This is a genomic window from Hahella sp. NBU794, from assembly GCF_050749805.1.
Lineage (GTDB): Bacteria > Pseudomonadota > Gammaproteobacteria > Pseudomonadales > Oleiphilaceae > Hahella.
The window spans coordinates 2993980-3109322 of sequence record NZ_CP192738.1; the positions used below are offsets into that span (position 1 = coordinate 2993980).

The 115343-nt window shown below is 55.1% G+C and carries 94 protein-coding genes and 1 pseudogene (2 of these 95 only partly in view); 65 read left to right on the forward strand and 30 right to left on the reverse strand.

What is annotated here, in order from left to right; genetic code table 11:
- On the forward strand, positions 1 to 320 hold the 3' portion of the coding sequence (locus ACQYWX_RS13375) for a class I SAM-dependent methyltransferase (protein ID WP_431689120.1). The gene continues 460 nt to the left of window position 1, outside the view; 320 of the gene's 780 nt are visible here — the last part of the coding sequence; its start codon lies beyond the left edge, outside the window; its stop codon occupies positions 318 to 320.
- A gap of 53 nt (positions 321 to 373) precedes the next feature.
- On the opposite strand, the gene ACQYWX_RS13380 is transcribed toward ACQYWX_RS13375, so the two are convergent.
- Positions 374 to 1969, reverse strand: coding sequence for an ABC-F family ATPase (locus ACQYWX_RS13380; RefSeq protein WP_431689121.1), 1596 nt, complete (start codon positions 1967 to 1969; stop codon positions 374 to 376).
- A gap of 350 nt (positions 1970 to 2319) precedes the next feature.
- Between ACQYWX_RS13380 and ACQYWX_RS13385 the strand changes: the two genes are divergently transcribed.
- Positions 2320 to 2505, forward strand: coding sequence for a hypothetical protein (locus ACQYWX_RS13385; RefSeq protein WP_431689122.1), 186 nt, complete (start codon positions 2320 to 2322; stop codon positions 2503 to 2505).
- Positions 2506 to 2779: 274 nt separating this feature from the next.
- Positions 2780 to 3829 (forward strand): AraC family transcriptional regulator ligand-binding domain-containing protein, encoded by a 1050-nt coding sequence (locus ACQYWX_RS13390; RefSeq protein WP_431689123.1) that lies wholly within the window; start codon positions 2780 to 2782, stop codon positions 3827 to 3829.
- A 119-nt stretch (positions 3830 to 3948) separates the two neighbouring features.
- On the opposite strand, the gene ACQYWX_RS13395 is transcribed toward ACQYWX_RS13390, so the two are convergent.
- Together ACQYWX_RS13395 and ACQYWX_RS13400 are read right to left on the reverse strand one after the other, a co-directional pair.
- Positions 3949 to 5148 (reverse strand): SO2930 family diheme c-type cytochrome, encoded by a 1200-nt coding sequence (locus ACQYWX_RS13395; protein ID WP_431689124.1) that lies wholly within the window; start codon positions 5146 to 5148, stop codon positions 3949 to 3951.
- Between the two features lie 44 nt (positions 5149 to 5192).
- Positions 5193 to 6665 carry a parallel beta-helix domain-containing protein gene (locus ACQYWX_RS13400; protein ID WP_431689125.1) on the reverse strand — a complete coding sequence of 491 codons (1473 nt, stop codon included), beginning with the start codon at positions 6663 to 6665 and terminating at the stop codon, positions 5193 to 5195.
- Between the two features lie 529 nt (positions 6666 to 7194).
- Between ACQYWX_RS13400 and ACQYWX_RS13405 the strand changes: the two are divergent.
- Positions 7195 to 8439: pseudogene (locus tag ACQYWX_RS13405) on the forward strand (winged helix-turn-helix domain-containing protein); the annotation flags it as partial.
- An 889-nt stretch (positions 8440 to 9328) separates the two neighbouring features.
- Here the strand turns inward: ACQYWX_RS13405 and ACQYWX_RS13410 are convergent.
- Entirely contained in the window at positions 9329 to 9967 is a 639-nt protein-coding gene (locus ACQYWX_RS13410; RefSeq protein WP_431689126.1) for a Spy/CpxP family protein refolding chaperone, read from the reverse strand.
- A 263-nt stretch (positions 9968 to 10230) separates the two neighbouring features.
- Here ACQYWX_RS13410 and ACQYWX_RS13415 point away from each other — a divergent pair, with 263 nt between their 5' ends.
- Positions 10231 to 12972 carry a sensor domain-containing protein gene (locus ACQYWX_RS13415; protein WP_216738375.1) on the forward strand — a complete coding sequence of 914 codons (2742 nt, stop codon included), beginning with the start codon at positions 10231 to 10233 and terminating at the stop codon, positions 12970 to 12972.
- A 23-nt stretch (positions 12973 to 12995) separates the two neighbouring features.
- Here the strand turns inward: ACQYWX_RS13415 and ACQYWX_RS13420 are convergent, their stop codons facing one another.
- Positions 12996 to 13565: a hypothetical protein gene (locus ACQYWX_RS13420; RefSeq protein WP_216738376.1), complete on the reverse strand. Its 570-nt coding sequence runs from the start codon at positions 13563 to 13565 to the stop codon at positions 12996 to 12998.
- Positions 13566 to 13697: 132 nt separating this feature from the next.
- Positions 13698 to 14588 carry a LysR substrate-binding domain-containing protein gene (locus ACQYWX_RS13425; protein WP_279507194.1) on the reverse strand — a complete coding sequence of 297 codons (891 nt, stop codon included), beginning with the start codon at positions 14586 to 14588 and terminating at the stop codon, positions 13698 to 13700.
- Between the two features lie 200 nt (positions 14589 to 14788).
- Between ACQYWX_RS13425 and gcvH the strand changes: the two genes are divergently transcribed.
- The 5 genes from gcvH to gcvT all read left to right on the forward strand — a co-directional run bounded on the left by gcvH (position 14789) and on the right by gcvT (position 22077).
- A complete protein-coding gene (gene gcvH / locus ACQYWX_RS13430; protein ID WP_347815430.1) occupies positions 14789 to 15163 on the forward strand; it encodes a glycine cleavage system protein GcvH in 375 nt (124 codons plus the stop codon).
- Between the two features lie 4 nt (positions 15164 to 15167).
- Positions 15168 to 18050: an aminomethyl-transferring glycine dehydrogenase gene (gene gcvP / locus ACQYWX_RS13435; protein ID WP_431689127.1), complete on the forward strand. Its 2883-nt coding sequence runs from the start codon at positions 15168 to 15170 to the stop codon at positions 18048 to 18050.
- 72 nt (positions 18051 to 18122) lie between these two features.
- Complete coding sequence (gene glyA, locus ACQYWX_RS13440) at positions 18123 to 19403, forward strand: serine hydroxymethyltransferase (protein WP_431689128.1); 1281 nt, start codon at positions 18123 to 18125, stop codon at positions 19401 to 19403.
- Positions 19404 to 19477: 74 nt separating this feature from the next.
- Positions 19478 to 20857, forward strand: coding sequence for an L-serine ammonia-lyase (locus tag ACQYWX_RS13445; protein ID WP_431689129.1), 1380 nt, complete (start codon positions 19478 to 19480; stop codon positions 20855 to 20857).
- Between the two features lie 89 nt (positions 20858 to 20946).
- The gene (gcvT, locus tag ACQYWX_RS13450; RefSeq protein ID WP_431689130.1) at positions 20947 to 22077 is read left to right on the forward strand and encodes a glycine cleavage system aminomethyltransferase GcvT; all 1131 of its coding nucleotides are present in this window, start codon (positions 20947 to 20949) and stop codon (positions 22075 to 22077) included.
- On the opposite strand, the gene ACQYWX_RS13455 is transcribed toward gcvT, so the two are convergent.
- Entirely contained in the window at positions 22065 to 22946 is an 882-nt protein-coding gene (locus ACQYWX_RS13455) for a substrate-binding periplasmic protein (RefSeq protein ID WP_431689131.1), read from the reverse strand. The genes gcvT and ACQYWX_RS13455 overlap by 13 nt on opposite strands.
- Before the next feature lie 396 nt (positions 22947 to 23342).
- On the opposite strand from ACQYWX_RS13455, the gene ACQYWX_RS13460 reads away from it, so the two are divergent.
- From ACQYWX_RS13460 to ACQYWX_RS13530, 15 genes are all read left to right on the forward strand, one after another.
- Positions 23343 to 24788 (forward strand): DUF2868 domain-containing protein, encoded by a 1446-nt coding sequence (locus ACQYWX_RS13460; protein WP_431689132.1) that lies wholly within the window; start codon positions 23343 to 23345, stop codon positions 24786 to 24788.
- On the forward strand, positions 24781 to 26196 hold the full coding sequence (locus ACQYWX_RS13465; protein ID WP_431689133.1) for a GTPase/DUF3482 domain-containing protein: 1416 nt from the start codon (positions 24781 to 24783) through the stop codon (positions 26194 to 26196). The genes ACQYWX_RS13460 and ACQYWX_RS13465 overlap by 8 nt, the downstream gene beginning before the upstream one ends.
- Positions 26197 to 26246: 50 nt before the next feature.
- Complete coding sequence (locus ACQYWX_RS13470; protein ID WP_164887258.1) at positions 26247 to 26567, forward strand: DUF4156 domain-containing protein; 321 nt, start codon at positions 26247 to 26249, stop codon at positions 26565 to 26567.
- Between the two features lie 78 nt (positions 26568 to 26645).
- Entirely contained in the window at positions 26646 to 27227 is a 582-nt protein-coding gene (locus ACQYWX_RS13475; RefSeq protein WP_279507202.1) for an HAD family hydrolase, read from the forward strand.
- A gap of 270 nt (positions 27228 to 27497) precedes the next feature.
- Positions 27498 to 27968: a chemotaxis protein CheW gene (locus tag ACQYWX_RS13480; protein WP_216738385.1), complete on the forward strand. Its 471-nt coding sequence runs from the start codon at positions 27498 to 27500 to the stop codon at positions 27966 to 27968.
- On the forward strand, positions 27943 to 29538 hold the full coding sequence (locus tag ACQYWX_RS13485) for a CheR family methyltransferase (RefSeq protein ID WP_431689134.1): 1596 nt from the start codon (positions 27943 to 27945) through the stop codon (positions 29536 to 29538). The genes ACQYWX_RS13480 and ACQYWX_RS13485 overlap by 26 nt, the downstream gene beginning before the upstream one ends.
- 41 nt (positions 29539 to 29579) lie before the next feature.
- Entirely contained in the window at positions 29580 to 30182 is a 603-nt protein-coding gene (locus ACQYWX_RS13490; protein WP_431689135.1) for a chemotaxis protein CheW, read from the forward strand.
- A 3-nt stretch (positions 30183 to 30185) separates the two neighbouring features.
- Positions 30186 to 31931 carry a methyl-accepting chemotaxis protein gene (locus tag ACQYWX_RS13495; protein ID WP_431689136.1) on the forward strand — a complete coding sequence of 582 codons (1746 nt, stop codon included), beginning with the start codon at positions 30186 to 30188 and terminating at the stop codon, positions 31929 to 31931.
- 113 nt (positions 31932 to 32044) lie between these two features.
- Positions 32045 to 34471 carry a hybrid sensor histidine kinase/response regulator gene (locus tag ACQYWX_RS13500; RefSeq protein WP_431689137.1) on the forward strand — a complete coding sequence of 809 codons (2427 nt, stop codon included), beginning with the start codon at positions 32045 to 32047 and terminating at the stop codon, positions 34469 to 34471.
- A 53-nt stretch (positions 34472 to 34524) separates the two neighbouring features.
- Positions 34525 to 35577 carry a chemotaxis-specific protein-glutamate methyltransferase CheB gene (gene cheB / locus ACQYWX_RS13505; protein WP_431689138.1) on the forward strand — a complete coding sequence of 351 codons (1053 nt, stop codon included), beginning with the start codon at positions 34525 to 34527 and terminating at the stop codon, positions 35575 to 35577.
- 49 nt (positions 35578 to 35626) lie between these two features.
- On the forward strand, positions 35627 to 38863 hold the full coding sequence (locus ACQYWX_RS13510) for an EAL domain-containing protein (protein WP_253938496.1): 3237 nt from the start codon (positions 35627 to 35629) through the stop codon (positions 38861 to 38863).
- 215 nt (positions 38864 to 39078) lie between these two features.
- Positions 39079 to 39912, forward strand: coding sequence for a hypothetical protein (locus ACQYWX_RS13515; protein ID WP_431689140.1), 834 nt, complete (start codon positions 39079 to 39081; stop codon positions 39910 to 39912).
- Positions 39913 to 40086: 174 nt separating this feature from the next.
- A complete protein-coding gene (locus ACQYWX_RS13520) occupies positions 40087 to 40551 on the forward strand; it encodes a hypothetical protein (RefSeq protein ID WP_431689141.1) in 465 nt (154 codons plus the stop codon).
- 95 nt (positions 40552 to 40646) lie between these two features.
- Complete coding sequence (locus ACQYWX_RS13525; protein WP_431689142.1) at positions 40647 to 40916, forward strand: hypothetical protein; 270 nt, start codon at positions 40647 to 40649, stop codon at positions 40914 to 40916.
- A 417-nt stretch (positions 40917 to 41333) separates the two neighbouring features.
- Positions 41334 to 41699, forward strand: coding sequence for a hypothetical protein (locus ACQYWX_RS13530; RefSeq protein WP_431689143.1), 366 nt, complete (start codon positions 41334 to 41336; stop codon positions 41697 to 41699).
- A gap of 22 nt (positions 41700 to 41721) precedes the next feature.
- Here the strand turns inward: ACQYWX_RS13530 and ACQYWX_RS13535 are convergent, their stop codons facing one another.
- On the reverse strand, positions 41722 to 41895 hold the full coding sequence (locus tag ACQYWX_RS13535; protein WP_431689514.1) for a transposase: 174 nt from the start codon (positions 41893 to 41895) through the stop codon (positions 41722 to 41724).
- A gap of 146 nt (positions 41896 to 42041) precedes the next feature.
- On the opposite strand from ACQYWX_RS13535, the gene ACQYWX_RS13540 reads away from it, so the two are divergent.
- The 8 genes from ACQYWX_RS13540 (at position 42042) to ACQYWX_RS13575 (ending at position 47905) form a co-directional block, all read left to right on the forward strand.
- Complete coding sequence (locus ACQYWX_RS13540) at positions 42042 to 42305, forward strand: hypothetical protein (RefSeq protein ID WP_216738396.1); 264 nt, start codon at positions 42042 to 42044, stop codon at positions 42303 to 42305.
- A gap of 40 nt (positions 42306 to 42345) precedes the next feature.
- Complete coding sequence (locus tag ACQYWX_RS13545) at positions 42346 to 42633, forward strand: hypothetical protein (RefSeq protein WP_431689144.1); 288 nt, start codon at positions 42346 to 42348, stop codon at positions 42631 to 42633.
- 185 nt (positions 42634 to 42818) lie between these two features.
- Positions 42819 to 43397 (forward strand): phosphoribosyltransferase, encoded by a 579-nt coding sequence (locus tag ACQYWX_RS13550; protein ID WP_011397635.1) that lies wholly within the window; start codon positions 42819 to 42821, stop codon positions 43395 to 43397.
- Between the two features lie 238 nt (positions 43398 to 43635).
- Positions 43636 to 44115 carry a hypothetical protein gene (locus tag ACQYWX_RS13555; protein ID WP_431689145.1) on the forward strand — a complete coding sequence of 160 codons (480 nt, stop codon included), beginning with the start codon at positions 43636 to 43638 and terminating at the stop codon, positions 44113 to 44115.
- Between the two features lie 95 nt (positions 44116 to 44210).
- Positions 44211 to 44987, forward strand: a complete 777-nt coding sequence (locus ACQYWX_RS13560; protein WP_431689146.1) for an ATP-grasp domain-containing protein — start codon at positions 44211 to 44213, stop codon at positions 44985 to 44987.
- 110 nt (positions 44988 to 45097) lie between these two features.
- Positions 45098 to 46240: a ferredoxin reductase gene (locus tag ACQYWX_RS13565; protein WP_431689147.1), complete on the forward strand. Its 1143-nt coding sequence runs from the start codon at positions 45098 to 45100 to the stop codon at positions 46238 to 46240.
- A 35-nt stretch (positions 46241 to 46275) separates the two neighbouring features.
- Positions 46276 to 47442, forward strand: coding sequence for a fatty acid desaturase family protein (locus ACQYWX_RS13570; protein ID WP_431689148.1), 1167 nt, complete (start codon positions 46276 to 46278; stop codon positions 47440 to 47442).
- A 127-nt stretch (positions 47443 to 47569) separates the two neighbouring features.
- The gene (locus tag ACQYWX_RS13575; protein ID WP_431689149.1) at positions 47570 to 47905 is read left to right on the forward strand and encodes a hypothetical protein; all 336 of its coding nucleotides are present in this window, start codon (positions 47570 to 47572) and stop codon (positions 47903 to 47905) included.
- A gap of 3 nt (positions 47906 to 47908) precedes the next feature.
- On the opposite strand, the gene ACQYWX_RS13580 is transcribed toward ACQYWX_RS13575, so the two are convergent.
- The 5 genes from ACQYWX_RS13580 to ACQYWX_RS13600 all read right to left on the reverse strand — a co-directional run bounded on the left by ACQYWX_RS13580 (position 47909) and on the right by ACQYWX_RS13600 (position 52080).
- Complete coding sequence (locus tag ACQYWX_RS13580; protein WP_216738402.1) at positions 47909 to 48142, reverse strand: FeoC-like transcriptional regulator; 234 nt, start codon at positions 48140 to 48142, stop codon at positions 47909 to 47911.
- On the reverse strand, positions 48139 to 50475 hold the full coding sequence (feoB, locus tag ACQYWX_RS13585; protein ID WP_431689150.1) for a Fe(2+) transporter permease subunit FeoB: 2337 nt from the start codon (positions 50473 to 50475) through the stop codon (positions 48139 to 48141). The genes ACQYWX_RS13580 and feoB overlap by 4 nt, the downstream gene beginning before the upstream one ends.
- 65 nt (positions 50476 to 50540) lie before the next feature.
- Positions 50541 to 50777, reverse strand: coding sequence for a FeoA family protein (locus tag ACQYWX_RS13590; protein ID WP_431689151.1), 237 nt, complete (start codon positions 50775 to 50777; stop codon positions 50541 to 50543).
- Positions 50778 to 50792: 15 nt separating this feature from the next.
- Entirely contained in the window at positions 50793 to 51056 is a 264-nt protein-coding gene (locus ACQYWX_RS13595) for a FeoA family protein (RefSeq protein WP_431689152.1), read from the reverse strand.
- Between the two features lie 133 nt (positions 51057 to 51189).
- The gene (locus tag ACQYWX_RS13600) at positions 51190 to 52080 is read right to left on the reverse strand and encodes a LysR family transcriptional regulator (RefSeq protein ID WP_431689153.1); all 891 of its coding nucleotides are present in this window, start codon (positions 52078 to 52080) and stop codon (positions 51190 to 51192) included.
- 109 nt (positions 52081 to 52189) lie between these two features.
- Here ACQYWX_RS13600 and ACQYWX_RS13605 point away from each other — a divergent pair, with 109 nt between their 5' ends.
- On the forward strand, positions 52190 to 52762 hold the full coding sequence (locus tag ACQYWX_RS13605) for an isochorismatase family protein (RefSeq protein ID WP_431689154.1): 573 nt from the start codon (positions 52190 to 52192) through the stop codon (positions 52760 to 52762).
- 144 nt (positions 52763 to 52906) lie between these two features.
- On the opposite strand, the gene ACQYWX_RS13610 is transcribed toward ACQYWX_RS13605, so the two are convergent.
- Positions 52907 to 53854: an IS5 family transposase gene (locus tag ACQYWX_RS13610; RefSeq protein ID WP_431685803.1), complete on the reverse strand. Its 948-nt coding sequence runs from the start codon at positions 53852 to 53854 to the stop codon at positions 52907 to 52909.
- A gap of 290 nt (positions 53855 to 54144) precedes the next feature.
- Between ACQYWX_RS13610 and ACQYWX_RS13615 the strand changes: the two genes are divergently transcribed.
- Positions 54145 to 54885: a hypothetical protein gene (locus ACQYWX_RS13615; protein ID WP_431689155.1), complete on the forward strand. Its 741-nt coding sequence runs from the start codon at positions 54145 to 54147 to the stop codon at positions 54883 to 54885.
- Positions 54886 to 55070: 185 nt separating this feature from the next.
- Here the strand turns inward: ACQYWX_RS13615 and ACQYWX_RS13620 are convergent, their stop codons facing one another.
- Together ACQYWX_RS13620 and ACQYWX_RS13625 are read right to left on the reverse strand one after the other, a co-directional pair.
- On the reverse strand, positions 55071 to 55766 hold the full coding sequence (locus ACQYWX_RS13620) for a hypothetical protein (protein ID WP_431689156.1): 696 nt from the start codon (positions 55764 to 55766) through the stop codon (positions 55071 to 55073).
- 36 nt (positions 55767 to 55802) lie between these two features.
- Positions 55803 to 56465: a hypothetical protein gene (locus tag ACQYWX_RS13625; RefSeq protein ID WP_431689157.1), complete on the reverse strand. Its 663-nt coding sequence runs from the start codon at positions 56463 to 56465 to the stop codon at positions 55803 to 55805.
- 358 nt (positions 56466 to 56823) lie between these two features.
- Here ACQYWX_RS13625 and ACQYWX_RS13630 point away from each other — a divergent pair, with 358 nt between their 5' ends.
- From ACQYWX_RS13630 to ACQYWX_RS13640, 3 genes are all read left to right on the forward strand, one after another.
- A complete protein-coding gene (locus tag ACQYWX_RS13630) occupies positions 56824 to 57183 on the forward strand; it encodes a VOC family protein (protein ID WP_216738410.1) in 360 nt (119 codons plus the stop codon).
- A gap of 22 nt (positions 57184 to 57205) precedes the next feature.
- A complete protein-coding gene (locus ACQYWX_RS13635) occupies positions 57206 to 57682 on the forward strand; it encodes an NUDIX hydrolase (RefSeq protein ID WP_431689158.1) in 477 nt (158 codons plus the stop codon).
- 82 nt (positions 57683 to 57764) lie between these two features.
- Complete coding sequence (locus tag ACQYWX_RS13640) at positions 57765 to 58235, forward strand: NUDIX hydrolase (RefSeq protein WP_431689159.1); 471 nt, start codon at positions 57765 to 57767, stop codon at positions 58233 to 58235.
- Between the two features lie 983 nt (positions 58236 to 59218).
- Here the strand turns inward: ACQYWX_RS13640 and ACQYWX_RS13645 are convergent.
- Both ACQYWX_RS13645 and ACQYWX_RS13650 read right to left on the reverse strand, forming a co-directional pair.
- Positions 59219 to 59740 (reverse strand): hypothetical protein, encoded by a 522-nt coding sequence (locus ACQYWX_RS13645; RefSeq protein WP_431689160.1) that lies wholly within the window; start codon positions 59738 to 59740, stop codon positions 59219 to 59221.
- Between the two features lie 329 nt (positions 59741 to 60069).
- Positions 60070 to 62187, reverse strand: coding sequence for a TonB-dependent receptor (locus ACQYWX_RS13650; RefSeq protein ID WP_431689161.1), 2118 nt, complete (start codon positions 62185 to 62187; stop codon positions 60070 to 60072).
- 397 nt (positions 62188 to 62584) lie between these two features.
- Here ACQYWX_RS13650 and fes point away from each other — a divergent pair, with 397 nt between their 5' ends.
- The 3 genes from fes to ACQYWX_RS13665 all read left to right on the forward strand — a co-directional run bounded on the left by fes (position 62585) and on the right by ACQYWX_RS13665 (position 73165).
- Positions 62585 to 64048: an enterochelin esterase gene (gene fes / locus ACQYWX_RS13655; protein ID WP_431689162.1), complete on the forward strand. Its 1464-nt coding sequence runs from the start codon at positions 62585 to 62587 to the stop codon at positions 64046 to 64048.
- A 55-nt stretch (positions 64049 to 64103) separates the two neighbouring features.
- Complete coding sequence (locus ACQYWX_RS13660; RefSeq protein ID WP_216738417.1) at positions 64104 to 64325, forward strand: MbtH family protein; 222 nt, start codon at positions 64104 to 64106, stop codon at positions 64323 to 64325.
- A 197-nt stretch (positions 64326 to 64522) separates the two neighbouring features.
- A complete protein-coding gene (locus tag ACQYWX_RS13665; RefSeq protein WP_431689163.1) occupies positions 64523 to 73165 on the forward strand; it encodes an amino acid adenylation domain-containing protein in 8643 nt (2880 codons plus the stop codon).
- Positions 73166 to 74160: 995 nt separating this feature from the next.
- Here ACQYWX_RS13665 and ACQYWX_RS13670 read toward each other — a convergent pair.
- On the reverse strand, positions 74161 to 75885 hold the full coding sequence (locus ACQYWX_RS13670; protein ID WP_431689164.1) for a DUF6119 family protein: 1725 nt from the start codon (positions 75883 to 75885) through the stop codon (positions 74161 to 74163).
- A 517-nt stretch (positions 75886 to 76402) separates the two neighbouring features.
- Here ACQYWX_RS13670 and ACQYWX_RS13675 point away from each other — a divergent pair.
- Together ACQYWX_RS13675 and ACQYWX_RS13680 are read left to right on the forward strand one after the other, a co-directional pair.
- Entirely contained in the window at positions 76403 to 77458 is a 1056-nt protein-coding gene (locus tag ACQYWX_RS13675; protein ID WP_431689165.1) for an alpha/beta hydrolase family protein, read from the forward strand.
- A gap of 219 nt (positions 77459 to 77677) precedes the next feature.
- Positions 77678 to 78160 (forward strand): AAA family ATPase, encoded by a 483-nt coding sequence (locus ACQYWX_RS13680; protein ID WP_431689166.1) that lies wholly within the window; start codon positions 77678 to 77680, stop codon positions 78158 to 78160.
- Between the two features lie 140 nt (positions 78161 to 78300).
- Here the strand turns inward: ACQYWX_RS13680 and ACQYWX_RS13685 are convergent, their stop codons facing one another.
- The 4 genes from ACQYWX_RS13685 to ACQYWX_RS13700 all read right to left on the reverse strand — a co-directional run bounded on the left by ACQYWX_RS13685 (position 78301) and on the right by ACQYWX_RS13700 (position 83252).
- Positions 78301 to 78510 carry a hypothetical protein gene (locus ACQYWX_RS13685; protein ID WP_431689167.1) on the reverse strand — a complete coding sequence of 70 codons (210 nt, stop codon included), beginning with the start codon at positions 78508 to 78510 and terminating at the stop codon, positions 78301 to 78303.
- Between the two features lie 195 nt (positions 78511 to 78705).
- On the reverse strand, positions 78706 to 79089 hold the full coding sequence (locus tag ACQYWX_RS13690; RefSeq protein ID WP_431689168.1) for a hypothetical protein: 384 nt from the start codon (positions 79087 to 79089) through the stop codon (positions 78706 to 78708).
- On the reverse strand, positions 79086 to 79559 hold the full coding sequence (locus ACQYWX_RS13695) for a hypothetical protein (RefSeq protein ID WP_431689169.1): 474 nt from the start codon (positions 79557 to 79559) through the stop codon (positions 79086 to 79088). Before ACQYWX_RS13695 ends, ACQYWX_RS13690 begins: the two co-directional genes overlap by 4 nt.
- Positions 79560 to 79685: 126 nt before the next feature.
- Positions 79686 to 83252 (reverse strand): response regulator, encoded by a 3567-nt coding sequence (locus tag ACQYWX_RS13700; protein ID WP_431689170.1) that lies wholly within the window; start codon positions 83250 to 83252, stop codon positions 79686 to 79688.
- 196 nt (positions 83253 to 83448) lie between these two features.
- Between ACQYWX_RS13700 and ACQYWX_RS13705 the strand changes: the two genes are divergently transcribed.
- Positions 83449 to 83799 (forward strand): hypothetical protein, encoded by a 351-nt coding sequence (locus ACQYWX_RS13705; protein ID WP_431689171.1) that lies wholly within the window; start codon positions 83449 to 83451, stop codon positions 83797 to 83799.
- Between the two features lie 319 nt (positions 83800 to 84118).
- A complete protein-coding gene (locus tag ACQYWX_RS13710; protein ID WP_431689172.1) occupies positions 84119 to 84925 on the forward strand; it encodes a class I SAM-dependent methyltransferase in 807 nt (268 codons plus the stop codon).
- 69 nt (positions 84926 to 84994) lie between these two features.
- On the opposite strand, the gene ACQYWX_RS13715 is transcribed toward ACQYWX_RS13710, so the two are convergent.
- A complete protein-coding gene (locus ACQYWX_RS13715; protein WP_431689173.1) occupies positions 84995 to 85861 on the reverse strand; it encodes a LysR family transcriptional regulator in 867 nt (288 codons plus the stop codon).
- A gap of 101 nt (positions 85862 to 85962) precedes the next feature.
- Between ACQYWX_RS13715 and ACQYWX_RS13720 the strand changes: the two genes are divergently transcribed.
- The gene (locus tag ACQYWX_RS13720) at positions 85963 to 86361 is read left to right on the forward strand and encodes a DoxX family protein (RefSeq protein WP_431689174.1); all 399 of its coding nucleotides are present in this window, start codon (positions 85963 to 85965) and stop codon (positions 86359 to 86361) included.
- Between the two features lies 1 nt (position 86362).
- Positions 86363 to 87064, forward strand: a complete 702-nt coding sequence (locus tag ACQYWX_RS13725; protein ID WP_431689175.1) for a glutathione S-transferase family protein — start codon at positions 86363 to 86365, stop codon at positions 87062 to 87064.
- Here ACQYWX_RS13725 and ACQYWX_RS13730 read toward each other — a convergent pair.
- The 3 genes from ACQYWX_RS13730 to fepD are packed head-to-tail and all read right to left on the reverse strand — an operon-like array spanning position 87061 to position 89947.
- A complete protein-coding gene (locus tag ACQYWX_RS13730; protein ID WP_431689176.1) occupies positions 87061 to 87915 on the reverse strand; it encodes an ABC transporter ATP-binding protein in 855 nt (284 codons plus the stop codon). The two genes, ACQYWX_RS13725 and ACQYWX_RS13730, sit on opposite strands and share 4 nt — an antisense overlap.
- A complete protein-coding gene (fepG, locus tag ACQYWX_RS13735; RefSeq protein WP_431689177.1) occupies positions 87912 to 88961 on the reverse strand; it encodes an iron-enterobactin ABC transporter permease in 1050 nt (349 codons plus the stop codon). The genes ACQYWX_RS13730 and fepG overlap by 4 nt, the downstream gene beginning before the upstream one ends.
- The gene (gene fepD, locus ACQYWX_RS13740; RefSeq protein ID WP_431689178.1) at positions 88958 to 89947 is read right to left on the reverse strand and encodes a Fe(3+)-siderophore ABC transporter permease; all 990 of its coding nucleotides are present in this window, start codon (positions 89945 to 89947) and stop codon (positions 88958 to 88960) included. The genes fepG and fepD overlap by 4 nt, the downstream gene beginning before the upstream one ends.
- A gap of 207 nt (positions 89948 to 90154) precedes the next feature.
- Here fepD and entS point away from each other — a divergent pair, with 207 nt between their 5' ends.
- Entirely contained in the window at positions 90155 to 91441 is a 1287-nt protein-coding gene (entS, locus tag ACQYWX_RS13745; protein WP_431689179.1) for an enterobactin transporter EntS, read from the forward strand.
- A 71-nt stretch (positions 91442 to 91512) separates the two neighbouring features.
- On the opposite strand, the gene fepB is transcribed toward entS, so the two are convergent.
- Complete coding sequence (gene fepB, locus ACQYWX_RS13750; RefSeq protein ID WP_431689180.1) at positions 91513 to 92577, reverse strand: Fe2+-enterobactin ABC transporter substrate-binding protein; 1065 nt, start codon at positions 92575 to 92577, stop codon at positions 91513 to 91515.
- Positions 92578 to 92817: 240 nt separating this feature from the next.
- Here fepB and ACQYWX_RS13755 point away from each other — a divergent pair, with 240 nt between their 5' ends.
- The 15 genes from ACQYWX_RS13755 (at position 92818) to ACQYWX_RS13825 (ending at position 109430) form a co-directional block, all read left to right on the forward strand.
- Complete coding sequence (locus ACQYWX_RS13755) at positions 92818 to 93990, forward strand: efflux RND transporter periplasmic adaptor subunit (protein WP_431689181.1); 1173 nt, start codon at positions 92818 to 92820, stop codon at positions 93988 to 93990.
- Positions 93991 to 94002: 12 nt separating this feature from the next.
- Positions 94003 to 97185, forward strand: a complete 3183-nt coding sequence (locus ACQYWX_RS13760; protein WP_431689182.1) for an efflux RND transporter permease subunit — start codon at positions 94003 to 94005, stop codon at positions 97183 to 97185.
- Between the two features lie 309 nt (positions 97186 to 97494).
- On the forward strand, positions 97495 to 98640 hold the full coding sequence (locus tag ACQYWX_RS13765) for an iron-containing alcohol dehydrogenase (RefSeq protein ID WP_431689183.1): 1146 nt from the start codon (positions 97495 to 97497) through the stop codon (positions 98638 to 98640).
- A 159-nt stretch (positions 98641 to 98799) separates the two neighbouring features.
- A complete protein-coding gene (locus ACQYWX_RS13770) occupies positions 98800 to 99162 on the forward strand; it encodes a hypothetical protein (RefSeq protein WP_431689184.1) in 363 nt (120 codons plus the stop codon).
- Between the two features lie 17 nt (positions 99163 to 99179).
- Positions 99180 to 100157, forward strand: coding sequence for an ATP-binding protein (locus tag ACQYWX_RS13775; protein ID WP_431689185.1), 978 nt, complete (start codon positions 99180 to 99182; stop codon positions 100155 to 100157).
- Between the two features lie 265 nt (positions 100158 to 100422).
- Complete coding sequence (locus tag ACQYWX_RS13780; RefSeq protein WP_431689186.1) at positions 100423 to 104517, forward strand: RHS repeat-associated core domain-containing protein; 4095 nt, start codon at positions 100423 to 100425, stop codon at positions 104515 to 104517.
- A gap of 3 nt (positions 104518 to 104520) precedes the next feature.
- On the forward strand, positions 104521 to 105360 hold the full coding sequence (locus ACQYWX_RS13785) for a hypothetical protein (protein WP_431689187.1): 840 nt from the start codon (positions 104521 to 104523) through the stop codon (positions 105358 to 105360).
- Between the two features lie 91 nt (positions 105361 to 105451).
- Positions 105452 to 105970 (forward strand): hypothetical protein, encoded by a 519-nt coding sequence (locus ACQYWX_RS13790; RefSeq protein WP_431689188.1) that lies wholly within the window; start codon positions 105452 to 105454, stop codon positions 105968 to 105970.
- Positions 105971 to 106192: 222 nt separating this feature from the next.
- Positions 106193 to 106579 (forward strand): hypothetical protein, encoded by a 387-nt coding sequence (locus ACQYWX_RS13795; protein ID WP_431689189.1) that lies wholly within the window; start codon positions 106193 to 106195, stop codon positions 106577 to 106579.
- 107 nt (positions 106580 to 106686) lie between these two features.
- A complete protein-coding gene (locus ACQYWX_RS13800) occupies positions 106687 to 106956 on the forward strand; it encodes an immunity protein Tsi6 family protein (protein WP_431689190.1) in 270 nt (89 codons plus the stop codon).
- 248 nt (positions 106957 to 107204) lie between these two features.
- Complete coding sequence (locus tag ACQYWX_RS13805; RefSeq protein ID WP_431689191.1) at positions 107205 to 107528, forward strand: hypothetical protein; 324 nt, start codon at positions 107205 to 107207, stop codon at positions 107526 to 107528.
- A 25-nt stretch (positions 107529 to 107553) separates the two neighbouring features.
- Positions 107554 to 108039 (forward strand): hypothetical protein, encoded by a 486-nt coding sequence (locus tag ACQYWX_RS13810; protein ID WP_431689192.1) that lies wholly within the window; start codon positions 107554 to 107556, stop codon positions 108037 to 108039.
- Positions 108033 to 108290, forward strand: coding sequence for a hypothetical protein (locus ACQYWX_RS13815; RefSeq protein WP_253938749.1), 258 nt, complete (start codon positions 108033 to 108035; stop codon positions 108288 to 108290). The genes ACQYWX_RS13810 and ACQYWX_RS13815 overlap by 7 nt, the downstream gene beginning before the upstream one ends.
- 302 nt (positions 108291 to 108592) lie before the next feature.
- On the forward strand, positions 108593 to 109078 hold the full coding sequence (locus tag ACQYWX_RS13820; protein WP_431689193.1) for a hypothetical protein: 486 nt from the start codon (positions 108593 to 108595) through the stop codon (positions 109076 to 109078).
- An 88-nt stretch (positions 109079 to 109166) separates the two neighbouring features.
- Complete coding sequence (locus ACQYWX_RS13825; RefSeq protein WP_431689194.1) at positions 109167 to 109430, forward strand: hypothetical protein; 264 nt, start codon at positions 109167 to 109169, stop codon at positions 109428 to 109430.
- 68 nt (positions 109431 to 109498) lie between these two features.
- Here ACQYWX_RS13825 and ACQYWX_RS13830 read toward each other — a convergent pair whose 3' ends face one another.
- Both ACQYWX_RS13830 and ACQYWX_RS13835 read right to left on the reverse strand, forming a co-directional pair.
- Positions 109499 to 112627, reverse strand: a complete 3129-nt coding sequence (locus ACQYWX_RS13830; protein ID WP_431689195.1) for an efflux RND transporter permease subunit — start codon at positions 112625 to 112627, stop codon at positions 109499 to 109501.
- Positions 112624 to 113718, reverse strand: coding sequence for an efflux RND transporter periplasmic adaptor subunit (locus ACQYWX_RS13835; protein WP_431689196.1), 1095 nt, complete (start codon positions 113716 to 113718; stop codon positions 112624 to 112626). The genes ACQYWX_RS13830 and ACQYWX_RS13835 overlap by 4 nt, the downstream gene beginning before the upstream one ends.
- Before the next feature lie 311 nt (positions 113719 to 114029).
- Here ACQYWX_RS13835 and ACQYWX_RS13840 point away from each other — a divergent pair, with 311 nt between their 5' ends.
- Positions 114030 to 115073, forward strand: a complete 1044-nt coding sequence (locus ACQYWX_RS13840; RefSeq protein WP_431689197.1) for an amidoligase family protein — start codon at positions 114030 to 114032, stop codon at positions 115071 to 115073.
- A protein-coding gene (locus ACQYWX_RS13845) for a gamma-glutamyl-gamma-aminobutyrate hydrolase family protein (RefSeq protein ID WP_431689198.1) crosses the window boundary here: on the forward strand, positions 115046 to 115343 show its beginning. Its footprint extends 404 nt past the window's final position; 298 of the gene's 702 nt are visible here — the first part of the coding sequence; the start codon lies at positions 115046 to 115048; the stop codon falls past the right edge of the window. The genes ACQYWX_RS13840 and ACQYWX_RS13845 overlap by 28 nt, the downstream gene beginning before the upstream one ends.

The window sequence follows — 115343 nt, forward strand, 5'->3', positions numbered from 1 at the left end:
TGCTGGAGACATGCAGCCCAGGCTACAGCCGCCACTACCGGAGCTTCGATTTCCAGGGCGAAATCGCCGACGCGTTTACCCGTCCGCGCGAGGCGGTGGCGTTTCACTCACATCATTGGACAATGTCTATTCCCGCCTCAGCCTTCGTCGGCATGAGCCGCTCATCGACACAGGCGCAACGCGCACTGGCGGAGGACGAAACACGCTTTCTACAGAGGCTGGATGCGTTGCTGAACCAGTATATGCAAGACGGAAATATTGAGTTGAGCTATGAGAGCCAGTTATTTCTTGTTGGGGCGGGGGAATCGAGAAAGGCTTAGGTGGGGTAAATTAAAAAGGAGCCGAAACAAATTTCGGCCCCTTTCTTTTTAAATTAAACGTCCATGCCCTGTGAGCGCAGGTATTCATCATAAGTGCCTGCGAAATTGATCACGCCGGTAGGTGTGATATCGATGATTCGCGTGGCGAGTGAGGAGACGAATTCGCGGTCGTGGCTGACGAAAACGACGGTGCCTTCGAACTTCTCCAGAGAGAAGTTGAGGGATTCGATGGATTCCATGTCCAAGTGGTTGGTGGGTTCGTCCATAACAATAATGTTGGGACGTTGCAGCATGATCTTTCCGAACAGCATGCGGCCCTGTTCACCCCCGGAAATTTTGGTGACGGACTTTTTGATCTCATCGCCGGAAAACAGCAATTGTCCCAGGATGCCGCGAATCACCTGGTCGTCATCTTTAGGCTGGCGCCATTGGCTCATCCACTCGAATAAGCTCATGTCTTCAGCGAAATCAGCCGCGTGATCCTGGGCGTAGTAACCAATCGACGCGCCTTCCGACCACTTTACGACGCCGGCGTCCGGTTCGACTTCATTCATCAGGCAGCGCATCAGTGTGGTTTTACCCGCGCCGTTAGCGCCCAGAACCGCCACTTTTTCGCCAACTTCAACCATCATATCCAGCTTTTTAAACAGGCTGAGGTCTTCATAGCCTTTGCTGAGGCCTTCCACTTCCAGCGCCAGACGGAACAATTTCTTTTCCTGGTTGAAGCGGATGTAGGGGTTAACCCGGCTGGAGGCTTTGACTTCCGCCAGCTGGATTTTCTCCATCTGACGAGCGCGGGATGTCGCCTGCTTGGCTTTGGACGCGTTGGCGGAGAAGCGGGCGACGAACTGCGCCAGATCGTCCAACTGCGCCTGCTTCTTCTCATTCTCAGCCAGCAGCTGTGATCGGGCCAGAGTCGAGGCGGCCATGTATTGGTCATAGTTGCCAGGGTAGAGGCGAATCTCGCCGTAATCCACATCCGCCATGTGCGTGCAGACGCTGTTCAGGAAGTGACGGTCGTGGGAAATAATGATCATGGTGCTGTTTCTGGCGTTCAACACATCTTCCAGCCAGCGGATGGTGTTGATGTCCAGGTTGTTGGTCGGCTCATCGAGCAGCAGAACATCTGGATCGGAAAACAGCGCCTGCGCCAGAAGAACCCGTAACTTCCAGCCGGGAGCGACAGCGCTCATCAGACCATAATGCTGTTCGACGGGAATGCCGACGCCAATCAACAATTCACCTGCGCGGGATTCGGCGGTGTAACCGTCCATCTCTGCGAAGGCGCCTTCCAGGTCGGCTACTTTCATGCCGTCCTCGTCGCTCATTTCCGGCAGGCTATAGATGCGGTCCCGCTCACGCTTCACTTCCCAGAGCTCGGGATAGCCCATGATGACGGTGTCGATAACAGAGTAGCTTTCATAGGCGAACTGATCCTGACGCAGCTTACCTACGCGGGCGTTGGGCTCAATGGAAACCACGCCGGCGGTGGGGCTCAAATCGCCGCCGAGGATTTTCATAAACGTCGACTTCCCGCAACCATTAGCGCCGATCAGGCCGTAGCGGCCGCCGGGAGAGAACTTGACGGAGACGTTTTCAAACAGCGGCCGGGAGCCGAATTGCATGGTAATGTTCGCGGTACTAATCACAGCATTGTCCAGGAAATAAACAGAAACGGTCGCGCATGATAGAGCAATCGCCGCTTAGGGCCAAGTGTGGCGGTGTGATATTAAGGGAAATCCGCTGACCACTGCTGGGTTTGGGCGTGAAATGTCGGTAATTTACAAGCTGCTGGAAATTGACGGGCGTACAATCATTTGCTGTCCGCTTGAAGTCCTGCTTTTTATATCCAACCAGCACTACGAGAGTTGAAAATGGCGCTAGGTAGTCATTCGAACGTACACAATACATGTCTAAATATTCTTAAAAAGCAAGGCTACAGGTTATGGCTTCGCTATGACGATGAGGCCCTACCGCTTGCAGAAGCAGATCTTTCAATGTGTCTTTGGTGCGCGGAAAAAATGGTTACAAGTTCATCGCCAGTAATCCAATCGAGTTATTAGGTTTAGCAAAAATATATGAGTTTAAAGGCGAGCCGAAGACGGATGAGATCCCGTATTGGTGGCGTGTGATTGATGAGAAAGTAAGAGATAAACTTATAGAAAAATTATTTCTCGATGATTGAGCATCAAGCATAGACCCCATGCAAACCCCATGGGGACATGCAAGTCTGCATGATTTGACCCAGGTCGCAATTCTCTCACCGTCCGCTAAAAAGCTTTTGCCTGGATTCACGGCAAGGGTGCATGATCTCTTCTGAATAACGTTCAGTTAACTGTTTTTGTCGGCCTGCGTCAGGCCGGTCATAACCTGCAGTATTGCGGACATCCAGTATTCAGCCGCCGCGATAGGTTTTTTGAAGCTATCGATAACAACAATGGAAGGGGGCAGGGAGTACTGTGAACGCAATATCTAAGGAGTTGGAGCAGGGGTTTTTCACGCAGTCGGTGATCGGCGATCAGCCTTATCCCAGTTATGAGTTACGCAATATTCTGGCGTGCCTGGGGGAATGGGGCGACGTCGAGTTTGTGGAGTCTGTTTTGAAGCGGGTGGGGCTGGATTGGGAGCGCTTGTGGGAAGAGCCTTCCATGCCCACTCATAGATTGCTGCAAACGCTGGATCTGGTGCGAGAGCGCTACGCTACTCCCGGCCTGGGGTGCGCTATCGGGCAGTCCTACACGCTGGCCAGTCTGGGAGAAATCGGCGTGCAGGTGGCGACCTGCCGAACGCTGGGCGAAGCCCTGGTGCTGGTGGAGCGCAACTATGATCAGCTTGGCGTTGTGATGGACAAATCGCTCACCTTACAGGGCGATCAGGTGGTGGTGCGGCACTACAACGTCAGCGGTCTGGATCATGAGACCCTCGATTTCCTGATGGAGATCTGTATCGCCGCTTTTTTCACCGTCGCCAGAGAGGTGGCGGGATTCGACTTTCCTTTGCGTTATGTGTCTTTTACGCGAGAGCCGCCGACGGACCAAAAAATATATCGTCTGGTCTTCGGCGATCAATTACGTTTTTCGCAGCCTTTCATCGAATGGGCGTTTGACGTTCGTTTGCTGGAGGAGCCGGTGCGGGTGCATTTACCCGACGCGACGCCGATGCAAGAACAGCCGACCTATCTGCAGTTCACCGCCTGGGATGAAACCAGTCTGGTGCAGCGCATCAGCGACATGCTATACGCCAGCCGAGGCTTCCCTGAGCTGCCGGAAATCGCCAGGCGACTGAATATGAGTCCGCGCACATTGCGGCGTCGGCTGGCGACAGCGGGGATCAATTATCAGCGGCTGCTCAATCGGATTCGGTGTCAGCAGGCGATTGCGTTGTTACAGGAGGAGGCGCTGGCGGTGGATGATATCGCAGACAGGCTGGGGTTTACGGAGGTCGCCAACTTTCGGCATGCGTTCAAGAAATGGCTAGGACTGCCCCCGGGGGCAGTCCGTTCGGTTTAGCGTCTAGGGTGTCGCAAAAGCTGGTTTAGCGACTGTTTTTATAAAGTTTTTTTGTCGTTTGGCGCGTATGTGCAGCCTGTTGTCAGGTTGTAACCTGAATTATCGACGCGCGCAAGGGCTTAATCTACGCAGTCGTTGGTCGCCATCCGCGCAATCCATTCATGTATCAGAGCCTGTCCTTCCTGGTGCACAAGCTGCCGGCCGATTTCCGGCATCTTGTCGCCTGGCTGGTCGGACGCCATTCTGAAGTTGATGATGGAGGCGTCCGGCGATCCCGGCTCGATGTCGTAACTCAGTGCGCCGCCGCCGTAAGCCACGGGCTGTTTGCAAACGCCGTGCTGACTTTGGTAGTCCGCGAAGCTGCGCCAGAACTCCAGGCTGAGGCCGGTGTTCGAGGCGCCGCCTTCAGGACGGTGGCAATGCGCGCAGTTAATGTCCAGGTAGCCTTTCGCCAGACGATGGATCTGATCGTCGGAATAGCCCGCCAGATTGGAAGCGTCCGCGTCGCCATAGTTGGGCACGCTGTCTATGCTGGACAGATCATCCGGCAGACCGGAAAGAATGCCTTTCTGTTTCCAGTAGGCAAGCTGGTTGGCGGCGCCGTCGGCGTAAGTGTAAGTCCAGTTAAGCTGACGCGCTTTGGGTCCCAGGGGAACAAAGCGGGAGCCGGACTCCGTCTTGAACTGGTGACACTGCTTGCACTTATTAGTGTCTGGAACCTGATAAGTGAAGCTTTGCTGCACCCCGTTATGCACTACCGTTGCGGCGTAATTGCCTCCCGCCACGCTCAGCTCCGCGTCGTCCTCATTGGCGTCCCAAATATAGGGCAGGGCGACCCAACCACTGGCGCGCCGGATCAACAGGCGGGTTTCCAGTAAGCGCTCATTGTCCAGTCCGCGGTTAGCCGTGTCCGTCGGCAGCGCGAAGGTTTTGGTAATGACGGTTCCTTCGGGAAAGTCGATAATTTCCTGTTCGCTGTACTGGGCCTGTTTGCCTTCAGGAACGTACACCACGCGGTATTTGCTCGCATAATCCGTGAACAGAGGGGTGGCGAGATCATATACTATGCCGGCCCCGCCGGTGGTCTGCGTTGGGTCCGCACCGCTGAACAGGCGATAGCTGGACAGATAGCGGCAATTGGTGGAAGCCAGCGCGCTCCAGTTCACCCCATCGCCGCTTTCGCCGCACACGCCTGCTTCTTTGGCGGTGGAGCCGCCACTGTCAGCGGTTCCGTCGCCACCGCTGCTGCAGCCGGCGATCACTCCGGCCATTATCCACAGCACGCCGCCACAGATAGCGGCTTTTTTATTGTTTTGCATAAGCGCCTCAACTCTTTACTGATGTGTCTAGCCTTGGTGTTTCATCACAGGCTGCAAGCCGCATGGGCGTCATCCTGACTGCATCCGTGCACTTTGCCGGCGACCGTGGCGGTGGCGGCGGGAAGCCGGTCCAGATCGCAGACCAACAGACTGGCGCCGACGCCAGTGGTGGCGTCAGGTTCGCCGTCGGCGGGGTCTGCGTCAGTAAATGTGGTTGGGTCCGGGTTATAGAGGAAACCCTTGGTGGCGTCGCCATTGTTGAAGACGCAAATGTTCTCCGATCCGTCCGCAGCGAATGGTTCCTCAGAAAATGGCGCGCCATAGCCTGCGCGGGCCAGTAACTCTCCGAAGCCGTCGTACAGAACGCTGGGCAGGGTGGTCTCCCCAATGGCCTGAAATGCGGGGAGCACACCCTGTATTAAATCGCCTCGCGGACTGGCACCTGAGTCGCTGATGCTGTTGTCGTGAATAGAGATATTACGAGGAACGGAGCGCCAGCCGTCAGCCATGATGCCGTCCATGACATATTGCGCCATCTCCGTCTGCGTGGCGGCGATGAAGAACGAAGAGACGGTGACGGAGGTGGTGTCGTGGTTGCTGATGGCGTTGTTATAAACCTCCACATCCGCGGTGGACAGCACGATCACGCCGGTGCCGGGAGGCACGATATGCACGCCGGCGGGATTGCTGCTGGCGTTGGCGAAGTTATCGGTATTGTTATCGCGGATGATGTTGTTGAACACCCTTACGGTGGAGCCGTATTTGTGATTGCCGATTGGCAGATCGAACACCAGAATGCCGCCGGTGTTGCTTTCCGCCACATTGTTGTAAACATCCGCGTTGTGAGAGTTTTCGATTTCGATGCCCGCGACGTTCTCTTTGGCGATATTGCGCCGCACCACGATATTACGGGACTGCCCGACGTAAACGCCGGCGTCCGCCGAACCGCGCACATAGGAGTCTTCGATCAGGATGTTGGAGCATTCCACGGGATACAGGCCGTAGGCGCCGTTGTCCGAGTTTAATTCGCCTTTCCACTCGGTGCGGGTGTATTGCAGACGAATGCCGTCGGAGTCCTTCAGCTTGATGCCGTTGTTGGCGGCTTCCTCCACGGCGAGGTTGCGGACAGTGATGTCCTTCATGTTCTGAATGAATATGCCGTCGCCGCCCAGAGAGCCGGAAAAGTCCAGGATGGTCTTATCCATGCCGTACCCGGCGATGGTGATATTCTCCAGTGACGTCCCATCGCCGTCGGGATCGCCGTCCAGGGTCAGCGTGTCGGTGATTTGCAGGCGTCCTTCGGGCAACACCAGATAATCGCCGGACTGCGCGGTGATGAACGCAGTTTTGATTGCGATGGTGATGTCGCCGTCGGCGCTGATGAATTTTGCGTTGTCAGGGAAGTTGGCGCCGCTGGAGCTGTCGCCGCCAGTGGTGTCGCTACTGCATCCGGTCAACGCTGCGATAGAAAGACAAAGAGCCGGCGCAAGGCCGGCGGGGATGAAATTGGGTTGCATAGTGTCCCTCGCGTTCTTTTTATTATTGGGCGGCCAAATAAGAGGACAGGTTGTCCGCTTTTTGGGTGTTTTCTGTTATGCCGTAAAAGCGGGGAGGGTCACAATGTGCAAAGTGGCCAGCGGTAATTTTATTCTGATTAATGCTGGCGTAGAATCGACGTCCGGGAAGGCGAAGGCGGGAGATCGGCTGTAACCGTCTGTATAAAGTTATTTTTTCTTAACAATGTGAGAAAAATACCAGTTTTGGGAGAAAAGTCTTATAGCATATCCGCTGGCGATGGCGGAGATTAAGGCGATGGGCTCCCCGGAGGAAATACGCTTTCTAGCGCTATTGGAATTCTCCATAATGCCGTAGCCCCCGATTTTCAGGACACAGGACAACACCTAACAAGGACTTGATGGGCAGAGAAGGATGATCAGACGCCAGATTCACCCCCTTAGACCCTTTAAAATCGGAGACTGGTGGGTCGACCCGGAAGCCAACAAACTGGCTGACCAGGATTGTGAAATTTCTCTTACCCCTAAAGCGATGGCGGCTCTACTTGCGTTGGTGGAAGCGCAGGGCCGGGCGCTGGGGGAGGCGCAACTGCAGGAAAAAATCTGGCCGTCGTCCGCGCAGCCGGATGCTTCCGTCGATCAGATTATTTCTCAATTACGCAAAGCGTTCGGAGATAATGGCAGACCGCGTCGTTACATAGAACGAGACGGCTCTACTTATCGTATTGTGGCGCAAATGTCGCAGCCGGATGTGGACGGTCTGTGTCCCCACACTGACGCCCAGGGCCGTCGGCGCGGTTTGTGTAAGTGGGGGATCAGTGTCGGCGCGCTCGCCTTGGTGTTCGCATTAGGGTTCGGCGTTTTTTATCCCAAACCCCATGCTCCCAGCCAAATCATTGTTTACCCGATTCAATTGGTGGACGCCTCCCACCATCGCGATAGCGCGTATCTGGCCACCAGCGTCACGGACGCTATTCGTTCGCGACTGGTTACTCTGCATGGCGCGCGGGTGGTGTTCAGCGAGACTGCGCCCTGGTCGCGCCCTGATCGTGGCAGTGCGGTCAGCGGCAGTTTGCAGGTCACCGGCTCCAGCTTGAGGTTGATTCTCAATATTACCGATCTGGCGGGCAGAGACTCCCAGTGGAGCGGCCTCATTGAAGGCGACGCCAGTAAGCTGTATGCATTTCACCAGGATCTGACGGAGACATTGTTGTCTCAACTCAACGCGCCCAGTGACGAGTTCAGTGACCGCCGCGAGCCGGACCCGGAAGCTTACGATTATTACTTGCAGGGACGTCACTATTGGTCCCAGCGCGACGTGCTCTCGCTGCAGCGCGCGCTACAGAATTTTTCTCAGGCGATCAGCCTCGACGGACAGTTCGCGCCAGCCTACGTCGCCCTGTGCGACAGTTACCATTTCCTGAGCGTTTATTCGGATCTGCCCGCCAGCACGGTCTCGGAAAAGTGCGCGCCTCTGCTGGACCGCGCCTTCGCTCTGGACCCCGGCATGCCACAGGCCTATGCATCCCGCGCTTTGCAGTTTTCGGAGCAGGGCAGGGAGAGTGAGGCGGAAGGCTTCTATAAAAAAGCCATGGAGATGGCGCCGAATTACACGCCTGGCTACCTATGGTACGGGCAGTTGCTGCGCTCCCAGGGGCGCTATATTCAGTCTCTGGCCATGTATGAGCAGGCGTTAGAGCTGGAGCCCTTTTCCGGCGGCATCAATCGGGGGAAAGCCTATACTCTGCTGCGTATGGGGCGTCTGGAGCAGGCACGCGATACTTATCAACGCGCCCTGGCGCTGGAGCCGGATTACCTGTACCGGCCTTTGGACCAACTGGAATTCCTGCCAATTACGGTGGACACGGCGACGGATTACTTCAACTGGTCGCGCATGTATCCCCATGTGATCGGGCGGCAACCCAACAATAAGGTAACCGAGGCGATTCTGTGGATGGCGCTCGGGGATATGAAGAAAGCGCAGGAATTACTGATTCAGGTGCCGCCGGGCATGCGCACCGGCGCCAACTATCTCTACGCGCGCGGTCTGCAGTACTCTATCAACCGGGACTATGAGGCGGCGTTGTCTGTATTTCAGCAACGGCGCAGCCAACAACCGGGGAATCGCTCCTACGCGCTGCCGGTGGCCGCCACGCTCATCAAGCTGGGACGGAACGAGGAAGCGCTGGAGGAGCTGGACCGCTATTATCCCAAGCTGGGCAATAATAAAACCTCAATCGATTCTGAAAACCGCTTTCCCTACCTGATCGCCTGCTATTTGCGGCATATCATCGGGCAGAAATCGCCACAGTATCTGCATGATGAACTCAAGCAATCCGTGTCCTATAAGATTGTCGAAGCCATGGATATACCGGAATGGTTTGTGTACGAAAACCCCGCCAAGTTATTTGAAATTTTACGGGCGCAATTGATGTCGGGCTGGCTGCCGGATTACAACCAGTTCCTGTGGGCGCCGGAGCAGTGGCCGGAGTGGAGTTCCTTTACCCGGGATCAACAGGAAGAGGTGACCGGTCTGTTGCGTCGCAACCGCCAATCGGTGCTGAGGGAGAGCGGGCGCGAGGACAAGCTCAATGCGTCTCTGGATAAGCGCAGCGTCAAAGAGGCGGCGGCGCTTAACTGATCCGTCGCCATAGTCTGTAAAGACGCTACCGCGCGCCCCAATCATAATCCTGAATTTGATGTACGCGCTCCCTTTGTTCCTCGGTGAGCACTTCCTGCATTTTTCTGCGCGCCTGCAATTGAATTTCCAGCATTTTGAGATGGGCGTCCGCCATGGCGCGATGCGCTTCCAGAATGGCTTTGTCATTCATTTCGTCTTTGTTGAACAGGCTCTGCATGGCGGCGTGTTGTTTGTACATCTCCTGAAAATGAATCCACTGTTGTTCGCCCAACTGCTTTTGAATTTCTTCAATCTTGTTGCGCTGCTTATCATCCAGCCCCAGCAGGCCAGCCATCCGCGGTGTGCTTAAATCCATCATGCCGCCCATCATAAAGCCATCGCCCATCATGTACCCGTGACCGAACCTGTGATCAGACCCCATCATGGAATGGCGACCGTAGCCGCTCCAGTTGGATGCGCTCCAGTCGTCGCTTGTGAACATGCCGCCGCTTCCCATCATATGCCCGCTCCTCATCATGCCCTGACCGCCGCCGGCGCAGTCTTCACAATCGCTATCGGAAGCGCTTGAGCCAAAGAAACCGTGGCCAGAGGCGGAGGCGGCCAGGCTGAGCATCAAGGCGACAGTAAGAGGTTTTAGGGGAGCGAGGATATGTCTGTGGTTCATGGCGACGTCTCCTTTTGGGTTGGAGTAGGTGATCAGTACCCCTGCTGCTTAAGGTGATTCATTGAGCCCGTGGAGTGTAGATAGTCTGGTTGAAACTCATCCAATTTCCATGACTATTTTTAGTCGGTTTGACAGTCATCAATTCATTTGGCTTTTATTGCGCCCCACTAAGGCAAAATCGCGGTCTTGTGCTAGTTTCCTTTATAAAAAAACAACAAAGCCGCTACTGGCGGACATGCGAAAACCTGGGAAGATTCCACAGCGTGCGCTTGATACATCTCAAAAGTCATATTCGTTCCTACCTCCGACGTTTACTCGTCTTCTCCTTGCTTGGCGCTGGCCTGCTCTCCACGGTATTTTTGTGGGCTGATTATCAGATGATGGAGGCGTTGCCCGCCGCGCAGAAAGCGGAACTGTCTCTGCAAAGCGCCATGTTGTATCTCCTGATCGCCTGTGTCGTTCTGATCGGCGCCGTGGTGGCCTGGATACTCACTTCCAATGAGGCTCGCAATGAGGCATTGCGCGAGAGCCGCAACAACCTGGATAAAGCGCAGCAAATCGCCCGGCTGGGCAACTGGCTTTGGGATCTAAAATGCAACGAGGTGTATTGGTCGGATCAGGTCTATCGCAATCTGGGCCTGTCGCTCCACAACAACAAGGCCTCCTATGAAAAGTTCCTGGAATGCGTGCATCCAGATGACAGGGCGCGCGTGGTCAAGCTCGTGGATGAGGCGTTGGAGAATAAGCAGGTGTACGCCATCGAACATCGCGTCATCTGGCCCGGAGGCGAGGAGCGCATCATGTGCGGGGCGGGCGAGGTGATCTTTGACGCTCAGGGACACCCTGTGCAAATGCACGGAACCATTCAGGACATCACTGAGCGTAAGCGCGATGAAAATCGCAAGAATGAATATGCGCACCTGATCTACGATCTCTATAACAATGCGCCATGTGGCTATCACTCCCTGGACCCTCAAGGACTGATCGTGGACATCAACGAGACGGCGCTACGCTGGCTGGGCTATTCACGTAATGAGCTGGTCGGCAAAGTTATGTTTTGCGATCTGCTGTCGGAAGACTGCGTGCAGTTGTGCTGGGATAAGCTGGGGCAACTGAAGAAAGGCGGCACGCTGAGCAATCTGGAGTTGAATGTTCGCTGCAAAGACGGCCGGTTATTCTGCGTTTTACTGAGCAGCACGGCGCTGCAGAGTGAGGACGGCGAGTTTCGGGGCAGCCGCTGCATATTGGTGGATTACACGGAACGTCGTCGCCACGAGAAGGAGCTGCAGCAGGCGGCGGTGGTGTTCGACGCCATCCGCGAAGCGGTCATTATCACAGACGACGCGCGCAATATCGTGGCGGTGAACAACGCCTTCACCGAGATTACTGGCTACACCCTGGAAGATGTCTACGGACGCAACCCCCGCCTGCAACAGTCCGGCCGCCATGACAAAACCTTTTACCAATCCCTGTGGCGCTCCATCACCGAGCACGGCCACTGGCAGGGCGAGATCGAGAACAAGCGGCGTAATGGCGAGATCTATCCCGCCTGGCAGAACATCAATGTGGTCTACGATAGAAACGGTAAAATCGCCAACTATGTGTCGGTGTTCTCTGACATCAGCGTGATCAAAGAGAAGGAAAAGCAACTGCGCCATCTCGCCAACCATGACTCGCTGACCGGGTTGCCCAATCGACTGCTGTTCTTCAACAGCCTTGAGATTTCCCTGGAGCGGGCCAAGCGGCGGCGTATGCAAGTAGCGCTGATGTTTATCGACCTGGATCGCTTCAAGATTATCAACGACACCATGGGGCATGAGGCTGGCGATATCCTGCTGAAAACCGTGGCGCGACGGTTGTCGGAAGCGGTGCGGGGCGAAGATATGGTGGCGCGCCTGGGGGGAGACGAGTTCACCATCAGTCTGGAAGAGCTGTCCAACACCGAGGACGCCGCCGCCATGGCTGGCAAACTGATCGAAACCATTCGTCAGCCCATTCACATCGGCGGCCATGAAATTGTCTGCTCCGCCAGTATTGGCATTGCTATTTTCCCTCATGATGCGGATAGCGCGCAGAATCTGGCGCGGGCGGCGGATGCGGCCATGTATCGGGCCAAAGAGCTGCACCGCAATACCTTTGAGTTCTACACCAGCGAATTGACGGAAAGGGCGATAGAGCACCTGACTCTGAGCAGTGAGATGCGGCAAGCCCTGGAGCGCAATGAGTTTGAACTCTACTACCAGCCGCAATTCAATCTGGCCAGCGGCAAGCTGGTGGGAGCGGAGACGCTACTGCGCTGGCGGCATCCCACGCGGGGACTGATAACCCCCTACTGTTTCATCAATATTGCGGAAGACAGCGCTCTGATCGACCCCATTGGCAGGTGGGTGATCAACCAGCTGTGTCGGGATGTGGCGGGCTGGTTGAAAGAGGGGCTGAAGTTGCCACGTATCGCTTTTAATGTTTCAGGCAAACAATTAGAGCATTACGATGTCAAAGGGCGCATCGAACATGCATTGCAACGCTGGGGACTGGAGCCGTCCGACCTGGATCTGGAGCTGGAAGTAACGGAAGGCGCTCTACAGTATGAGGAACGCAGCGTGGAGGTGCTCAGACAGGTGCGGTCGCTGGGCCTGAGCGTGGCCATTGATGATTTCGGTACGGGATATTCCTCTCTCAGCCGGCTCAAGCGGATGCCGATAGATACGCTCAAGATCGACCGCATGTTTATTCGCGACTTACCGGAAGACCCCAATAATCAAGCTTTAGCCAGCGGCATTATTCTGCTAGGCCGGGCGCTGGGCCTCAAAGTGGTGGCCGAAGGCGTGGAGAATGTGGAGCAGTTGCGTTTTTTGCAGGAGCGCGACTGCGATGAGGTGCAGGGTTTTCTGCTCAGCAAGCCTCTGCCCAAGGCGGCGTTTGTAAAGCTGTTAAAAGGGGAGGGTTTGCCTGTCATTCCGCCGGCGTCGCTGACAGTGGTCAGGAAGCCGGCGGCGTCGGATTAGCGGATACGACTCCGCTTTAATACTCAGTAGATACAGCCGCCGTCAGGGCCGCAGGTGACGCTGATTCCATGGCTGGGGTCGGATGAAATAAACCCCGAGGTGGTTCCGTCGCTGATTACCGAACCGCCACGGCCACTGTGACCCAGGCCGCGACTGCCGCCGCCCCGGTTGCTGAACATCGGCGCCAGATTAAATAGCGCCGGCCCGCCTTCATAACCGCCGACGCCTGCGGCGTTGAGCCAGTAACGCCCGGGAATCGCCTGGCCGAAATAGTTTCTCAGAGCCATGGCTTCGCTGGGGTGTATTTCCCGACCGTTGATAAAAATGCTGGTGCCGCCGCCGGAGATATCCGCGGGCAGGGGAGCGGAGATGGGAAGTCCAGGATAGGTGACGCCGACAGTCGGGCCGCCTTCAAAGCCCCATGCGCCGGTGTGTGCGTCGTACCAGTATTGGCCCGGTTGCAGACGAATCCCTTGCTGCGCGAAGTAGTTGGCCACTTGGGCGTCGAGGGGCGCGCGATTCACGATCACCCCCTCCGCCATTGCTGTGACTGAAATCAGTAGTGTCAGAAGAATCGTGCATGAACGAAACATCGTCGTCCTCCCGCCATCGCTACAAATGACTTGATTGCAAGGCTTTCGCCGATAAAACACCTATGAGGGGGCGTTAAAAACAAGTAGCGCGCTTTTTGACCAGATTCCGTCAATAAATTTTTGTTTCTTGAGTTAGCCAGCGCGCAGGCCATCCAGACTCAAGCCGTCGCCCGCCACCGGCGCAGTACGGGAAATAAACTGCACGAAGCCGGCCACGGCGGGTGAAGTCTGTTCCCGGTTATATAAAAGACGCATTTGCACGCCCGGCAAGGCGGGCAGATAGTCGCTGCTCTCCACCACGCGCAATCCTTCAGGCACGATGCTTTTGCCCAGGACCGTGACCCCCAGTCCCGCCAGTACGCCTGCGCGTATGCCGCTGAAACTGGCGCAAGTGTAAACAATGCGCCAGGGAATGCTCATGGAGTCCAGGGCTTCAATAATGCGATGGCGGTAAACGCAGCCCCGCGGCGCGACGATCAACGGCACCGGATGGCGGGTATGGCAGGTGTGATGAATGCTGGTGGCCCACACCAGATCCTCCATCCAGCCTTCTTCCGGAGAGATAGTGCGCAGGCTGGTATGTAGGGCGAACACCAAGTCCAGCTCTTTAGAGCGATAACGCTCCACCAGATTGGAACTGAGATCGCAGGTGACCTCCAGCGTGACGTTAGGGTGCGCCTGGGAAAACTTGCCCAACACCTCCGGCAACGAACTGGCGAATTCGTTGGGAATCCCCAGGCGCAGGCAGCCGGCCAGCTCCGGCTGCGATAGTTTGATCATAGCTTCTTTATTAAGAGCGAGGATGTCGCGGGCGTACTGCAACAGAATCAGCCCCTCCGGCGTGGGAGCCAGCGCCTTGTTGTTGCGCACCAGCAGGGTGGTGCCTACTAACTCCTCCAGTCGCCGGATCTGCAGACTGATTGCTGGTTGGGAGCGTCCCAACGCGTCGCCAGCCTGAGTAAAACCGCCATAATCCGCTACGGCGACAAAGGTTTGCAGGAGATCGGTAGGGAGATAATTCACAGCGTTACCATAAATATTTTAAATAAATGCATTTTAACTATTAATTTCACAAATCAATAGCCCGGAGTTATGGTTCAGCTATATAAAAACGATATCGCTGTAGTCCTGTTTCGGCGGCGTCTCTCTCTGTCGATACGTCCTGAGGCGGGCTCAGAAGGATAATTTATTCCAACCGGTTCCAATTGAGGAGTATGTTACGTATGAGCGGTCTGAAATTCACCGAAGATCACGAGTGGTTGTCCATGGAGTCCGATGAAGTCGGTGTTGTGGGCATTACAGATTACGCACAGGCGCAACTGGGCGATCTGGTGTTCGTTGAGCTGCCCGAAGTGGGCCGTGAAGTCAGCCAGGGCGAAGATATCGGCGTAGTGGAGTCGGTGAAAACCGCCAGCGATATCAAGAGCCCCGTCAGCGGCGTCGTAGTCGCCGTGAACGAAGCGCTGAGCGACGAACCTGGGAAAGTGAACGAAGACCCCACAGGAGAAGGTTGGATTTACAAAATCTCTCTATCCAATGCTTCTGAAGTTGAGTCGCTGATGGATGACGCGGCTTATAAGGCGCTGACAGGAGAGTAAGATCATGAGCGATACACGCGAAACTCTGGCTGAACTGGAGCAGCGGGACGCTTTCATCGGTCGCCACATCGGCCCGGATGAAGCGGAAAAGACCGCCATGTTGAACGCGCTGGGCGTGGCCGACATGGAAACGCTGATCAGCAAAACCGTTCCTGAAACCATCCGCATCCAGGAAGGTCTCGATCTCGACGGCCCTTGCACCGAAGCACAGGCGCTGGCGGAGCTGAAAGCCTTCGCTGAACGTAACAAAGTTTTCAAAACCTACATCGGCATGGGTTACTACAACACCCTGACGCCGACGGTCATCCTCCGTAACGTATTGGAAAACCCCGCCTGGTACACCGCTTATACTCCGTATCAGCCGGAAATCTCCCAAGGCCGTCTGGAAGCGCTGTTGAACTTCCAAACCATGATCGGCGACCTCACCGGTATGGAAATGGCCAACGCTTCTCTATTGGACGAAGGCACCGCGGCGGCGGAAGCCATGACCATGTGTCGTCGCGTCAACGCCAAGAACAAGAGCAATGTGTTCTTTGTTGCGGATGACTGTCTGCCGCAGACGATCGAAGTGGTTAAAGGCCGCGCTGAGCCTTTGGGCATTGAAGTGGTTGTCGGCGATCCGCAGAAAGACCTGCAAAACCATGATTACTTCGCTGTTCTGTTGCAATATCCGGGCGTCAACGGCGATGTCCGTGATTACCGCGAACTGATCAAAACCGCACACGCAGCCAATGCGTTGGCGATCATGGCGGCGGATATTCTGTCTCTGACCCTGTTGACGCCTCCGGGCGAACTGGGTGCGGATATCGCTATCGGCAACAGCCAGCGTTTCGGCGTGCCCTTGTTCTTTGGCGGCCCGCACGCGGCTTACATCGCCACTAAAGACGAGTACAAGCGCTCTCTGCCAGGTCGTCTGGTAGGCGTTTCCGTAGACGCCAATGGCGATAAAGCCTACCGCCTGGCGCTGCAGACCCGCGAACAGCACATTCGTCGTCAGAACGCGACATCGAACATCTGTACCGCACAGGCGTTGCTGGCGATCACCGCCTCTATGTACGGCGCTTATCACGGTCCAGAAGGACTCAAGCGCATCGCCCGTCGCGTGCATCGCCTGACCGCCATCCTGACGGAAGGCCTGAAGCAGGCGGGACGCACCGTCAACACGGCGCATTTCTTTGACACTGTGTCCGTCGCCACTGGCGGCGATACAGACGCGGTCTACCAAGCCGCTCTGCAGCAGAAGATCAACCTGCGGCGCATCGATGATAAAACCCTGGGCGTTTCACTGGACGAAACAACTACCCGCGAAGATGTCGCCGCACTTTTACATGTATTCGCCTCCGGCAAGCCGGTTGCGGATGTCGCGACGCTGGACGCCTCCGCCAAGGATGCGATTCCCGCCGAGCTGCGCCGTCAAAGCGCATTCATGACGCACACCGTATTCAACCGTTACCATTCCGAAACGGAAATGCTGCGTTATCTGCGTCGTCTGTCGGACAAGGATCTGGCGCTCGACCGCACCATGATCCCGCTGGGTTCCTGCACCATGAAGCTGAACGCCACCACGGAAATGACCCCGGTGAGCTGGGACGGCTTCTGCGCGATTCACCCCTTCGCGCCGCTGGATCAAACGGAAGGCTATCGCGCCCTGATCGCTGATCTGGAGCGTATGCTCAGCGCCGCAACCGGTTACGCTGCGTTCTCTCTGCAGCCCAATGCGGGTTCACAGGGCGAATACGCGGGCCTGCTGGCGATTCGCGCTTATCATCAGAGCCGCGGAGAAGGCGATCGCGACGTCTGTCTGATCCCCAATTCCGCACACGGCACCAACCCTGCGTCCGCGCAGATGGTGGGCATGAAAGTCGTGGCGGTGAAGTGCGACGACAACGGCAACGTGGATCTGAACGATCTGCGTTTGAAAGCCGAGCAGCACAGCGCCAAACTGGCGGCGTTGATGGCGACCTATCCGTCCACACACGGCGTATTCGAAGAGGGCATCCGCGAAGTATGTTCCATCGTGCATCAGCACGGCGGTCAGGTATACATCGACGGAGCCAACCTCAACGCGATGGTCGGCCTGTGTAAGCCCGGTCAGTTCGGCGGCGACGTATCGCACTTGAACCTGCACAAAACATTCTGTATCCCGCACGGCGGCGGAGGTCCTGGCGTTGGCCCGATTGGCGTCGCGGCGCATCTTGCTCCGTTCCTGCCTGGCCACAGCGCCATGGGCGAGACAGCGGACAAAGCGATTGCGCCTATCTCCGCAGCGCCTTGGGGCAGCGCGGGCATTCTGCCTATTTCCTGGACTTATATCCGCATGATGGGCGGTGAAGGCCTGACCGAAGCGACCAAGTCGGCGATTCTGAACGCCAACTACATCGCCAAGCGTCTGGAGCCGCACTATCCCGTGCTGTATACCGGTTCGCAAGGTTTCGTGGCGCATGAGTGCATCATCGACGTACGTCCGTTCAAAGACAGCTGCGGCGTGACCGTTGACGATATCGCCAAGCGTTTGATCGACTTCGGCTTCCACGCGCCAACCATGTCATTCCCAGTTCCAGGCACGCTGATGATTGAGCCGACCGAGAGTGAGTCTCTGGCGGAACTGGATCGCTTCTGCGACGCCATGATCGCTATCCGCGAGGAAATCCGCGCAATTGAGAACGGCGAATACGACGTGGATCACAGCCCGTTGCACCACGCCCCGCACACAGCGGCGGACCTGGTGGGCGACTGGGATCGTCCATACAGCCGCGAGCGTGGCGTGTATCCGTTGAAGGCGCTGAAAGCGGACAAATACTGGAGCCCGGTAGGTCGTATCGACAACGTGTACGGCGACCGTAACCTGGTGTGCGCATGTCCTCCGATGACTGAGTACGAGGACTAAGCAGTACTGCGGGGCGCACACGCGTCCCGCTTCATCTGCGCAAAATAAGAATCTGAAAGAGGAACACGAGCCATGTTTACCGAAGATATGCGGATCGCTGATTACGATCCCGAGCTGTCGGCGGCCATCAACGCGGAAAAGCGCCGTCAGGAAGAACACATTGAATTGATCGCCTCCGAAAACTACGTCAGCCCACGGGTGATGGAAGCGCAAGGCGGCGTCTTGACCAACAAATACGCGGAAGGCTATCCCGGCAAGCGTTACTATGGCGGCTGCGAGCACGTCGATGTCGCGGAGCAACTGGCCATCGACCGCGCCAAGCAACTGTTCGGCGCTGATTACGCCAACGTGCAACCCCATTCTGGATCACAGGCCAACGCTGGCGTGTATCTGGCCCTGGCCAAGCCTGGCGACACCATTCTGGGCATGAGTCTGGATCATGGCGGTCATTTGACTCACGGCGCCAAGCCCAACTTCTCCGGCAAAATTTTCAACGCCGTGCAGTACGGTCTGAACCCGGAAACCGGCGAAATCGACTACGATCAAGTTGAGCGTCTGGCGAAAGAACACAAGCCTAAACTGGTTATTGCTGGCTTTTCCGCCTACTCGCGAGTCGTGGACTGGCAGCGTTTCCGTGACATCGCGGACAGCGTTGGCGCGTATCTGATCGTTGATATGGCGCACGTCGCTGGTCTTGTCGCGGCGGGTCTGTATCCGAGCCCGGTGCAAATCGCCGACGTCACCACGACCACCACGCATAAAACCTTGCGCGGTCCTCGCGGCGGCCTGATTCTGGCGAAGTCCAACCCAGAGATTGAGAAAAAACTGCAATCTTTGATTTTCCCAGGTATTCAGGGCGGTCCTCTGATGCACGTGATCGCCGCGAAGGCGGTAGCGTTCAAGGAAGCCCTGGAGCCTGCGTTCCGCGACTATCAACAGCAAGTCGTAAATAACGCCAGAGCCATGGCGGACGCTGTAAAGGCGCGCGGCTACAAAGTCGTCAGCGGCGGCACGGACAACCACCTGTTCCTGATCGACCTGATCGATAAAGGCGTAACCGGTAAAGACGCCGACGCCGCATTGGGTCGGTCTTACATTACCGTCAACAAAAATACGGTGCCGAACGATCCACAGTCGCCATTCGTGACGTCCGGTCTGCGTATCGGTACGCCAGGCGTCACCACTCGCGGCTTCAAAGAGAAAGAAGTCGTGGAGCTGGCGAACTGGATTTGCGATGTGCTGGACAATATGGGCGATGAAAGCGTTGTAGAGAAAGTCCGCGAGAAGGTGCTGAGCATCTGTCGCGATTTCCCTGTCTACCGCGCCAACGCCAAATCCGGAGCCGCCCTATGAGGCGCTCCGGTCTCTCCGTCCGCTTAGCGGGCGGGTTTCTCAAAATTTCACAGCTCCGTTGCGAGTGATGATTTATGGCTGTAAGCGTTTTTGATTTGCTCAAAATAGGCATTGGTCCTTCCAGCTCCCATACCGTGGGACCCATGAAGGCGGTGCGTCAATTCCTGCAGGGATTGCAGCGGGACAGCCTGCTGGAGCAGGTTATCACTATCAAGGCGGAATTATTTGGCTCTCTGGCCGCCACCGGTAAGGGGCACGGCTCCGATAAAGCGGTGATGCTGGGCTTGGAGGGAGAAACACCTGAAGACGTCGATACGGATGACGTGGAAGCGAAGATCGAACGTATTCGCACCCGCCGCCGCATTCGTCTGTTGGGTCTGCACGAAGTCGACTTCGTGGAGAAAGAACATCTGCTGATGAACAAGCGCGCGACCTTGCCTTATCACCCCAACGGCATGCGTTTTACGGCGTTTAATCATGGTGCGGTGGCTTTGCGTACGCGGACTTATTATTCCGTCGGCGGCGGCTTCGTTCTGGACGAGGACGCGGTGGGCGAAGACAAGATCGTCCCAGACACCACGCCGCTGCCATACGCTTTCCGCACGGCGGCGCAGTTGCTGGAGCACTGTCGCGCCACCGGTTACAGCATCAGCCGTATCATGATGGAGAACGAAAAGACCTGGCGCAGCGAAGAAGAAGTGCGCAAGGGGCTTCTGCGCATCTGGCAGGTAATGCAGGATTGCGTCGAGAACGGCTGCCGCAAAGAGGGCATTTTGCCTGGCGGTCTGAAAGTGAAGCGTCGCGCGGCGGAACTGCATCGCGCGCTGTCCAGACGGCCTGAGTCCGCCATGAAGGACCCGCTCAACGTTCTCGACTGGGTGAATCTGTATGCGCTGGCGGTGAATGAAGAAAACGCCGCGGGCGGCAGAGTGGTGACGGCGCCGACCAACGGCGCGGCGGGCATCATTCCTGCGGTACTGCACTACTATGATCGGTTTGTGGGCGGCGCCAATGACGATGGCGTCGTGCGTTTCCTGCTGACAGCGGCCGCTATTGGCGTGCTGTACAAAGAAGGCGCATCTATTTCCGGCGCCGAAGTCGGCTGTCAGGGCGAAGTGGGCGTGGCCTGCTCCATGGCGGCGGGCGCGTTGGCGGAAGTGCTCGGTGGAACGCCTCAGCAGGTGGAGAACGCCGCAGAGGTTGGTATGGAGCATAACCTTGGCCTGACCTGCGATCCTATTGGCGGACTGGTGCAGGTGCCCTGCATTGAGCGCAACGCCATGGGCTCGGTGAAAGCGATCAACGCCGCGCGTATCGCGCTGCGGGGAGATGGAAGTCACTTCGTTTCCCTGGACAAGGTCATCAAAACCATGAAAGCCACCGGCGCTGACATGAAGACCAAATACAAAGAGACCGCTCGCGGCGGTCTTGCGGTGAACGTAATCGAATGCTGATGCGCCGGTCCTTCGGGACCGGCTTCGGCGACCACAGAATTTCATGCGAACAACGGCGTCCCCGGTGACGCCTTTAGGGAGACGAAGCAATGGCTGAAAGTCATAACAACGCCGAAATGGCGAAAACCCCGTTGTATGACCTGCACGTGGAGTGCGGGGCGAAGATGGTTGAATTCGCAGGCTACGCCATGCCGGTGACATTCCCCGCAGGCATTATCAAAGAACATTTGCACACCCGCGCCAAGGCTGGACTGTTCGACGTCTCCCACATGGGGCAGGTGCGTCTGAAAGGCGCTGGCGCGGCGGAAGCGCTGGAAGCCCTGGTTCCCGGCGATATCGTCGGCCTGGAGAAGGGCGCGCAGCGCTACACGCTGTTCACCAATGACAAAGGCGGCATCCTGGACGACCTGATGGTCACCAATACTGGCGAAGACTTGTTCCTGGTGGTTAACGCCGCCTGTAAAGAACAGGATATCGCGCATCTGCGCAAGCACCTTGGCGACAAGGTGGAAATCGAAGTGCTGGAAGATCGCGCGCTGTTGGCGCTGCAAGGACCCACTGCGGCGGGCGTGATGGAAGAACTGGCTCCAGAATTGACCAAGCTGGTTTTCATGACTGGCGCCTGGGCGACTTTGGACGGCGCTGAGTGTTTCGTCACTCGATCCGGTTATACCGGCGAAGACGGCTACGAAATCTCCGTGCCTGCGGATCGTGCGGAAGCGCTGGCGCGTAAATTACTGGCGCACCCGGACGTCGAGGCTATTGGCCTGGGCGCGAGAGATTCTCTGCGTCTGGAAGCCGGCCTGTGTCTGTATGGCCATGATCTGGACACAGACACCAATCTGGTGGCGGCGAACCTGAAGTGGGTGCTGTCCAAGCCGCGTCGCGCCGATGGCGAACGCGCAGGCGGTTTCCCCGGCGCGGATGTGACCCTGAGCGAGTTTGCTGAAGGTTCTCCCCGCAAGCGCGTTGGTCTGGCTCCACAAGGCCGGGCGCCGGTGCGTGAAGGCGTTGAGATCGTCAACGGGGAAGGGCAAGTGGTTGGCGTCGTGACCAGCGGCGGCTACGGCCCCAGCGTTGAGAAGCCAGTGGCGATGGGCTACGTCAACACTGACTGCTCCGCCATGGGAACTGAGCTGAAAGCGATCGTGCGCGGTAAAGAAGTGCCGGTGACTGTCGTATCAGCGACCTTCGTTGAGCATCGCTACTACAGAGGCTGATTCGCCGCTGTAGGGCACGCAGGCGGGCAGGGAGTGGCGGTAGCTGCTTCCGCCCGCTTTGTTTGATCCGCTGTATTGCGCCTGTCCGTGTAACGGGCGAAGACCTGCTTATAATCCTCACTGCCTTTAATTTGCCTGACCCGCTGCGTCACCATGTCCCGTAATTCTGGACTGGCCTGCTTACTCAAACTGAGATAGATATCGTAGGGTGGTATCACCGCGTCCATATTGACGAAACGATAGCAGTCTGAAGGAGGTTCGCTCTCTTGCGCCAGGTTGTAGCGCAGACGAATTTCCATCTCCACGAATCCATCAACGCGCCCGGCGGCGGTCAAACGAAAGCCCTGCTCGTATTTCTCCACGCCTGTTAGCGTCAGCGCCCTGCGGGCTTCCATGCGGCGCAGTTCGGGATAGTTGAAATTGTCGAGGATGACCAGGGTCATGCCCAGTAAATCCGCCTCCCCGGCAATGCTTTTAGGGTGATCATTGCAGGTCAGCAACGCATGATTAACGGTAAATAAGGGCTCTTCCACAAAATCCCCTACATCAGTCAGGGAATTCCAGACCTTGGCGTCGTAGGCCAGCCAGACCGTCTCCGTGTCCTCTCTGATAACGCGGTGCAGACGATTGACCGGGAGCGGCTTGGGAACGAGTTGTAAAGGCGTGTCTCGAAAGATGATTTCCACCAGGTCGGTGATCAGTCCGCCTTTGTTGACGCCTTCGGAGGCTATCTGAAAAGGGCTGGCCAGGTCTTCAACAATGTAGTAGGTGATCTCTTGCGGGGCGAGCTTGTCGGCATGGGAGTGCGAAGCGAAAGAGGCCAATGAGCAACTCAGAGACGCCAACAAAACGAGCTTGGGTGCGAACATCTTGGGTACCGGCTACACGCTTTCAAGTATGCGGGATGGCAAGCATCGGCTCTGGTTGAAAACCTGGGCGTATCAGTGCGTTGCTTTCTATTAGAATTAGCATAGCCCACTTTAAAGGCAAGCGGAGGGCGATAATCCTGAAATAAAGGGCGCGACAGGCCTGTTACCGACCGAGCTTGTCGTTGCGAGGAGCGAATAGGTATTATTGGCCGACCCGGAGCGCGCGTCGCCCGCCCGCTCCGGGGTATTTTTTAGCGCAAGACAATGACAAACAGGGAGCCGTGGACGACGGACTCGCCTGATGACTGACACGAGCCAGAGGAACCGCTTTGAAATTACACGTCGCTGAATCTTATTCGTCGCAGGGGGCGTCGAATAACGTCAGGGTAAGGTTGCATGATGCCGGATAAGTTCAACGACCGGCTGCAGGCTGAAGCGATTCGGCATATTCAGGAAAACGAGGCGTATGCGGCGCTTGCGTTGCATGAGCCTGCGCATACCTCGGGTCAGGGGCTGGAGCAACATGTGTTGGACCGGGCCCGGCAAATGGGTGAAGGCGTTGCTTTAATCGCGCGCCTGCAAAAGACGGCGGAGGTGGCGAAAAAAGTCGCCTTTGCCGCAACGGCGCTGTTGTTTTGCCTGGGCGCACTGGCGGCCCGGCAGGCCTTTGACGGCGCACAGCAGGGCAGTGTGAATTTCTTCTGGCTGTTGCTGGCGCTGTTGGGCGTCAACACGCTGATGCTGGCGCTGTGGGCGGGCGGCATGGCGCTGGCGTCGCGCAAGGCTAAAACAGGCATGCTCGGCCAGACGCTGGAATGGGCGGTGGCCTACTGGATGAGCAAGCTGGGCGGCAAGAACAGCGCGGACGCCGCTGCGGCGCAGGCCTGGTTCGCGGTCATGAACGCCGGGGCGGTAGGTCGCTGGAATCTCAGCCGGCTGTCCCATGCGTTGTGGCTGTCCTATTTGCTGGGCGGATCGACGATGATTCTGCTGATGCTGGCCGCTCGCCAGTATGACTTTATTTGGGAAACCACCATCCTGTCCGAATCCTCTTTCCAAACTCTGACTCAAGCCCTGGCGGCCTTGCCGCAATGGTTTGGCTTCTCTGCGCCGACGCCGGAGCAAATCGCCGCCAGTCGTATTGGCGGTTCGCCAGCTAACGCTGAGGCGGCGCGTCAGGCATGGTCTGGCTTATTGTTAGGCGGCATGTTGACCTATGGAATCATCCCGCGTCTTTTGTTGCTGGCGGCGTCCTGGGGCGCGTACGGACGTGCGCGCGCCGCTTTTCGCCTGAATCTGGCGCGTCCTTATTACGTTCGTTTGAAACAGAAGCTGATTCCGGCCACAAGGGTGCTGGGAGTAGTGGATGCGGACGAAGGCGATCGTCCTCAGGCGGACCCCGAGCCTCAACAGGCGCAGGAGGAAACCCCACCGACGCAGAGCTACTGGCTTGGGGTGGAATTGGACAGCGCCCATATGGCTGCTGGAGATGGCGTTTCTGAGGCGTTTAATCTGGGCAATGTGTTAGATCGGGAAGGCCAGCATGCAGCGCTACAGCACGCCCTGGCGCTGAAACAGACGCCGTTGGTGCTGGCGGTGTCACTGCAACGCTCGCCAGACCGCGGCTTGAAGCGGTTTCTGGCGCAATTGACCGAAGGGCGTAAATCGCTGACTTGGCTGGAGTTGTGCGAAACGGCGGGGTATTTCGATCAGGATCAGCAAGGGCGTGACATACGCATCTGCGACTGGCACCAATTGGCCGCGGAATGCGGAATAGAGCCACAGCGGGTGGTGCACCGAGTGATCGGGACGTATTCCGAAGGGGAGATGAAGCATGGATAACGCCACGCCGTCTAAAGCCCGCGCCGGTATCGGCGGCGACCCGATTTCCGTGGCGGTGGTCGGCCACACCAACGCGGGTAAAACCTCCCTGATGCGCACTTTGCTGCGTGATCTGAAATTTGGCGTTATCTCCAACCACCCTGGCGCCACGCGGCATGTGGAGGCAGGCCAGATTCTGGTCAATGAAACGCCAGTGATCACTCTGTTTGATACGCCGGGGCTGGAGGATTCCATCGAACTGCTGGAAGCGCTGGAAAAATTGCGTCCGGAGCAGGATAACGGGCTGGGACGACTGCGCGCGTTTATCCAGGATCTGGATCGCTATCCGCAGTTTTCACAAGAAGCCAAGGTAATCCGGCAGCTGCTGCAGGATGAACTGATTTTTTATGTCGTGGATGTCCGCGAGCCGGTGCTGGGTAAATACCGGGACGAGCTGAAAGTGCTGAGTTTTGCGGCGCGTCCGGTGATTCCCGTGCTGAACTTTATCGCCGCGCCGCGCTCCAATCTGGGGCAGTGGCGTGAGCACCTGGCGGCGTTGAACCTGCATGCCCAGGTGGAGTTCGATACCGTCGCTTTCAATTTTGAGGACGAGAAGCGTCTCTATCAGAAGATGCAGGCGTTGATGGCCGCCCGCTATGACGATCTGCAACAGCTAATCGAAGAGCGTCAGAAGCAATGGGAGTCCCAGATGGACAGCGCCGCGCAGCGCATCGCCGCTTTGTGGACGGACGTGGCCAGTTTTCGACTGATGACGGCGAACGAGGAGGCGGAAATTCAGACGGCGGCGGAACGGATGCAGGAGCAGGTGCGTAAGGCGGAATCGGATTGCGTCGCCGATTTGCTGCAGATTTTTCGCTTCGCCGACGAGGACGTGACTGTCGCCGCCTTGCCGGTTCGCGATGGCGAATGGGAGCTGGATTTGTTTGATCCGGACAATATGAAGCGCATGGGCGTGGAAGCAGGCAGCGGCGCGGCCGCCGGCGCGGCGGTGGGCGTCGGCGTGGACCTGATGGCCGGCGGAGTCACCTTGGGCGCGGCGGCGGCGCTGGGCGCCCTGGCGGGAGTGGTGTGGCAGACAGGACGCCGTTATCGCGAAGATTTGACCGCGGCGATACGTAAACAACGCAAGTTGTGCGTGGACGAATCCACCCTCAAAGTATTGTGGCTGCGACAACAGTATTTATTCGAAGCGCTGCAAAAGCGGGGACATGCGTCGCAACAACCGATGGCTCTGGCGGACGGCGGCTCGCCGGAACTGCCGGGGGAGTGGTCGCGCTGGCTGCGCAAGGCGCGGGGCAATCCGGAATGGTCCAGTCTGCGCCCCGGTTGCGACCTGGATGACCAAGAGCGTGTGGCGTTTATCAAGACAATAGGTTCTAATTTACCGGGTGTTCTGGTAAAAAGTTGAAAATCTTTTTAGTAAAACACTCTAACATTCTGAAAAATATGGAAGAGAAGATGAGAAAAGCAACGTTAGTATTGATTGCGACAACCTTAATGGCCTCCGGGTGTTCGTGGGTTTCTCTGACGCCGGAAGGCGAAACCGTCAAGGTGGCCAAGAGAAATGAAGTGGCCAACTGTCAGAAACTGGGCACGACCACCTCCAACGGCGTCAGCCGCGTGGGTATCCTGAGCCGCGACGAAAAAGTCATTTTCGAAGAGTTGTCCACGCTGGCGCGGAACGAAGCGGCGTCTCTGGGCGGCAATACCGTCGTACCCGACAGTGAAATCTCCATCGACGGACGTCAGCGTTTCGCTATCTATCAGTGCCCTTACTGATCCGTATTCTGACGCCGGTTGCTGAGCGAGCGGCGTCCAGCGGGCTTTGAACGGATAATTCCGTCAGGATTGCGTCTTATGAACCTCAGCGGCGTTAAAGGATTTATCTTCGATCTGGACGGCACCTTGGTGGATTCCCGTCTGGACTTTGACGCCATGCGGCGAGAGCTGGGTTTTCCTGAAGGAAAGCCCATTCTTGAGCACCTGGAGACGCTGGATGATCCGGACACTGTCGCCCAGGCCTGGGCGGTGGTGGAAGCCCATGAAATCGCCGGAGCGCGTGCGGCGACCTGGATGCCAGGAGCGAAAGAACTGCTGATGTCGCTGCGGGAGCTGGATATTCCGGTGGCGATTCTGACCCGCAATATGCGGGAAGCCACCCGGATCGCTATTGAGGCGCTGGGCATTCCCGTCGAGCTGGCCTTGACCCGCGAAGATTGCAAACCCAAGCCGCATCCTGAAGGGCTGCTGCGCATCGCCGAGACCTGGGGTCTGGCCTGCGGCGACCTGATCTATGTCGGCGACTATATCTTTGACTTGCAGGCGGCCCGCAACGCCAACATGATCGCCTGTCTTTACCTGAATGAACGTAATCATATCTATCAGGAACACGCAGACTGCGTGATCCGCGCCTTTGACGAATTATCGCCCCGTCGCTGACACGCCCCAATAACCCTCTCCTCAGGTCATGACGGTTTAGACTCTCTGACGTCAGGCATTATTTTTGTTTAACCCGCTCGTGGCGCGCCGCTTGCGTCCCCAGTAAAACGCCATCACGTCTCACTATACATAGCGGTCCGCTTCGTACCGGGCTTCGCCGTCCGTCGCCCCTTTCGCAATGGCGTCATCGCGCTAAATAGGCGCGTCCCGGGTTTGGTAAATACGCCTAGGGAGGTCTATTGTTGATAAGACAGTGCAGGGAGAATTGCTATGCAGGGCGGGGAGGACATTCAACTGCTTGTCTTTCGTTTGGACGACAGGCCTTACGCAGTTGAATTGGCGCGAGTCAGGAAAGTGTTCAGGGCGGCGGCGATCAATCCGTTGCCATCAGGACCGAGGGTGATATGCGGCGTATTGAATATGCGCGGTCGCCCGGTGCCGGTTGCGGATTTGCGATTACGTCTGGGGTTGCCATCGCGGGCCACGGCGCTGGAGGATCGCTTCCTGTGGGTGAGCGCCGACGCCATGGATCTGATTCTGACCTGTGATAGCGTCGATGGCGTCAGTGTATTTCCTCGCTCCAGCATGTTGGACGGCGCAGAGATTCCGGAACGACCTCCGGTGCTGAAGGGCGTCGTCTGTCTTCCAGATGGCGTGCTTTATATTAATGATCCCGACACCTTGCTCAACCTCAGGGAAAAAGAGGAACTGGCGTATGCGCTTGCTGAGCATGATGAGTGACGCCGTGACCCTGCCCAATGCGCTCAGCCCTGATCTGTTGTCGGCCTGCCAGTGGAAGATTAATGAGCTTTGGGGGCTGCATTATCCTCAGGAACGCTGGTCCGATCTGGAGCGACATCTCAAACTGGCCGCCCTGGACCTGGGCTACGACGAACCCGCCGCCTTCGCCCGCGCGCTGCTGTATGACCAGATCGACGCAGCGCAAAAAGTACGTCTGGCTTCGGAGCTGGCGGTGGGCGAGACCTATTTTTTACGCGATCCCGCCTGTTATCAGCACCTGATTCATCACTTTCTCATTCCTTTGCTGGATCAACGTCGCCGCGCTGGTCAGAAACGTTTGCGCATCTGGAGCGCAGGCTGCTGTAGCGGCGAGGAAGCCTATAGCCTTGCGATTCTGTTGGAAGGCTTGCTGCCCGACATGCGTGATTGGAAGGTTGAGCTGATGGCCACGGATCTGGTGGCGGAGTTTGTGGAGAAAGCGCAAAGCGGCAGTTACAGCGCCTGGTCGTTTCGACAGGTCGACCCGCAGTGGCGCGCCCGCTATTTCAGTCAGAGCGGCGCCAATCAGTGGACGATTCATGATCGCTTCCGGCGGCGTGTCGAATTCTTTCAATTGAATCTGGCGCAGTCGGTTTTTCCCGATGAGAAAAGAGGATTGTGCGACTGTGACGTGATCTTGTGTCGCAACGTGCTGATGTATTTCTCCCCCTCGCAAGCGGCGGCGGTGCTGGATCGTTTGCAGCGCTCCCTGAGTCCGGGCGGGGTGTTGCTGTTATCGCCAGTGGAAAGTGTGATCTGCCAATGGGCGGGGAAGAAAGTGCACAACTGGCCGGAAGCGGTATGTCTGCGGCGGCAGGGAGATGAACCACGATTGCGTGAAGCCCCATCAGAGCCCGCCTGCTCAAGCCCGCAAGCGGCGAATGCGCTTTCGGGACGGATTGAGCAGCACGCCTGGCGCGCCACCGCCGTGGATATCTCGGTGGCGGCGTCTGTTGTATCAAATACTCAGGAAAAGAAAGCCGTCTCGCGAGAGCAGCAGACCTCCGATGCGGACAATGACTGGCTCCGGGGACAAGAAGCCTATAGCGAAGGCGACTATGATTCCGCCGTGCAACACTTGCAACGCTTTACCGCTCGCCCAGGCCTGTCGCTGCGTCAGCAGGCGGACGCCGCCATACTCATCGCCCGCAGCCACGCCAACCGTAATCGCTTGCAGGATGCGGAAGACTGGGCCAATCAGGCGATTCGGCTGGATCGTTTACAGCCGGCCGCCTATTGGCTGCTGGCGTCTCTGTATATTGGGCGTTCCGAACGTCGCCAGGCGTTGGAGGCGTTGACCCGGGTGATCTATCTGCAACCGGATTTCATTATGGCTCACTATCTCAGCGGCATTTTGTGTCTGCGACTGGGTCAACCTGAGCGCGCTGTGCGCTGTTTACGAAATTGTAGGGAGCTGCTGGCGTCCGTGGCGCCGGAGCAGCCGCTGGAGGAAGGGGAAGGACTGACGGCGGGAGACCTGCTGGAACTGGTGCGAGGCGCGTTTGACGATATCGCCGGCGATATCAAGTGAAACGCATTGCGCCCGAAGGATTGTAAGGAAGGAGAGCAGAGTTGAAAGGTTCAACATACACCGACTGGGAAGCGTTAAAACGTAATCTGCAGCAGGTGGAGCAGTTTTTGGCGAATGAATTCAATCCCTCGCCGGATTCCGCCAGAGCGCGGCTGCAGGAGCGTGCGCGGGAGTTGGCGGAGCCGGAGAAGGAAGAAGACGAGTCGGATCGCATGGAAGCGCTGGTGTTTGAGCTGGCTCAGGAAATCTACGCCCTGGAGCCGGAGTTTATTGCGGAAGTCGTGCCGCTGAAGCCGCCGACGCCCATTCCCTGTACGCCTCCTTATGTACTGGGAGTGATCGGCGTGCGTGGGCGCATCGTATCAGTGTTAGACCTTCGCGTGTTTTTCGATCTGCCGTTGAAAGGCCTTTCGGATCGTAACTCTGTCGTTGTTTTGTCCCAGGAAGGCCGTGAATTCGGACTGCTGACCGACCGGGTCGCCGGCATTCACGTATTGTCGCAAAAGCGCCTGAACACCCGGCTTGAACACCTGAGCGGCGTGCGCAAAGAGTATCTGCTGGGGGTGACCCCCTCCCACTGGGCGGTGCTGGATGCGTACAAGTTACTTCACGACGCCCGACTGATCGTCAACGACAGGATATAGGATATGTTCTATCGCAACCTGAAGACCGCCAACAAGCTGATTCTGGCTTTCAGCTTCATTGCAGTAATTGTTGTGGGGGCCTTGATCATTGCTTTTCAGGGGCTGCAGCAGATTCATCAGTCGCAGCAGCAAATTTTCGATGAACAGTTCACCCAGCACATGCGCATCAAGGACTTAATGATCAATATCAACGAGAACCGGGCGTTGATGTTGAAAATGGTGGTGCAACGTGGCGCGGGAGGCGGGTTGCTGGATGAGGTGAAGCGCAGCAGTCTGCAAGGGGAAAAGCTGCTGGGCGAACTTAACGGCGCTGCGGTGCGCGCCAGTGAAGCTCAGGATTTGCTGCACAAGCTGCGGGATCAGTGGATGGCCTTCGCCAGCGCCAGGGAGAAAACGATCATTCCCTTGATTGCGTCCGGCGACTTTGACTCTGCTGCGACCATATTGACCAATGAGCAGGCGGAGCGCATCGGCCAGATACGAGAACTGGGCGACCGGATTATCAACTTGGGCGAGCACAGTATTCAACAGGCGCTGGCTCAGTCTGAAGCCACGGTGGAAGGGCAGCGACAGACAATTATGATCGTCATTGCCGCCATACTCGCGCTAATGACGGCCGTCGTGTGGTTGACCTCTCGATCAATTGCAGGCCCTCTGTCTGATTTGACGCAATGGGCGGAACAGATTGCGGAGGGAGACCTGATGTACGGCAGGGAGTTCGAAAGGCGGGAAGACGAAGTGGGCATGCTGAGTCAGGCCTTCAGTCGTATGGGGGAAAATCTGCGCGAACTGGCGAAAACTTCCGAAGCCATCGCCAAGGGAGATTTGACCGTGACGGTCACACCGCGTTCCGAGCGTGACATTTTAGGCAATGCGTTTTCCGCCATGATCGGCAATTTGCAGAGCCTCACTGCAGACCTGAAAGAAGGGGTGGCGGTGCTTTCCACCGCCAGCCGTGAAATTATGGCGTCAACCGGGCAGGTCGCCTCCAGCGCCCAGGAAACCGCCACCGCCATCAGCGAAATCACCACCACCGTGGAAGAAGTCAAACAGACGGCGAGCGTCTCCAACCAGAAAGCCAAGCATGTCACCGAAGCCGCGCAACGCACCCTGCAGGTGTCCCAGGACGGACGTAGAGCGGTGGAGGCGACCCAGGGCAGCATGAGCCAGATCCGGCAGCAGATGCACGCCGTGGCGGAAAGCATCGTGCGCCTGAGTGAGCAGAGTCAGGCTATTGCGGAGATCGTCGCCACGGTTAACGATCTGGCGGAACAGTCCAACCTTTTGGGCGTAAACGCGTCTATTGAAGCGGTTAAGTCCGGCGAACAGGGGCGCGGTTTTTCAGTGGTGGCGCAGGAAGTGAAAACCCTGGCGGATCAGTCCAAACAGGCCACCGGCCAGGTGCGCAATATCCTTAATGATATCCAGCGGGCCATGAATAAGGCCGTTATGGTGGCGGAGCAAAGCAGCAAGGCGGTGGATGGCGGTTACCAACAGGCCCAGCTGTCAGGAGACGCCATTCGCATGCTGACGGACAGTATTGAAGAATCGTCAGGCGCAGCGCTACAGATTGCAGCCTCCAGCCAGCAGCAACTGGTGGGAATGGATCAGGTGGCGAGCGCCATGGAGAGTATCAAGAAGGCCAGCCAGGACAATGTGGAGGGCACCAAGCAGGCGGAACAGGCGGCGCGCAATCTGCATCAATTGGGGTTGCGCATGCAGAACCGGATTGCGCAGTTCAATGCCTGAGCAACACTGGGGGCGCGCTGAGTTGAAGCTTTGGAAAAGACTTTTTCGTGGCGGAAGTTTAGGCGACATAGCGGAACGGAGTTTTCCGTCGGCCATGCAGGGTGGAAAGAAGTATGCAGGACAGAAATGAGGCGCTGAAGAAGCGGTTGCTGGAGGCTTTCCGGATGGAAGCCGACGATCGCATGCGGATTCTGGCGGATGCTTTCGCCATGCCTGCTGACGCCTTTGACGCCACGCTGGTGGAAAGCGTATTCCGGGAAGTGCATAGCCTGAAAGGCGCCGCCAGGGCGGTATCCCTGGGAGCCGTGGAGAAACTCTGTCAGGCCTGGGAAACCCTGCTCGCCGATATCAAACGCAGCGGCGCTGGCGTCAGCGAGATGCAGCTCAGCGTCAACCGAAAGTGTCATGGTCTGTTGCGACAGTTAATGGCGGACGAAGCCGCCATCCCTAATGATCAACTTTCGGACTTTTGCCGACGCATTGAACGGGGCGAGGATTTGGCGGGCTCGGCTCCCACTGAGAGTTTGGCTCAGGATTCGGCGTCGAACGACGCTGAGCCTCCGCCCGTACAGGAAGAACCCCAAGACATCCCTCCTCAAATTGAAACCACTCCCATTACCCCTACAGTTTCTTCTGATCTGTCAGAGGAAGAGGCTGCGCAGACAAACGAGGCCGCATCGTCGGATGAGACCACCCAGCCAATGCTGCGACAGCGGCCAACAGAGCTGTCCGGGTTGGCGGGGAACAACGGCATGCTGCGTATCAAGGCGGAGCATCTGGATGAGCTGATGTATCAGGTCGAGGACTTGCAGCAAGCCAAGCTGGAGGCGACGCAAGCCTGTTTAATGTTGAAAGAAGCGGTAGCCGGATTCACGGAATGGCGTAAGCATCGGCACGAAATCACCACTGCCACCCGTCAGTTGCGGACGCATATCGAGCACGAGGCAGAACGTCAGGCGAGTCACGACCAGCTGCTGTTATCGATAGAGCGAGAACAGCAGACCCTGATTGATTTCAGCACCTGGGCGTCAGACTTCCTTGGGCAGTGGGAATACCGGCTCAGTCAGTTAGCGAAAACGTCCGAAAAAGTCGCCAGAGGCGTGGCTACAGTGGCGGACGGCATGCATGCGCAGATGCAGGCGGTGCTGCTGTTGCCCTGTTCTGTGTTAGTGGAAGGCCTGCCGGCCATGGTGCAGGAGATTGCGGATTCCCTGGGCAAAAAAGTGCAGATGCGCTACTCGGGAGAAAGTCTGCAAGTGGACAAACGCGTGCTGGATGAGTTGAAGAGTCCGCTACAACACATGTTGCGCAACGCTGTCGATCATGGCGTGGAGACGCCTGCGCGTCGCCGTGAGATGGGCAAGTCGGAATGCGCGCAAATCGAACTGGATTTCATGCAGGAAAACGCCGGCCTGTTTGAGGTGCGAATTCGCGATGACGGACTGGGTTTCGACCCCGCCAAGCTGAAAGCCAAAGCCATCGCCCAGAAAGTATTGGATGAAGACAAAGCCGCCGCGATGAGCGACAAAGACGCGGCGCAACTGGCGTTCTCTTCCGGTGTGTCCACCAGCAGCATCATAACGGATCTGTCTGGGCGCGGTTTGGGACTGGCCATCGTTCGCGAGAAAGTCGAGCGCCTGGGCGGCCGCATTCTCTTGGATACGACGCCCGGAAGCGGGTCCACCATCACGCTGCAGGCGCCGACCAGCATGGCGACCTACCGGGCGTTGTTGGTGCGAGTGGAAGATCAGTTGATGGCGATTCCGGCGCAGGCGGTGGAGCGGGTGCTGCGACTGCCTCAGGAAGAAATCAAAAGCGTGGAGAACCGGCTGTCCTTTACCCTGCATAACGAAGCCAATCCGCTGTGGCGGCTGTCGGATATTCTCGGACTGGCGACCTCCGCTTCCACGCCGGACAAGGCCGCCTGCGCGCAAGTGGCGGTGATGAATGTCAATGGCGATCGCTTTGGTCTGATGGTGGATGAGGTCATCGGCGATCACGAAGTGATTATCAAACCGTTGGGGTCGCAGCTATTGCGCGTGCGCAATATTATCGGCGCTACGCAGATGGGGGACGGTCGCATTGTGCCTATCCTGCATCCGTTTGATCTCTATAAAAGCGCCTGCAATACGGATTCCGCACCGCTCCAGACCGGGGACATGGAGGAGTTGCGTCGGCGTAAGCGCATACTGATCGCGGAAGACTCCGTCACATCGCGGGGATTATTGAAAACCATTCTGGAAAGCGCCGGCTATGAAGCCGTAACCGCCAACGATGGCGTTGACGCATGGGAAGCGCTAAAGCACGGGGCGTTCGACCTCATGGTGTCGGATATCGAAATGCCTCGCCTGGATGGGTTTGGATTGACTGCGAAGGTGCGCGCTGACCGCCGCTTCGCGGAGTTGCCGGTGGTGCTGGTCACCGCCTTGCAGAGCCCTGAGGACAAAGAGCGGGGCATGGAGGCGGGCGCTAACGCCTATATCGTAAAAAGCGGTTTTGATCAGGCCAATTTGCTGGAAATTATCCGCCAGTTGCTCTGATTACAGGGGCGGGCGCAGGATGGCCCGTCGACAACGGAGAAGAGGTGACAACGATGGATGTGTTGATAGTGGACGACTCGCCTGTTATCAGACAGTTGCTGCGCCACATCATTGAAGAAGGCGGCATGCGGGTGATCGGTGAAGCGTCGAATGGCGCGGAAGCGCTGCGCAGCATCGCCAGGCGCAAACCGGATGTGATCACTATGGACATTCACATGCCGGTCATGGACGGGTTGGAAGCGTCGCGAAGAATTATGGAGGAATATCCGACGCCAATCGTGGTGGTGACCGCCAGTTACAGCCTAGGAGACGCAGTGACCGCCATGCAGGTACTGGAGGCTGGCGCTATTACCGTTACGCCGAAGCCGCAGGGCCCCGGCCACCCGGATTATGAGCGGGATGCGGAAAGTCTGGTGAGGACCATCCGCCTCATCAGCGAAGTCAAGGTAGTGAGACGGTATCGCCGCGAAGAAAAGCGCGTCGCGTCACGGCCGCCTCCCTCCGTGGGGCTGGATCAGGATCACGAGGGCATACAGCCGGGCGTGATCGCAATTGGCGCCTCTACAGGCGGTCCGGTGGCGTTAAAGGAGCTGCTGCATGGGATGTCGCGGGATACGCCTTGTCCGGTGCTGGTGGTGCAGCACATATCCCCTGGCTTTCTGACCAGCTTTTGCGAGTGGCTCAACCAGGTGTCGGCGCTCCCGGTCAGCATTGGCGAGTTCGGCGAGCGCGCTGAGCGGGGGCGGGTTTATCTGGCGCCGGACGGTTGCCATATGGAGGTGGATCGATCCTGTCGCATCAGTCTGGTGAATGGTAATCGCGACGAGACGCTTTGCCCGTCCGTGTCGCATCTGTTCAGCAGCGTCGCCAAAAACTTCGGCAGGAACGCGGTGGTCGTGTTGCTGTCGGGGATGGGGCGCGACGGCGCTGCGGAAATGGCGGAACTGCATCGGCTGGGAGCCCTTACCATTGCGCAGGACCCCGCCACGGTCGTAGTGAACGGCATGCCTGGGGAGGCGGTGAAGCTGGGCGCAGCCCGGCATGTGTTGAGTCCCCTGCGCATTGCGGCGCTACTAAACGAACTACCGGTACAAAGCTGCGTCTGATTTGTGTATGCAACAAGGTCGCGGAGATTACAACAAGAGAGTTGAAGTGATGTTAACAGGAACAGAAATTCTCATTGTCGAAGACAGCCTGACTCAAGCCCTGCAACTGCAAATGCTGCTGGAGCAGAATAGCTGCTCCGTCACGGTTGCGGAGAACGGCGTACAGGCCCTGAAATGCATAGCTGAACGCAGACCGACCATCATCGTGAGCGACATCATGATGCCGGAAATGGACGGTTACACTTTATGCCGGACGCTGAAGTCGGACCCCAAGACGGAGTCCATTCCGGTCATTCTGGTCACCACGCTCACCGACCCGAAAGATGTGGTGCAGGGGCTGATCGCCGGCGCGGATAACTTCATCACCAAGCCCTATGATGAGAAGTATCTGCTGTCGCGCATCCGTTACTTCCTGGCCAATCTGGAGCACCGAGATCACCAGCGGGTGAAGATGGGCATCGAAATTATTCTGGATGGAGAGCGCCACTTCATTAACTCCGCCCGCCAGCAGATTCTTGATCTGCTGATCTCCACCTACGAAGAGGGCATTCGTCTCAACCGGGAGCTGAAAGCCAAGCATGAAGAGCTGAGTCATACTCACTCGCTGATCAACAGTCTGTTTCATTTTACGGCGGGCTTGAGCGCAGCCAGCACGGAAAGTGACACCATTGAGCAAGGGCTGGGGCAGGTGCTGTCGTTCCCGAATGTGGTCGCCTCGTGGCTATTGCTGGTGGACCCGGATGCAGGCGAGGGTGGCTGGAAGTTGGCGGGCTTTCGCAGCGGCTCCATCAACGCAGACCAGCTGGATACATGCAGCCGTGAATGTCCCTGCCGGCACGGGGTTCTCAACGATGGGCTGACCAGCGCGGTGGATATCGCCGATTGTCCCGCGATGAAGGGGAGTTTCGTCGGTAATCATCATGCTACGATTCCGCTATTGTTGGGCGGGGAGTTGATTGGTTTGCTCAACGTCGCCCGCACCCGGGGCGAGCGCTGGGTGGAGGAGCCTTTGCGGGCGTTGCAATCCCTAGGGCATCAGTTTTCGGTCGCCTTGGGCCGGGCAAGGTTGTTTGACAGTCTGGAAAGTCTGGTGGAGCAGCGTACATTCGCCCTGAAAGAAGAAATGCTGGAAAAAGAAAGGGCGCAGGAACAACTTAAGCTGCGCAATCGCGCGATAGAGGCGAGCGTTAACGCCATTATCATCGCAGATAAAAGCGACCCTGAGCATCCCATTGTATATGCTAACCCGGCTTTTGAGCGTATTACCGGTTACAACCTGGAAGATGTCACGGGACGAAACTTTCTGTTCCTGCTCGGCAAAGAAACCAGTCAATTGGGCGTGGCGAATATCAAACGTGCGCTCAAATCCAATACTGAAGGCTACGCCTTGTTGAAGAACTTCCGTAAGGACGGCACGTTGTTCTGGAATGAATTGAAAGTCTCTCCGGTCACGGATGTTAAAGGCGAGGTCACTCACTTTGTCGCCATTATGAACGATGTGACGGAGTCCATTCAGTACCAGGAACAACTGGAATACAAGACTAACTACGACAATCTCACCGGACTGCCCAACCGCAACCTTCTCGATGATCGTATTCAACAGGCTATCGCCTTTGGGGCGAGGCGCGAAAAGGGCTTCGCCCTGGCGGTGTTCGACCTGGATAATTTTAAATACATCAACGACAGCATGGGCCATGAGACCGGCGACCAGTTGCTAAAAGAGGTGGCTGAATCACTGCGCAGTTGCCTGCGGGAGGGTGATACGCTGGCGCGGCTGGGCGGCGATGAGTTTGTCATTCTGATGAATAAAGAGGATCACGATCATCCTTTAGGACTGATGTTAAACCGCATACAACAACTGGTGTCGCAACCCCGTCGTCTGAAAGATAAAGACATTCTGGTCACACCCAGCATTGGCGTCTGCCAGTATCCGGAAGACGGCGAAGATGCCTCTACGCTGCTTAAGAACGCCGATACGGCCATGTACAAGGCCAAGGAGCGAGGACGTAATCGTATCTGCAGTTATACCCAGGAAATGAATGAATCGATCCAAAAACGGGTGCAAATGGAGCAGGACCTGCGGCGCGGCATCGAAAATGGCGAGTTGGAGTTGTACTACCAACCGCAACTGGACCCTCATGGCGGCGGCGCGGTCGGACTGGAGGCGCTGGTGCGCTGGCGCAAGGGCGACCGCATGGTGCCGCCTCTGGAATTTATTCCCATCGCGGAAGAAACCGGCCTGATCACCAGTGTAGACGCCTGGGTGTTGCGGGCCGCCTGTCTGCAATTGAAGCTGTGGCGGGATCAGAAACAGCAGCTCGTTCCCGTTTCGATCAACTTGTCATCGCGGCAGTTCCAGGACGCTAATTGTGTTGAACTGGTCCGCAGAGTGTTACAGGAATCCGGTGTTGAGCCCGGTTGCCTCAAGATTGAGGTGACGGAAAGCATGGTCATGCACAACACGGAAGAGGCGCTGCGCACTATGACCCAACTCAAGGCCATGGGCGTGCAATTGTCTATGGATGACTTCGGCACAGGATACTCCTCCCTGAGTTACCTCAAGATGTTTCCTTTCGATCAGCTCAAGATCGATAAGAGTTTTGTGCGTAATGTCACCGATGATCCGCAGGAAGCCGCCATCATCCGCGCCATCATTGGCCTGGGCAAAACCCTGGGCATCAAAATCGTGGCGGAAGGCGTGGAAACCGTCGAGCAATACAGCTTCCTGGTGCGCGCCGGCTGTGACCTCATCCAGGGCTACTTCTACTCGCCGCCATTACCTGTCGCCGCCTGCATGCACTTCCTGCAGGAAGATCATCTGTGGGGGAAAAAACGCAAGGAAATTGAAGACGGCCCGCAAGCCAGAAGAATACTGATCGTCAACGACGACGAAACCATATTACGCGCCGTCTGCGGCGAACTTGGCCACGAAGGCTACGACATCTTTGAAGCCCGCACCACGACGGAAGCCTTGCGGCTTCTCGCCGCCCACGAAATGCACGTCATCGTGACCGACCAGTGCATGAAGGAAATTAAAGGCGTAGACCTGCTGCGCAAAGTCAAAGCCATCCACCCCGGAACCGTCCGCATGGTGCTCAGCGGCTACAGCGGCTTCAAAGAAGTCCTCGAAGCCATCAACGAAGGCGCCGTCTTCCGCTTCATCACCAAACCCTGGAACTCGGAACACTTGCGCGAAAACGTAAAACAAGCCTTCCGCGAAAGCGACTTGGCGCGGGAGAATCAGATGTTGAGAGAGCAGTTGGATATATTGCGGAGTGGGAGTTGAGGTATAGTCGAAAAATATGAAGTGTAATCAGTGAATTATGCTTCAAGAGCGGTGACATTCCGCGGCTGTTGTACGCCAACTATAAAACCAGTTCAGTTTCGATGCTTGGCCTAAGCCCGAAACTGAACTAACATCCCGCCGCAGACAACGCCCGTTGCACTGCAATACTGAACGCGCCTGATGCTCACTCCTTAACCTGTATATAGAACTACGAAATGAAAAAATTTGCCTGTATTTTTCTAATGATGATTTGCACGACGGCGAAGGCTGACGTAACCGAATTTGTGCGCATGTTTCAAGCTGCTCCAGAGACTGAAGCGGTTCAATTGATGCACTACAGACCGAAAGATAAAGCAAAGAAAAAGTTAAGGATGAGCTGGGATATTAAAACGCTTCTTCAGAGCTGGGGAGGTGTCTCTAATTGCAGGCCTACAGAAAATTCAGAGTATATTTATCTCATTCTAGAGTCTGACAATATTGTCGATAGTCTCTCAGAGACCTCCAGGTATTACTTTGAATGTAATTCAAGCATCTTGGGCAAGGCTGGAATGTACGTGGAAGAGGGGAGGTTATCTGGCGAAGTAAAGCCATACAGAGTCGCTTTGGGGCCAGCGATTAGCCCTGAGAACATAGACGAAGCGAGGCGTGTCTTCGCCAGACTGTTTGGCGTCCAGAATGGCGGCATGGTTGATATATTGGAAAGCGGGAGACCTGTTTATATTGACAATATATATCGGGATAAAACAAGGCCGGGATTAGTACATGTTATTTACAGGACAACGCTGAACTTTTTAGATGATCGCGATATGGTCGGCGCTGAGGCGATAGCAGTGGTTAAGGAACTGATAATGAAAGACTCACCGGAAGAAGTGAGATACGTGAGACTGGTTGCAATTGAATTGGATACACTGCTAGAAGAGAAAAAGGCTAAGATAGCGAAAATATCACTGAAGAACAGTGAAGGTCATTGGGTTGAAGCTAAGGAAGAGATGAACGAGAAGTTTGGTGAGTTTCCAGAAATTAAGATAAATATTAATGGCTCGAAATAAAGGTTTAAACTGGTGTTTTATGGGGTCTATATCCATATCAAATGTTGTTTTAAATAATAACTGTACGAAATTCTGTTGTTGCAGGCTCCTGTCAAAATGAAACATTAATTTCTTGTGCGTTGCCTATTTTAACGTTGTTGATATTAAAATTTGATGGTGGAAATAGAGAGCAATATGGATCTTCAGGCTATTTTTGAGCTGGAAATATGGAGCCAGCCGGGAGGTTGTTGCAACGCCACTCAAGGTTTGGAAATAGAAAAATTACTAAAGAAGGAGCTTCCGTCTTCGATTGACTTTATAGTCGGACACGATTTCTCGCCAAATAACATAGATGTAGAGAACCTTTCCATCTCTATGCAAGAGAAAGAGCTAAAAGAGAGTAATTTTAAGAGTTTTTGTATTCAGAGAGGGCTGTCGCCAGACCTTAACGATAGTGAGAGCGCTGCTAGATTTCTCGAGTATAGTTATGGGAGGCTTTTGGCATGGGTGCATTTACCCCATGACGAGTTGGGGAAGGAAATATTTATTAAGCTCGTAAAGTGGCTTTCAGATAAGAGATATAACCTACAAGGAGCAGATACAAATTACTGTGTGAATTTATCACATGCTGGAGATGCTCCTCTATTTTGGTATGAATAATAAAGCGCGAAAGTTGAGCTTCATACGGATGTTCGGCTTTACGCAACTGTATGGAGATGTTTGTCTGTATCGGAATTATGTAAGGAGTAGAAGTGATGAGTATCGTGAAAAGAATTCGGCTGCGATTATTTAAATTAAAGAAAGAAAGTGTTGTAAAAGATTTTGGTGTAATCTCCGTTAATAATGCAGGGATTTTTAAAGAGCGAGTGGAAGCGTTGCTCGTTACGAGTGGAGGCGAGAAGAGGTTGATTGTAGCGTCTTGGATTATATCTCCTCTACTGTTTACAGCTACAGAAATCCAAGAAAAACACTTTTATAAGATTAAGGAAATTAGCGACTTTATTTTTATAGATAGCGAAAGCTAATGGTGAATGACTTTTTTCGAGTTGGTATATGAGTGGTATATCGAAAGGCCTTATGCTGTTGGCGCCTATTGCATTCAGCTTGCAATGGGTGTTTTACGGTGGGATTGTATTGGTGATGTGCTTTTTTGAGGGAGAGTATTATAGTTTTATTGAGGAAGTGTTTTTCTTTTGTGGATTTATTATGAGTACATTGTTCCTGTTTACAAGTATATTTATAAAGTGTGCTAACTGCGGCTGGATACCCTTTTTTGATCGGCGGCATCATGATCCGTTAAAGGCCTACGGTGAGTGTGTGTCAGGAAGAAAGTTTGCTTGTCAATTCTGTGGTGAGATGAATTATATATAGCGAGCGGCGACTCTTTTGGTTGAAAGTTGGTCTGGTTGTATTGATGTTAAGTCCAATGTGCTTGGAAGTCTGTGAAAAATATGAAGAATGAAAGAGTTACTTTAAAGGAAGTGTTAGTGTTTCTGCTTGTCATAGCAGGATACTTTCTTCTCTCGATGATAAGTTTTGAGAAGATTAGGCATGCTGTTACCTGGAGCGCACTAACACTAATTTATCTGGTAATGGTCAGGCTTGCATATGGGGTTAGTCTTGTGAATGTATATTCAAAGACCTCTAAAGCAGACAAAATACAAGCTGCAACGACCTTCTTTATATTTGTTTTTTTTAATGTCTATGAGGGGCTTGCTGAAAGGTTGTTGGTAGCGGCGAGTTTTTCAATGTTTGTGTTATCGTTTCATGGATGGATTACTAGAAGAAAGCTCGAAAGCAGTTGCTAACCCGTAAATAATCATTCGATCACTAAACTATAATATATTTAAATTGTGGATGCTTAAATAAACTTTGAATCAATGATGGTGTTCTTTTTATGCTCCGAAGGATTTTTAAAGCTATCTTTCTCAATCGCTGATGTTTCATGTAGCTCCACACGGACTCATCTGGATTGAGTTCAGGGGAGTAAGGCGGCAGGAACAGGCTTGGCTAAAGTGAATGAGATAACTGCTAAAGGAATACCATTGGAAAAAGCGGTTACTGAGACATGGACCGCAAAGAAGGAAGCGAAATATGTTTATAAAAGGCTACCATTTAAAGAGCTGATATAAAGCTCGAAAAGGCGCAAGATGCAGTTACAAAAAGTATTGATTGACGAGTTAAAGAGTATGCATGAAATTGGTTCTTCAGTTTCAGATATGCTGGCTCGAATAAAAGAAAAAGAGAGTGAGGAAAATATTAAGATGAAAAGCATCATGTATTTCAGGGTGGCCTTTAATCTCTCTATTTCTGAAGTTAGCGCTATTCCGGGATGGGAAGGGTTTGGTGGAGAGCTAAGTAGTGATCGGATTAATAGATTTGTGGTGATCAAAAGGCTGGGACAAGGTTCATGAGCGGGGTTGACTCGAATACGCCACCGAAGGTGAAAAGTTTATGCATGATTGGACGCTGGTAGCGTTGGCGGTCGATTGGGAAGAGGGAGTTGTCACGATCACCCTAAAAAACAGTCGCTCGGAGGATGTTTTCATTGTGGCGGATGGACTTGTGAGCTTGATCGTTCCAAGAAGAGAGGCGTGGGGCGGGAGTGTCTCGGTTAATGCGATGGAAGGTCCCAGGTTGCTTACAAACGGGGATTATTATTTGGCCCTTGAGATGCAGTTTGGCGATAGAATAGAACTTGAGGCCAGAACTATCACGCTGCCAGTGTCCCTGAGTGAATAGGGACGTTAACGGGAAGGCCGCGCGACTTGCGTGAACGTCGCTCAACCCCTGGCATTTTCCCGAAAACAGGATTTATTATGTTGAGTTCTCCGAAATTTCCTGTATTTTATGCAACCTTTTTTCCGGCCTAACGTCTTCCTCAGATGGTTCGCCGGGCTTCCACCGGCTTATTCGGGAGTTAATTTGTGGAAAAGACTTTCATCAGCGCTCAACAGCTATTAGACGATTCCTTCAAACTGGGCCTGAAAATTTACGAGAGCGGCTATCGACCTAACTACATCGTCGGCGTGTGGCGCGGCGGCGCTCCGGTCGGCATCGCGGTGCAGGAACTGCTCGATTTTCTGGGCGTGGAGTCGGACCACATCGCTATCCGCACCTCTTCCTACACTGGCATCGGCGAAAGAAGTCGTCATGTTACCGTTCATGGTCTGAACTACATGGTTAAGCGCGTCAATGCGGAAGACTCTGTTCTGATCGTGGATGATGTGTACGACACCGGCTTGAGCGTACAGCAGGTGGTGACGGATCTGAAAGCGGCCTGCCGTAAGAATACGCCGGACATCAAGATTGCGACGCCATACTTTAAGCCGTCCAACAACAAAACCGACAAAGTGCCTGACTACTTCGTACATGAGACGGACCAATGGTTGGTTTTCCCCCACGAATTGCACGGCCTGACTACGGAAGAAATTCTGGAGCACAAGCCAGAGCTGGCGGTCATTCACGACAAGCTGCTGAAGCTGCGTGAGGGCGAAAACTCCTAAATTGAGGGACTGAGCGCCTTTCAGCTAAATGAAAATCAGGCGTTGGTTTCTTTAGATGCGGTAGCCCGGTGATGTGTCAATAAACCGGGCTGCTCGCCGCCTCACTGGACGCTCTCCGATGAGAACTTTTGTTTCCCCTCATATCTTCTTTTTATTCTTCCAGAAAGCCTGCAATCACCACGACACAGCAGTCGTGTTAGGCATACAAATTCCTCCCAGAAAAATAGCGAGCACCCCTATGTCATTAATCAAGCTTTTGAAACCGTTGGTTTTGGCTTTTCCAATTTTAGTAAGCGGCTGCGTCAATCATGATGGCATTGTGACGGGGTTAGACGGTGACCCCGTACAGGTCACTCATGATGAGATAATGCAGAAAAAATGCTTCTTATCGCAGGTAAGCAATCTTAGTGACTTGCACGACAAAACTGAGGGCGGCGCTATCTTTGAAGGGGTTGTGGTAGATAAAGAAGTTGATGCTTCCTCAATGGCTAAAGTTCAAGTGAAGACGTCTTGGATTTTATATGGCGTAAAGTCAGCGGAAGTGATTGTCGAAACGTCGGAAAAAAGCCCCTATGGCGTAGACTTTGTCGTTGGTGAGAGCTATCGAGTTCTTGCGCATCACGATGAAAACGATCAACTCAAAACCTGGACTTGGCTGGGTACCTATAACTTGAAAGACAAACCCTTCTGCGATCAAGTCGATTTGACGGCGAAGTGAAACTGCCAGTAGTTTCCAAAGTCCGGCCCGTCTTAACGCCACTATAGAAATGAATTACTAATGGCTTGAAACGGGCGATCATTCAAGGCAAGCCTATGAGACTCCTTTTCCCCTCCCATCCTCTTCACTCTCAGCAACCAGATGACTCCTACCTGGAAGAATTTACGGCGTTTCGTCAGGTTGGGGTAAGTTGTTCTGTTGTTGATATTGATGCGTTGGGCAACGGTCTGTGTGATGTACGCCCTGCAATAGGGGCGGGTGAGCCGGTGCTTTATCGGGGCTGGATGCTTGCTCCTGAGCGTTACCGCCAGCTGATTCAGTTGATTGAGGGAGCAGGCGGGATGCCAATAACGTCTTTTGAAAATTACCTGCGTTGTCATCATTTACCGGGCTGGTATGAAGCCTGTCGGTTCTTTACGGCGGAAACCCGATTCTTCTCGGACGACGATGAGCTGCTACACAAGGCCTCCCGTTTGGGCTGGGAAAGCTTTTTTGTAAAAGACTTCGTGAAATCCAACTCGACCGGGCAGGGTTCTATTGCGCGCTCGCCGGAGGAAGTGGTTGAGATTGTGAGTCAGATTCGCGCTCACCGTGGGGGCATGGAAGGTGGCGTAGCGCTGCGGCGGGTGGAGGACTACGACGAAGCTTCGGAGCAGCGGTACTTTGTCCTCAATGGCGTCGCCTATTCTTCCCATCGCGAGCCTCCTGCGCTATGTCGGGAAATAGCGCGTCGCATTGATGCGCCGTTTTATTCCATAGATCTGGCGCTTCGCCAGGACGGGGGCATGCGCTTGGTGGAGATTGGCGACGGTCAGGTATCGGACAGAAAGAACTGGCCATTGGACGTTTTTGTGAAGATGTTGGCGCAGTAGTCATAATCAGATTCGTGTCACATTCTCACGTTTATTTGTGAACAACTGTATATTAAATCGTATTGGCGTCGGTATACTCAGCCAGACCACCTCTTCATATGGACGCCGCCATGACATGGATTCCCCGTCGTCTCCCCGCTGCGCCGAGTATCGGCTTTGCGCGTGACATAGCGTCTACTTGGCTATCCGGGCTTTTCAAAGCTGAGTTGACCGAGTTTTATATTTCTCATTTATCTCCCCTATGGTCCGGGCGTCAGGTTAAGGCGCGGGTCATTGAGATTGTCAGAGAAAGCGTTGACTGTAAGTCTTTTATCCTGCAACCGAACAGCTTGTGGAAAGGGTTTCGGCCCGGTCAGTTCGTGATGGTGACGATTGAAATAGACGGAGTGCGCCAGCAGCGATGCTACAGCCTGTCTTCGGATTGGCGTGATTCGCAGCGCATTCGCATCACGGTCAAAGAGAAAAAAGACGGACATGTTTCCACCTGGTTGCACAGGAATCTGCAGAAGCAGGATGTGCTGTTGCTGAGTCAGGCTCAGGGAGAATTCACTGCGCCGACGTCACTGTCTGAGTCGCTGTTACTGATCGCCGCTGGCAGCGGCATTACGCCGATTCGCGCCATGTTGTATGAGCTTGAAGAACGCTCTCGGAATCTGGTGCTCATTTACTACGCCCGCACTCAGGATGAACTGATTTTTGCGGAGGAAATTCGCACCGCCGCTGCGCGGAGCCCCGACCTGACGGTCCATATCTGTTATACGGCGGGCGGGGGAGACCTTCACACGCAGGGAGGGCGCTTTCATCCCGATCAGCTTAAATATCTGGTTCCGGATTACCGTGAGCGACGGACGCTGGTATGCGGTCCTGAAGGATTAATGCAGCGACTGCGACAGCATTGGCGCGAAGAGGGCATCGAAGCGCGTATCTGCTTCGAAGACTTCACCGGGGCATTTAGCGGTTTAATCAAACCGGAGCAAACGGCGCCCGAGCAGACTGCATCCCATCGGGTGATCTTTGAGCGCTCCGCCTGCTCCGTCGACGCTGACGGTCGGCAGAGCCTGCTGGATGTGGCTGAATCCGCTGGATTGCACCCTCACTTTGGTTGCCGGATGGGAATCTGTCATAGCTGTACGGCCAGAAAACGGTCCGGTGTGGTTCGTAATCTGCTCACCGGCAAAGCCTCCGGCGGCGGTAGTGAAGAAATCCAGTTGTGTATTTGCGTTCCCATAACCGATGTCTCTCTTGAAGTGTGATATCTGATGATTCAGTACGAACAAGGAGATTTGTTATGCGCGATTCCCTCAGTCGGGCGTTAACGCCTGCGGAACTGGCGTCATTTGAGAAAGAGCTGGACGACTTGCGCCAGCAAGTCATTGACGATCTGGGACAACGGGATGTGGACCATATCCGCGGTGTGATCAACGCGGTCAGGTATTCAGAGCTGGCCGGACGGGTTTTGCTGCATGTCAGCTTTACGCCGTTGGGCGTGGTCGCCGGCGTGGCCTGCCTGTCGCTCTCCAAAATTCTGGAGAACATGGAAGTCGGGCACAACGTGATGCATGGTCAGTACGACTGGACCCATGATCCCGCCTTGAACTTAAAACGTTATGAATGGGATCTTGTATGCGCCAGCGACGCCTGGCGACACTACCATAACTATGAGCATCACACGTTCACCAATATCCTCGGTAAAGACCGTGACTTTGGTTACACCATCACCCGCCTGACCGCGGAGCAGCGCTGGCGGCCCATTTACCTGCTGCAGCCCGTTTACAACGTGGCGCAGGCGCTGACTTTCGAATGGGGCGTGGCGTTGTTCGGACTGGAGCTGGAGCGCGCGGTGACTGGCAAAATGAGCAGACAGGAACTGGTGGGGCGGTTAAAACCTTTTCTGCGTAAAGCGGGCAGGCAACTCGGCAAAGATTATGTGCTGTTTCCTGCCTTGGCGGGCATTGGCGCGCCCAAAGTGTTGGCGGGTAATCTGGCGGCGAACGTCATACGCAACGTTTGGGCCTACGCGATTATTTCCTGCGGCCATTTCACGGCCGACACCCGGGTTTATACCGAGGAGGAAACCCGTAATGAGAGTCGGGGGCAGTGGTATCTGCGGCAACTGCACGGCTCCGGCAATATAGAGGGCAGTCGTCGCTTTTACCTGCTGAGCGGCCATCTCAGTCATCAGATTGAGCATCACCTGTTCCCGGATATTCCCGCCCATCGTTACCCGGAAATCGCTCCCAAAGTCAGGGCCATCTGCGACAAATACGGGCAACACTACAATACCGGGCCTTTTCTGCGTCAGTTTGGCTCGGTGCTTAAACGTATCGTGAAATATTCGCTGCCGATAAAAAGCGCCAGGGGTGATACGCCACAATCAGCGCCGCCGCCAGCTTTGAAAACAAAGACCATCGTGGCGCGCCGGACAGAACGCGACAAGAAACTGGCGGTAGCTTGAGTAAGGTAAAACGTTCGAGAACGTGCGTCAGGGTTGAATCGATTATAATAGTGCGTTATCAATCAAGCCTTTGAACAAGATCAGGAATCTCTGGTCAACATTCGGCCCCAACACAGAAGTAAGTGATATGTTAGAAAAAATTGATTCCCAGACCCTGGATGCGTTATTGGGCCGGGTTCGTACCTGTGCGCAAGATATGATGGAAGATTTTGGCGACGAAGTCAGGGAGCTGGTTGCTGATGCGGGCAACGAGAGATCCGGCGCTATCCAGGCGGAGGAATGCATTAGTAATTGTTGGGATATTTATGTTTGTGGGGAGATTCAGAACTGGGTTGACGAGGCCATGGAAGTCCGGGAAGGGGATGAGGAAAGTGAGTACCTGGATTCCTTGCATGAAGAGGTTCAAGAGCACTTCACCAAATCCTGTTATGAAGCGCTCGGCATGATGCATTTATATTACTGATACCTACTGAACGCGCGGCGTTTCCTTCCACACGTAAATTTCTATGTCTCCAGGGTCGCATTGGGTGCAGCCGCTACAGGGCGTGCCCTGGGGCAGCTTTTCCACCCGGCCTTTGGCGATCCATTTATCTAGCATCCCCCGCAATGCGTCTGGCTCCGTGTTGAAACGGTGGGCCATATCTTTAAGCGCGGCCCGTTTGTGGGTTTGCAGGTAGTCGCGTATTTCTGACAGGATCATTGGGACACCGCCGGCGTCGGACTTTGCCTGTCGCCGACGCACCGTAGCGCCGCCAGGGCGGCAATCAGGCTCGCCAGCATGACGCCGATAACGGTCAGGGCATGCGCAGGTTGACGGCTGAGTGTGGCGGCTTGATAGAACACTGTAGCGACAACGTAGGCGACGCCCGTCGTCCAGCCAGCGATAAACAGCGTCCAGTTCAGGTTGGTTTCACGATAGACGGCGGCCAGTGTGGCGGCGCAGGGCATGTACAGCAGAATGAATAGCAGGTAAGCGAAAGCCCCTGCCGCGCCGTCGAATTTCGCCGCCATGGCGCCGAACGTGCCCGTGTCCACGGCTTGCTCCTGGGCGGCGTTTTCCACATCCAGACCCAATGGATCGCTCCAGGAACCCAGCGCGTCAGCGAGGTTGGCGGGAATGGTGGCGAAGGACGCCATCACGCTTTCCAGTAAGTTGAATTCGGGAGCTGGCGCCAGTTCTTCGCCAGCGGCTTGCGCTTCTATTCTCGCCAGGTCGCTGTACAGAGAGTCCAATGTGCCGACGACGGCTTCTTTCGCCAGTACGCCGGTAAAGATGCCCACCGCGGCGGGCCAGTTATCTTCGCGCAGTCCCATAGGCGCGAATGCGGGAGCGATGACGCCGCCGATTTCGCTCAGCAGGGACTTATTACTGTTTTCATTGCCGTAGGAGCCGTCTGTGCCCACGGAGTTCAGCACGTTGAGGGCCAGCACCATTGGTACGATTACTTTGCCGGCGCGGAACATGAAGCCCCGGGTGCGCTCCCAGGTGCGAATGCCAACGCCTTTCAACGTGGGAATATGGTAAGGCGGCAGCTCCATAATGAAGGGCGTGGCCTGCCCCTGCAGCAGGGTGGTTTTCATTACCAGACCGGTGAGCACCGCGATGGCGACGCCAATAATGTAGAGCCCGAAAACCACGTTTTGTCCGCCGATGGGAAAAAACGCGGCGGCGAACAGAGCGTACACGGACAAACGTGCGCCGCAGGACATAAAGGGCGCCATGATGATGGTCATGATGCGGTCGCGCTGTTTCTCCATAGTGCGGGTGGCCATGACCGCCGGCACGTTGCAGCCGAAACCGACAATCAGTGGTACGAAAGCCTTGCCGGGAAGGCCGATGGCGCGCATGGCGCGATCCATGACGAAGGCGGCGCGGGCCATGTAGCCGGAATCCTCCAGCGCCGACAAAAACAGATACAGAAAGCCGATGATCGGGATAAAGGTGGCCACCACCTGCACGCCGCCGCCCATGCCGTCCGCCAGCAGCAGACGCAACCACTGCGGCGCTCCCAGTGAGGTCAGCAGCGCGCCGAACCCATCTACGAATAATGCGCCAGTGAATTGATCAAAGAAATCGATGAACGCGCCGCCGATATTGATGGTGAACATGAACATCAAATACATGGCGAACAGAAATATGGGAATGCCCAGCATCCGGTTCAGGACCACGCGGTCGATTTTGTCGGATATGCTGCGCTGCACTTCATGGTTACGTTTGACGCTGGCGCTGGCTACCTGATTGACGAAGCCATAGCGGGCGTCCGCCAGACAGATATCGATGTCGTCCTCCAGCTGTCGCACCACGTCCTCTTGCAGTTCCTCTACGCTGGCGCGGAGTGTCGAGTCCGCCAGTTTCAGGGCGGAGGCGTCTCCTTCCAGCATTCGCGTCGCCAGCCAGCGCGGATCGCATTTGCCCTCGGCGTGCGCGGCCAGCATGGGAGTCAGGCTGTCCAGCGCTTTGGCGACAGGGGAGGGATAGGTGATGACGGCATTGGAAATATGCTTGCGACGCGCGGCGTCCAGAATCGCCGCCTTCAGTTGCGGCAGCCCGGCGCCGGAAGCAGCCACAATAGGGACGACAGGGCAGTCCAACAGCTTGGCGAGCTTGTCGTGAGCCACCGCATGGCCGCGCTCTTCCGCCACATCCATCATGTTCAACGCCGTCAGCAAGGGCGTCTTCATTTCCAGCAGTTGGCAGGTGAGGTAGAGATTGCGCTCCAGGTTGGAGGCGTCGACGATATTGATGATGAGGTCCGCTTCACGCTCGGCGACGAAATCTCTGGCGATTTGCTCATCCAGGGAAACATCGTCTTCGCAGACATCGAGGGAATAGGTGCCAGGCAGGTCGATCAGTTCAAAGTCCACGCCCTGAAATGAAAAGCGTCCGCTTTTGCGCTCCACAGTGACGCCAGGCCAGTTGCCCACCCTTTGCTTGGAGCCGGTCAGCGCGTTGAATAAGGTGGTTTTGCCGCAGTTGGGGTTGCCTACCACTGCGATGACGTATTTTTCCGTGTTGCGCTCCGGACTGGCCATGATCGACTTACTCTCTCCAATAAAACTGCTTGGGATCGGGCTGATTGCGTGTATTTCAGAGGACGCTAGATCTTCTCAATAAGAAGGCTGCCTGCTTCGTCTTTACGCAGGCTGAGGCGAAATCCGCGCACCAGAATTTCCACTGGATCGCCCATTGGGGCGTAGCGGGTGACGCTGAATTCGACGCCGGGGGTCAACCCCATGGACAACAGTTTGCGGCGATAACTTTTGCCGCCTTCGCCGAAGCCCATGACGCGGCCTTGTTCGCCGACTTTAAGATCTTTCAGACTGACGCTGCTCATTCTTGGGAAGGCTCCTCAATGACCGCTGGTTGTGGCGCACGCGCGCACCACCATGATTTTCTGCGCCATGCCGGCGCCCAGCGCCAGACGCGTATCGGCGCGCACGACCACCAGGTCAGCGCCCTTGCGGTGCAGCACGGTTAACTCGCAGCCCACATTGAGCCCCAGGGAAGTTAAACGCATTTCCAGGTTTTTGCCCCCGCGTAACAGGTGAACTTTCACTCTTTCGCTCTCTTGCGCCAACGCCAGAGGGAAAGGCTTCTTTTCGAACGTGCTCATACGACCGCCTTTAAATGAAAGTGAGATTGAGAAACCTTCTTATTATTAACGCTATTACTGAGTGAATCCAGTAGACCTTGGGGGGAATCTGACCCAGATCAAAGGCATGTGGGACCAGAAACCCGGGATGGATTTAAATGGAGGTGAAGCGGTCGGCCAGATAATCGATAAAGGCTTTGGCGCAGGCGGTTTGCAGGCGGGATGACGTGACCGCCTGTACCGGCAGACGGGGGACAGTCCAGTCCGTCAGTATGGGGATTAAGCGTCCTTCGGCCAGCGCGTCGCGAGCCAGGACTGTGGCGAGGCTGGCGACGCCGAACCCGCATTCCGCCAGCACGCGCATCAGGCTGACATTGTTGACGGCGAACCGACCTTTAACTGTAACTTCTACTGTTTCGTCGGCGCGCTGCAGACGCCAGGCCGCCTGAGCCTGCGCGCCAATGATGATGCAATCGCGCTCGCTGAGCTGATCGGGATGGGAAGGCGCGGATTGACGTTGCAGGTAAGTCGGGGAGGCGAACAGGCCTTGCTCAATCCAGCCAATTCGTCGGCTGACCAGGTTCTGATCCTTCACCACGCCGAGCCGAATCGCTACATCGATCTGCTCGCTGGCCAGATCGCGATGCTGCGGCGACAGGTCGATTTCGAAGGCGATACCCGGATAGCGGCGAGCGAATTCCGGCAGCAACGGCGCGATATAGTGGACGCCCAGGTCTACCGGCATGGACAGTCGCAGCGTACCTTGCGGACGTTTGGCTTCCTCAAATAAGGCTTCCTGCGCGTTGAAAGCTTCGTCCACCAGACGTTCGCAGCGTTCAAAGTAACGGCGCGCCGCCTCCGTCAGCTCCACCCGGCGAGTGGTGCGGGTGAACAGGCTGATGCCTGAGTCACGCTCCAGCGCGCGGATACGTCGGGACAGGGTGGCTGTCGACAGACCCAGATTCTCCGCGGCGCGGCTGAAGCTGCGGGTGCGCGCCACCTCCACAAACAGGGCGACATTTTGCAAGGCGGACAAGTCTTTCATAGTGGTTGGTTATTGTTGCAAAGATGAAAAAGAGAATAGCAATCGCGGCCATTATCTTTCAAATGGATCAATGTAGTATCTCACTGACTCCACTAACGAGGTAACTGAGATGCAGCGCTTTAACATTGACGACACCGCTATGATTTTGATCGATCACCAGACCGGTACTAACACCTGGGCGTCTACGACTCCTCTGGAGCTGCTGCGACGTAATGTGATCATTCTGGCGTCATTCGCCAAGGGCGTGGGCATGCCTTTGGTGCTCACTTCCAGTCAGGAAACCAATGTCGACGTGCAGGGACCTCTAATGCCTGAACTGGAAGCCATCGCCCCGGACGCGTTCGCCGCCCGCATCAAACGCATTGGCGTAGTGAACGCCTGGGATGATCCTGCATTCGCTGAGGCCTGTCGCCGCACAGGCAAGCGCAATTTCGTGATGGCCGGGGTGACCACGGACGTGTGCATGGTGTCTCCCGCCATCAGCGCGGTGGAGGAAGGCTTTAACGTGCAGGTCGTATGTGACGCATGCGGCTCCACCAACCAGATTGCCGAAGAGATGTCCTGGCGTCGCATGGAGCGCGCGGGCGTGCGCCTGACCAGCACCAACGCCATGGTGGCGGAGCTGGTGCGCAACTGGGCGTCGGCGGCGGGCGAAGTGGCGTTTCCGTTGCTGCTCGGCTAATTCGCCGAGTCGGCGAGTGCCTAAGGAACCTCTGAATAACCCATAGTTATCCCAATATCCCTCTCCATTGTGCATTTGGCCCAACCATATACTGCTTTTTCCAACAACTTTCGCCCCTTTCAGGACGGAAGTGGGCCTATCGCCCTATATCCGCAGCTCTTTCCACACCGTAAGAAGATTGCTGAAGGCCGCCAGTAGATATAATCGATTCCTGTTCTTCGCCAGGCCTCGATAGCGGACTTTGCCATAACCAAACACCTGCTTAATGTAGCGGAATGGATGCTCCACTTTGGCTCGGATGCTCGCTTTCAGCATCTCCATTCTCTGATGCTCTTTGCTCAGTGTGCGGCGCACGCCTGGACGTCTCGCGATAAACCAGGCGACACCCGCCCGCTTCTGGTGTTCCTCCCGCTTATGAATGCCTTGGTAACCGGCATCGCCGAACACGACGCTTTCTTCTCCATGCAGCAATTTGCCCGCAACTGTGATGTCATGGACATTCGCTCCCGTCGCTTCAAGGCTGTGAATCAGTCCCCGGGCGCTGTCTACGCCAATGTGCATTTTCATACCAAAGCGCCACTCATTGCCTTTCTTGGTCTGGCGCATCTCCGGGTCGCGTTGGCCGCTCTGGTTTTTAGTGGAGCTCGGGGCGGAAATAATCGTCGCGTCCACAATGCTGCCTTCCCGCATCATCAGCCCTTGCTTCTGTAGTTGTTTGTTCACTTCCTTGAAAAGCGTCTTGCCTAAACCGTGACGCTCCAGCAGGTGACGAAAATGGAGGATCGTGCTTTCATCCGGCAATCGGTCTGACAGGCGCAGACCAGCAAAGCGACGCATGGACTCAATCTCATACAGCGCATCTTCCATCGCGGGATCGCTGAGGTTATAGAACAGTTGCATGCAGTGAACGCGAAGCATGGCGGATAACGGATACGGCGGCCGGCCATTCTCACCCTTGGGATAATGACGGGCGACCTTCTTCTCCAACCGTTCCCAGGGAATCAGCTTATCCATCCGCTCCAGAAAGATTTCCCGGCGGGTCTTACGCTTTTTATTCTGGTATTCGGCTTCGGAGAAAGTCATCTGATCCATGAAAAGTGTTCCTGCTGAGTTGGACTGCCGTATTATGACTGATTCTGGGAGTTATTCAGAGGTTCCCTAAATATAAATAGCTATCCTTCGCTTGCTGCTGGTTAAGGTAATGACCGTCTGTTCTATATTGATCGAGGCTTATTGTCGAAAAGCGCATCACGTTATTACTCAAAGTAATTTTAAGAACGAGTAAAGGATAATAAGTATTATCCTCGCTAAACCCTAATGTCCCAGGCTGTAGGGGATATTCTGACAATCTTTGATGTGATAATTGTGAAAAGGAGATTTGAATGCCGTTTTCAGGAGAGCCATACATTGATTTTAAGGAAGGGGATTTAGCGTATGGGTTGCATGGTCCGAGAGGCGAGTTCCTTAAGTGGTGCTTAAAAAAAGATAAATTCATGGTGCGTGGGGAGCTTAAATTTCCAAATATGCTTACGTTGGATACTTATCAGGCAAGGAATGCGGATACTCCAGAGAAACTAGCTGGTCTGAAGGAGTTTTTGGGGGATATCAAGCAGCATGATAAGTATGCCCGCTACTATGACACCCTCAAAGCGGGCACGAAGCATGGGGACGAGGCAGCGCTGAAGCTTGGTCCAGAAGAAGAGAATAGTATACTGCGCGCCAAAAGTAAGTTTGGTATTGAGTGGACTATTAGAAAGAATCGAGGACACATCCATTTTGTCCTCGATGGTATGAATATGGCGGAAGTCGCTACCAAAACCTACCTAGAGTTAGACTTACCAAAAGGCAAAGCTGACTCTGATTTGAAAATTCGTTCTATTACTGGGTCTGAGTTGCGGTGGATATACCGAAACCGGAATGTTAAAGCAGTGCAGGATCGGGTCCAATTCTGGTTCAGTGGAGGAAAAAGTAATTTTTCTCCTGTATCTCCGCCTTGGGAAGTAGACTCAATTACTTGCCCTGCGCCCAGGAAATCAGTGGGCGATAAGCCTTCACGGCATGTTTCATGGAAGACTGCTTGGAGCTGGTACAAACCTAGTTCTGAATCCGCTGGCTGGGAATAGACTTATATTGGGGCGCATGGTTTCGTCTATGCGGTGATAGGGTCCGGATACTAAGAGCCCCCCTAGCCCCTATCATTTTAATAATCATGTGAGGAAGCTATTAATCTGTTGGATAAACAGTAGCAGATCGGCGTTCGGCGACCGTTCTGCTTTTTCTGCGTCAGGCTGACGCAATTGCGTGCGGCTCAATAAGGCGCAAACACGATATAGCTGCTGGCGCTGGCGTAGAACACCGAGTAGGTGAAAATGGCGAAGGAGGGCGTCTCGTAGTCGCCGCTGGTGAAGCACAGGCAGGTCATGTTGTCTTCGCCGTAGTCGCAGGTGGGAATCAGGGCGGACGCCACGCCGTCAATAATCGCCTTCTGTATATACCAGCGGTTGCCGCCGCCCATGGCGTAGTAAAGCGTCACATCGATATGCCGGTTGGCGTCGCCAATCAAAAAGCTGATGGCGGCGCTGTCTTCATTGGGTTCGAATTCTTCGTTGGATGAAATCTCCCAGGTGGAGGATTCGCCCGATCCTAACGGCGAGGGGATTTTGTCGATGTACACGCCGCCGCCGAACGTGTTGACGTCATAAGCCACCACCGGCATGGCGCTGAGGTTTCTCACATCGAATACGACGAGGTCTTCGCTGCCTTTTTCGCCCAGACCCAGTCCCGCCACACCGGCGATAGCGCCGACCACGCTGGCGGTGGCCCCCAGTTTATCCCAGCCGCTGGCGCCGCCTTCTATGTCCCGGGACAGGGAGGAGCTGGTGAAACTGCTCAAATAGTATTTGTGGAAGGAGCTGACCGCCTGTTGGCCGGTTCCGTGGCCTTGGGTGATGGAGAAGGAGCCGTTGGTCGTGGTGTAGTTCAGGTTTGCGTCCTTGATGTCCATGGGGGATTCCTTGTGTTGGTTGGGATGATGGGAGGCTCACACGTAATCCGAGAAAAACAGCGAGACCTTGCCTTTCTGCTGGTCCGCTCCCATGTCGCTGAGGCTGAAAGAGGCGTAGTCGTCTTTACCGGCGAAACCCAGGTAGGCGCGTCTGTAGCCATCCTCGTTGAACCAGAGATCGCGGCCGTCGATATAAAAGTGGTTTAAGCGCCACACGCCGGAGCTGCGCAACTCAATGGTGGTATGCACGTCCACGCAGTTGCTGGCGTTGGAGCCGATCATAAAGGTGAACTCGTAATGGGACTTACCGGGTTGAAAGCCTGAGGTTTTTGCTTTGATCGACCCGGTTTCCCCTGGCACTAACGGTCGCACCGCCTGTTGAAAACCGAAGTTGTCGGATTTGCTTTGAAACGGCGCGATGGTGTAGCTGGAGTGATTAATGATCTCCAGCTCGAATTCATTGACGACGCCTTTCTTCTTCAACCCGATGATTGACGACATTGTGCCGACAGTGGTGGCGATCGCGCCGACTGCGCCCCACATGCTCAGGGTTTCGGCGTAGGACTGGGTGGGCGTAAGGTTGTCAGCGTAACTTTCCATTTCTCTGATGAGTTGAAGCGCCGCATCTTTGCCTTTTTTGACGTAGACATCGCCATGTTCCGTAATGAGCGTGGGGGATGAGCCTGATTCGTTCGCCATATCATTAAGTCCTTTTATCAGTATGTTGATGAGCGCCAGTTAGCGCTTGGCGTTTCGTCCGCGCAAAAATTCGCACTGGCGCCAATGTACGGCCGCAAACAGCCACTATAGAACGCGGCTGCGGCATGGAAACAGGGGATGTTTTAAGGAGGGAGGAATCCCTAGGCGTTTAATGGTCGCACAGCTGTTTTGTCTAGGCGCGCAGGACTGAAAGCGCCGATGAGGAGATACAGTGCGTATATGTGACCTGTGGATATAAGGTTATGATTTACATGCGAAAAGGGTACACTAACCGCGCCTGTCACAACGCCGCGCGCCGGCGACTTCATCCCCTTCAATCACGGCAAGAGGAAACCCCATGGAAGACATCGTGGAAATAAAGGCATTCGTGCCGGCAAAAGACTATGAGCAATCCAAAGCTTTCTACCGGGATATCGGCTTTACCCAGGCTTCCGATGGCGGCGGCGTTGCTTATTTCCATCATGGGAATAGCAGCTTTTTACTGCAGGACTTTTACCGTAAGGAACACGCCGAAAACTTCATGATGCATGTTCTGGTCAAAGATATTCACGCCTGGCGGAAGAAGGTAGTGGAGTCGGGCGTAGTGGAGAAATACAAGGTTCGTCTTTCGGAGGTGGTGGAGCAGCCCTGGGGCATGCTGGATTTTACCCTGACGGACCCCAGCGGCGTTCTGTGGCGATTTGGAGAAAATATTTAGATCGGTTTTCAAGGAGTAAACCATGTTGAAGTTTGATGTTGGCGACAATCGCTTTAATTTCCGCAGCGCCGCGGTGATTATCCACCAGGATCATGTGCTGCTGCACAAAGCGGTGCAGGATAATTTCTGGACCCTGCCGGGCGGCCGCGTGGAGTTTTTCGAATTCTCCAGCGACACCGTGGCTCGGGAGGTGGAAGAAGAACTGGGTATGTCGGCGCGCGTGATTCGCCCACTGTGGTATGTCGAGAATTTTTTCCAATATCACCAGACGCGTTTCCACGAAATCGCCACGCTGTATCTGACCGAGCTGGCCGATCCTGACGCCATTCCTTTTAACGAGGATGTTCCCGGCGCGGAGGAAGATGTCGACCTTATCTTCCGCTGGTTCAAAATCAGCGAACTTGAGGCTTTCGAAGTCGCTCCCTATTTCCTCAAAACACGACTACGCTCACTGCCTGAAGGCGTTGAGTTTCTGACTTTGGATGAAATCGGAAGCTGATATTGGCTCCCCGACGTTTTCGCTCATGCGCCTGCAATTGGGCGAAAGCGCGCTGGGATCAGCATATGAGAGGAGAGGGACGTTGAAATTCGAAAGCGGCGATAAGCGATTCAAATTCCGCAGCGTGGCGGTGATCATCCACAATGACCACGTCTTGCTGCATAAAGTCGTCAAAGGCGACTTCTGGGCGCTACCGGGCGGCAAAGTGGAATTCTTCGAATTCTCCCACACCACCCTCATCCGCGAACTGGAGGAAGAACTCGGCGTCGCCGCCAACATCCTCCGACCACTCTGGTTCGTGGAAGACTTCTACGCCCGCGGCGGCGTCAAAAGCCACGAAATCGCAACCTACTACCTGACTACACTGCAAAATCCCAACACCATCCCTTTCGGCCAGGACATCAGAGGACTAGAGCAAGACGTCGACATCCTATTTCGCTGGGTCAAACTGGCGGACGTCGCCTCGCTAAATCTATGGCCGCAGTTTCTCAAAGAACGACTGACGGCGCTGCCGAAAGAAGTTGAATTCATCCACATCAACGAATTGATGTAAGCATTACCTATTCCACCACCGTTCGCCCTGAGCCTGTCGAAGGGCCTCCCCGGGCGACAAAGGGCGAAGTTGTCCCTCAATTTCAGTATTCAATCCGGGGACTCAACGTAGGCTAGGGTTAACCATCTATGAATTAACACTCTGGAAAGCCCTTCGACAAGCTCAGGGCGAACGGGAGGAAATGGGAGCAGGGAGGTTTCTCGGGTACGATTGATAGGAGATTGGACTTTCCCTTTCTGAGAGGTATAAGTCGAACTCAATATCCAAGGTGCGCAGATTTGCCCCTAGGACATGCCATACTAACGCTCAGCATTCTGCCCTATAACTCAACAAAATCCACTTCCAGCCACCTCGCCCAAATTAACTCCACCACCGTTCGCCCTGAGCCTGTCGAAGGGCGTCCCCGGGCGACAAAGGGCGAAGTTGTCCTCCAATTTCAGTATTCAATCCGGGGACTCAACGTAGGCTAGGGTTAACCATCTATGAATTAACACTCTGGAAAGCCCTTCGACAGGCTCAGGGCGAACGGGGGAAATGGGAGCAGGGAGGTTCCGGGTACGATTGATAGGAGATTGGACTTTCCCTTTCTGAGAGGTATCAGTCGAACTCAATATCCAAGGTGCGCAGATTTGCCCCTAGGACATGCCATACTAACGCTCAGCATCCTGCTCTGTAACTCAACAAACTCAACTTCCAGCCACCTCGCTCAAAATAACTCCACCACCGTTCGCCCTGAGCCTGTCGAAGGGCCTCCCTGGGCGACAAAGGGCGAAGTTGTCCTCCAATTTCAGTATTCAATCCGGGGACTCAACGTAGGCTAGGGTTAACCATCTATGAATTAACACTCTGGAAAGCCCTCCGACAGGCTCAGGGCGAACGGGGGAATGGGAGTAGGGAGGTTTCGGATACGATATTTGGTAGCAGAGTACCTGCTGAAATTTTCGTAACGTGTACTCTGGAGCCTTGGCGTTAGTCCTTGATTTTCACCTGCCAAAAAACTTCCACCATGGCTTACTTTTACTTCTTTTAGGACCTTCAAATGCAGGTAGGTCCTTTAAAGAGTTATCAAATTCAATATCGTCGAAAATCTCTTTCAAATATTCCCTAGTTCTTGATAAAGGGTGTTCGGGGAATTTTTCATCGTACTTGGGGTTATCGGCTCTATTCGCCATGAAGTCTGCTTTATAGTTCGCGTCATACGGGTCAGCTTCCCAACCGATTAACTTTCCGGTTTCTTCATCTGCTTCTTTGCAGTCCTCGATCAGCAAAACAGCGCACTCTCTCATCCCTGTAGTCCCTGACTCTACAGCTTGAACTTTAATTACGTATGAGCAATTGGCGAATGGGAGTGTATAAGAGCCCAAAAACGCAAACCCTGTTGGGTCCATTCTTATTTTGTATAAGGTTTTAACCGCCCTTAATCCTTTTAAGTCTTCCAGCTCTATTTCAAGAGGGGCCAGGCCTAATAATTTACGGATAAGATATCTCCGAATTCGTTGCTCCACAGAGCCACTCCATTGCTTTCATCCGCTTCGTGAAATCTCCACCTGTCACTGAATTTGAATACATCTTGTATCATGCTGCTTCCCATTTCCGAGTGCTTTTAGCGTAGTCGCTATCGTCCTGCAATTATCCACAGTCTGGCGGAGTAATAAATCTGTTAATCCTCTCATTGCAGTAGAGCAGAGGGCTGAGGCGTCGAAAGTTTCAGGCTATTCAATAAAAAAAGGGTGAGCATAGCTCACCCAAAAACAGACTTTGATTGCAGGTTTGCAGCTGCAGCCATCCTTGGCGGTCTGCTGCGCTCTAGGGTAGGTTTGAGCGCAGTCTCACTCTAGAGTCGGTAGTCGACCACGATGCCCGCTGTGCGGGGTGGTCCGACCTGGGCTTCGGTGGAGGCCCAGGTGGTTGTCTGGCGGTAGAGGACTTCTTCGTCGAACAGGTTTTTCACGTAGAGGCGTACGGTGAAGTCGTCGTTTTCGTAGCCGGCGTTGACGTTGGTGATCACGTAATCGCCGGCGGTCAGGTTGTCGTTGTTGGTGACGTCGGAGTAGTATTCGCCTACATAGCTGACGTCGGCGCCGGCGAAGTAGCCCTGGTCGAAATATTGGGTGAAACCCAGGTTGGCGTTAACGCTGGGGGCGTAGCCGAATTCATTGCCTTTGATATCTGGACTGCCGTCAACGGCTTGGGTCACTTCCGTTTTCAGTAAGCCGACGGAGCCGAACACTTCCAGGCCCGCCGCCAATTGCGCGTTGGTTTCCACTTCCAGGCCGTAGCTGCGGCCTTCTGGAATATTCACGAAACGACGATTGAGAATGGATTGGTAGCCGTCGTATTCATTGGCGAACAGCGTGACGCCCAGGGTCATGCGGTTATCCCAGAGGCTGGAGCGGCTGCTGGCTTCATAAGAGATGACTTCTTCTTTCTCGTATTCATAGAAGCTGCTGTCATCCCAGTCGAGAGAGCCGCCGCCCGGGTTGTAGCCTTTGCGCACCACAAAACCGAGCAACGTCTGCGGCGTGGCCTGATAGCTGACGCCGGCTTTGGGCAGGAACATGGTTTCGCCGATATCAGTCAGCAAGCGGCCTTCATAGCTGGTGCCCGGCCAGGCGAGGATATTTCGTTCCTGGCTTTCCCTTTCCACACGGCCGCCCACAATCAAGTCCAGACGTTCCGTCAGCGCGAAAGTGGCGTCGCCATACACCGCAACGGTGCTGACATCGTCATCGCCACTGAAAGTGGCCGGGTCCACCGCGAGATTCTGAGTGCGCTTGAACAGGTAGACGCCCACCACGCCGCTTAGCGGACCGGACGCCGGGTCGTACACCAGACGGCTTTCCAGCGAGTTGCTTTTTTCCTCCAGATCCAGTGTCAGATCTATATCGCCAACGCGGGAGGCGTATTCCTCGAACTTGGCCTGGGTGTTGGCGTGGTTCAATGTCAGGTAGGCGGTCAACGCATCGTTGAGAGCGTATTGCACATCCAGGGCGTAGCTGGCGCTGTCCGAATCCTGATAACGGGTGTTGGACACGTCTCCATTCAGCTCATAGTCAAAGAAGTCGCCGTTGACGAAATTGAGATATTCGCCTTCCTGACTGCGGTGTGTGGCGGTGAATTTCACCGACAGGCCAGACAACGCGGAAGGCTCCCAGAGCAGCTTGCCGCGCAGGTTGTAACGCTTGGACTCGGACGGGTCCCAGGGCCAGTCCTGGCCGCTGATAGGGTAGTCAATATAACCCTCTCCCTGGGACGCGCTGGCGGCCAGTCGGAACGCCAGTTCATTATCGATCAGAGGACCGGATGTCATCAGGGCGAGCTGCTGCTTGCTGTCGGCGTTCTCATAGCCGGCGCGGACCGCGCTTTCCCAGTGATAGGTGGGGTCTTTGGTCAACACGACAATCGCGCCGCCAATGGAATTGCGACCCTGGGTTGTGGACTGCGGTCCACGCAATACTTCCACCTGCTGCACGTCCCATAAATTAGCGTCTACATACTCCTGGCCGAACCAGGATTCAGAGACGCCATCGACGCTGGTGCTGACCTTGGGGCGCGATCCCGCCACCAGCGCGAAGCTGCCGTTGGCCGCGCCGGAGCCTTCAACGCCCCGGATGTTGGGAACGCCGTAGGGGTTCGCAATCATGTTCGGTACTTTATCCACCACCTCAAAGACGGACTGGGTCTCGCCGGTGTCCACTTTCAAGTCGTCCAGCACAGTGACGGCGCTGGTGGACTCCTGCAGGTCGCGGTCGATCTTTTCACCGGTCACCACCACTGGCGCCAGGGTGGTGCTTTCCGACTGCTTGACGCGATCCGGCTGCGCCAGCGCAAGAGTTTCCGCCGCGGCATGGGCGGCCATGCCTCCTGCGAGCGCAGTGACGGCGACTTTGGTGGCGAACGCCAAGGGATGCAGGCGTGGATTCGATCGTTTATCCCGAAACAGGAACATCATTGTCTCCCCAAATGGTTGGTTTTTGCAGTGCGCCGCTGGCGGGCGCGCCCAGTGCTTGGCTCCCTGTTAATGCGATCGAAGAGGAGGGTGGATGACGACCTCGGGGATGTCCGCAGGTATTCCTGACTAGCTGCATCGGAGGCCGGCGCAGTGCGGACGGATGATTGTCTAAATGAGAATCATTCGCAAATAACTATTGAACGCAAATGATAATCATTATTATTATGTAAAACAACACTGATGCAGACAGAGCGGAAATTTCGTTAGCCGGCGCAGCTTTACCGTTATAGGGCGGGATAGGGAAGCGTTAGCGAGCGCGTTGCCGTTCCTGACTACCGCGAGTCCATCGCAGATGGAAGAAATGAACGCCGGGCGCAGTCCCGGGAAGGTGAAAACCATGTCAGAGATCATTGACCGCAGAATGCCGGTCCCCATCTCACACGAGTCATCGACGACACAACCGTTAGCGTCCATACAAAAACAATTGTCCGTAAAACCGTCCTCGTCCGTGCAGCAGCCATCGTCCCTGAAGCAAACGTCGACCCTTGCGTCCTCTGAATTCAGCGCATTCGGGTTAGGCGACGACATTGGCGACGAACACTGGTGGCGCGCTTTGCAACAGAAAGGAACGCCGCTGGTGGAGCCCCTCGCCAACGATCAGGCGCGGGTGGCCTTTGTCTGGCGAGATCCGCATGGCGACGAACATCGCTCGCCCATCCGGCGCGTGTATATCGACGTCAACTCCGTCACGAATCATCGCAGTCGCAACCCGCAAAGCCTGGAGCGCATCGCGGGAACGGATGTGTGGCGCTGGCGCACGACCTTACCGGCCAACTGGCGGGGAACTTACACGCTGGCCCCTGTCGCCAAAGATTACCTGCCGCCGAGTTGGAGCGGTAGCGAAGAGCGTCAACGCATGAGCCAGCGCGTATGGTGGCGGGATGTGATGAGTCAGGCCATCGCCGATCCGCTTAACCCCAATCAGCCCTATAGCGCCAGCTGGGGCGGCGCAGCGTCCGCCCTGCATCTTCCGCAGGCGCCGGAGCAGAGGGCGTGGCTCAGTCTGGACGCCGGGGAAAGCAGGCCAGGCGACGACAGCGGCGCGCTGTTGCAGGAGCTGCACTGGAGCAGTCAAACGCTGGGCAATCGCCGCAAAGTCTGGATATTCAGCCCGGAAGAGGCGCAGGGCGACAACCTTGATCCTCGCCGACGTCCCCTCGTCATTCTGCTGGATGGCCAGCACTGGGCGACCCGCATGCCGGCGTTTTCCGCCTTGCAATATGAAACCCGCCAGGGCGCGTTGCCTCCCGCCGTGTATGTGTTGATCGATGCTATCGATGGCGAGCGTCGCAGTGAAGAACTCTGCTGCAACCCGCGTTTCTGGGAGGCGGTGCAGGACGAGCTGATCCCGCTTGCGGCCAGCGTGACGCCGTTTTCCAGTCGCGCCATGGACACCGTTGTCGCAGGACAGAGTTTTGGCGGACTGGCTGCGATGTACGCGGGGCTGGCGTTTTCAGAGCGATTCGGCTGCGTGCTGAGCCAGTCCGGCTCTTTCTGGTGGCCTTATGTGGAGTATCTGCATGCGCCGCTTGGGCAGTGCGCAGTGCGTCGCCCCGGAGAACGCGGCGCGCTGGCGGAGCAACTGGCGCAGGGCCGCCTCAGCGCCCGGCCGTTGCGCATCTATCAGGAAGTCGGCGCGCGGGAGGATGTGATGATCGACCTCAATGAAACCCTGCGCATAGAGCTGGAGCGCGCCGGCCATCACGTGAATTACCAATTGTTCGAAGGCGGTCACGACTGGCTTTGCTGGCGCGGCGGACTGATTGAAGGCCTGCGCTGGCTGCTGGAACAACCTGGCTGACGGATTAATCAGACGCCGCTGTAACGGCGCGATAGCATTTAAAGGAGTCTCATCTATGAATACAGAACAGCCCAACCCGTTTGACGACGAATCCCTGCCATTTCTGGTGCTGATCAACAGCCGCGGGCAATACAGTTTATGGCCGCAATTCACCTCGATTCCGCCTGGTTGGCGCAACGTCCTCGGTCCGGCCAGGCGCGCCGATTGTCTGCACTATATCGAGCAGAACTGGACCGATATCCGTCCCCGATTATCGATTGATCCAGCAGACAAGTAGCGTCCTTCTATTTGTACGCAAACGGCAGGTCCTGCCTGGGTCAGGCCCTGTCTCCCGCGGCTTATCGCCGCGCCGGCGCATTCATGCGCCCGCTTATTAACACGTCAATACCCTTGCCATGTTAATAACGACGCCTGAGCGCGTCTGTCCCAACACTCCCGATTCGAATTTATCCGGCCGACAAGAGGGAAGGCATTGTGTTAGAAACTTCAGGTAAGAACTCTCTGGCTCCAGAGGAGGTGGAACTTCCTCTGATTGGAACCCAAATGGGCATATGGCTCGCCGATCAGATTGCGGTAGGGCGCAACAGCTACGTAGTGGCTCATTATGTGGATTTACAAGGGGCGCTGGACGCGCCTCTGTTGCAGCGTGCGATACGCATGGGGCTGGCGGAGACGGATACTCCCCACGCCCGTTTTATTGAAGACGACAACGGCGTTCTGCAGCGCCTGCCGATGAATCGCTGCGTCGATGACGTGGACGTTCCCGACCTGCTGGACCTGACTGCGGAGCAAGATCCCAAACGACAGGCGGGCGTCATTATGTACGACGACCTGGGTACGCCCTGGCGCGGCGAAGAAGATCAGCCGCTATATCGGCATATGCTGATTAAAGTCGGGGCGGAGCGCTGGTTCTGGTATCAGCGCTACCATCATGTGAGCGTGGACGGCTACAGCTTCGCCGCCATCACTCGCCGCGTCGCCGATATCTACAACGCCCTGCGCAAAGGCCGCGCGCCGGAAAAGAGCCGTCACACCTCCTTCGCCAAAGTCGTGCAGGAGTATCAAAGCTATCAGGCGTCCGACGCCTATGCTCAGGACCGCGCCTTCTGGTGGGATTACGCCGCGACCCTGGCGGACCCGGTGTCGCTGGCGGCGGGAGAGCGTCAAAAGGCGGGAGGATTCGCCAACGCCAATACCCTGAAACGCAGACTGCGACTGCCGCTGCAGCGCTTCGACATACCCGCCGAAACACGCTTGAATCCCAATGAAATCGCCATGGCTGGCGTGTTCGCCTATCTACGCCGAATGACCGGCCACAAGCGAATTGTCGTGGGCATGCCGTTCATGCGACGTATGGGATCAGTCGCCCTCAACGCCACCGGTCCGGTGGTGAATGTATTGCCGGTGCAACTGGATATGGAAGGCGCGCCGGATATCGTCAGCTTGGCGCGCCGCCTGACCTCGGAACTCGCGCGGATTCGCCGTCGTCAGCGTTACGACGCCGAGCAATTGCAAAGAGATGTGGGCGTGGTGGGCTCCGGCCGAGGCCTGTACGCCGCCACGATTAACCTGAAAATATATGATCAGGGGCTGGATCTGGACGGCGTGCCCGGCGTCACTCAGGTGCTGGCGGCCGGTCCGGTGGAGGATCTGGAGTTTGGCCTGTGGCTGGAGCAGAACGCATTGGTGATCGAGCTTACCGCCAACCCGGAACGCTATGCGGATCAGGAATTGCGCCTGCATTGCGAGCGACTGGCGCATTTTCTGGAATACACGTTGCGTCATCCTCAGGAGTCGATTGAGCGGCTTCCTTTATTGGGGCCGGGAGAACTGGCGCGCCTGCGCAACTGGTCCACCGGACCCCGTGTGGATGCGCCCGCCCGGGCGCAAACCATTCTGGATATATTTCACGCCTGCGCCGGCCCGTTCGAACAGGAAATAGCGCTGCGCTGCGGCGATGCGTGTCTGACATTCGCTGAACTTTCCGCCCGCGTTAACCGCCTTGGCCGTGAACTGATCGCCCAGGGGCTGGCGCCGGATGATCTGGCGGCGATCGCTTTGCCCCGGGGCGTTGACTATGTGGTGTCTATTCTCGCGGTGCTGTCGGCAGGTGCGGCGTACCTGCCGTTGGACCTGGATTATCCTGAGGAGCGGTTGGCGCTGATGCTTGAAGACGCCCAGCCGAAACTGGCGGTGACGCACGCCGCCTTGGCCAAGGAGGCCCTAAAAACAGTTCCTTGTGTTGCTTTGGACGACTCAGCGTTGCAACAACGCATTAACGCTAGATCCGGCGCTACGATTCGCGATGAAGAGCGGGCCGAGCCGTTACGCAGCGGCCATCTGGCGTATGTCATCTATACCTCCGGCTCCACCGGCGCGCCCAAAGGTGTGATGGTGACCCACGGCAGTCTGCTCAACTTATTGCTGTCCCATCAGGCCACGCTCTACGGCGCCGCCATGGCGCAACTGCAGGGGCGTCGCCTGCGGGCGGCGCACAGCGCCTCATTTTCCTTCGACGCGTCCTGGGAACAGTTGATCTGGCTGCTGCTGGGGCAGGAACTGCATATCTGCACTGAAGAGCAGCGACGGGACGCTCAGGCGCTGGTGGAATTGGCTCACAGCCGAGGCATCGACGCCTTTGACGTGCCGCCTTCCATGTTGCAGCAGATGCTGGATTGTGGACTGATGCAGGACGGAGCGCCTCATCCCAGTCTGGTGCTGATCGGCAGTGAAGCCGCGCCGCCCGCGTTGTGGCGCAGGGTGAAACAGTATCCGAAATTGCATGTGCACAATTTCTATGGCCCTACTGAATATACGGTGGACGCCCTGGGCGCCGGCGTCGCCGCGGCGGACCAGCCGGTGATCGGACGCCCGGTGGCCAATACCCGTATTTATGTGCTGGACCCGGAACTGCGCGACGCCCCGCAAGGCGTGACCGGCGAGCTCTATGTCGCTGGCGCAGGACTGGCGCGGGGCTATCTGGCGCGCCCCGGCATGACCGCGGCGCGCTTCGTGGCGAATCCGGAAGGGGAAGGCGACTTGATGTATCGCACCGGGGATCTGGTGCGCTGGACTCCAGACGGACAGCTGGAGTTCGTCGGCCGCAGCGATCGACAAGTGAAAGTGCGCGGCTTCCGTGTGGAGCTGGGTGAGGTGGAGCATGCGCTGGAGGCGCTGCCGGGCGTGAGTGGGGCGGTGGTGACCGCGGCGACGGCGGGCGCCAGTCATCGGCTGACGGCCTATTGCACCGTCAATGAAGATCTGCGTCACGATGACGAACAGCTTCGCGATCGACTCTATCGTCAGCTGTCCGAAATGCTGCCGGGCTACATGATGCCCTCCGCGCTGGCCATCCTGCCCGCCTGGCCGCTGACGGTAAACGGCAAGATCGACAAACAGGCGCTGCCGACGATTCGTCCGCCATCGCGCCAGGGAGGAAAGGCGCCGGTGACGGAGGCGGAAAAACGGGTCTGCGCCGCCATCGCCCAAGTGTTGGGGCTGGAGCAGGTGGCGGTTGATGACGACTTTTTCAATCTGGGCGGCGACAGTATTTCCGCCATGAGCCTGGGGACAGAACTGCGGCGTAGCGGCTACCAACTGCGGCCGAAAGAGGTGTTCACCCAGCGCACCGCGGCGCGTATGAGCAGAGCCATGCAGCCGCTCAAGAAACAGAGCGGAACCGCCAGTGGTTTGATCCAGGGGCCGGTGGGCGCCTTGCCGGCGCCGAGCTGGTTTGCGGAGCATTACGGCTGGGAGCGCCGATTTGCGCAAGGCGTGCTGCTGAGTATTCCGGCGCAGATTCAACCGGCGCATTTAAGGGAGGCGCTGCAGGCGCTGCAACGGGCTCATCCTGCATTACGCGCCTATATCGGCGAAGAGGGGCTGGCGATAAAAGATATCAGCGCCGGTCTCGACAGCCGAATTCTCACCCGGGTTGAGGTGGCTCATGAGGCCGACTCGGAGGCCTTCGGCAAACTGACGGATGAACTGTTCGAGGCGTCCGCAGCGGAACTGAATCCCGCCGCCGGCGTCATGATGCGCGCCTGGCGCATCGCCGACAGAAACAGCGGCGTCTGGTTAATGCTGACCTTGCATCACCTGGTGGTGGATGGCGTGTCCTGGCGGGTGCTGCTGCGCGAGCTGGAAACCGCCTGTGAAGCGGTCGCGGCCGGCGCTACGGCGATAATCCCGGCTGAGGAAACTTCTTTGCGCGATTGGTCGCGGACCTTGCATGAAGAGATTCCCGCGCGACGTCAGGAGCTGGCGCTGTGGCGGGATATGTTGCAAGGCTATTTGCCGTTGCTGTCCCGACGGCCGCTTGATCCAGCAAAGGATACCTACGGCGCGGCGCAACACTGGCGCACCCTGGCGGACGCGATGCTGACCAAGGCGTTATTGCAATCGTTGCCGGGCGCATACCGGGCGTCGATTGACGAGATTCTTCTGGCGGTGGTGGCGAAAGCGTTTTGTGAAGAGCGCGCAGCTTCCGGCGTACGTTTTTCTCTGGAATCCCATGGGCGTGAAATCCTGCAGGAGCAGGTTGATCCCGCCCGCACCATCGGCTGGCTGACGGCGGAGTATCCGGTCACATTTGATCTGACGGCGGTCATATCGGGTCAGTATGACGCGGCGGAGCCGGTGCGGGCGGTGAAACGCAGCCTGCGGCGAATCCCGGATCATGGTCTGGGCTATGGCGTGTTGCGGTATCTGGACAAAACGAGTCGGAATGAACTGGCGCAACTGGAGGCTGAACATCGCCCTCAGGTACTGTTCAACTATCTGGGGCGCTTCAATGTCGGTGAGGATTACTGGACGCCGCGCCATCTCGGCGAGCGTTTCAAAGACGCCTTCGCTGTGGACATCGATGGCGACCTGTCCATGCTGTACGGGCTGGAAATCAATATCTTCGTGGATGAAGCCAGAGGCGAGCCCCGACTGGCCATTAACTGGACCTGGGCGGAAGGTTTGTATGATCGCTGGCTGATCGCCCGTCTGCATCAACGCATCGTGGAAAACCTGCGTGAGCTGGAGCACTTCGCCGCCTACCGTCCTGGGGCGGCGGCGGATACCTTGATTGCTGCGGAGACAGTGGTCGCGGGAGTGAGCCTGGACGAAGCCATGTTGTCCGAGTTGCGTGATCGCTGCGGTCCTCTTGCGGCGGCGTTGCCTGTGTTGCCGTTGCAGCAGGGGCTGTTATTCCATGCGCAATTAGGGGAGGCGGCCAGCAAGTATAACTCCACCACACGTCTGGATTTTCGTGGAACGCTTGATGTGGAGCGGATGCGGGATGCGCTGGAGGCGGTGTTGCGTCGTCATCCGCAAATGGCGGCGGCGTTTGATGCCGAGACTGTGGCGCAACCGCTGCAACTGATTCCCCTGGTGATCGACGGCGAGCGCCGTTGGCCCTGGTCGCAATGCTATCTGGGCGACCTGCGCGGGGAGGCGCTGGAGTTGGAACTGTGGCGTCTGGAGCAGGAAGAGCTGGCGCGTGATTTCGATATCGCCGCGACGCCGGCGCAACCTCTGCTGCACGCCAGGTTGATTCACCATATCGACAACCGCCATACCCTGTTCTTAACGGCGCACCATTTGGTGGTGGACGGCTGGTCCACGCCGATTTTGCTGCGAGACTTTCTGCACGCCTATGGCGATGGCGCGGATACCCTGGCGCCGACGCATTCCGATTACGCCCAGGTGGTGCGCGACCTCTGCGCCAGAGACACGGAGGCCGCCGCCACCGCCTGGCGCGAGGCGCTGAAGGATGTCCGTCCCACCTTGTTGTTTGAAGGCGCGTCCGCGCAAGCACAGGTGAAAGAGCTGGAGCTGACTTTGTCGAAGGCGTTGGAGCAGGCGCTGCAGACCTGCTGTCGTGAACAGGGGCTGACCCTTAATACCCTGATGCAAGGCGCCTGGGCCGCCGTACTGGCGGTGTTGAGCGGCCGCGATGATGTGGTGTTCGGCGCGCCAGTGTCAGGACGCTTTAGTCCGGTGGATGGACTGGAGGAGCATGTGGGGCTGTTCAGCAATACGATTCCGGTGCGCATGCGCTTCGATCCTGAGCGGCCGTTACTGGCGCAATTGCAGGGGCTGCAGGCGCAACAGGTGGCGTTGCTGGAGCACGACTGCCTGGGCCTGGCGGATATTCAGCGGCTGGCGGGGACGTCGACCTTGTTCGATACCCTGCTGGTCAGTGAGAACTACCCCGATGACGATGGGCTGACCGAGCGGGATTATCTGGGTGCGCGCTTGACCGATATTCGCAATCGCGGCTACACCCATTATCCGCTGACGATTATGGTTCTGCCTGGAGACAGCCTGCGATTGATTATCGAATATCGTGAGCCGGTGACCCAGGCGGAGGACATCGCGCAGCGGCTGCTGAGTGTGCTGGAGCAATTCGCCTATCACCCGGCGACGCCCTGGAGCCAGATGGATCTGCGCACCCAGAGCGAACGCAGTCTCATTGATAGCGTCAACGCCACGGACGCGGTTGTCGCCGACAGTACACTGTGCGAGTTACTGGCGGAGCAAGCGCGCAGGACGCCAAACGCGGTGGCGCTGGAAGACGAAACGCTGCGACTGAGCTATCGGCAGATGCGCGCCCAGGCCCTGGCATTGGCGCAGAAAATGCGTCGGGCGGGGGTTAATACAGGAGATATCGTCGCTGTCGCTTTGCCCCGTTGCGCGCGGCTGAGCATTGCGCTGACTGCGGTGCTGGAGAGCGGCGGGGCCTATCTGCCGCTGGATACCGGTTATCCCGACGAGCGCCTGGCCTATATGGTGCGTAACGCCGCGCCGCGTTTGATCATCACTTCTTCGGATCAGGCATCCCGTTTCCGCGCGATGGGGGAGCTGATGCTGTTTGATCAGTTGGTGGCGGAAGTCGCGGAGATTGAGGAAGGTGGGCTGGAAAATGAATCAGAAGCGCAACCAGCCTTATCCCAGCGGCTGTCGCCGGATCATCCCGCCTATCTGATTTATACCTCCGGCTCCACCGGCAATCCCAAAGGCGTGTTGGTGTCGCACCGGGCTATCGTCAATCGTCTGGTCTGGATGCAGGCGGAGTATGGCCTGCAATCCGACGATGTGGTGCTGCAGAAAACCCCCTGTAGTTTCGACGTGTCGGTGTGGGAGTTTTTCTGGGCGCATATGGTGGGGGCGTCGCTGTATATGGCGCCGCCGGAGGCGCATCGCGACCCGGATGAGCTGCTGGCGCTGATCGAGCGCCACAAGGTGACGACGCTGCATTTTGTGCCATCCATGCTGGCGGCGTTTGTGAACCGGTTGCCGGCGGCTATCGCCAGTCAGGGGGAGGTTCCCTGTGGCGGACTGCGTCGTGTCTTCTGCAGCGGCGAAGCGCTTTCCCGCGAACTGGCGGATTTGTATTCCGTCTACATTCGCGCCCCATTGCACAACCTTTATGGGCCCACGGAAGCGGCGGTGGACGTCACTTATAAACAGGCGTCCGGACTGCTCGATAAAGAGCGTGATAATACGGGGTTGAGCGTGCCGATCGGACGCCCGGTGTGGAATACGCAGTTGCGTATCCTGGACCCCTGGTTGCGTCCGGCGCCGGTCGGCGTGGCGGGAGAGCTGTATCTGAGCGGCGTGCAGTTGGCGGACGGCTATCTGGGACGTCCTGACCTCACCGTGGTGCGTTTTGTCGCTGACGCTGCAGGCGAGGGCGCGCGTATGTATCGCACCGGAGATGTCGCGCGCTGGCTGCCGAATGGCGATGTAGAGTATCTGGGACGCAGTGACGATCAGCTCAAGATCCGCGGCCAGCGTATCGAGCTGGGTGACATCGAGTCCGCCCTGCAAAGCCTGCCGCAGATCAAACGGGCGGTCGTTCACGCCCGTGTGATCAACAACGGCGACGCCGCCATGGCGGGCGCGGATAACCGCCAGCTCGTCGGCTATGTTATCCCCCATGCTGAAGAGATTGACGCCGACGCCATACGCCGCCAATTGGCGGAAACCCTGCCGGCCCATATGGTCCCTGTCGCCATCGTGCCTGTAAGCGAATTCCCGTTGAGCGCCAATGGCAAACTGGACCGCAAAGCTCTGCCGGAACCTTCTACGGTGAAGAGTGATACTCAGGGCAGGGCGCCCAGGCCGGGATTGGAGGCGCAGATCGCCAGTGTGTTTGCGCGTATTTTGAATGTGCCGACAGTCGCTGCCGATGATGACTTTTTCGCGCTGGGAGGCCACTCTCTTCTGGCGATGAACCTGGCGGCGGAACTACGCAAGAGCCTGGCGCGGCCCATATCAGTTGGCGCTATTATGACCTCGCCAACCGTGGCGCAATTGGCGGCGTTATTGGCGGATGAGAACGCGATGAATGATCCCGCCAACGCTGGATTTGGCGAAGTCTTGCACCTGCGCGCCGGGCGCGGCGCCCCGTTATTCTGCGTGCATCCCGCCTCTGGGTTCGCCTGGCAATACAGCGGACTGGTGCGTCACCTGCCAGCGCATATTCCATTGATTGGCTTGCAGTCGCCGGGCGCTCAAGGTGCAATCGCCGCCAGCGACGATATCGATGCGGTATGTGAACGTCATCTGCAAACATTGCGACGCATTCAGCCCCGTGGCCCTTATCATCTGATCGGTTATTCGCTGGGAGGCACTATCGCTCATGGCTTGGCTGCGAAACTGCGTATGCACGGTGAAGACGTGGCCTTCCTCGGCCTGCTGGATTCATATCCCCCAGAAGGTCAGGATTGGAGCGGCCCGACGGAAGAAGAAGCGCATGCGGAAGTCGAGCGGGAGAAGGAGCAGTTCATGCTGGACGCCGAAGCCGCAGCGGATGATTTCGTTGAGCAGGAGAAAGCGGTGATGTTCAAACAAATCGTCGCCAACTACGAAGCCTCCGTAAAACTCCTCTCCACTGCGCAAACGCCGATCTATGACGGCGACATACACATGTTCGTCGCCACCCGCACCTTACCGGAAAACTGGCAAGTGGAAGGCAGCTGGAAGCCCTACATTCGCACCATGACCCGTCACGACATTCACTGTAACCACGAAGACATCGTCTCCCCCGAGACATTGAAAACGTTGGGACCGCTGTTAAATAAACTGCTGACGGAAATGAACGAAGGAGGTGGCGAACGCTGATTTGATTTTGGCCTTGGGGTGGAAGCCTCAGGGTCTTTCCCTGGCCCATGGAGGGAATCTTGGAGCGTTACAAAATGCGGAAAAATCCTCTCGTATCTCAAGTAGGTTGGAAAAGCGCAGCGCCTTCCGACATGACCAATGCCGAAACTCATCTAAGAGGCGTTTCGTAAATCGAGATAACTAGCTTATTCAATTTGAGAGGGTGCTGCATACATCTGCACATAGTTCCAAAAAAGCACACGCCTTCAAACATAATCAGGGTTTTGAGCCATTAGCTGGCATATTTCAGATTGGGCATATCGTGTTTGAACCCCATGTCTACTTGACTTGAATTTTGATCGGGGCGCCAACAAGCTCAGCAAAAATAAGAATAGGGCGCGCAGACCAAAGCGCCATCGCGCCACTCCTCCGTTCGGCCTGAGCTTGTCGAAGGGCTTCCCAGAGCGCTAACCCAAACCCACTAACCACCCTCAGCCGTGAAAATGATCCCCCTCTGCCCATGGACTGGTCGCCAAATTGCGCGTTTGGTGATTCCTCGGCCTGCTGGATGCTGAAGCGGCGACATTCACATGTTCGTCGCCACCCGCACCTTACCGGAAAACTGGCAAGTGGAAGCCTCTGGGCACTTTCGTGCCTTAGCTAGCCTTGAGCCTCATTCGTGCTGATGAAGCTCACGCCTGTCAACTCATGGTTTTCAACCAACTGCTTAAGTTCTTCAGTGCAATAAAGGCTTGAGCAGTTGTCATACTTGGTTTTGAACACCAATTTGTCCCTCACGTCCTCTGAATTGAAGGCTACCGTGAAAGGTTCCGAGGGCTCCTCTCCTAACTTATGGGGTTTGCTGTTAATCTCGTCGATTCGTCCTTAACGCCTTCTCACTTCGAAGACTATTTAACTTCTTATCAAGCCATTTTTCGTAGGCATGAGTATGAATTTCAAGATGAGATCGGGCATTAGTCTTGCTTTAAAATATATGATTTTGTAATTGTTGGATGTCAAGTGGTGCTCTTTGCTTCTTTATGATTTGTAGTTATGACAGGGATGAAGCTTAGGGCTATTGAATTGTACTTGTGCACCTTTCGAAGACGATCATATGCTAGTTTAAGCTCATATTTTGCCATAATGGGGATATTCTCCTTTTGGGGGATGGGAGAGCCCTTCGAATAAAGAAGCCAAAGCTTTATATTGTAATCTTTTCCATTTATTTGTTCCTGGTTATCTTTTATTATGCTTAAATATTTTTCTAAATTTTCTGGTTTGTAGTCTATTATGTGATTTCTAATGTCGATTAAAAATGTTTCGTCACTGAGGAAAAATTCACAGTAGAATTTGGCCTGAGAGAACAGATAGATTAATGAATTCGCATTTTCGTATCTCTTTACATGCACTATATTTATAAGCCCTGAGCCCTCAACATACTCTAAAATGTCGCAAAATTCTTTGTTTTTAATTCCCGTTCCAATTCCAAGCTTGGCTTGGTCGAATAGAATTGCTTTTTTATTGATTTTACAGTATTCAGAGTTGAATACACTTTCTCTATTTTTTTTCTTTTCGAAAATGTAAATGTTATTATAGGTGTTATCTGTCTTTTCCACCGTTATTTTTTTATTAACAAAATCATTGACCATATTGTAAAAGTCGCTATCGAACTTTTTCCATACCCCAGACGAGAGTATGTAATGCCTATCTTTATGAACTAATTCTGCGATAATGCAAGAATAATATGACCATTTCTTGTAAGAAAGTATTCGTTCATCGAAATGGCTATAGGCGTAAATGTGTTTGTTTTTTAGAGTTTTTATAGTGAAGCGGTCCTTACTTAATAATTTCTCCTTTATGAGGTGTTCTATACAGATGTGTGAGTAAATATTGTTTTCTCTTTTTTTGTTGTTCGTATAAGAATAGCTGAACTCATCATCCTGGATGAATTCTGGTATTGATAAATGTATGTTGGAGTAGTCTTCATTTTTTATCTTTTGACACAGTATTTCATCTAGTTCGTTGGATAGAGGTGTAGGGACTTCTTCAATGTTTAAATAGTTTGGAAAGCTGATTTTATAATTTTCACTTTTGTATTCAATTATGAATTCCTCTGCATGAGATATCAATTTCTCCCATGTTAATTTCGAATCACCAATGACTTTTAAAGTGAGGCTGTCTTTTCCTTGCAGAGTGATATTTTTATTATTTTCAAGGTGGGCTGAAATAAATTGCAAATGTTCGGATTCATCCATCCCAAATTCAAACGAGTCGGACGGTCTGCTTAAGTGTCTGTCAATATGTTTTGTTGTGGCTGTATGAGTGCTTGATTTTGTCTGTCTAAGCTCACCGCTACCGCACATGTTCATAGCAGTTATAATTCCAAAATCAGAAACTAATCTCTCTTTTTTTAATAATACACTTCCTTTTGTTCCGAAGGTTGCAGCTAGTAATCTGTTTGATACTTTTAGTAGTAATAGCCCACTGGCCCTCTTGCTGGATGTTGAAAAATGAATTTGATTCTCAATTTTTTCATTTATAAAGCTTAGCCATGGTGGGTCTTCATATGTTTCTGAAGAGGTTTTTATAAAATAAAATACTGCTTCTGCTACATTTGTTTTAAAATGTCTTGATTCTATGCTTTTTGTTAATTCGCGTTGCTTGTCTTTGTCTATGACGCTTTCGAAGCCTTCTTTTTCTTTGGCTAGGAAAAAAGATATTTTTGCTATTTCGTTAGGCATGATGAAAAACCAACGTGATACGCCCTTGAAGGACATCAATTTTTTAAAATATAGCCCTTTTTTTAAATAAATAAAGTTCAGAAAGAAATAGTGCTGTGCTGAAATATGGCTTTGGAAGTTTTTCTCTCAAAAGGAGATAAATAGCAAAAATTGAAGGGGGAGGGTGGTCTAATTCCATTTTCTCTATGTAATCTCCTCAAGCGTAGAGTGGATAAGTATTAAGAATCACGTTCTATGTCATGTGCGAAAAATAGCGCTATCGTGGCTTAACTGCATTAGGTGTGTACGTCTAAAGAGTTATTTGTGGCCTCCCCCGTGATCCTTATCGGAAGAGCGCTGGAGCAGAGTGATAGTGTTTCCATATATATCTTCTGAGATCTTATTATCTCGCGAAATTGGCCCTGCAGTACGTCCTAAAACGCGATCAAGGTCTTACCGTACGGGCTTTTTCGCTTAAATAGCCGTCTTCGGGGTTGTCATCAGCACCCCTCTAAACAGCACGAATATGGAGAGGCTAATGGCGGTTTTTAACAGATTTCTTTGCTGGTTGATCCTGATGTCGGGTTCGGCATCAGGTTGGGCTGTGATGGCTGCGGACTATGTGGGCGTGCGGCATCTCAGTGTGGCGTCGGAGCAGCGCGCTGGCGGTCTTGATGTGACGGTATGGTATCCGGCGACAGAGGGCGGTGAGCCGGTGTTACTGGGCGACAGTATTTTTTTCTCCGGCGTTCCCGCCACGCTTAACGCACCCATAGCCACCGGAAAATTTCCGCTTATCCTGCTTTCCCATGGCGCAGGACTGGGCGGAAGTGCGCAGGCTATGAGCTGGATGGCGACGCCTTTGGCGCAGCGGGGATTTATCATCGTCGCGCCGACTCACCCCGGTAACACAGGGCCGAATAGGTCGGCCGCTGAAACGATGAAACTCTGGTTGCGGCCCGTTGATCTGACCGACGCCCTTAATGCGATGCAGACGGATGCGTTTTTCCGCGAGCATTCACGCTTTGACAGGGTAGGCGTTCTCGGGCTCTCCATGGGCGGCGGCACGGCATTACAGATGGCTGGAGCACGATTCGATTCTGAACTTCTTGCGTCATACTGTGATACCGACCAGCGTAATGCGTCTCTGTGTGAGTGGGTAAGGCAAAGCGGCGTGGATCTTCATAAAATGGACCTTCAGCCAGCAGGCCGTGACTATCGTGATCAACGCATTCGCTTCGCAATGGCTATCGACCCCGTGCCCATAGACGTTATTGCAGGCGACTCTTTTAAAGACATAACAACCCCTGTCGCACTGGTGAATCTGGGACCAGCAGGAAAGATCCCGCAAACAGCGTTGGCTTCTGACATAGCCAAGGCCATCCCTGACGCCACCTACACACTGATCAACGACGCCAGTCACTACAGCCTGTTTGGCGAATGCAAACCTCATGCGGCGGACATCGCCGAAGAAGAACAGATTGGAGAACCCATATGCACCGACGGTGGCGGGCGCTCACGGCCTGCGATTCATACGGAACTGGTTCAGTTGGTTTCCGGTGCGTTTGAACAGGCGTTGAAGGGCGCGCAATAGTGGGAAGCTTTCTCGAATTGGCAAGCGGTGTTGGTAATAGAGACATAGCCAGAGCCTCGATCCCGAGTGGAGTAAAAGGCATACTTGATCGCTCTCTGGAAGGGAATACTGTTAAAGGACGCATGTAGCGGTGGTTGAAACGATGCTATGCGTGTCTGGAACTTCTGGCGATGCGGCTGCAATTGCAAATATAGAAATTTAAGTAGTAGGGAGAGCCGAATGTTGGTGCTTTTGTGTGGAAAAATGGGCGCGGGTAAAACGACTAAATCCAAAGAACTGGCAAAAGAGATGGGTGCGGTTCTGCTCTCGGAAGATATATGGCTTGAATCTCTATATCCCGCGCAAATTCGTAGTGTTGAAGACTATGTAAAGTATTCAAATATGATAAAGCCGTTGGTTAAATCGCTTGTGCAAAATGTGCTCAGTACGGGCTCTGATGTCGTGATGGATTTTCCCGCCAATACAATCGGGCAAAGAGGTTGGCTGAAAAGCATATTCACCGAAATTGGCGCTGATCACGAGCTAATATACATAAAAGCGCCCAACGAAATTTGTTTGAATCAAATAGCCAAAAGACGCATCGAGCAACCGGAACGAGCCGCAACGGATACTCAGGAAATGTTTGTGCAAATAACCAAATATTTTGTCGAACCCTCTCCCGATGAGGGCTTTAACGTCACAGTTATTGAGCATAACTATTAGCGGCAACGGACCCACCCACTTGTGGCTCGCAGCACTCACTCGGCCACAAATGGGCTCCGCTCCTGATGGGCAGAAGCGGCTGTCTAAATCAGCTTGAAGTGGTTCGGGCCGTCTCCCCAGGAAGTGGCGTACTCTGGTTTTCATTCTTCTTCGTCATCAGGAACAAAGCCTCCGTCTTTATTTGCCTTTCCCCATGCCAAGTCTTCGGGCTCGTCGTCACCATCGTTTTCACTGTTAAGCCAGTCATTCACGAATTTCGAGCGCCTGAGAAACCTTTCGCCGCGTATACGGGGAGGTAAGTTTTGTTCTTCTTTTTCTATCTTGTCGATCAATGGAGTGACTTTGCTCATAACTGATCCGCATTAGCTTCCAAATAAGGTTGCGTGTAACTCAACTATCCCCTGATAAATGGCATCAAAGATGAAGCCAGGTTGGGCAGTGGGTAGGAAGGGAGGCCCCGTTTACCCATCCTGCCCCATCGTTCGCCCTGAGCCTGTCGAAGGGCCTCCCAGAGCGCTATTCAAGGCAATAACCCTTAACAACATTCAGGGAGCTTGTTTGAAATCGCCATAATCATAACTGCTGGACGAGATAATCGTGGTATTTCTTGCGGAGCTTGAGACGGCGCTGATATGGCTGATGAATGACTTGCGTTTCGAAGAGCCCTTCGACAGGCTCAGGGCGAACGGGGCGAACGGGGCGAACGGGGCGAACGGGGCGAACGGGGCGAACGGGGCGAACGGGGCGAACGGGGCGAACGGGGCGAACGGGGCGAACGGGGCGAACGGGGCGAACGGGGCGAACGGGGCGAACGGGGCGAACGGGGCGAACGGGGCGAACGGGGCGAACGGGGCGAACGGGGCGAACGGGGCGAACGGGGCGAACGGGGTGGGCAGGTCGTAATTGGCTACAATGACCAGATGACTCAATCTCCCAACGCTTGAACTATCTCTCTTCTGGTCTGAATCAACCGCTCCCTGATCTCCTGCACAACGCTTTCGTCATCTGAAGCGAGTGCTGTGATGTTGGTGTCGAGGTAATTTATGGCGGTTGTGTAGGGGAGGTAGCGGTAGTCTTTTTCGGTGGCTTCGTCGATGGGGAAGTGTTTGCGGATGTCGCTTTCCGTCATGTTGCGGTAGACGATCACGTGAACGTTGTAGTGTCTTGGTCTGGGGTCGCCGTGAGGATTCCATTGCCACCATTCGGAGCCTAATAAATCTGTCGCCAGGGAAGGTGGGCCGAAGTCTGAGTAGGTTAGGTCGATGTAATGCTGTTTGGTGGAAGTTGGGGTGAAGCCGGCGCAGGCGTTGAGCAGTAGGATGCCGCAGAGAGTCAGGAGAATAATTTTGGTTTTGCCGCGAGCGAGTTGGTTGAGCGTGAGCGCTTTGAGTTGTGTCACGTGAAGGAATGCCTGAGGTTCAAACTACTCTCATCCTATCTCACTTGCGGGGATATTTTAAGAACAAAGAGGATCATCTCCCGCCGAGATGGCCCTCTTAATTTGCCCATGGCGCCGGTCTGCGTGTCATGACGCCTGGTTGGACTTGGAGTCGTTGCGCTTCGCCTGGGGTGTCAGTTCATCCAGGTAGAGGAGTATTTTCCTTGAGGCGTGCAGGGAGGCTTCCAGGGAACGTCGCAGCAGGGATACGACCTGTGGGCGCAGGGCGTGGTTCATGATGAGGATTTCTACACGTTTGCAGAGCATGGAAAGGGAGTCTGCGCCGATGGTTTTGGAGAGCCCGCCCATGATGTGGAGTTCTTTCTCGATTTCCCGCGTGTTTTCCGTGTTGAACGGCACGCTTAGATGAATCAGCAGGCGGTTGACGTCATTTTCAAAGCCTTCCAGCGCAATGCGATACGCTGAGAAGTTGGAGCCGAAACGTCCGGCGGCTTCTTTTACATTAATGCCGATTTCCGCGCCTTTATTGAATACGGATTCCAGAGTGACGTCGCTGGCTGCATGCGGATGGGCGGTCTTATCCAAGCGGCTTTCATCGGTGTACTTGAGAATGACCTGGCACAATTCGTTGATGTCGAAGGGCTTGCCGATGTGATCGTTCATCCCTGCAGCCAGGCACTCTTCTCTGTCTTTTTCGAGTACGTTGGCGGTCATGGCCACAATGGGCAGAGTTTTGTAGCCGAACTTCTCGCGCAGGGCTCTGGTCGCCGCATAGCCGTCCATTTCCGGCATCTGGATATCCATGAGCACGATATCGAACTGAGAACCTGCGTGGGTGATGGCGGTGATCGCTTCTTTTCCGGTGGAGGCGATATCCACGAACGCGCCTTCCGCCTGCAGCAGCTGGGAAGCGATCTGCTGGTTGGTGAGATTGTCCTCCACCAGCAATATCCGAATGTCGGATAAACTGGCGCCGGTTATCACGCTGCTTTCCTGACTGCGACGTTTTTGCGCGGATTTGGATTGCGACGCCCGCGCTTCGGCGACGGAATCCAGCAACATCGACGGCGTGACTGGTTTGGACAACAGGCCGTCAAAGGCGGCGTCTATCTGGGCGTCCCGCAGACCCGGGATGGCCTTGCCGCTGTTGGTCATCAGAATCAGCGCCGGAGGCGTATCGGAGCGCCGTATTTTCTGCAGCTCCTCCGTCGGATTGGCGCCGCTGGCTTTGATCATGTTCAGGTCGACGAATACGGCGTCGTATTTTTTCTGCGAATCCTGAGACAGGGTCGCCAGTTCCGGTAAGGACAGGACGACATCTGAACTCCATCCCAGGGTGAGCGCCAGCTCTTTGATGCAGGCCGCCGCCCGTTTGTTGTCGTCGGCGATAAGGATGCGCAAGGCTTTTAGTTCCGGGCGGTTGATGTTCAACTCGCCGGTGCGGTTTTCATCCACCGCCACTTTGATGTTAAAGCTGAACGCGCTGCCTTCTCCGAGCGCGCTGCGGACCTGAATGTCGCCGCCCATCATTTCAATCAGCTGTTTGCAGATGCCGAGCCCCAGGCCGCTGCCGCCATATTTTCTGGAGGCGGAGGCGTCGTCCTGCACGAAGGCTTCGAATATGTCTTTGCAGCGATCATCCGTCATGCCGATGCCGGTGTCTTCTACGCTGAACTTGAGCTCCAGTTCATCCTGAGTCATCACGGATAATTTCACGGTTAAGGTGATTTCTCCCTGATTGGTGAATTTGGCCGCATTGCTGAGAAGCTTGATGAGCACCTGTTTCAGTCTGGCTTCGTCGCCCACCAGGTTATTGGGGATTTTGTGGTCCAGATAAAAAATGACTTCGATGTCTTTGTTTTCGGTATGGGCGGAAACGAGATAACTGATTTCCCGCAGCAGCTTGTCCAGATTGAAGGCATGCGGCTCCAGCTCAAGTTGACCCGCTTCGATTTTGGAGTAGTCGAGCAGGTCACTGACGAATGAGGTCATGGACTGAGAGGCGGACTCCAGTTTTTCCACGCAGTCTTCTTGCTGAGAGTTCAACGCAGTGCGTCTCAGCACTTGCAGGGTTTCGGAAATGGCGGACATGGGGCTGCGGATTTCCTGGCTCATGTTGGCGACAAAATCCGACTTTGATTTATTCGCCGAGAGCGCTTTATTCACCGCTTCACCCAGCTCCAACGTGCGTTCTTTCACGTCGTTGGTCAGCTTCTGGTTCAGCGCCTTGATCTGATTCTCCGCCTCCACTTTGTCTGTGATGTCGCGAATGATCGCAGCGGCGCCGAGAGTCCTGCCGTTCCATCTGGACTTGATCGGAAAGGAGGATACGGAAACATTCACCAGTGCGCCGTCTTTACGTTGCCGGGTGGTGTGATACGCCTTGACGGTCTGTCCCTGATTAATCGTTTTCAAGGCGTCGGTGTATTCGCTTTTCAGGCGATCTGGAACGATCAGTTTCGCCAGATTTTTGCCAAGGACTTCGTTTTCCGCATAGTCGAACATCTCCTCCGCGGATTTATTCCAGCTTTCCACCACCCCCCGCGAAGAGAGGCTGATGATGGCGTCGCTGGAATTGTCGATGATGGCGGACAGGCGCGCCTGGTCCTTCAACAAGCTCACTTTGCGGCCCATATAGGACAAGTAGAAATACACCAGCACGCCGGACAGGGCCAGCAGGACTACCAGTATTCCAGCCTGCACCCAGGCGGCGTTAGCGGCGGAGGCCAGCACTATCGATTGTGGTACGGTGAGAATGAAGTTCATCGGCGCATTGGCGTGACTGTCCAAGGAGACGATTTGAAACGGGTAGGTGTAATAGCGCAGAGCGCTGACGCGGGATAGCGTCAGCTCTCCCGTTTGCGGCGGGCTGGTGAATTCGTCCGCCCAAGTGTTCCTTTTGCCCAGATCGAACCCATACTCCATGCCTTTGGCGGGATGGTAAATAAAATCGTTACCGGCGGTGGTGAGATAGGCGTTGTAATCCGCAGGCAGATCTTCCGCTAAGGTGGAATCGATTACCGGCTCAGCGTAGACATTGATGATGACTATGCCAAACACAGCGCCAAGACTGTCGTAAATTGGCGTCGCAAAACGCAGGGTAGGCGTCAAAGGCGTGGCGACAACGCCATTTTCTCTATTCAGATTGATGGGGGAGATATACGTCTCGCCTTTTTTGTGTTTGATCGTTTCCCTGAGGTAGGGACTGTCTCCTTTTGGCTGAAGCTTATCCCGGGCGACTACTGCGACGGCTCCGCCACTGTCTCTCTCCACGCGGACCAGCTCTTTGCCATTGTCAGCGAGTCCAATGAAACGAGCCTGCAGGATGGTGTCGTTGATCAACAGGTATTCGCGAAATATGACTTCCAGTCGATGCTCCCAAGTTTCGAGACGATTATTCTCCAACGGGTCATATCCCTCATTCGCCGATGCGCGAATGATTCCCTGAATGGGCGGGGTTCTGGAGAGAAACTGGGTGACGTGAATGTACTCTTCAATCTCGTCATTGAACTTGCTGATGCGCAGCTGCGCCTGACCGGATACTTCCACGGATTGCTGCGCCAGAATTTTATTGATTTCCGCGCTGCGAGTGACAAAGTGCGCGGCGGGAACAATGACAAGAGAAGCCAAAACAGTCAGAACCGCCACACGAAGGCCGAGTCCGCGGTTGCTATGAGAAGAGCCTGTTTGCATGATGCTTTCTCCATAAGCAATGCAATCTACACGATCCAGAGGCGCACTTGTCGCCTTATACCTCCTGGTTGTCATAAGTGTAGTCTTAATAGTTGGTAAATCTAGGTGGTGGGTTTATGGGAGAGTTTTGTTGTCGTATAAATTCCGCCACGACTAATTTCAAAAGAAGCTTCAGAGATGAAAGGGCTGTTCTGCTGTGAAAATACAAAACGCTAAAGATGTTCTCACCATTGATTGCGGCTTTCTCAAACCGCGCTTTCAGATCCTCATTGCCGAGGTGCAATCCTGGGCGTTTGTGGCGGAGGATAATGGCGCTACTTACTTGTCCTTCCTGCTGGAAAACGCAACGCAGCATGTTTCAATTAGCGTTGCTGACGAGAATGAATTGGATCAGGTTCTTAAAGACATCACTTCTGCTTTAAACATGCCGCCGCATTTGGACATCGCGGAACAAAGGTTGAACTGCGGCAAAGTAATCATGGCGGTGGATGGGACTCTCGGGGTGGCGGCCCTTGCGAGCATTTTGGTGTCCGCCGTCGTCAGTTGAAATAGTTATAGGTTTTGAAATCGGTGGCTATCCAGCACGTATTCCCTGACGCAATCAAACAGAACTGAATTCTGGACATGAACCTGAAACCAATATTGAAAAGTACTCAGTAAAATAAGCGGTTTCCATTACTCGGTAACAGAATATTATGGCGCTGGTATGACAAGTTAATAGCCAGATGCAAGGATGCGTTTGCGCGGCGACATGTTGAGGGAGATAGTGCCAGAGATATCCAGGACCTGTCGTGGCGGATCAACAGGTTACGGACAATCACAAGGAGGCGGGTTGTCCGCCGGGTTAATTATTCAGGGAGATTGCGATGGCGGCTGATTACGCCTTGGCGATAGGGAATGAGGATGTCGAGCGGCTGGATATTTTAAATGATATATATGGCGAAATAAGCGAAAGATACATTCGTCATGGGGTATTTGAGCGTTACCGTCCCAAGACGGTACTGGAAATAGGTTGTGGACATGGGCGTCTGCTTTGCTATTGGGCCGGCCTGCTTGCCGGCGAGCAGGGTACGATTACTGGCCTTGACTGTTTTAAGGAACAACTCCTGCAGACGGAGAAAAGGGTCCAGAACGAGAAACGCTTCAACGTGAACTTGATGGAAGCGGATATCAATACTGCAGAGATAGAGCGCCGGTTTGACTGCGTTTACGGTCGTTTCGTGTTAATGCACCAGCAGCATAAACAAACGTATCTGGAGAGAGTCGCAGGGCTGCTTAATCCCGGCGGAGCGGCTGTTTTTGAGGAACCGGAAGTGTCCTGCCTGTTCTGCTATCCCTATCTGCCCGAGTTCTATTACGTTAATGAGCTGGTGCTTGAACTGGGCAAGATGAAAGAGGTGAATTACGACTATGGAAGCCGTCTACTGAACGATATGCCGGCTGCTTTGAAAGTGTGTGATATTCACATCGAGCAGCCCGTGTTGACGGACGCCAGAGAGAAACTGGTTGTGGCGTACTCGTTTAAACAATTATCGGCGGACCTCATACGCTACAAGCTTATTGAGCCGGGACGAGCTGAAAAGACCTATAACAAGCTGGTTCAGCACGCTTGCGCCCCTGACTCTCTTATCGGTTCGCTTAAGTTGTTTCAAGTGACGGCGACTCGTCAGTAATAGATAGGGGAAGTGTCATGCCTTAATAAAGTTTGTGGCTGTGCGATTAATCCCGGCCACAACCAATCCTTAAAAATCCAGACTCCTAAAATAGCTGACAAGCTGCTCAACAACGATCCGTATGCGCTCGGTCTTTTTTAAATCTGGATGGCTCAAGACCCACATGTCGCTGGTTTTTCCGGGCGCAAATTCCGCCAACTCGACCAATCCGCTGCGGCGTTGATCCACCGGCAAGAATGCAATGCCGTGTCCGCTTTCTGCGCAATAGGACATGGCGGTCAGTTCGTTACATCTCGCCACGATGGCGGTCGCATGATTTTTCTCAAGCCAGGTAAACGCGGGCAGGTTGAGCATGCTTCCCGACGCGCCGATAAGCGGGTAGCCCGCCAGGGTTTCTAATGTTGGCGGCTGCGCGAAGCGCTCCATAAACGACTCCGCGACAAACATCGCCCAGGGGATCGAAGCGACCTTGCGGCCTATCAAATGATCCGGCGGCGAGCTGGTCGCTCTTACGGCGATGTCGGCGACCCGTGAATTCAAATTGAAATCATCGTTACTGGAAAGTATCTCGAAAGTGATGTCGGGATAGTCTTGTGCAAGGGGGCGCAATGCCTCCGGCAGGTAACGGTTAGCAATATTGAAGGGAGCGGTAATCTTCACGACGCCGCTAGGCTGAAACTCCCTGCCGACAATCTGGCGTTCGATCTGCTCCGCGCCGTCGCGCATGCGGTTGGCGAACACGAGCATTTTCTCCGCCAACGGCGTCGCGACATAGCCTTTTGAGCCGCGCTCGAACAACTTCCCGCCGATCTCGTTTTCCAGAGATTCCATGCGTCTAAACACGGTCGTGTAGTTGACGCCCAATTCTTTCGCCGCCCCGGACATAGACCCTTTATGGGCGACCAGGGCGAGTATCTTCAGAGAGTTCCAGTCCATAACTAATGCATTTATGCAATTCAGGATTTCGAAAATTACAACTGATAACGCATTAATGCAATGAATAGAATAAAAACATCACTATTCACTTGGAGACGCACATGACTATTTCCCGAAACTATGAACTGGCGGCTTTGCTATTGCGCGTGACGCTTGGCGTGGTGTTGATCACCCATAGCCTGTATTTGAAGCTGGTCGTTTTTACACTGCCGGGCACGGCTGAATTCTTCAGCTCTATCGGCCTGCCGGCATTTCTGGCCTACCTCGTTTTCTTCGTGGAGGCGGTGTCCGGGATTGCGCTCATCGTCGGTTTTCATAGCCAGGTCGCCGCCGCCATGGTTGCGCCCATTCTGCTTGGCGCGACTTGGGCGCACTGGGATGCGGGCTGGTTGTTTGCAAATGAAGGCGGCGGCTGGGAATACCCACTGGTTTTGGTCTTAATGGCGGCCACCCAGGTCTTCTTGGGCAATGGACGTTACGCCATCACCAAGGAGGCCTGAAATGAATACCGGAACGATTGAGCTGGTTAGCTTTAAGTTATGTCCTTACGTGCAGCGCTCTGTGATCACACTGCTGGAAAAAGGCGTTGTGTTTAAACGCACGGATATCGATCTGGCGAACAAGCCGGGCTGGTTTCTGGCGCTTTCCCCCACAGGCAAAGTGCCTTTACTCGTGGTAGATAACAAGGACGCTATTTTCGAATCGGCGGTGATATGCGAATACCTTGATGAAGTCACGGAGGGAAGTCTGTTCCCGGCGGACCCTAAATTACGGGCGCTGCATCGTTCATGGATTGAGTTTGGCTCACAAACCCTGGATGCGATCGGCAGATATTATTCCGCTCAGGACAAGGAGAGTTTCAGCCATGCGGAAGAACTGCTTCGGCGTCGATTTGAACGGCTGGAAGACGTGATTGTCGGCCCTTACTTTGCAGGCGCCGATTTCATGATTGTGGACGCTGTTTATGCGCCGGTGTTTCGCTATTTCGACGTGTTTAACTCTTTAATAAAAATCGATCTGTTTAAGGGACTGGCGAAGGTCGAAGCCTGGCGCCAACAGCTGGCGGCCAGACAGTCTGTCATCGACGCGGTGGATGCGGACTTCGCGCAGGCGTTGATAGCCTTTGTCATTCGCAAACAGAGTTATCTCTCGCATCTGCTGCAAGCTGGGGCGAAGGGATCGCGTTTTTCAGAGGTTCGCTAATTGTCTGCAATCGACAAGGCTTGTCCTTTGCCTTTGGGTATCACCAGCGGCGTATGGCTCACGGGGTCTTCAATGATCAGGCTGGACAGGCCGAAGACCTCTTCAACTAGCGCTTCGGAAATGATGCTGGCGGGCGGGCCTTCAGCAATGATGGCCCCGTCGCGCATGGCGATGAGGTGAGTGGCGTAGCGGCAGGCGTGGTTGAGGTCGTGCAGCACCGCAATGAGGGTGCGGTTGTCTCTGCGGTTCAGAGTACGAAACAGCTCCAGCAATTCGATCTGATGGGTGATATCCAGATAGGTGGTGGGTTCGTCCAACAGCAATAAGGACGTTTGCTGGGCCAGGGCCATGGCGACCCAGACGCGCTGACGCTGGCCGCCGGAAAGCTCATCCACGAAGCGGTCGGCCAAATCCTCAACGCCGGTACTGATCATGGCTTCGTTTACGGCGTTTTCATCCTCCCGGCTCCAGCGACGAAAGGCGCTTTGATGAGGATAGCGACCTCGGGCCACCAGATCCCGCACGCGGATGCCCTCCGGCGTGTTGGCGCTTTGCGGCAGCAGTCCCAGTTGACGCGCAACCAGTTTGGCGGGATAGCGGTGAATGTCCTGACCGTCGAGCAATACCTCGCCGGAGACGGGTTTCAGCAGGCGGCAAAGACTGCGCAGCAACGTGGACTTGCCGCATCCGTTGGGACCCACAATCACCGTAAAAGACCCATCTGGAATCGCCACATTGAGATTCTCGCTGATCATGCGCTGCTCATATCCCACCGTCAGGTTTTGAGCCCGCAAGCGCGGCGCCTGGCGTTGCGGTGGTTCGATATGCAGAGGGGAGGGCTGTCGCGTCATGAGGTTTTCCGCTGTGAGTCGTTGATAAGCAGCCAAGCCAGATAAACGCCGCCGATGCAGATGGTGACGACGCCGACCGGCAACTGACTGGGGGCGAACAGGTGGTGTGCGATCTGGTCCGCGGCAAGGAGCAACAAGGCGCCCATCCACGCGGCGTTCAGCAGACTGACGCCATCGGCGGCCAGCAAGCGGCGGGTGATCTGCGGCGCCGCCAGGGCAATAAAACTGATAGGACCGGTGGCGGCGGTGGCGGCGGCGGTCAGTGACACCGCCAGAATCATGAGCGTCAGGCGTGAGCGGTTAACTGCAACGCCCAGCGCCTGCGCGGCGTCGTCCCCCATGGCCAGCAGGCGCAGGCGTCTTTGCAGAGGGACCGCGGCGGCGATGGCCAGCAGACAAAAAATCAGGGAGGGTGACGCTTTACTCCAGGTGAGGCCATTCAACGAACCTGCTCCCCACAGGGCGGCGGACATGGCGGCTTCCAGGCTCGCGCTGATCATCATCCAGGTGTTAAGGGCATTGAGCAGGGCGCTGACTGCGATGCCGACAATGATCAATCTGAATCCCTGGGCGCGCCCTTTTCGCCAGGCGAGGGCATACACCAGCAGCGCCGTCGTTAATCCGCCTAATAAGGCTCCGGCGGCGGTGGCGTAGTATCCGCCGTGGAAGACAGCGATCACCAGCAGCGCGCCGCTGTACGCGCCAGTATTGAAGCCGACCACGTCAGGACTGCCCAAAGGGTTACGGAGTAACGACTGGAATATGGCGCCACTCACCCCCAGCGCAGCGCCGAGAATCAACGCCGCCGTGATGCGGGGCAGTCGCCATTGCGTCACGACAATTTGCGCCTGTTCCGGGCCTGCGCCGAACAGCGCGTTCATGACGTCGCTGAAAGGCAGCGTCAAGGTTCCCCAGCCCAGCGCAGCTGACCCCAGTCCCAGACATATCACGCACAGCATGCATCCCAACACCAGCGCGCGTTTGTGAATAGGGAGGTTGAAAGGAGCATCCATTCCGCCAATGAGAAAATAGTCGGCGCGATTCACTGTGCGCCTCCGTGATGGCGTCGCGCCAGCCAGATCAGCATGGGCGCCCCAAGAAAGGCGGTGACAATGGAGACGCGTAGTTCTCCAGGAGTGAGGAAGCGTCCCAGGATATCCGCTGACAGCAGCAAGCAAGGGGAGAGGGTTAGCGTCAGCAGGACGATCCAGCGCTGATCGGCGCCCATTAGCCAGCGCGCGATATGGGGAATCATCAGGCCCACGAAAGCAATAGGGCCGGCTGCTGCGGTGGCGCCGCCGCACAGCAAGGTGATCGCCAGGATAGACAGGCCCTGCACCCACTGTGGTTTCGCGCCCAGCGCCACCGCCAGGTCCTCTCCCATGGCGATGGCGTTAAGCGGCGTCGCCAGGAACAGCGTCAGGAGAATCCCGGCAACGATGACCGGAGCGACCCATAACACCGGCTCCAGACTGCGCACGTTCAGTGAGCCCGCGCTCCAATAACGCATGGTGTCGAAGACGGAAGGGTGCAGCAGGGTGACGGCGTACGCCACGCCAGCCATGACCGCGCCAATGGCGACCCCCGCCAGCACGAAACGCAATGGGTCCATGCGCGCCGCCCCGTAAAAGCCCGCGAAGAACACCAATAACGTGGTAAGTAAGGCGCCCAGCGACGCCATTCCTAGGTAGCCTGCCTGGGAGTGGACACCGAAAAACGCCACTCCAAGCACCATCGCCAATCCAGCGCCGGCGTTGACGCCAAGTATGCCTGGCTCCGCCAGCGGGTTGCGGGTCAATGCCTGGATCAACGCCCCGGAAGCCCCCAAAGCGGCTCCGGCCAACAGACCCAATAGCGTACGAGGTAAGCGGCTTTCCAGGATGATAGTGGCGTCAGGACCGCTGGCGTCGCCAAACAGACTGTCCATCACGGTGGCGAAGGGAATCGCCTTCGCGCCCAGAATTAAACTGAGCGCGGCGATCAGACCCAGCAGCGCCAGACTGACGAGAAAAATAGCCCAACGAGTCTTCACGCAATGACGCCGACCATAAGGCCGGGAGGAATTGGAAGAGGGGGAGAGAGTTACGCCGCTCAAAATATCACTTAATGCAAATGAGAATGATTTGTATTAACGATTGATATACTATCATGCTGCGCCACCGGGTAAAACCATTGCCGCGCAATCCTGCGAATAGAGGCAGGGAAATCACTTCTATTCATCACTTCTTTGGCTGGTGTAATGAGCAAATCATCTATCTTTGTGGACTTCAGTCTGCTCAAAAACAACTCGCACTTTCGCGCTGTTTTCGTGGCGCGAATGATGTCGGTATTCGCCCTTGGCATTCTCACGGTCGCCGTTCCAGTGCAGATACACGAGCTTACCGGCTCCACGCTGCAGGTCGGTTTCGCCATGGCGCTGGACAGCGTCGGCATGTTTGTCGGTCTGATGTGCGGCGGGGTATTGGCGGATCGCTTCGACCGTCGCAAGTTGATTCTGACGGCGCGTTTTCTGTGTGGCGCTGGTTTTCTCGCCCTGGCGTTAAACAGTTTCGTGGCGGAGCCGTCGCTGCTGGCGTTATATATCGTTTCCGCCTGGGACGGCTTTTTCGGCGCCATGGGCATCACCGCGCTGATGGCGTCGATTCCGACCCTGGTGGGCCGTGAAAACCTGGCCGCCGCCGGGGCGTTGAGTATGCTTACCGTGCGTTTTGGCGCGGTGATGTCTCCTGCGGTGGGCGGCCTGATTATCGTCTCCGCCGACGTGAGTTGGAACTATCTACTGGCGGGCGTCGGCACCGTGGCGACCTTGCTGCCTCTGGTGCGGCTGCCATCCTTGAAGCCCGGGGATCATCCGCCAGGGCATCCTCTGCAGGCGTTATTGGAGGGTTTTCAATTTCTCTGTCGCCACAAAATAGTCGGGGCTGTGATCGTTGTTGGCACGGCGCAGACGGTATTGAGCGCTATTCGCGTACTGTTTCCGGCCCTGGCTGAAGAAGGCTATGGCGGCGGCGCCTTTGAGGTCGGATTGATGTTCTCCGCCGTGCCTTTGGGTGCGATGCTTGGCGCCTTCACCAGCGGCTGGGTCGGCGGCTGGCGGCGTCCAGGCGCGTTGATGCTGGGCGCGATGACCGCTTCAGCGCTGGCGGTGGCGTCCCTTGGCGTAGTCAGCCATATCTGGCTGGCGCTGGTGGCGTTGGCGCTGGTCGGCTATCTCGGCTCAATCACGTCTCTGTTGCAGTTCATGCTGGTGCAAAGTCATACGCCTGATCGGTTGCTGGGGCGGGTGAACAGCCTGTGGAGTGCTCAGGATGTGGTTGGCGACGGCGTCGGCGCGGTTGGACTGGGCGCGTTGGCGCGGGCGGTGACGCCGGTGCTGGGCGTCTTTTCCTTCGGCGTCGCGGTGGCGATGGCGGGAGCGGCGATGACCTTGGGATTCGGCTCCTTGCGGAAAATGCAGTCCGGCGCGCCTCCAGAAGAAACCGAACCTATGGGCGGCTTTGTCGCAGAAAACGAAGAACCGGCTTAATGCCGGGACGACCCACTGCGCTCAGTGATGATCCAGGCGCAGTGGGTAGAGAAGGTAAAACCGGTTGGCTCTCAAGGATGCGTGATAAACGATGTATTGGCGTCGGCGACTGCGGCAGGCGTCTCAGGAAACAGGTCGGTCAGTCGCTGCAACAAATTGCTGGCGCTGTAGTAGTCCAGGCGAAAGGTATCCAGCCCCACGGCGTATACCCGGTTGCTCTGGATAGCGGGCGTATGGGCGAGAAACTTATCCTGGCTGATTTGCCGAACCCGATCTTCATTGGCGGAGAACAGCAGCATGGTGCGTCCCTGTAAGCCGTCGGAAAGGTTCTCTCCGTCGAGCTGCACGATATCTTTACGCACGCCCTGGCGAGTGCCGCCCTGAACATGGGAGGGCGGCGTGGCGACTTCAAAGCCCAGCGCCTGCAATAACTGGCCTTGCGCGGAATCTGGCGTCCACAGGTTGGCGCCGGAGCCGTCTTCGTAATACACCAGCGCAGAGACCGGCTGCGGCGGCAGCTGGATGCGCGCTTTCACATCGGCGACCCTGGCGTTGAATTCATCGATTACCGACTGCGCCTGTTGCTCGCGGCCTGTGGCGGCGCCTAGGAGAGAGGCCAGCTGCTGCCAGCTTTTATCGTCATAGTTGAGCACTAACACCGGCGCGAACAAACTGAGTTGCTCGTAAAGAGCGAGAGCGGAGTCGCCGCCGGTTCCCGCCATGACAATCAAATCCGGCTCCGCCGCGATGATGGCCTCGGCGTCCGGCGCACCCTGATAGATCGGACGCACGCCGCGTCGACGGGCGATGTCGCCCCATTGCCGGAAAAAGCCCTGTGCATCGGCGACCTCGGTGTTGGGTGAGGAAGCTCCGCTGGCCACTACAGGTGCGTCAATGGCCAACAGAACGCCAGTCAGCGTCACGCTGGTGGAAACTATGCGCTGCGGCGCGCGTTCCAGGATGAGGTCGCCTTGCGATGTGGACAGCGTTCTCGGCCAGGTTGACGCATTTTGAACGGTGAGGGCGGGCGCGGCCTGTGTCGACGTGTTGGCGGCGACGTCTCTGTCTGCGCCGCAGGCGGTCAGCAGGCTGGCGCACAGCGTCAGGAAAAGAAACAAAAAGCGATTGTGCAGCATTGTGATATTTCTACCCCTTGAAGTGATTGATTGGGTCCTAAGTCGCGCTGACGCTGGCTTTGCGCGGATCGTTGACGAAAAGCGGCGCTAACGCGTTGACAGGATGGCGGTCAGAACTCATATAATGTTAACGCAAATGATAACTATTATCATTAAGTGTTTATTGATCACCATCAATCCTTTGGAAGCGCGTCGTATTGGCCGTCTTTCCCGATTCAGGAAGTGTCGAACGCAGTCATCATGGAAAAAATTCGTTATTTGCTACTCCACCTATTACTCCACTTGTTACGCCCCCTGATGCTTCCCCTGTTACTGGCCGGATGCGGCGAGCGGGAAGCCCCTGCGCCAGCTCCGCCGCCCCCGCCGGAAGTGGGGGTGGTGACGCTGTCGCCTCAGGATGCGCCAATTCGGACGGAGTTATCTGGGCGGACGGTCGCCTATCGTTCCGCGGAGGTGCGCCCACAGGTCAATGGCGTTATCGATCGCCGTTTGTTTACCGAGGGCGCGCTGGTGGCGTCGGGGCAGGCGTTGTATCGCATTGAGTCGGAGCGCTATCAGGCCTTGTTCGATCAGGCGCAGGCGAATCTGGCGACTGCCCAGGCGCGGCTGGACAGCCTGAGCGCAAAGAGTCGGCGTTATGCCGAGCTGGCCGCCAATAAAAGCGTCAGTCGGCAGGACCATGAAGACATTCAGGGCGACTATCGGCAGGCGCAAGCCTCGGTGCAAGCGGCGCAGGCGGCGCTGCAACTGGCGACAGTGGATTTGCAACGCACGGAGATCGCCGCGCCCATCGCGGGACGCATCGGTCGTTCCGCGGTCAGCGAGGGGGCTTTGGTGACGGAGGGGCAGAGCGCGCCGCTGGCGTTGGTGCAGCAGCTGGACCCAATCTATGTGGATATGACGCAATCCAGTCGTGAGTTGCTTTCCTTGCGTCGGGTTCTGTCTGAACAGTCTGCTTCTCAAGCAGGCGAAGAAGTCAGGCTGAAACTGGAAGATGGCTCCGACTATCCTCACCCAGGCGTTCTGCGTTTGACGGAAGTCAGTGTGAACGAGCAGACCGGTTCGGTGACCTTACGGGCGGAGTTTCCCAATCCCGATGGGCTGCTGTTGCCCGGGATGTTCGTGCGGGCGGAACTGACGCGGGGCGTGCATTCGGATGTCTATCTTGCGCCGCAACAAGCCGTGACGCACAACGCCCGCGGCGAAGCCATGGCGATGGTGGTGACGGCGGAAGAGGTCGTGGAAGAGCGCCTCCTGCATATCCTTGGGGCGCAGGAACGTCACTGGATTGTTGGCGCTGGTTTGAATCCCGGCGACAGGGTGATCGTGGAAGGTCTGTTGAACGCTTTCCCCGGCGAGTCGGTGCGAGCTAAAGAGCTTGCCGTTGATCTCGCTGCGGCGACCCTTCAGTAATAGGCGGCGACAATGAAAGATCCTGTACAGGCGGATGACCTGAGCCGCCAGCGATTGGCTGAATTTTTTGTTAACCGCCCGGTGTTTTCCTGGGTGGTGGCGATTGTGGTGATGCTGGCTGGGGCGCTGGGGCTGATGTCCATGCCGGTGTCGCAATATCCGGATATCGCGCCCCCGACAATTATGATCTCCGCCAACTATCCGGGCGCGTCCGCTGAAGTGGTGGAAAACAGCGTCACGCAGATTCTTGAGCAGGAACTGAAAGGGCTGGATAACCTGATGTATTTCAGTTCCCGCAGCAGTTCCTCCGGCGCGGCGGAAGTCATGCTCACTTTCCGGCATGGGACCGATGCGGATATCGCTCAGGTGCAAGTGCAGAATAAAGCGGCGCAGGCGTCGGGACGTTTGCCGGCGCCGGTCCAGCAACAGGGGCTGACCGTTAATAAGTCCCAGAACAACTTTCTTATGATTCTGGCGTTTTATGACGCCAGCGACCGCCTCAGCGACACGGATATTTCCGACTGGCTCGCGGGCAGTCTGCAGGACCCCCTCAGCCGGGTGGACGGCGTGGGATCAGTGCAGAATTTTGGTTCTTCCTACGCCATGCGAATCTGGCTGGACCCGCACAAACTCAACAGTTATCGCTTGATGCCCCAGGACGTTATCGACGCCATCGCGGCGCAGAATACAGAAGTCTCCGTGGGCGAACTCGGCGCGCTTCCCGCCAGACCGGGACAGCCATTGAACGTGAGCGTCACCGCCATGTCGCGGCTGACGTCGACGCAGCAGTTTCGCGACATTCTTATCAAAACCGATGGGGATGGCGCCGTGGTGCGACTGGGCGATGTGGCGCGGGTAGAGTTAGGCGCGGAAGACTACGGCGGAACCAGTAAGCTTAACGGGCATCCCGCATCAGGGTTGGCGATCATGCTGGCGCCTGGCGCCAACGCCTTGCAGGTCGCCGAGGCGGTGAAGCAAAGGATAGCGCAACTACGCAGTAATTTTCCTTCGGGAGTGGAAGTCGCCTTCCCGGAAGACACCACGCGTTTCGTGAAGTTGTCCATCGAATCAGTGCTGCTGACTCTGGTGGAAGCGGTGGCGCTGGTGGTGCTGGTCATGTTCGTGTTCCTGCAGAACTGGCGCGCCACCTTGATTCCCGCGATTACGGTGCCTGTGGTGCTGTTGGGTACATTCGGCGTGCTCGCCGTCGCTGGCTATTCCGTCAATACGCTCAGCTTGTTCGCTATGGTGCTGGCGATAGGTCTGTTAGTGGACGACGCCATTGTTGTGGTTGAAAACGTTGAGCGCATCATGCGCGAGGAAGGACTGGATGCGCGCGCGGCGACGTTGAAGTCCATGGGACAGATCACCGGCGTGCTGATCGGCGTGGCGGCGGCGCTGGCGGCAGTCTTTCTGCCCATGGCGTTTTTCTCTGGATCGGTAGGGGTGATCTATCGGCAGTTCTCCGTGACTTTGGTGGCGGCGATGGCGTTGTCGGCATTGGCGGCGATTTGTTTGACGCCGGCGCTTTGCGTCAGATTCCTGCGTCATGGTCAGGTGTCCGCCGGCGTGTTCAGCGCCTTGAATCGCAGCTTCGGCAGAGTTCAGCATCGTTACGTCGGCGGTCTGGGGTTTATGTTGTCGCGGCCGTTGCGCTTCAGCGCCGTCTACCTGTTAGCGGTGGCAGTGATGGCGTTGGTGTATTGGCGCTTGCCCACGGCGTTTATTCCCGACGAAGATCAGGGAACCGTTCTGGTTCAGTTCAACCTGCCTGCGGGCGCGACCTACGACCGCACCGCCAAGGTGGCGCAAGAGATTGAACGCTATTTTCTGGAGCAGGAAAAGTCGAATGTAGAGTCCGTGTATATCCTGTCCGGCTTCAGTTTTGACGGCGCGGGACAAAACGCGGGTATGGGGTTTGTGGCGTTGAAAGACTGGTCTGAACGGAAGGGCGCGGTAAACAGCGCGCAGGCGATCGCCGATCGCGCAACGGAAGCTTTTGGTCGTTTGCGCGACGCTCAGGCCTACAGCATGGTGCTGCCGCCAATTGAAGGTCTGGGGCGCAGTAACGGCTTCGAACTCTGGTTGCAGGATTTGGGTGGTTTGGGCGCAGAGGGGCTGACTGAGGCGGCGGCGAAACTGGAGCGAAGTCTTCAGGATGGCGAGCGCTTTTCCTACGTGCGCGCTGGCGCTGACCGCAATGTCCAGCAGCTGCGCGTGGAGATTGATCGCGAAAAGGCCTCTGCTTTGGGGCTGGCGCTGGAGGATGTCAACCAGACCCTGAGCGTCGCCTGGGGTGGTTATTACGTGAATGATTTCGTGCATCAGGGAAGAGTGAAGAAGGTGCTGGTGCAGGCGGACGCTCCCTATCGTGCATCGCCGGACGATCTGCGTCACTGGTTTGTGCGCGGCGCCGGCGGCGCCATGACGCCTTTCACCGCTTTCAGTGGCACGGAGTGGCGCAACGGCCCCACGGAAATAAGCCGCTATAACGGCCTGCACGCCATTCCCATTTTCGGCGCGGCGGCGCAAGGCGTCAGCTCCGGGGATGCGATGGCGCAGGTCGAAGCGCAGGCGGCGCGTTTATCGGGAGCCAACTTTGAATGGAGCGGCCTGTCCTATCAGGACAAGCTGGCCAGCGGACAGGCTCCGCTGCTGTATTTGGCGTCGATCTTGTTTGTGTTCCTGTGTCTGGCGGCGTTGTACGAAAGCTGGACCATACCCTGCGCGGTGGCGCCGGTCATTCCTCTTGGCGTGTTGGGCGCGCTGTTGGCGGTGTACTGGCGCGGTTTGCCCAATGATATCTATTTCCAGGTTGGATTACTGACGACCATCGGACTGTCCGCCAAGAACGCGATTTTGATCGTGGAGTTCGCCGAAGCGGCGGTGCGCCAGGGCATGACGCCAATGACCGCCGTGGTGGAGGGCGCCCGTTTACGACTGCGTCCCATCCTGATGACCTCACTGGCGTTCGGCGCTGGCGTAACGCCGCTGGCGCTCTCCACCGGACCTGGTTCAGCAAGCCAGAACGCCATCGGAACCAGCGTAATGGGCGGCGTTCTGACAGCGACAACCCTGGCGATATTCTTTGTGCCGTTGTTTTATTTGTGGGTGAAGGGCCCTATTCTGAAGACGCGGCGCAGGGCTGTTGTGATAGACGCCCCCATCGAAGAAAAGGCGGAAGCCCTGGCATAATTTCAAGCGGGCGAATCGCCTGATTCGTTAAAGTCATATAACGCTGCTTCCTCACAGTGACGATGCAGCGTTGAGCAATTCCCTTTATCCCGATTCTGTCGAATCCTTGCCTATTTCTGTTTAACTTCCCCTTGCAAAGGGTTGGGCGCTTTGCTTCCTGATGGGATAGGAGTATGTTCCTGTCCCATATTCGACGCGGATGTTTTTATCTTCCTCATAGTGAAAGGCCCTCTATGAGTATGCGCAATTAATCCGGCGCCGCTCCGTGTCGACGCGCCTGTAAAGTTATCGCGACTAAAGGAAGTGAGTATGAATTTTTCTTTTTCCAACAGCACTCGCATTGAGTTCGGCCAAGGCCGCATCGCTAAGCTGGCGTCTTTGATCGACGCGGAGCAAAAGGTAATGGTTGTCTACGGCGGCGGCTCCATCAAAAAGAACGGCGTTTACGATCAGATTAAAGACGCGCTGAAAGACCATTCCTGGGTGGAGTTTTCTGGCGTAGAAGCCAACCCTACGGTGGAGACATTAGACAAAGCCGTTGAGCTGGCGCGCCGTGAGAAGGTGGATTACATCCTGGCGGTGGGCGGCGGCTCGGTGATCGACGGCTGTAAATATATCGCGGCTGCAACCCTGTATGACGGCGATGGCTGGGATATTCTCACCCGCAAATACACTATCGCTCGCGCGCTGCCTCTTGGCGTGGTGCTGACCTTGCCGGCCACAGGTTCAGAGTCCAATGGCGGCTCCGTTGTGACCAAAGCCGCGACCAAAGAAAAACTGTCCTTCGGCTCTCCATTGGTGCTGCCGCGCGTCGCGGTGCTGGACCCGGATGTAATCAAATCTTTGCCCGAACGTCAGGTCGCCAACGGCGTTGTCGATGCATTCGTGCATATTTGTGAGCAGTACTTGTCCCATAACAGCGACGCCTGGGTGCAGGATGGCTACGCGGAAGCGCTGTTGCGTAATCTGGTGCGTCTGGCGGAAGAGTTTCCACAGCGTGACAACGATGTATGGCGCAGCAACCTGATGTGGACCGCCAATCAGGCATTGAATGGTTTGATCGGCGCCGGCGTGGCGCAGGATTGGGCGACTCATATGATCGGTCATGAAATCACTGCGCTTTACGGGGTCGATCACGCCCGCACTCTAGCCATCGTGCAGCCCTCGCTGTTGCGCGTGCAAATGGCGGACAAGCGCGCCAAACTGGAGCAAATGGGGCGTAATGTGTTCAATCTGCCTCAGGACGACAAGCTGGCGGAAACCACGATCGAAGCCATCGAACGTCTCTACAGCAGCTTGGACATCCCAACCAGACTCTCCCATGCAGGCATTGAAGGCGATACAGCCGTTCCGGCGCTGGTTGACGCGCTGGAAAAACACGGCATGACCGCACTGGGTGAAAATCGCGCAATCACCTTGGACGTCAGCCGGGAAATTCTAAAGCGCGCAGCTTGATAAAAAACTGCGCTAAGCAGGATTTCAGATAGGGATTATGCGCCAATGGCAGGGACGCCTGGCTCTCTTTAAGCCTCAGATTTAAAAGGCTTCTAGCGACGGTTTCAGGTATAATGATCACCCGTTGAAACGCTCCTTTCAGACAGGTGATCGTTAGCCATGCAACTCGTCTACGCGTTATTTTTCTCCCCCTCCCATCACACGATCCATTCTGGTTTTATCGGCGTGTTCACCTCCCAAGCCAAAGCCGATCAAGCCATTGCAGACTTATCCCAACAAGCGCCATTTCAAGGCCTGACAGAGCATTTCGTCATTAGAGAATGCCCTTTGGATCAAACGGCCTTCGAACCGTCCGACCTTGTTGAAACGGCAACGCCAAACTGGTCCGTCTGGCGTCAGGACGATAACAACAATACCTTCTTCATCCAGGGCGACATGACCCAATCCGAAGCTTTGGCATTAGTGAAAGATTATGAAGATAAAGGGCACAAGCAGATGTATTGGGCGAAGAGTAATAATTAGGCGCTGGAGAATGAAGCATGTTGTCCTTTAAAGACGCGGTGAGAAAACGTCCTGGCATGTACTTTGGTGATATCGATCACAATGCCGTCAATCATGTTGTGTACGAGCTTGTCGCGAATGTTGTGGATTTATTTTTGGCGGGCAAGGCGACGACTTTGAAGGTAGATGTTAGTGAGAGTGAAATCGTAGTTACTGATGATGGTCCGGGCTTTCCATTTCCTGTAGAAGATGGCGCCCGTAATCCTGTCGAAGTCTATCTCACCCATCATCACGATAAACCAACGGCGGATGACCATGCTCCCCATATACATGTGCTGGGAGGAGGGCTTGGGCTCGCGGCGGTAAATGCAGTTTCGGAAAAGCTAACCATCGAAAGCTCTAATGGCGTATGGCGATGGAGACAGGTATTCGGAAAAGGCGATGTATTAGCGCCGTTGGAAAGTTTCAGGTGCGACGGCCCGAGCGGCAGTTCCATTAAACTCTCTCTTGATCCGTCAGTGTTTCATAATCGCTTGCCTGACTTCTTTCAGCTCAGAAAAGCGATGTTTGAGTTAGCTCACTTATACGCTGGACTGATTGTAGAGTTTGACGGAGAACGCTATGTCTCTAAACAGGGGTTGTTGGCACTGGCTTATTTGATGTGGAGCGGGCCGCAATGCGCTTTTAACCCCAAAATGTTCCGGCTCAAAGGCCAAACAGAAGATGTTGAGTTTGAAGTGGCCGCTATTGGTGAGGGAGGCTCGTCACCCCGTTATAAATCGTGGGTGAATGGTTGCGAGACGGAAGAGCATGGCGCGCATGTTAACGGTCTTCGCCAAGCATTGAACAACGCAGAGTGGACGCCGGACATTGCGTTGATCAGTATTGTTATGCATGATCCGAAATTCGCGGGACCGGTGAAAAGTCGCCTTTGCAATCGGAGGGTTAAGAGTCTAATTGCAGAAGCTCTGGCTGATCCTTTGAAGATGTTTAATAGCAAGTCCGAAGATAATTGACGCCATCATCACAAAACGTTGCTTACATCACGAAATAACCACCTGAATAATGAAGGAAAATTCCCAGTATTAACGCTTAACTGGCTACGTATGCGCTTAAATCAAACTCATGGAGATTGGCGCGACGTGTCGTAAGGCAAGTGGGCGGTATGTGTCGTTGTTAGTTTTAGGATATTCGCTGATCGCCCCCAGTTACCAGTAACCGTTTTCATGACGCCATGGCCCGTTTGGCTTGCTGTGTCGCTTTACAAAGGACGTACTCCGAATGTATTCCACTCGCAGTTATGTATTTAAGCATTGGTCTGACATCACTGTTGCGGACCTGCCGTTTGTTGAATCACCTTTCTTCGCCTCCAGCTATGCCGAGCGTTGTCTGAACATAGACGCCAAAGTCGGTGATGTTGTTAATCACCTGAAGGGGAGTCACTTTCGTTCATCGTTTGGCGGGTTTCCCGGCCGAGGTTCACGACATCTGCGTAAGTGGAAAGAAGACTTTGTTAAAGGGCTCGAACGGGGCGAAATCCTGTTGGTGTTTACCGACAAAAGAAAGCCATTTTGCTCCGTTGTCAGTGAGAGCGAAGACGGTCTCAAACCCAATGTGTCTGAACTGACTTTGGCCGTGCGCCTGATCAACCGCGCTAACCCCGCGCCGCCGCCACCGCCGGCGATCACCGGCGAAGTGATGGATGTGACCGCGCTTAATGGCAATCCGGGGTGGAGCAGTAAGCCAAGAGAGTCTACGAGCCACCAGTCCGCGCCCAGGACTTACACACCCGCCCAGCCTCAAGCGAATACAACACCGGCCGATGAGAGTGGGGCCAGCGAAAAATCCGGCAGCAACGACAATGGCGCGACCACGCCGGATAACAAAAAGGTTTGCACCAGCGGCGAACCCATCAGCATGGTCACCGGCGAGGAATTGCTGGATCTGACCGATTTCACCGTCGCCGGCCCTCTGCCGATCATCTGGAAACGCACCTACAAATCCTCCAATCCCCATCAGCGCGGTCTGGGCGTGGGCTGGACTCATATGCTGTGTCAGCAGCTGGAGGAGCAGGAAGGGCGTCTGGTCTTCACCACAGACGAAGGTCGCTACATTGATTTTCCTTTGGTGGAGCCGGGCCAGACCGTCCGCAATTCAGCTGAGCATTTGGAGCTGCGTCGGATTGACGACACTCACTACGTACTGAAACAACGCGGCGAACCCACCCGCTTGTTCGTAGGCGCCGGCGGCGTTTACCGTCTGGAAGGATTGCTAGATGGCGTCGGCAATGGCGTGCGCATTCAATACTGGCAGAACCTGGACGGCTACGAGCGACCGGTCACCCTTATTCAGACCAGCTGGGGCAAACGCCTGTACGTGCTGCATAACGCGCAGGGACTGATCTGCGAGATCCAGTCGCTGCGCGCGGACGGCGATGTGGACACCCTGGCCAAGTACGAATACGACGACGCTCAGGATCTGGTGCAGGTGCGGGACCCCGCCGGCGCGGGCGAGTCCTACGCCTATCGTAATCACGTCATCACCCGCCGCACCCTGAAGACCGGCTTCAGCTTTTATTTCGAATGGAGCCGCTACGACAAAGCCGCCCGCTGTGTGCGTCAGTGGGGCGACCAGGGCGTCTACGACTACCGTTTCGAATGGGACCCGGCCAACAAGACTTCCCATGCGATCGACAGCAACGGCGGCAGAACCATCTTCCACTATGACGATCGCGGCCAGATCGTTAAAGAAGTCGATCCAGAGGGCGGCATCACCCGACGCCTGTACGACAACGCCGGCAATCTGGTGGAGCAAACCGATCCCAATGGCCACAGCACCCACTACGCCTACAATGACAACGGTCAGTTAACCGCCCTGATCGACGCTAACGGCGGCCATTACAAGATCGACTACAACGACGACGGCATGCCGGTGGCGATCACCAATGCTTTGGGCCATGTCTGGCGTCGCGAGTACAACGAACAGGGCCTGCTGGCCCGCATCACTGACCCGGAAGGCGTGCAGACCCAGTACGAATACAACGCCCAGGGCCTGCCGCAAAAGATTATCGACGCACTGGGACAAGCCCGGGAACTGCAGTGGAACCGGGAAGGCCAACTGGTCAGCGAAACGGAAAACCAGCACACCACCCGTTACGCCTACAATGCGCAGGGACAGGTCCGCGCCGCCACCGATCATCAGGGGCAAACAACGGCCTATCAGTACGATCGCAACGGCAATGTCACTGAAGTCAAACGCCCGGACGGCTCCGTCCTCAAAATGCGCTACAACGCCAACGACCAGCTGACGCACTTTATCGACGCCGCCGGCCGTTGCACTGAATATGTGTATGACGGTCTGGCCCAGGTGCGCAAACGCATCGACACGGCTGGTCAGACCTTTGAATACCTGTACGATAAAGAACGCAACCTGATCGGCCTGATCAACGAAAAAGGCGAGCGCTATGAACTGGCCTATGACCGCAACGAGCGCCTGATTCAGGAAATCGGCTTCGACGGTCGGGTGCAGCAATATCAGTATGACCCGGCGGGCCATCTGAAGGCGCATATCGAAGGCGTACACGAAGACGAACACATTCGCGCGCAACACACCACACTGTTCAAACGCGACCCCATGGGCCGCCTGCGTGAAAAGCACAGCCCGGACGGCGACATCAGTCGCTTCGCCTACAACGCCAACGGACAATTAACGCAGGCCAGCAACCCATACCGCACCCTTGAGTTCTCCTATACGTCGACAGGACGTCTGGCGGAGGAAATCCAGGACGGGCAACGTCTGCGCCACGAATACAACCCGCTGGGCGCCCGCATCAAGTCACTATTGCCAAACGGCGGCGTCCTCGGCTTTGGCTATGACCGCCATGGTCTGTTCACCCAGGTCAGCCACAACGGCGACGTCCTGACCAGCATCGAACGGGACCAGGACGGGCGCGAACTGCGTCGCCGCCAGGGCGCGGCGGAATCCCGCTACGACTACGACGTCATGGGACGCCTGATTCGTCATCGGGTCAGTCATCGTCAGAGCAAAGCGCGCATCATCGAGCGCAGCTACGGCTATGACGCCAGCGGCAATCTGGCGCTGATCGACGACCTGAGAAAAGGGACCACCCATTACCGTTACGACGCCCTTGATCGCCTGAAAACAGTCGAAGGCTATTGCAACGAAGAATTCGCCTTCGACCCGGCGGGCAATATTCTCGACGGCCAGAATCAGGCCAAGGGTAACCGCCTGAACTTCCATGGCGACCGCCACTTCGAGTACGACGCCGCCGGCAATCTGATCCGCGAAAAACGCGGCAAAGGCGGCAAGCTGGAGACCCGTTACCAGTACAACAAACAGAACCAACTGGTCGCTATTGAAAAAGACGGGCAAAAGACCGAATACCAATACGACGCCCTGGGACGCCGCATCGCCAAACAGGACGCCTTCGGCAAGACCGAGTTCCTCTGGAACGGCGACGTGCTGTTATCTGAACAGCGCAACCACCTGAACAAAGTCTACGTCTACGAACCCAACAGCTTCCGTCCGCTGGCGTTCATCCAGGACAAGCAGGTCTACCACTACCACCTGGACCACCTGGGCACGCCGCAGGAAATGACCAATGCGGAAGGCGAAGTCGTCTGGTCCGCTCGCTACAAAGCCTACGGTAATCTGGCGCTGCAAGACGTCGAAGAAGTACAGAACCCACTGCGCTTCCAGGGCCAATACTACGACGAAGAAACCGGCCTGCATTACAATCGGCACCGTTATTATGACCCCAGCGCCGCACGGTTTATCAATCAGGACCCGGTTGGACTGTTGGGGGGAGACAACAATTATCAATATGCGCTGAACCCCACGGGGTGGGTCGATCCGTTTGGACTTCAGGCTAAAGATTGTGATAGGCAAAGAAGGCGAAGAGCGTATCGGGAATCAAAAACCATTGTCTCTGGGAAAAAAGTTCGTGGATTTAGGAATGCTGGCGAACTTATGGAAAGATCAGGGTATCTTAAAAATAAACTTGCTTTACTCGGGATTGATGATGTGGAAATTGGAATCAGAGGGAGCGCAGTAACGGGGGTATCTTCAAAAGGCGGCGCATATCGGGTTGATCGTGGTGAGCTAAAAGCAAGTGACGTAGACTTCTTTTTTACCAGTGACAAATTACAAAGACGATATGCAAGATACTTTACAGATGATGGACGTTTAAAACCAGACAAAATGGAAGAGTTAGATCCAGTTTTGCAAGAGGTTTTAGACGAATTTAGCGAGACAACTAGCAATCAACTTGGTCGAAAAGCAGATGCGGTATTGCTAAATAAGTCAGTTATTGAAAGAGAAAAAGAAAGCGACTATGTCATTACGAGGAAATCATAATAGATGAAGCTGAAAAAAATTACACTTCCACCCTTTTCAGATTTTTTTGAGTTGGAAATAGTGTGTCTTAAATTGCCTCGATCAACTGCTGATGTGGCAATTGTTAATGTATCAGAAGTTCGCTTTGACAAATATGACTCAGTTATAATTGATAAGATGCTGTACTTGCTTTCATGTATGGTTTTTGAGCTTATGAAGAGCAAGGTGATGATTTTTGATGTTAGTAAAGTAAGTCAAGTCAATGAAATTGGGTTTGATTATGTGTTTTCTCGCTTTATAAGGAGGGGAAGAAACTGCTATATTGTTACAGGTAAAGAGGTTGGAAATATCGATAATGTAATTGTTTCTGATTCTATTGAGGCTGCAGTAAAGGACTTGCCTGTTTCTTTTGAAAAATATTTCAAAAATATATATGTGGACTGTGCTTCGCATGATTACATAGTGAATAATTCTAAGAGTGTTTCATTTGATATTTCGGATATAAGTTATGAGGCCTCGTCCTGGGGGGAGGAAATAAGAGGAGTGTGCATTAAAATTGTCGGAAAGTATCGACATGGTTCTGGTGGAGAGGAGGATGCATTAAAAATAAAGTGGGCCCTTAGAGAGGTTTGTATTCTACTTGAACCGGATATGGTCGTTGTAGATTTGACATTGCTGGATTATGTGTGGGGAGATGATATTAGCCTTTATCCTTCGGGGTTTATAGAGCCTGATAGTCCAATAAAATTTGTTTTCGCAGATGAAAATAAGGAAGCACTCAGGGGGGCGGTGAATAAATTTCAGATAGCCTCTAGTGTTGAAGGTGCTATCTGTGAGCTTAACCGTATGATCTTGGGCGGCTAGTTTTTTTACCCTTGGTAACTTTAGATGGCAGTTATTAAGTAGCCTGTTTTATTGGGAGTTTTTTATTTGGTTACTTAGTAAAAATGATCAAGTGAGGGATAAAACTACTTCGCCTGTCTCTGATAAGTTGATTTTGGAAAAAATTCTTCCGGAAAATTATGTTTTGAAAAATATTGTGAAAAAAATGATTGTTAAGATAAGGGATTCTAGGCTTTCATATCTTCCCCCGCATATATATGACTTTGATGAAGATGAGAAAGGGTGTGAGGAGTATGTTAAATATTATTCGGAAAATATAGATCTGTGTTTATTTGTGACTGATGCATATATAAGTGCGTTAGAAGAATGTCTGAAAAATTTTTCAGAATTAGCGTTGAGTGATATTCTCGAAAAAAGGTCTGAATATATAAAATTTTTTCCGTTTTCTGAAGATAAAATAGAGAATTACCGAAACAAAGGAATGGATCAAGAATTGATCGATGCATGCGAGGCAGATTTGAGGGACTTTTATACAAATAAACTTGATAGAGATGAAGTATATGTGGTTGAAAATTATCGCGAGCACTTACTAAAGCTGAGGGAGCACCTGAAGGGAGTGAGTGCTGATTAAACTTTTGATGGCTAGTGAGTTGAAGTTTATGATTTTAAGATGTGAGACTTTATGTTTTGAGTCATATAGTGCGATTTGCCTGGGCGTGAGGGTCGTCCCTCATGCTCCAAATTCATCTTGAAATGATGGCTGCTGCACTTAGATACGATATGAATACGCCCATTTGTATTACTGTTGACGCTATTTCTAAATGACGAATTTTGCTCATACTAAAGAGAAAAAATGGTCAGAATAAATACTAACTCGTTTCTCCGTCTTTTAGACGAAGAGATTGATGTTGACTTCTGTGAATATTGCAAAAAGCACGATCTAAAATCATGGGTAAATATCACTCCTGATATTAGGAGAAATATCAAAGTCATAGCAGAGTTTGAAGGCGCAGAAGAGTCAATAAAAATGAATGGCTATAGCGAATATCATGTAGATGGTACTAATTATTGGAGCAAGGATGCTCCAGTAGCCATTCACTTTTATCCTTACCATGAGTCATATATAAATGTTTGCATGATTTGTAAGGCGGTATTTTTAACCTATACCGAATATGCAGGCCATGGGCCGCAGAACAGGATCAGATATGTAGATAAAAGGCTTGTGACAGATAATTACTGAATTGGCAGTGATTAGACCATTATGCAGTATGCGCTGAGCTCTGGCAGTAGGCGAACAAAGCCAATCTCCGCTAGGGCTAATAAAGGGAGCTACAAAGCGGTGGTTGGATGAATAAAAAAGAAACACTATGCAAAGCTATAGCAATAAATGAAGAAAGGCTTAAGCAAATACCGGATTTTGAAATTTATCATAGTATAGCTAGGCAGCTTAATTATTTGCTTACGATAATTGATGGAAAGGAAAAAGATAAAAGTAAGCTAGACAAAATAATTCTTGGGCACTTCGCTGTTAGAGAATTTGAAGAGTCAGACCCGGAATTGTCGCAAATTTTAAAGAAGTGTCAAAATATTGCATTTTATTTGGAGCTAGAAAGTTAGATATAGGCGTCTGCTGATCTGTCTTGAAAAGGTGTTAAGGAGTTTAAAGGAGTGAAACGCATAATTTATGTCCACTAATGATGCGAATTTGTACGAAAAGCCGACACTAAAAACCTTCAAAGGGTGTTGTCCTGGTTATCGACATTATTATGCGCTGATTGATTGCGCCAATAATGAGAGTCAATATCCTGCGATAGCTCTACTCTTTTGAGGCCACTACTTTATCTTTAAGGGGGGGGCTAAACGATATGGAAAAACTGGATGTTTTTCAGGAGCATGGCGGAGTTCTCTACACTAAGATAGGGCGCGCGACTATTACTTTTTTTGGATATCAAATGTCTATTCAAGAAGGCCGTTTAACTATACGTCCTACAAGCGTAGAAGTTGATATGGCTGAAGAAGAGGAAAGAGTATTACAGAACTATATGCATCCTCTTGAGGCAAAACACCTATACTCTAAAGCCAGATCTGCGATTAAAGAAATGGTTTTGTTGGAAACCGATAAAACAGAAAAGACACTCTTTTTGAAAAAATTAAAAAAGGAGGTTAGTGCGCTCATAAATGAAACTTGAGTGTAGAAGCCATGAGAGATAAATCTTGACCAGCAACCCCAACACGTTTGAGTACGCCCTCAATCACAATGAGATAGATGACTTTTTCCGTGGTAAAGGTCGGTATTTCGTGCGTAGTCCGGATTATTTTGGACATGTGCATGGGGCTAATATCAGTGGTCAAGTCTGTCGTTTTGTGGGTGAGTCCGATGAGAATGGTGAGATATTCGAACAGGCGTTTTTGACCTATATGACTGGGCTTGACGTGACGGGTGAGGAGCTTTCTCATCTACTGGCGAATCTGTCTTCCTATTTTGCGGAAAAGAACCGGGGACGGATGGCGGGGGTTAACCTCTTTTCGAGTCATGACAGTCCAACAGCGCTACTTTTACAGCGTTATTTGGCTGCACTAGATCACGCTGGCCTATATGACGCAGCGAAGCCTGAACTGGAGATTCATGCGAGTTATATCGAAAAGCTTGGAAGCGATGTGGTCTTTGCCTGTATGAGGGAGGTTGAAAAGGCTTGTTGAAGCTTATTTTCCAAGAAGCATATTTTTATATGCTGATGCAAGACGAAGAAAATTGGTATCTGACTTTTCTTTCAGGAGGAGTCGGGATATATGATACCAGCGTGAAGCTAAATGAGCAGGAAATAGCGAGGGTAAGAGATAATCAAGTCGCAGCAGGGCAACTAGCAAGGGAGTTTTTGCAGGATAGCACCTTGTATCAAGGGCGAAGAATTACGCCGTCCATCTATCCCAAACAAACTCCTAAGAACTAAATCAGTTCTACCGTTTAATGGGTAGGATCAGATAATCGCAAGATGGCCTGTACTGCTGTTTCGACCAAAGACCAAATTGGCTCGTCTTATGCGTCAGGTTTTATATTGAAGTAACATCAGAAGACAGTGTTATTTTCTGCGTGAGTGGGAGTGACTATAAAAGATTATCGTTAATTATTGACAGTGAAAATAGGTGCTGTTTTAAGTATGCTCTTTTATCTGTGATTTTTTCATGGGTTGTCAGACTGATTTTTCCCAAACTGAAATTGGCATAATTTCAAATAAAAGCATAAGGCATGACTATGAGAAAAGGCAGTGGAAAGCAAGTTTTTAATTGCATTATTAAGGAGCTGTCGACTAGGTTGACGCCTAATGAGGAACTGCCTAGGGCCACTGATCGTATAAGGGCGGGGATGCTTCTTCATGGTTCTACCTCTGATGAATCACTTAATCTTGTGAGTAAGCTGCATTGGGCAAGCACAGAGAAAGAGGGAGAGGTTATACGTCAAGGCATAGCTACGATAAATGGAAATGTCTTTGTTGCTGATTTATTAGACAGTATCTGGGCTAACGAAAATATTAGAGGGATGATACTGTCTGAATTTCCACATTTAACACAAGACGATTATGAGGCCTGTCTTTTTTCTATCTGGACAATAGTAAGTTCAACTCAGATGTTTACTCAGCTTCTTTCTGTTGAAACCGATGATCAAATAGACGTTGATGACTGGGTGCGTGTCGTCAGCAGGAAGCTTTCTTATTATGATGACGAAAGTAGTAATAGATAGATTTTTTTAATTACGGTAATAATCAATTATCAAAAATCAAGGCGTCGGGCAATTGCCAGAGACTTACTTTTTCTTTTGAGGTGGCTTGTTGAAGGTTATTTTCAAAGAGGCGTATTCCTATTTGCTGATGCAAGAAGGTGAGGTTTGGTATCTGACTTTTCTGACTGGTGGGCCTTTTGTTCAGGATATCTGCGTTAAATTGAATGAGCAGGAAATCGCCAGGGTGAGGGATAACCAAGTCGCAGCGGCGCAGTTAGCCAGGGAGTTTTTACGGGATAGTGCGTTGTATGAGGGACGAAGAATTACTCCAGCTGTCCACCCAAAGCAAACTCCAAATGCGCCGTCTCATTGATGATAAGAGTGCGCTAGGGATGTAACCCATCGGCAGGCTTCCCTCCCGACGGGTTGATAGGAGTGAATCTAATCCGCCAGATGCTCTATGGCGTGATCTTCATGCAGTTTGAGTTCTTCTTCCAATTGTTTTTCCACGGCTTTGGGCGAGCGGGTTTTGCGGGCCAGCAGGCTGTACGCCACGGGAACGATGAATACCGTAAACAGAGTGGCGGCGGAGACGCCCCAGAGGATGACGATGCCGATGACTGAGCGGGTTTCCGAGCCGGGGCCGTCGGACAGCATCAGGGGTACGGCGCCGGCGATGGTGGTGACCGCGGTCATCAGAATCGGTCTGAGACGGGCCATGGATGCTTCCACCAGGGCGTTGTCGAAGGTGAGTCCCTGATCCCGCAATTGGTTGGTGAACTCAACAATCAGGATGCCGTTTTTCGCCGCGAGCCCTACCAGCATGATCAACCCAATTTGCGTGTAAAGGTTAAGCGAATTGCCGGTGACATAGAGCCCCAGCATGCCGCCGGCCACCGCTAAAGGCACTGTCAGCATGATCACGAACGGGTGCACGTAGCTTTCGAATTGCGCCGCCAACACCAGAAACACAATCAGAATGCCCAATACCAAGGTAGTCGCCAGCGCGGTTCCCGCTTCCCGGAAGTCAGCGGACTGGCCTTTGTAATCGATCTGGGCGTGAGCGGGGAGGTGGGTTTCCACCAGATTTTCCAGATAGCTCAGCGCTTTGCCCAGGGTGAGGGAATCCTCCAGATTGGCTTCCAGGGTGATCGCACGCAGGCGATTGAAACGATTGAGATTGCTGGAGTCGGCGAATTCGCGCAGGGTCACCACGCTGGAAAGAGGGATCAACTCGCCGCTGCGCTGCGACCGCACGTAGATGTTCTGGATGCTGGCGGGGGTGCGTTGCGCGTCGCGTTCGCCTTCGACAATCACATCGTATTCCTGGCCGTTGTCCAGATAGGTGGTGACCGTGCGTCCACCCAGAATAGATTCCAGCGTGCGCCCGATATCCTGTACTTTTACCCCCAGGTCGGCGGCGCGATCATAGTTGATCTGCACGGACAGGTAAGGGCGGGTTTCCTTGTAATCGAAGTCCACGCCGGCGAGGCCCGGGTTGGACGCATCGATTTCCTTGGACAGAATGTCGCGCCATTCCGCCAGCTCCTCATAAGTGCCGCCGCCGATGACAAATTGCACCGGCTTGGAGATGCCGCCGCCAAACCCCTGTCGCATGACCGGGAAGGCGCGCACGCCCGGCAGGTCCGCTAAGGATTTACGCACGTCATCCATGATGTCCCAGGCGGAGCGGCGCTCTCCCCAGGGACTCAACGCCACCAGGGCGAAGCCCGAGTTAAAGTTTTCGATATTGCCGAACCCACGTGGGGCGCGCACCAGCACCCGTTGCGCCTCGCCAGAGTCCACGAACTTCATCAAACGCCGTTCGATCTCATTCATGTAGTCGAGCATGTAGTCGTAAGTGGCGCCTTCAGGGCCGTTCACCAGAATAAAGAACGCCCCGCGATCTTCTTTGGGCGCATACTCTTCCGGCAAATCCTTGTAGAGCCAGACGGAGCCCGCGCAAATCGCCAGCATCAGCACTACAAACAGCCAGCGCACCTTGAGACAGGCCGCCAGCATGGCGCCATAGACACGCTGCACGCCATGGAAGAAATGGCCGCCTCCGCTCAGGTCCTGGGCTTTGTCGTCATTGGGCAAAATCTTTGACGCCAGGGCGGGGGACAAAGTGAGGGCGATGACGCTGGAAAACGCCACCGCGGCGGCCAGTGTGAGGGCGAACTCGGAGAACAGACGGCCGATGTCGCCCTGCAGAAAGGCGATCGGCACGAATACGGCGATCAACACCAGGGTGGTGGCGATAACGGCGAAGCCGATCTGACGACTGCCGCGAAAGGACGCCACCAGTCGCGTCTCGTTGTGTTCATGCATGCGACGGTAAATGTTCTCCAGCACGACAATGGCGTCGTCCACCACCATTCCAATGGCCAGCACCAGCGCCAACAGGGTGAACATGTTGATGGTGAAGTCGAAGGCGTACAGGGCGCAGAAGGTGGCGATCAGGGAGATCGGAACGGTTACGGCCGGCACCAGGGTGGCGCGTAAATCCCGCAGGAAAGCCCAGATCACCAGAATGACCAGCCCGATGGCGATAAACAGGGTTTTCACCACTTCGTTGATGGCCCCTTCCACAAAGACGGAGGAGTCGTAGCTGGCTTGCAGGGTCATGCCTTCCGGCAAGGTGGGGTTGATGCGCTTGGCCTGGGCCTGCACCGCGCGGGCTACGTCCAGCACGTTGGCGGTGGACTGTTTGGTGACCCCCACGCCGACCATGGTTTCGCCGTTGCCGCGAAATATTCCCCGTTCCTCCACGGAGCCCAACTCCACTTTGGCGACATCGCCAAGGCGGATGAGATAGCCGTCCTGTCCTGCGCCGATCACCAGTTTGCGAAAGTCTTCCGGAGTGTTAAAGTTGCGCTCGGTGCGCACGGTGAACTGGGTGTCCCTGGATTCGATGCTTCCCGCCGGCAACTCCACATTCTCCGCCCGCAGCGCGCCTTCGATATCCGTCACCGTAATGCGCCGCGCCGCCATGGCGCTGCGATCCAGCCAGATGCGCATGGCGTAAACCTTGCCGCCGCCGACCCGCACACGGGCGACGCCGTCCAGCACCGACAGGCGATCCACCAGATAACGATTGGCGTAGTCGGTCAGCTCCGGCACGGTCATGTTGGTCGCGGACAGGTTCAGCCACAGGATGACGTCGTCGCTGCTGTCCTCTTTGGCGATATCCGGCGGCTCAGCTTCCGCCGGCAGATTGTCGGCGATGCGGGATACGCGGTCGCGAATGTCGTTGGTGGCGGCGTCGATATCGCGGCCGATGTCGAATTCTATGGTGATGCGGGAGCGACCGTTACTGGACTGGGATGAGATGGACACGATTCCCTGCACCCCGGAAATGCGTTCTTCGATCACCTCGGTGATGCGGGTTTCCACCACATTGGCGGCAGCGCCGGGATAGTCCGTGGTGACGCTGACCACGGGCGGATCAATGGCGGGATATTCCCTTAACGGCAACCGTTCAAAGCAGAGATAGCCGAAAGCGATCAGCAGCAAACCGATGACGGAAGCGAACACTGGTCGTTTGACGGAGAGGTCTGAGAGCATCATTCCGTTTGTTCCGCCTGCTGTTCGCCTTGCAACAGTTTGGCGACATTGAGGGCTCCGTCATCCACGGCGATGACTTTTACTGCGGAGCCATCGGAGATTTTCACCAAGCCATGACTGATAACCAGGTCGCCTTCCTCCAGTCCTTTCAGAATTTCCACTTTGCCGGCTTTGCGGGAGCCGATCTCCACCTGTCTGCGCTGTGCTTTCGCCGGTTCTCCTTCGACAACGACGAAGACGTAATGGGCGGTTCCCACGGTGGCGATGGCGCTTTCCGGAATCACCAAAGTGGTGCGCGGACGGGATTGCAGATCCAGTTGCAGCAGCATGCCGGGCAATAGCATGCGGCCGGGGTTGTCGAACAACGCGCGGGCCTGCACGGTGCGGGTCACGGGGTCGACCCGGGGGGAAATGCTCTTGAGTTCGCCACTGAAAACCTGTTTGGGATAGGCGCTGGTTTCCGCTTCCACTTTCAGGCCGGGTTTCAGGTTGGCGAGGAAAACGGACGGAATGGCGAAGTCCACTTTGACGACGCTGAGGTCATCCAGGGTAGTCAAAACGTCGCTGGGCTCCACCAGGGCGCCAACGCTGATATTGCGCAGACCCAGCACGCCATTAAAAGGCGCGGTGATCTGATGGGCGGAAATGCGGGTGCGAATGGCTTCAATTTCCGCCTTGCTCTGATCCACCCGCGCCCGGGCGGCGTCCAGATCCGCCTCGCTGCCGACGCGTCGGTTATACAGTTCCTGGGCGCGACGATAGGCGCTTTCACGCTCCGCCTGCACCGCCAGGGTCGAACGCAGATTGGCCTGTTCTTCCTCGTCATCCAGTTTGATCAGTACATCGCCGCGCTTCACGCTGACGCCGTCGTCGAAATGGACGCTGATGACTTTTTCGGTGATTTTGGGGGTGATGTTTACTGACTCGTTGGCGCTGACGGTGCCAAGGGCTTCGATTTTGTCGTAGTAGGGGGCGGATTGCGTGGACGCGGCGACCACAGAGGTGGGCGGCCTGCCGGCGGCGAGCGTCGTTCCTGCGATGCAAATACTAATCAGGGTCGCTGTCAGCGCCCCGTTCAGCGTTCGTGAAGACATGTCCTGAGTCCTTAGCCTGAAACGTTAATACAAGCGCATCGTGCGCGCCGGCGGAATCGGGGCGGCCTGGCGTTGTGCTCGCTTCGGACGCTGACGGCGCCGCCAACATGGGCGTCATTGTTATACGAGAAAGATTATCACTTTGATCTGGGCGCTTCAGCAGAATTATGCGCGCCTGAATTCTTCGTAATCTTTCACCCGAGACAGCGCGTTTTCTGGCCTTTGGAGACATCGGACGCCGCTTTGCGTACGTATCAAACCAATCAATGAAGGCGCGTGAGGCGGATGCCGCAGCCAGCGGACGGCGTCGGATGCTACAATCCAATCATGAATCCGCAGCGCCAGGGCGCAATATCGGAGGTCACTGCATGAATGCCGGCGATAACAGCTTCAAAACCCCATCCATCGTCCGCCGGGGCGACGGCGAGGTGCGGCTGGTCGGGTTTGAGCTGGAGTTCACCGGACTGACCCTGGATCAGACCGTGGCGGCGCTGCAGAGCGCTTTGGGCGCGCAGGTGATCTCCGGTTCGGCGGCGGAGAAAAAGCTGCATGTGGAGTCGTTGGGCCGTTTCAGTGTGGAGGTGGATTGGGACTACTTCAAACGCCAGGCGGCCCGCCAGCAGGGAGAAGAGGAAGACGAGTGGGTGCAGTTGCTGGGGCAGGCGGCGAAGCTGCTGGTTCCGATGGAAGTCGTGTGCCCGCCGTTGCCGATCACCAGCCTCACCGCGCTGGACCCTATGGTCGTCGCCCTGAGGGACGCCGGCGCCCAAGGCACGGAAGATTCTCCCATCGCCGCCTATGGCGTGCACATCAACCCGGAAATTCCCTCTCTGGATTCCGCCGCCATCGCCGCCTATCTGAAAGCGTTCAGTCTGTTGCAGTGGTGGCTGGTGGAGCGTCTGCAAGTGGACGTGACCCGGCGCATCAGCCCTTACATCGATCTTTACCCCGAATCCTATGTGCGACAACTCCTGTCGGACCCGGCTCCGAACCTGGATCGGCTGTTTATTGACTATCTCGCCTATAATCCTACCCGTAACCGCGCGCTGGATATGCTGCCCCTACTGACGGAAATCGACGGCGAGCGGGTGCGGCGCGCCGTGGACGACGCGCGCATTCAGGCGCGTCCGACCTTTCACTATCGCCTGCCGAACTCACTGATCGACCGTCCTGACTGGAGCCTGGCGGTTCCCTGGAACAGTTGGTGGGTAGTGGAGGAGCTGGCGTGTCGTCCTGATGATATTGAGCGACTTAGCGCTGCTTATCTGGATGCGTGGCGTCCGCTGTTGGGCGTTAGTCGCCATGACTGGATAGAGACCATGGAACAATGGATACAAGACTCCGGGTTGGCGTAACCGGCAGCGGCCGTAAATGGTCGCCGTCGTGGTGGTGTGCGCAGTTGGCGCTGCGCATGGCGGGGGCGCATCCGGAGCGCATCAGCGTGCGCCATGCGCCCAGCGGCATTCCCCTGGACGCCCTGATTATTGGCGGCGGCGACGATATCAGTCCGGAACACTACAACGGCGATATCAATGAGAAGGTCAAAATAGATCCAGACCGGGACGCTCTGGAAATCGCCTGGATTCACAAAGCCCTGGAGCACAACATTCCGCTGCTGGGCATTT

Coding starts and splice junctions, on each gene's coding strand:
- ACQYWX_RS13395 (WP_431689124.1), bottom strand. CDS start 5,148: ATGCAAAACAATAAAAAAGCCGCTATCTGTGGCGGCGTGCTGTGGATA.
- ACQYWX_RS13400 (WP_431689125.1), bottom strand. CDS start 6,665: ATGCAACCCAATTTCATCCCCGCCGGCCTTGCGCCGGCTCTTTGTCTT.
- ACQYWX_RS13410 (WP_431689126.1), bottom strand. CDS start 9,967: ATGAACCACAGACATATCCTCGCTCCCCTAAAACCTCTTACTGTCGCC.
- ACQYWX_RS13420 (WP_216738376.1), bottom strand. CDS start 13,565: ATGTTTCGTTCATGCACGATTCTTCTGACACTACTGATTTCAGTCACA.
- gcvH (WP_347815430.1), top strand. CDS start 14,789: ATGAGCGGTCTGAAATTCACCGAAGATCACGAGTGGTTGTCCATGGAG.
- gcvP (WP_431689127.1), top strand. CDS start 15,168: ATGAGCGATACACGCGAAACTCTGGCTGAACTGGAGCAGCGGGACGCT.
- glyA (WP_431689128.1), top strand. CDS start 18,123: ATGTTTACCGAAGATATGCGGATCGCTGATTACGATCCCGAGCTGTCG.
- ACQYWX_RS13445 (WP_431689129.1), top strand. CDS start 19,478: ATGGCTGTAAGCGTTTTTGATTTGCTCAAAATAGGCATTGGTCCTTCC.
- gcvT (WP_431689130.1), top strand. CDS start 20,947: ATGGCTGAAAGTCATAACAACGCCGAAATGGCGAAAACCCCGTTGTAT.
- ACQYWX_RS13455 (WP_431689131.1), bottom strand. CDS start 22,946: ATGTTCGCACCCAAGCTCGTTTTGTTGGCGTCTCTGAGTTGCTCATTG.
- ACQYWX_RS13460 (WP_431689132.1), top strand. CDS start 23,343: ATGATGCCGGATAAGTTCAACGACCGGCTGCAGGCTGAAGCGATTCGG.
- ACQYWX_RS13465 (WP_431689133.1), top strand. CDS start 24,781: ATGGATAACGCCACGCCGTCTAAAGCCCGCGCCGGTATCGGCGGCGAC.
- ACQYWX_RS13470 (WP_164887258.1), top strand. CDS start 26,247: ATGAGAAAAGCAACGTTAGTATTGATTGCGACAACCTTAATGGCCTCC.
- ACQYWX_RS13475 (WP_279507202.1), top strand. CDS start 26,646: ATGAACCTCAGCGGCGTTAAAGGATTTATCTTCGATCTGGACGGCACC.
- ACQYWX_RS13480 (WP_216738385.1), top strand. CDS start 27,498: ATGCAGGGCGGGGAGGACATTCAACTGCTTGTCTTTCGTTTGGACGAC.
- ACQYWX_RS13485 (WP_431689134.1), top strand. CDS start 27,943: ATGCGCTTGCTGAGCATGATGAGTGACGCCGTGACCCTGCCCAATGCG.
- ACQYWX_RS13495 (WP_431689136.1), top strand. CDS start 30,186: ATGTTCTATCGCAACCTGAAGACCGCCAACAAGCTGATTCTGGCTTTC.
- ACQYWX_RS13500 (WP_431689137.1), top strand. CDS start 32,045: ATGCAGGACAGAAATGAGGCGCTGAAGAAGCGGTTGCTGGAGGCTTTC.
- cheB (WP_431689138.1), top strand. CDS start 34,525: ATGGATGTGTTGATAGTGGACGACTCGCCTGTTATCAGACAGTTGCTG.
- ACQYWX_RS13510 (WP_253938496.1), top strand. CDS start 35,627: ATGTTAACAGGAACAGAAATTCTCATTGTCGAAGACAGCCTGACTCAA.
- ACQYWX_RS13515 (WP_431689140.1), top strand. CDS start 39,079: ATGAAAAAATTTGCCTGTATTTTTCTAATGATGATTTGCACGACGGCG.
- ACQYWX_RS13520 (WP_431689141.1), top strand. CDS start 40,087: ATGGATCTTCAGGCTATTTTTGAGCTGGAAATATGGAGCCAGCCGGGA.
- ACQYWX_RS13525 (WP_431689142.1), top strand. CDS start 40,647: ATGAGTATCGTGAAAAGAATTCGGCTGCGATTATTTAAATTAAAGAAA.
- ACQYWX_RS13540 (WP_216738396.1), top strand. CDS start 42,042: ATGCAGTTACAAAAAGTATTGATTGACGAGTTAAAGAGTATGCATGAA.
- ACQYWX_RS13545 (WP_431689144.1), top strand. CDS start 42,346: ATGCATGATTGGACGCTGGTAGCGTTGGCGGTCGATTGGGAAGAGGGA.
- ACQYWX_RS13555 (WP_431689145.1), top strand. CDS start 43,636: ATGTCATTAATCAAGCTTTTGAAACCGTTGGTTTTGGCTTTTCCAATT.
- ACQYWX_RS13560 (WP_431689146.1), top strand. CDS start 44,211: ATGAGACTCCTTTTCCCCTCCCATCCTCTTCACTCTCAGCAACCAGAT.
- ACQYWX_RS13565 (WP_431689147.1), top strand. CDS start 45,098: ATGACATGGATTCCCCGTCGTCTCCCCGCTGCGCCGAGTATCGGCTTT.
- ACQYWX_RS13570 (WP_431689148.1), top strand. CDS start 46,276: ATGCGCGATTCCCTCAGTCGGGCGTTAACGCCTGCGGAACTGGCGTCA.
- ACQYWX_RS13575 (WP_431689149.1), top strand. CDS start 47,570: ATGTTAGAAAAAATTGATTCCCAGACCCTGGATGCGTTATTGGGCCGG.
- ACQYWX_RS13580 (WP_216738402.1), bottom strand. CDS start 48,142: ATGATCCTGTCAGAAATACGCGACTACCTGCAAACCCACAAACGGGCC.
- feoB (WP_431689150.1), bottom strand. CDS start 50,475: ATGGCCAGTCCGGAGCGCAACACGGAAAAATACGTCATCGCAGTGGTA.
- ACQYWX_RS13590 (WP_431689151.1), bottom strand. CDS start 50,777: ATGAGCAGCGTCAGTCTGAAAGATCTTAAAGTCGGCGAACAAGGCCGC.
- ACQYWX_RS13595 (WP_431689152.1), bottom strand. CDS start 51,056: ATGAGCACGTTCGAAAAGAAGCCTTTCCCTCTGGCGTTGGCGCAAGAG.
- ACQYWX_RS13600 (WP_431689153.1), bottom strand. CDS start 52,080: ATGAAAGACTTGTCCGCCTTGCAAAATGTCGCCCTGTTTGTGGAGGTG.
- ACQYWX_RS13605 (WP_431689154.1), top strand. CDS start 52,190: ATGCAGCGCTTTAACATTGACGACACCGCTATGATTTTGATCGATCAC.
- ACQYWX_RS13610 (WP_431685803.1), bottom strand. CDS start 53,854: ATGGATCAGATGACTTTCTCCGAAGCCGAATACCAGAATAAAAAGCGT.
- ACQYWX_RS13615 (WP_431689155.1), top strand. CDS start 54,145: ATGCCGTTTTCAGGAGAGCCATACATTGATTTTAAGGAAGGGGATTTA.
- ACQYWX_RS13620 (WP_431689156.1), bottom strand. CDS start 55,766: ATGGACATCAAGGACGCAAACCTGAACTACACCACGACCAACGGCTCC.
- ACQYWX_RS13625 (WP_431689157.1), bottom strand. CDS start 56,465: ATGGCGAACGAATCAGGCTCATCCCCCACGCTCATTACGGAACATGGC.
- ACQYWX_RS13630 (WP_216738410.1), top strand. CDS start 56,824: ATGGAAGACATCGTGGAAATAAAGGCATTCGTGCCGGCAAAAGACTAT.
- ACQYWX_RS13635 (WP_431689158.1), top strand. CDS start 57,206: ATGTTGAAGTTTGATGTTGGCGACAATCGCTTTAATTTCCGCAGCGCC.
- ACQYWX_RS13650 (WP_431689161.1), bottom strand. CDS start 62,187: ATGATGTTCCTGTTTCGGGATAAACGATCGAATCCACGCCTGCATCCC.
- fes (WP_431689162.1), top strand. CDS start 62,585: ATGTCAGAGATCATTGACCGCAGAATGCCGGTCCCCATCTCACACGAG.
- ACQYWX_RS13660 (WP_216738417.1), top strand. CDS start 64,104: ATGAATACAGAACAGCCCAACCCGTTTGACGACGAATCCCTGCCATTT.
- ACQYWX_RS13670 (WP_431689164.1), bottom strand. CDS start 75,885: ATGCCTAACGAAATAGCAAAAATATCTTTTTTCCTAGCCAAAGAAAAA.
- ACQYWX_RS13675 (WP_431689165.1), top strand. CDS start 76,403: ATGGCGGTTTTTAACAGATTTCTTTGCTGGTTGATCCTGATGTCGGGT.
- ACQYWX_RS13680 (WP_431689166.1), top strand. CDS start 77,678: ATGTTGGTGCTTTTGTGTGGAAAAATGGGCGCGGGTAAAACGACTAAA.
- ACQYWX_RS13685 (WP_431689167.1), bottom strand. CDS start 78,510: ATGAGCAAAGTCACTCCATTGATCGACAAGATAGAAAAAGAAGAACAA.
- ACQYWX_RS13700 (WP_431689170.1), bottom strand. CDS start 83,252: ATGCAAACAGGCTCTTCTCATAGCAACCGCGGACTCGGCCTTCGTGTG.
- ACQYWX_RS13710 (WP_431689172.1), top strand. CDS start 84,119: ATGGCGGCTGATTACGCCTTGGCGATAGGGAATGAGGATGTCGAGCGG.
- ACQYWX_RS13715 (WP_431689173.1), bottom strand. CDS start 85,861: ATGGACTGGAACTCTCTGAAGATACTCGCCCTGGTCGCCCATAAAGGG.
- ACQYWX_RS13720 (WP_431689174.1), top strand. CDS start 85,963: ATGACTATTTCCCGAAACTATGAACTGGCGGCTTTGCTATTGCGCGTG.
- ACQYWX_RS13725 (WP_431689175.1), top strand. CDS start 86,363: ATGAATACCGGAACGATTGAGCTGGTTAGCTTTAAGTTATGTCCTTAC.
- ACQYWX_RS13730 (WP_431689176.1), bottom strand. CDS start 87,915: ATGACGCGACAGCCCTCCCCTCTGCATATCGAACCACCGCAACGCCAG.
- entS (WP_431689179.1), top strand. CDS start 90,155: ATGAGCAAATCATCTATCTTTGTGGACTTCAGTCTGCTCAAAAACAAC.
- fepB (WP_431689180.1), bottom strand. CDS start 92,577: ATGCTGCACAATCGCTTTTTGTTTCTTTTCCTGACGCTGTGCGCCAGC.
- ACQYWX_RS13755 (WP_431689181.1), top strand. CDS start 92,818: ATGGAAAAAATTCGTTATTTGCTACTCCACCTATTACTCCACTTGTTA.
- ACQYWX_RS13760 (WP_431689182.1), top strand. CDS start 94,003: ATGAAAGATCCTGTACAGGCGGATGACCTGAGCCGCCAGCGATTGGCT.
- ACQYWX_RS13765 (WP_431689183.1), top strand. CDS start 97,495: ATGAATTTTTCTTTTTCCAACAGCACTCGCATTGAGTTCGGCCAAGGC.
- ACQYWX_RS13770 (WP_431689184.1), top strand. CDS start 98,800: ATGCAACTCGTCTACGCGTTATTTTTCTCCCCCTCCCATCACACGATC.
- ACQYWX_RS13775 (WP_431689185.1), top strand. CDS start 99,180: ATGTTGTCCTTTAAAGACGCGGTGAGAAAACGTCCTGGCATGTACTTT.
- ACQYWX_RS13780 (WP_431689186.1), top strand. CDS start 100,423: ATGTATTCCACTCGCAGTTATGTATTTAAGCATTGGTCTGACATCACT.
- ACQYWX_RS13785 (WP_431689187.1), top strand. CDS start 104,521: ATGAAGCTGAAAAAAATTACACTTCCACCCTTTTCAGATTTTTTTGAG.
- ACQYWX_RS13795 (WP_431689189.1), top strand. CDS start 106,193: ATGGTCAGAATAAATACTAACTCGTTTCTCCGTCTTTTAGACGAAGAG.
- ACQYWX_RS13800 (WP_431689190.1), top strand. CDS start 106,687: ATGAATAAAAAAGAAACACTATGCAAAGCTATAGCAATAAATGAAGAA.
- ACQYWX_RS13805 (WP_431689191.1), top strand. CDS start 107,205: ATGGAAAAACTGGATGTTTTTCAGGAGCATGGCGGAGTTCTCTACACT.
- ACQYWX_RS13820 (WP_431689193.1), top strand. CDS start 108,593: ATGAGAAAAGGCAGTGGAAAGCAAGTTTTTAATTGCATTATTAAGGAG.
- ACQYWX_RS13830 (WP_431689195.1), bottom strand. CDS start 112,627: ATGATGCTCTCAGACCTCTCCGTCAAACGACCAGTGTTCGCTTCCGTC.
- ACQYWX_RS13835 (WP_431689196.1), bottom strand. CDS start 113,718: ATGTCTTCACGAACGCTGAACGGGGCGCTGACAGCGACCCTGATTAGT.
- ACQYWX_RS13840 (WP_431689197.1), top strand. CDS start 114,030: ATGCTACAATCCAATCATGAATCCGCAGCGCCAGGGCGCAATATCGGA.